Annotated in this window: 109 protein-coding genes and 6 pseudogenes (2 of these 115 only partly in view); 66 read left to right on the top strand and 49 right to left on the bottom strand. The window is 42.6% G+C overall.

Going from position 1 to position 115,343, the window contains the following annotated elements; all coding sequences use genetic code 11:
• The 3 genes from DP114_RS08700 to DP114_RS08690 form a co-directional block, all read left to right on the top strand.
• Nucleotides 1-628, top strand: the 3' portion of a protein-coding gene (locus DP114_RS08700; protein ID WP_171975906.1) for a DUF4037 domain-containing protein. 248 nt of this gene lie to the left of the window's left edge; the window shows 628 of its 876 coding nt (coding positions 249-876); its start codon lies beyond the left edge, outside the window; the stop codon is at nucleotides 626-628.
• Between the two features lie 199 nt (nucleotides 629-827).
• The gene (aroC, locus tag DP114_RS08695) at nucleotides 828-1,916 is read left to right on the top strand and encodes a chorismate synthase (protein ID WP_169264215.1); all 1,089 of its coding nucleotides are present in this window, start codon (nucleotides 828-830) and stop codon (nucleotides 1,914-1,916) included.
• Between the two features lie 153 nt (nucleotides 1,917-2,069).
• Complete coding sequence (locus DP114_RS08690) at nucleotides 2,070-2,900, top strand: DUF4037 domain-containing protein (RefSeq protein WP_171975905.1); 831 nt, start codon at nucleotides 2,070-2,072, stop codon at nucleotides 2,898-2,900.
• Nucleotides 2,901-2,925: 25 nt separating this feature from the next.
• Here DP114_RS08690 and DP114_RS08685 read toward each other — a convergent pair whose 3' ends face one another.
• Together DP114_RS08685 and DP114_RS35720 are read right to left on the bottom strand one after the other, a co-directional pair.
• On the bottom strand, nucleotides 2,926-3,330 hold the full coding sequence (locus DP114_RS08685; RefSeq protein WP_169264217.1) for a hypothetical protein: 405 nt from the start codon (nucleotides 3,328-3,330) through the stop codon (nucleotides 2,926-2,928).
• A gap of 229 nt (nucleotides 3,331-3,559) precedes the next feature.
• Nucleotides 3,560-3,694: a hypothetical protein gene (locus DP114_RS35720; RefSeq protein WP_256379413.1), complete on the bottom strand. Its 135-nt coding sequence runs from the start codon at nucleotides 3,692-3,694 to the stop codon at nucleotides 3,560-3,562.
• Here DP114_RS35720 and DP114_RS08680 point away from each other — a divergent pair.
• The 7 genes and pseudogenes from DP114_RS08680 to DP114_RS08650 form a co-directional block, all read left to right on the top strand.
• Entirely contained in the window at nucleotides 3,636-3,833 is a 198-nt protein-coding gene (locus tag DP114_RS08680) for a SemiSWEET transporter (protein ID WP_246163277.1), read from the top strand. The genes DP114_RS35720 and DP114_RS08680 overlap by 59 nt on opposite strands.
• Nucleotides 3,834-3,853: 20 nt before the next feature.
• Complete coding sequence (locus tag DP114_RS08675) at nucleotides 3,854-5,500, top strand: B12-binding domain-containing radical SAM protein (RefSeq protein ID WP_171975903.1); 1,647 nt, start codon at nucleotides 3,854-3,856, stop codon at nucleotides 5,498-5,500.
• A gap of 14 nt (nucleotides 5,501-5,514) precedes the next feature.
• Nucleotides 5,515-5,703, top strand: a complete 189-nt coding sequence (locus tag DP114_RS08670) for a CPXCG motif-containing cysteine-rich protein (RefSeq protein WP_169264220.1) — start codon at nucleotides 5,515-5,517, stop codon at nucleotides 5,701-5,703.
• A gap of 128 nt (nucleotides 5,704-5,831) precedes the next feature.
• The gene (locus DP114_RS08665) at nucleotides 5,832-6,290 is read left to right on the top strand and encodes an SRPBCC family protein (protein WP_169264221.1); all 459 of its coding nucleotides are present in this window, start codon (nucleotides 5,832-5,834) and stop codon (nucleotides 6,288-6,290) included.
• A 338-nt stretch (nucleotides 6,291-6,628) separates the two neighbouring features.
• A pseudogene (locus DP114_RS08660) lies at nucleotides 6,629-7,309 on the top strand (RNA-guided endonuclease InsQ/TnpB family protein); the annotation flags it as partial.
• A gap of 543 nt (nucleotides 7,310-7,852) precedes the next feature.
• Nucleotides 7,853-9,424, top strand: a complete 1,572-nt coding sequence (locus tag DP114_RS08655; protein WP_169264222.1) for a group II intron reverse transcriptase/maturase — start codon at nucleotides 7,853-7,855, stop codon at nucleotides 9,422-9,424.
• Between the two features lie 75 nt (nucleotides 9,425-9,499).
• Nucleotides 9,500-10,012, top strand: a pseudogene (locus DP114_RS08650) (RNA-guided endonuclease InsQ/TnpB family protein); the annotation flags it as partial.
• Between the two features lie 69 nt (nucleotides 10,013-10,081).
• On the opposite strand, the gene DP114_RS08645 reads toward DP114_RS08650, so the two are convergent.
• A complete protein-coding gene (locus tag DP114_RS08645) occupies nucleotides 10,082-10,900 on the bottom strand; it encodes an SDR family NAD(P)-dependent oxidoreductase (protein ID WP_169264223.1) in 819 nt (272 codons plus the stop codon).
• Nucleotides 10,901-11,213: 313 nt separating this feature from the next.
• Here DP114_RS08645 and DP114_RS08640 point away from each other — a divergent pair, with 313 nt between their 5' ends.
• Nucleotides 11,214-11,405: a chlorophyll a/b-binding protein gene (locus tag DP114_RS08640; RefSeq protein ID WP_169264224.1), complete on the top strand. Its 192-nt coding sequence runs from the start codon at nucleotides 11,214-11,216 to the stop codon at nucleotides 11,403-11,405.
• 373 nt (nucleotides 11,406-11,778) lie between these two features.
• Nucleotides 11,779-12,585: a beta-carotene ketolase CrtW gene (gene crtW, locus DP114_RS08635; protein WP_169264225.1), complete on the top strand. Its 807-nt coding sequence runs from the start codon at nucleotides 11,779-11,781 to the stop codon at nucleotides 12,583-12,585.
• Nucleotides 12,586-12,688: 103 nt separating this feature from the next.
• On the opposite strand, the gene DP114_RS08630 is transcribed toward crtW, so the two are convergent.
• On the bottom strand, nucleotides 12,689-13,321 hold the full coding sequence (locus DP114_RS08630; RefSeq protein ID WP_171975902.1) for a GNAT family N-acetyltransferase: 633 nt from the start codon (nucleotides 13,319-13,321) through the stop codon (nucleotides 12,689-12,691).
• Between the two features lie 371 nt (nucleotides 13,322-13,692).
• Nucleotides 13,693-14,328 carry a hydrolase gene (locus tag DP114_RS08625; RefSeq protein ID WP_171975901.1) on the bottom strand — a complete coding sequence of 212 codons (636 nt, stop codon included), beginning with the start codon at nucleotides 14,326-14,328 and terminating at the stop codon, nucleotides 13,693-13,695.
• Nucleotides 14,329-14,441: 113 nt separating this feature from the next.
• On the opposite strand from DP114_RS08625, the gene DP114_RS08620 reads away from it, so the two are divergent.
• Nucleotides 14,442-14,810 (top strand): winged helix-turn-helix transcriptional regulator, encoded by a 369-nt coding sequence (locus DP114_RS08620; RefSeq protein WP_171975900.1) that lies wholly within the window; start codon nucleotides 14,442-14,444, stop codon nucleotides 14,808-14,810.
• A gap of 243 nt (nucleotides 14,811-15,053) precedes the next feature.
• Here the strand turns inward: DP114_RS08620 and DP114_RS08615 are convergent, their stop codons facing one another.
• The 4 genes from DP114_RS08615 to DP114_RS08600 form a co-directional block, all read right to left on the bottom strand.
• Nucleotides 15,054-15,740 carry a hypothetical protein gene (locus tag DP114_RS08615; RefSeq protein ID WP_171975899.1) on the bottom strand — a complete coding sequence of 229 codons (687 nt, stop codon included), beginning with the start codon at nucleotides 15,738-15,740 and terminating at the stop codon, nucleotides 15,054-15,056.
• A 4-nt stretch (nucleotides 15,741-15,744) separates the two neighbouring features.
• Nucleotides 15,745-16,425 carry a DUF2834 domain-containing protein gene (locus tag DP114_RS08610; protein WP_171975898.1) on the bottom strand — a complete coding sequence of 227 codons (681 nt, stop codon included), beginning with the start codon at nucleotides 16,423-16,425 and terminating at the stop codon, nucleotides 15,745-15,747.
• 47 nt (nucleotides 16,426-16,472) lie between these two features.
• Nucleotides 16,473-17,567 (bottom strand): heat-inducible transcriptional repressor HrcA, encoded by a 1,095-nt coding sequence (gene hrcA, locus DP114_RS08605; RefSeq protein WP_171975897.1) that lies wholly within the window; start codon nucleotides 17,565-17,567, stop codon nucleotides 16,473-16,475.
• Nucleotides 17,568-18,008: 441 nt separating this feature from the next.
• Nucleotides 18,009-18,365, bottom strand: coding sequence for a rhodanese-like domain-containing protein (locus DP114_RS08600; protein ID WP_171975896.1), 357 nt, complete (start codon nucleotides 18,363-18,365; stop codon nucleotides 18,009-18,011).
• A 305-nt stretch (nucleotides 18,366-18,670) separates the two neighbouring features.
• On the opposite strand from DP114_RS08600, the gene DP114_RS08595 reads away from it, so the two are divergent.
• The gene (locus tag DP114_RS08595) at nucleotides 18,671-20,356 is read left to right on the top strand and encodes a DUF3352 domain-containing protein (protein ID WP_171975895.1); all 1,686 of its coding nucleotides are present in this window, start codon (nucleotides 18,671-18,673) and stop codon (nucleotides 20,354-20,356) included.
• Nucleotides 20,357-20,982: 626 nt separating this feature from the next.
• Here DP114_RS08595 and DP114_RS08590 read toward each other — a convergent pair.
• Nucleotides 20,983-21,528, bottom strand: a complete 546-nt coding sequence (locus DP114_RS08590) for a hypothetical protein (protein WP_171975894.1) — start codon at nucleotides 21,526-21,528, stop codon at nucleotides 20,983-20,985.
• A 446-nt stretch (nucleotides 21,529-21,974) separates the two neighbouring features.
• Between DP114_RS08590 and DP114_RS08585 the strand changes: the two genes are divergently transcribed.
• Both DP114_RS08585 and cysE read left to right on the top strand, forming a co-directional pair.
• A complete protein-coding gene (locus tag DP114_RS08585; protein WP_216669980.1) occupies nucleotides 21,975-22,133 on the top strand; it encodes a hypothetical protein in 159 nt (52 codons plus the stop codon).
• A gap of 90 nt (nucleotides 22,134-22,223) precedes the next feature.
• Nucleotides 22,224-23,015, top strand: a complete 792-nt coding sequence (gene cysE, locus DP114_RS08580; RefSeq protein ID WP_169264235.1) for a serine O-acetyltransferase — start codon at nucleotides 22,224-22,226, stop codon at nucleotides 23,013-23,015.
• Nucleotides 23,016-23,194: 179 nt separating this feature from the next.
• On the opposite strand, the pseudogene DP114_RS34795 reads toward cysE, so the two are convergent.
• From DP114_RS34795 to DP114_RS08560, 5 genes and pseudogenes are all read right to left on the bottom strand, one after another.
• Nucleotides 23,195-23,296, bottom strand: a pseudogene (locus DP114_RS34795) (Uma2 family endonuclease); the annotation flags it as partial.
• The gene (locus DP114_RS08575) at nucleotides 23,263-23,619 is read right to left on the bottom strand and encodes a PepSY-associated TM helix domain-containing protein (RefSeq protein ID WP_171975893.1); all 357 of its coding nucleotides are present in this window, start codon (nucleotides 23,617-23,619) and stop codon (nucleotides 23,263-23,265) included. The pseudogene DP114_RS34795 and the gene DP114_RS08575, both read right to left, overlap by 34 nt.
• 160 nt (nucleotides 23,620-23,779) lie before the next feature.
• Complete coding sequence (locus DP114_RS08570; RefSeq protein WP_171975892.1) at nucleotides 23,780-26,611, bottom strand: TonB-dependent siderophore receptor; 2,832 nt, start codon at nucleotides 26,609-26,611, stop codon at nucleotides 23,780-23,782.
• Between the two features lie 400 nt (nucleotides 26,612-27,011).
• The gene (locus tag DP114_RS08565) at nucleotides 27,012-28,013 is read right to left on the bottom strand and encodes a helix-turn-helix transcriptional regulator (RefSeq protein ID WP_169267838.1); all 1,002 of its coding nucleotides are present in this window, start codon (nucleotides 28,011-28,013) and stop codon (nucleotides 27,012-27,014) included.
• Nucleotides 28,014-28,164: 151 nt separating this feature from the next.
• A complete protein-coding gene (locus DP114_RS08560) occupies nucleotides 28,165-28,758 on the bottom strand; it encodes an Npun_F5749 family FMN-dependent PPOX-type flavoprotein (protein WP_171975891.1) in 594 nt (197 codons plus the stop codon).
• A gap of 228 nt (nucleotides 28,759-28,986) precedes the next feature.
• Here DP114_RS08560 and nrdJ (DP114_RS08555) point away from each other — a divergent pair.
• The 10 genes and pseudogenes from nrdJ (DP114_RS08555) to DP114_RS08510 all read left to right on the top strand — a co-directional run.
• A pseudogene (nrdJ, locus tag DP114_RS08555) lies at nucleotides 28,987-30,213 on the top strand (ribonucleoside-triphosphate reductase, adenosylcobalamin-dependent); the annotation flags it as partial.
• 588 nt (nucleotides 30,214-30,801) lie between these two features.
• Nucleotides 30,802-31,872: pseudogene (gene nrdJ, locus DP114_RS08550) on the top strand (ribonucleoside-triphosphate reductase, adenosylcobalamin-dependent); the annotation flags it as partial.
• A gap of 177 nt (nucleotides 31,873-32,049) precedes the next feature.
• On the top strand, nucleotides 32,050-32,277 hold the full coding sequence (locus DP114_RS08545) for a hypothetical protein (protein ID WP_169267836.1): 228 nt from the start codon (nucleotides 32,050-32,052) through the stop codon (nucleotides 32,275-32,277).
• Nucleotides 32,278-32,673: 396 nt separating this feature from the next.
• Entirely contained in the window at nucleotides 32,674-32,949 is a 276-nt protein-coding gene (locus tag DP114_RS08540; RefSeq protein ID WP_169267835.1) for an RNA recognition motif domain-containing protein, read from the top strand.
• Nucleotides 32,950-33,466: 517 nt separating this feature from the next.
• Nucleotides 33,467-34,516, top strand: a complete 1,050-nt coding sequence (fbp, locus tag DP114_RS08535) for a class 1 fructose-bisphosphatase (protein WP_171975890.1) — start codon at nucleotides 33,467-33,469, stop codon at nucleotides 34,514-34,516.
• A 157-nt stretch (nucleotides 34,517-34,673) separates the two neighbouring features.
• Nucleotides 34,674-35,819 (top strand): transaldolase, encoded by a 1,146-nt coding sequence (gene tal, locus DP114_RS08530; protein ID WP_171975889.1) that lies wholly within the window; start codon nucleotides 34,674-34,676, stop codon nucleotides 35,817-35,819.
• A 273-nt stretch (nucleotides 35,820-36,092) separates the two neighbouring features.
• The gene (zwf, locus tag DP114_RS08525; protein ID WP_169267832.1) at nucleotides 36,093-37,622 is read left to right on the top strand and encodes a glucose-6-phosphate dehydrogenase; all 1,530 of its coding nucleotides are present in this window, start codon (nucleotides 36,093-36,095) and stop codon (nucleotides 37,620-37,622) included.
• A 94-nt stretch (nucleotides 37,623-37,716) separates the two neighbouring features.
• Nucleotides 37,717-39,096: a glucose-6-phosphate dehydrogenase assembly protein OpcA gene (opcA, locus tag DP114_RS08520; RefSeq protein ID WP_169267831.1), complete on the top strand. Its 1,380-nt coding sequence runs from the start codon at nucleotides 37,717-37,719 to the stop codon at nucleotides 39,094-39,096.
• Between the two features lie 359 nt (nucleotides 39,097-39,455).
• Complete coding sequence (locus DP114_RS08515) at nucleotides 39,456-40,916, top strand: cobyrinate a,c-diamide synthase (RefSeq protein ID WP_171975888.1); 1,461 nt, start codon at nucleotides 39,456-39,458, stop codon at nucleotides 40,914-40,916.
• A gap of 422 nt (nucleotides 40,917-41,338) precedes the next feature.
• On the top strand, nucleotides 41,339-42,298 hold the full coding sequence (locus tag DP114_RS08510; protein WP_171975887.1) for a phosphate ABC transporter substrate-binding protein: 960 nt from the start codon (nucleotides 41,339-41,341) through the stop codon (nucleotides 42,296-42,298).
• A gap of 39 nt (nucleotides 42,299-42,337) precedes the next feature.
• On the opposite strand, the gene DP114_RS08505 is transcribed toward DP114_RS08510, so the two are convergent.
• Complete coding sequence (locus DP114_RS08505; RefSeq protein WP_169264248.1) at nucleotides 42,338-43,519, bottom strand: RNA-guided endonuclease InsQ/TnpB family protein; 1,182 nt, start codon at nucleotides 43,517-43,519, stop codon at nucleotides 42,338-42,340.
• Between the two features lie 57 nt (nucleotides 43,520-43,576).
• Between DP114_RS08505 and DP114_RS08500 the strand changes: the two genes are divergently transcribed.
• On the top strand, nucleotides 43,577-43,738 hold the full coding sequence (locus DP114_RS08500; RefSeq protein ID WP_169264249.1) for a CopG family transcriptional regulator: 162 nt from the start codon (nucleotides 43,577-43,579) through the stop codon (nucleotides 43,736-43,738).
• Nucleotides 43,739-44,001: 263 nt separating this feature from the next.
• Here the strand turns inward: DP114_RS08500 and DP114_RS08495 are convergent, their stop codons facing one another.
• From DP114_RS08495 to DP114_RS08485, 3 genes are read right to left on the bottom strand one after another with little or no spacing between them, the layout of a single operon-like run.
• Nucleotides 44,002-44,340, bottom strand: coding sequence for a carbon dioxide-concentrating mechanism protein CcmK (locus DP114_RS08495; protein WP_171975886.1), 339 nt, complete (start codon nucleotides 44,338-44,340; stop codon nucleotides 44,002-44,004).
• Nucleotides 44,341-44,351: 11 nt separating this feature from the next.
• Nucleotides 44,352-45,734, bottom strand: a complete 1,383-nt coding sequence (locus DP114_RS08490; protein ID WP_169267827.1) for a cytochrome P450 — start codon at nucleotides 45,732-45,734, stop codon at nucleotides 44,352-44,354.
• Nucleotides 45,735-45,767: 33 nt separating this feature from the next.
• Entirely contained in the window at nucleotides 45,768-46,232 is a 465-nt protein-coding gene (locus tag DP114_RS08485; protein WP_246163087.1) for a hypothetical protein, read from the bottom strand.
• 301 nt (nucleotides 46,233-46,533) lie between these two features.
• On the opposite strand from DP114_RS08485, the gene petN reads away from it, so the two are divergent.
• The 7 genes from petN (at nucleotide 46,534) to DP114_RS08455 (ending at nucleotide 49,696) form a co-directional block, all read left to right on the top strand.
• Nucleotides 46,534-46,623 carry a cytochrome b6-f complex subunit PetN gene (gene petN / locus DP114_RS08480; RefSeq protein ID WP_048868680.1) on the top strand — a complete coding sequence of 30 codons (90 nt, stop codon included), beginning with the start codon at nucleotides 46,534-46,536 and terminating at the stop codon, nucleotides 46,621-46,623.
• Nucleotides 46,624-46,630: 7 nt separating this feature from the next.
• Nucleotides 46,631-46,828 carry a hypothetical protein gene (locus tag DP114_RS08475; protein ID WP_171975885.1) on the top strand — a complete coding sequence of 66 codons (198 nt, stop codon included), beginning with the start codon at nucleotides 46,631-46,633 and terminating at the stop codon, nucleotides 46,826-46,828.
• A 148-nt stretch (nucleotides 46,829-46,976) separates the two neighbouring features.
• Complete coding sequence (gene mazE / locus DP114_RS08470) at nucleotides 46,977-47,207, top strand: type II toxin-antitoxin system MazE family antitoxin (protein ID WP_171975884.1); 231 nt, start codon at nucleotides 46,977-46,979, stop codon at nucleotides 47,205-47,207.
• The gene (locus tag DP114_RS08465; protein ID WP_169267824.1) at nucleotides 47,194-47,553 is read left to right on the top strand and encodes a type II toxin-antitoxin system PemK/MazF family toxin; all 360 of its coding nucleotides are present in this window, start codon (nucleotides 47,194-47,196) and stop codon (nucleotides 47,551-47,553) included. Before mazE ends, DP114_RS08465 begins: the two co-directional genes overlap by 14 nt.
• A 612-nt stretch (nucleotides 47,554-48,165) precedes the next feature.
• Nucleotides 48,166-48,918 (top strand): transposase, encoded by a 753-nt coding sequence (locus DP114_RS08460; protein ID WP_216669932.1) that lies wholly within the window; start codon nucleotides 48,166-48,168, stop codon nucleotides 48,916-48,918.
• Nucleotides 48,915-49,211 carry a hypothetical protein gene (locus DP114_RS34335; RefSeq protein ID WP_211178817.1) on the top strand — a complete coding sequence of 99 codons (297 nt, stop codon included), beginning with the start codon at nucleotides 48,915-48,917 and terminating at the stop codon, nucleotides 49,209-49,211. The genes DP114_RS08460 and DP114_RS34335 overlap by 4 nt, the downstream gene beginning before the upstream one ends.
• Nucleotides 49,208-49,696, top strand: coding sequence for a radical SAM family protein (locus tag DP114_RS08455; RefSeq protein WP_216669979.1), 489 nt, complete (start codon nucleotides 49,208-49,210; stop codon nucleotides 49,694-49,696). The genes DP114_RS34335 and DP114_RS08455 overlap by 4 nt, the downstream gene beginning before the upstream one ends.
• Before the next feature lie 149 nt (nucleotides 49,697-49,845).
• Here the strand turns inward: DP114_RS08455 and DP114_RS08450 are convergent, their stop codons facing one another.
• The 6 genes from DP114_RS08450 to DP114_RS08425 form a co-directional block, all read right to left on the bottom strand.
• A complete protein-coding gene (locus DP114_RS08450) occupies nucleotides 49,846-50,145 on the bottom strand; it encodes a type II toxin-antitoxin system RelE/ParE family toxin (RefSeq protein ID WP_171975883.1) in 300 nt (99 codons plus the stop codon).
• The gene (locus DP114_RS08445; RefSeq protein ID WP_169153428.1) at nucleotides 50,142-50,396 is read right to left on the bottom strand and encodes a type II toxin-antitoxin system ParD family antitoxin; all 255 of its coding nucleotides are present in this window, start codon (nucleotides 50,394-50,396) and stop codon (nucleotides 50,142-50,144) included. The genes DP114_RS08450 and DP114_RS08445 overlap by 4 nt, the downstream gene beginning before the upstream one ends.
• A 181-nt stretch (nucleotides 50,397-50,577) precedes the next feature.
• Nucleotides 50,578-51,667, bottom strand: a protein-coding gene (locus DP114_RS08440) for an IS630 family transposase (RefSeq protein ID WP_246163272.1) whose coding sequence is annotated in 2 segments (ribosomal slippage) — nucleotides 50,578-51,195 and nucleotides 51,197-51,667 — 1,089 coding nt in all. Because the reading frame shifts where the segments join, the coding sequence is not laid out codon by codon here.
• A gap of 326 nt (nucleotides 51,668-51,993) precedes the next feature.
• Entirely contained in the window at nucleotides 51,994-53,400 is a 1,407-nt protein-coding gene (locus DP114_RS08435) for an NAD(P)(+) transhydrogenase (Re/Si-specific) subunit beta (RefSeq protein ID WP_171975882.1), read from the bottom strand.
• On the bottom strand, nucleotides 53,397-53,690 hold the full coding sequence (locus tag DP114_RS08430) for an NAD(P) transhydrogenase subunit alpha part 2 (RefSeq protein WP_048868686.1): 294 nt from the start codon (nucleotides 53,688-53,690) through the stop codon (nucleotides 53,397-53,399). Before DP114_RS08430 ends, DP114_RS08435 begins: the two co-directional genes overlap by 4 nt.
• 68 nt (nucleotides 53,691-53,758) lie before the next feature.
• Nucleotides 53,759-54,922 carry a Re/Si-specific NAD(P)(+) transhydrogenase subunit alpha gene (locus DP114_RS08425; protein ID WP_169266097.1) on the bottom strand — a complete coding sequence of 388 codons (1,164 nt, stop codon included), beginning with the start codon at nucleotides 54,920-54,922 and terminating at the stop codon, nucleotides 53,759-53,761.
• Nucleotides 54,923-55,622: 700 nt separating this feature from the next.
• On the opposite strand from DP114_RS08425, the gene DP114_RS08420 reads away from it, so the two are divergent.
• From DP114_RS08420 to DP114_RS08370, 11 genes are all read left to right on the top strand, one after another.
• Complete coding sequence (locus DP114_RS08420; protein WP_169266098.1) at nucleotides 55,623-56,135, top strand: DUF2808 domain-containing protein; 513 nt, start codon at nucleotides 55,623-55,625, stop codon at nucleotides 56,133-56,135.
• Between the two features lie 231 nt (nucleotides 56,136-56,366).
• Nucleotides 56,367-56,501 (top strand): 50S ribosomal protein L34, encoded by a 135-nt coding sequence (gene rpmH, locus DP114_RS08415; RefSeq protein WP_169266099.1) that lies wholly within the window; start codon nucleotides 56,367-56,369, stop codon nucleotides 56,499-56,501.
• A 27-nt stretch (nucleotides 56,502-56,528) separates the two neighbouring features.
• The gene (gene rnpA / locus DP114_RS08410) at nucleotides 56,529-56,936 is read left to right on the top strand and encodes a ribonuclease P protein component (protein WP_169266100.1); all 408 of its coding nucleotides are present in this window, start codon (nucleotides 56,529-56,531) and stop codon (nucleotides 56,934-56,936) included.
• Nucleotides 56,923-57,312 carry a PH domain-containing protein gene (locus DP114_RS08405; protein ID WP_169266101.1) on the top strand — a complete coding sequence of 130 codons (390 nt, stop codon included), beginning with the start codon at nucleotides 56,923-56,925 and terminating at the stop codon, nucleotides 57,310-57,312. The genes rnpA and DP114_RS08405 overlap by 14 nt, the downstream gene beginning before the upstream one ends.
• A gap of 226 nt (nucleotides 57,313-57,538) precedes the next feature.
• The gene (gene yidC / locus DP114_RS08400; protein WP_169266102.1) at nucleotides 57,539-58,684 is read left to right on the top strand and encodes a membrane protein insertase YidC; all 1,146 of its coding nucleotides are present in this window, start codon (nucleotides 57,539-57,541) and stop codon (nucleotides 58,682-58,684) included.
• On the top strand, nucleotides 58,684-59,211 hold the full coding sequence (locus DP114_RS08395) for a Jag family protein (RefSeq protein ID WP_169266103.1): 528 nt from the start codon (nucleotides 58,684-58,686) through the stop codon (nucleotides 59,209-59,211). Before yidC ends, DP114_RS08395 begins: the two co-directional genes overlap by 1 nt.
• 505 nt (nucleotides 59,212-59,716) lie before the next feature.
• Complete coding sequence (locus DP114_RS08390) at nucleotides 59,717-60,088, top strand: DUF2237 family protein (protein ID WP_169266105.1); 372 nt, start codon at nucleotides 59,717-59,719, stop codon at nucleotides 60,086-60,088.
• Nucleotides 60,089-60,234: 146 nt separating this feature from the next.
• On the top strand, nucleotides 60,235-60,564 hold the full coding sequence (locus DP114_RS08385; protein WP_169266106.1) for a hypothetical protein: 330 nt from the start codon (nucleotides 60,235-60,237) through the stop codon (nucleotides 60,562-60,564).
• Nucleotides 60,565-60,685: 121 nt separating this feature from the next.
• Complete coding sequence (locus DP114_RS08380) at nucleotides 60,686-61,033, top strand: YtxH domain-containing protein (protein WP_169266107.1); 348 nt, start codon at nucleotides 60,686-60,688, stop codon at nucleotides 61,031-61,033.
• A 14-nt stretch (nucleotides 61,034-61,047) separates the two neighbouring features.
• Nucleotides 61,048-61,650: a DUF948 domain-containing protein gene (locus DP114_RS08375; RefSeq protein ID WP_169266108.1), complete on the top strand. Its 603-nt coding sequence runs from the start codon at nucleotides 61,048-61,050 to the stop codon at nucleotides 61,648-61,650.
• Between the two features lie 208 nt (nucleotides 61,651-61,858).
• The gene (locus DP114_RS08370) at nucleotides 61,859-62,665 is read left to right on the top strand and encodes a TPM domain-containing protein (RefSeq protein ID WP_169266109.1); all 807 of its coding nucleotides are present in this window, start codon (nucleotides 61,859-61,861) and stop codon (nucleotides 62,663-62,665) included.
• Between the two features lie 42 nt (nucleotides 62,666-62,707).
• On the opposite strand, the gene DP114_RS08365 is transcribed toward DP114_RS08370, so the two are convergent.
• The 6 genes from DP114_RS08365 to DP114_RS08340 all read right to left on the bottom strand — a co-directional run bounded on the left by DP114_RS08365 (nucleotide 62,708) and on the right by DP114_RS08340 (nucleotide 69,314).
• Nucleotides 62,708-63,397 carry a phosphate ABC transporter permease gene (locus DP114_RS08365; RefSeq protein WP_171975881.1) on the bottom strand — a complete coding sequence of 230 codons (690 nt, stop codon included), beginning with the start codon at nucleotides 63,395-63,397 and terminating at the stop codon, nucleotides 62,708-62,710.
• A 173-nt stretch (nucleotides 63,398-63,570) separates the two neighbouring features.
• Nucleotides 63,571-64,401, bottom strand: a complete 831-nt coding sequence (dapB, locus tag DP114_RS08360; RefSeq protein WP_171975880.1) for a 4-hydroxy-tetrahydrodipicolinate reductase — start codon at nucleotides 64,399-64,401, stop codon at nucleotides 63,571-63,573.
• A gap of 83 nt (nucleotides 64,402-64,484) precedes the next feature.
• Entirely contained in the window at nucleotides 64,485-66,185 is a 1,701-nt protein-coding gene (locus DP114_RS08355) for an NAD+ synthase (protein WP_171975879.1), read from the bottom strand.
• A gap of 111 nt (nucleotides 66,186-66,296) precedes the next feature.
• A complete protein-coding gene (locus tag DP114_RS08350) occupies nucleotides 66,297-67,043 on the bottom strand; it encodes an NUDIX hydrolase (protein WP_169266113.1) in 747 nt (248 codons plus the stop codon).
• A gap of 69 nt (nucleotides 67,044-67,112) precedes the next feature.
• Nucleotides 67,113-67,697: a nicotinate-nucleotide adenylyltransferase gene (locus tag DP114_RS08345; RefSeq protein ID WP_169266114.1), complete on the bottom strand. Its 585-nt coding sequence runs from the start codon at nucleotides 67,695-67,697 to the stop codon at nucleotides 67,113-67,115.
• A 126-nt stretch (nucleotides 67,698-67,823) separates the two neighbouring features.
• Nucleotides 67,824-69,314, bottom strand: coding sequence for a nicotinate phosphoribosyltransferase (locus tag DP114_RS08340; RefSeq protein ID WP_171975878.1), 1,491 nt, complete (start codon nucleotides 69,312-69,314; stop codon nucleotides 67,824-67,826).
• Between the two features lie 450 nt (nucleotides 69,315-69,764).
• Between DP114_RS08340 and DP114_RS08335 the strand changes: the two genes are divergently transcribed.
• Together DP114_RS08335 and DP114_RS08330 are read left to right on the top strand one after the other, a co-directional pair.
• Nucleotides 69,765-69,917 carry a hypothetical protein gene (locus DP114_RS08335; protein ID WP_169266116.1) on the top strand — a complete coding sequence of 51 codons (153 nt, stop codon included), beginning with the start codon at nucleotides 69,765-69,767 and terminating at the stop codon, nucleotides 69,915-69,917.
• Between the two features lie 573 nt (nucleotides 69,918-70,490).
• Entirely contained in the window at nucleotides 70,491-70,922 is a 432-nt protein-coding gene (locus tag DP114_RS08330) for a hypothetical protein (protein WP_169266117.1), read from the top strand.
• An 85-nt stretch (nucleotides 70,923-71,007) separates the two neighbouring features.
• Here the strand turns inward: DP114_RS08330 and DP114_RS08325 are convergent, their stop codons facing one another.
• The gene (locus DP114_RS08325) at nucleotides 71,008-71,715 is read right to left on the bottom strand and encodes a diacylglycerol/polyprenol kinase family protein (protein WP_171975877.1); all 708 of its coding nucleotides are present in this window, start codon (nucleotides 71,713-71,715) and stop codon (nucleotides 71,008-71,010) included.
• Nucleotides 71,716-71,777: 62 nt separating this feature from the next.
• Between DP114_RS08325 and yidD the strand changes: the two genes are divergently transcribed.
• A complete protein-coding gene (gene yidD, locus DP114_RS08320) occupies nucleotides 71,778-72,038 on the top strand; it encodes a membrane protein insertion efficiency factor YidD (protein WP_171975876.1) in 261 nt (86 codons plus the stop codon).
• Nucleotides 72,035-72,742 (top strand): M15 family metallopeptidase, encoded by a 708-nt coding sequence (locus tag DP114_RS08315; RefSeq protein ID WP_171975875.1) that lies wholly within the window; start codon nucleotides 72,035-72,037, stop codon nucleotides 72,740-72,742. Before yidD ends, DP114_RS08315 begins: the two co-directional genes overlap by 4 nt.
• Before the next feature lie 9 nt (nucleotides 72,743-72,751).
• Here the strand turns inward: DP114_RS08315 and DP114_RS08310 are convergent, their stop codons facing one another.
• Nucleotides 72,752-73,225, bottom strand: a complete 474-nt coding sequence (locus tag DP114_RS08310) for a TspO/MBR family protein (protein ID WP_171975874.1) — start codon at nucleotides 73,223-73,225, stop codon at nucleotides 72,752-72,754.
• 146 nt (nucleotides 73,226-73,371) lie between these two features.
• On the bottom strand, nucleotides 73,372-73,845 hold the full coding sequence (locus tag DP114_RS08305; protein WP_171975873.1) for a TspO/MBR family protein: 474 nt from the start codon (nucleotides 73,843-73,845) through the stop codon (nucleotides 73,372-73,374).
• A 17-nt stretch (nucleotides 73,846-73,862) separates the two neighbouring features.
• On the opposite strand from DP114_RS08305, the gene DP114_RS08300 reads away from it, so the two are divergent.
• The gene (locus DP114_RS08300; RefSeq protein WP_171975872.1) at nucleotides 73,863-74,129 is read left to right on the top strand and encodes a hypothetical protein; all 267 of its coding nucleotides are present in this window, start codon (nucleotides 73,863-73,865) and stop codon (nucleotides 74,127-74,129) included.
• Nucleotides 74,130-74,213: 84 nt separating this feature from the next.
• On the opposite strand, the gene DP114_RS08295 is transcribed toward DP114_RS08300, so the two are convergent.
• Genes DP114_RS08295 through DP114_RS08285 form a run of 3 tightly spaced genes read right to left on the bottom strand, consistent with a single transcriptional unit; the run spans nucleotide 74,214 to nucleotide 78,120 of the window.
• Nucleotides 74,214-76,025 carry an ADP-ribosylglycohydrolase family protein gene (locus tag DP114_RS08295; protein WP_169266122.1) on the bottom strand — a complete coding sequence of 604 codons (1,812 nt, stop codon included), beginning with the start codon at nucleotides 76,023-76,025 and terminating at the stop codon, nucleotides 74,214-74,216.
• On the bottom strand, nucleotides 76,022-76,729 hold the full coding sequence (locus DP114_RS08290) for a DarT ssDNA thymidine ADP-ribosyltransferase family protein (RefSeq protein WP_169266123.1): 708 nt from the start codon (nucleotides 76,727-76,729) through the stop codon (nucleotides 76,022-76,024). Before DP114_RS08290 ends, DP114_RS08295 begins: the two co-directional genes overlap by 4 nt.
• Nucleotides 76,726-78,120 (bottom strand): 3'-5' exonuclease, encoded by a 1,395-nt coding sequence (locus DP114_RS08285; RefSeq protein WP_169266124.1) that lies wholly within the window; start codon nucleotides 78,118-78,120, stop codon nucleotides 76,726-76,728. Before DP114_RS08285 ends, DP114_RS08290 begins: the two co-directional genes overlap by 4 nt.
• A 534-nt stretch (nucleotides 78,121-78,654) precedes the next feature.
• Between DP114_RS08285 and DP114_RS08280 the strand changes: the two genes are divergently transcribed.
• Nucleotides 78,655-78,873, top strand: a complete 219-nt coding sequence (locus DP114_RS08280) for a hypothetical protein (RefSeq protein ID WP_169266125.1) — start codon at nucleotides 78,655-78,657, stop codon at nucleotides 78,871-78,873.
• A gap of 40 nt (nucleotides 78,874-78,913) precedes the next feature.
• Here the strand turns inward: DP114_RS08280 and ribD are convergent, their stop codons facing one another.
• The 4 genes from ribD to DP114_RS08260 form a co-directional block, all read right to left on the bottom strand.
• A complete protein-coding gene (gene ribD / locus DP114_RS08275) occupies nucleotides 78,914-80,092 on the bottom strand; it encodes a bifunctional diaminohydroxyphosphoribosylaminopyrimidine deaminase/5-amino-6-(5-phosphoribosylamino)uracil reductase RibD (protein ID WP_169266126.1) in 1,179 nt (392 codons plus the stop codon).
• A 230-nt stretch (nucleotides 80,093-80,322) separates the two neighbouring features.
• The gene (gene mreD, locus DP114_RS08270) at nucleotides 80,323-80,940 is read right to left on the bottom strand and encodes a rod shape-determining protein MreD (protein WP_169266127.1); all 618 of its coding nucleotides are present in this window, start codon (nucleotides 80,938-80,940) and stop codon (nucleotides 80,323-80,325) included.
• Between the two features lie 4 nt (nucleotides 80,941-80,944).
• Nucleotides 80,945-81,754, bottom strand: coding sequence for a rod shape-determining protein MreC (mreC, locus tag DP114_RS08265; RefSeq protein ID WP_169266128.1), 810 nt, complete (start codon nucleotides 81,752-81,754; stop codon nucleotides 80,945-80,947).
• 83 nt (nucleotides 81,755-81,837) lie between these two features.
• On the bottom strand, nucleotides 81,838-82,845 hold the full coding sequence (locus DP114_RS08260; RefSeq protein WP_171975871.1) for a rod shape-determining protein: 1,008 nt from the start codon (nucleotides 82,843-82,845) through the stop codon (nucleotides 81,838-81,840).
• A 361-nt stretch (nucleotides 82,846-83,206) separates the two neighbouring features.
• On the opposite strand from DP114_RS08260, the gene DP114_RS08255 reads away from it, so the two are divergent.
• A complete protein-coding gene (locus DP114_RS08255; protein WP_169266130.1) occupies nucleotides 83,207-83,569 on the top strand; it encodes a single-stranded DNA-binding protein in 363 nt (120 codons plus the stop codon).
• A 296-nt stretch (nucleotides 83,570-83,865) separates the two neighbouring features.
• Here DP114_RS08255 and DP114_RS08250 read toward each other — a convergent pair whose 3' ends face one another.
• On the bottom strand, nucleotides 83,866-84,615 hold the full coding sequence (locus tag DP114_RS08250) for an SIMPL domain-containing protein (protein WP_169266131.1): 750 nt from the start codon (nucleotides 84,613-84,615) through the stop codon (nucleotides 83,866-83,868).
• Nucleotides 84,616-85,302: 687 nt separating this feature from the next.
• Here DP114_RS08250 and DP114_RS08240 point away from each other — a divergent pair.
• The 6 genes from DP114_RS08240 (at nucleotide 85,303) to sds (ending at nucleotide 97,226) form a co-directional block, all read left to right on the top strand.
• A complete protein-coding gene (locus DP114_RS08240; protein WP_169266132.1) occupies nucleotides 85,303-86,727 on the top strand; it encodes a cation:proton antiporter in 1,425 nt (474 codons plus the stop codon).
• A 1,721-nt stretch (nucleotides 86,728-88,448) separates the two neighbouring features.
• The gene (locus DP114_RS08235) at nucleotides 88,449-90,401 is read left to right on the top strand and encodes an N-acetylmuramoyl-L-alanine amidase (RefSeq protein WP_171975870.1); all 1,953 of its coding nucleotides are present in this window, start codon (nucleotides 88,449-88,451) and stop codon (nucleotides 90,399-90,401) included.
• A gap of 860 nt (nucleotides 90,402-91,261) precedes the next feature.
• Complete coding sequence (locus tag DP114_RS08230) at nucleotides 91,262-93,280, top strand: N-acetylmuramoyl-L-alanine amidase (RefSeq protein ID WP_211178677.1); 2,019 nt, start codon at nucleotides 91,262-91,264, stop codon at nucleotides 93,278-93,280.
• A 7-nt stretch (nucleotides 93,281-93,287) separates the two neighbouring features.
• Entirely contained in the window at nucleotides 93,288-93,413 is a 126-nt protein-coding gene (locus DP114_RS35715; RefSeq protein WP_256379352.1) for a hypothetical protein, read from the top strand.
• A gap of 200 nt (nucleotides 93,414-93,613) precedes the next feature.
• On the top strand, nucleotides 93,614-94,474 hold the full coding sequence (murI, locus tag DP114_RS08225) for a glutamate racemase (protein WP_171975869.1): 861 nt from the start codon (nucleotides 93,614-93,616) through the stop codon (nucleotides 94,472-94,474).
• A 1,780-nt stretch (nucleotides 94,475-96,254) separates the two neighbouring features.
• Nucleotides 96,255-97,226 (top strand): solanesyl diphosphate synthase, encoded by a 972-nt coding sequence (gene sds / locus DP114_RS08220; protein WP_169267790.1) that lies wholly within the window; start codon nucleotides 96,255-96,257, stop codon nucleotides 97,224-97,226.
• A gap of 73 nt (nucleotides 97,227-97,299) precedes the next feature.
• On the opposite strand, the gene DP114_RS08215 is transcribed toward sds, so the two are convergent.
• A complete protein-coding gene (locus DP114_RS08215) occupies nucleotides 97,300-97,773 on the bottom strand; it encodes a hypothetical protein (protein ID WP_171975868.1) in 474 nt (157 codons plus the stop codon).
• A 205-nt stretch (nucleotides 97,774-97,978) separates the two neighbouring features.
• On the opposite strand from DP114_RS08215, the gene hetZ reads away from it, so the two are divergent.
• The 3 genes from hetZ (at nucleotide 97,979) to DP114_RS08200 (ending at nucleotide 100,867) form a co-directional block, all read left to right on the top strand.
• Nucleotides 97,979-99,169, top strand: coding sequence for a heterocyst differentiation protein HetZ (gene hetZ / locus DP114_RS08210; RefSeq protein ID WP_169267789.1), 1,191 nt, complete (start codon nucleotides 97,979-97,981; stop codon nucleotides 99,167-99,169).
• The gene (locus DP114_RS08205; RefSeq protein WP_169267788.1) at nucleotides 99,162-100,139 is read left to right on the top strand and encodes a PatU; all 978 of its coding nucleotides are present in this window, start codon (nucleotides 99,162-99,164) and stop codon (nucleotides 100,137-100,139) included. Before hetZ ends, DP114_RS08205 begins: the two co-directional genes overlap by 8 nt.
• Nucleotides 100,140-100,450: 311 nt before the next feature.
• Nucleotides 100,451-100,867 (top strand): hypothetical protein, encoded by a 417-nt coding sequence (locus DP114_RS08200; RefSeq protein WP_172195174.1) that lies wholly within the window; start codon nucleotides 100,451-100,453, stop codon nucleotides 100,865-100,867.
• 164 nt (nucleotides 100,868-101,031) lie between these two features.
• On the opposite strand, the gene DP114_RS08195 is transcribed toward DP114_RS08200, so the two are convergent.
• A complete protein-coding gene (locus DP114_RS08195; protein ID WP_171975866.1) occupies nucleotides 101,032-102,357 on the bottom strand; it encodes a dihydrolipoamide acetyltransferase family protein in 1,326 nt (441 codons plus the stop codon).
• Between the two features lie 213 nt (nucleotides 102,358-102,570).
• On the opposite strand from DP114_RS08195, the gene DP114_RS08190 reads away from it, so the two are divergent.
• Both DP114_RS08190 and DP114_RS08185 read left to right on the top strand, forming a co-directional pair.
• On the top strand, nucleotides 102,571-102,906 hold the full coding sequence (locus DP114_RS08190) for a hypothetical protein (RefSeq protein ID WP_169267786.1): 336 nt from the start codon (nucleotides 102,571-102,573) through the stop codon (nucleotides 102,904-102,906).
• A 266-nt stretch (nucleotides 102,907-103,172) separates the two neighbouring features.
• Nucleotides 103,173-103,697 (top strand): hypothetical protein, encoded by a 525-nt coding sequence (locus DP114_RS08185; protein WP_171975865.1) that lies wholly within the window; start codon nucleotides 103,173-103,175, stop codon nucleotides 103,695-103,697.
• Between the two features lie 53 nt (nucleotides 103,698-103,750).
• On the opposite strand, the gene DP114_RS08180 is transcribed toward DP114_RS08185, so the two are convergent.
• From DP114_RS08180 to DP114_RS08170, 3 genes are all read right to left on the bottom strand, one after another.
• Complete coding sequence (locus DP114_RS08180; RefSeq protein ID WP_169267784.1) at nucleotides 103,751-104,200, bottom strand: YlqD family protein; 450 nt, start codon at nucleotides 104,198-104,200, stop codon at nucleotides 103,751-103,753.
• 42 nt (nucleotides 104,201-104,242) lie between these two features.
• Entirely contained in the window at nucleotides 104,243-106,237 is a 1,995-nt protein-coding gene (locus DP114_RS08175; protein ID WP_171975864.1) for an AMP-dependent synthetase/ligase, read from the bottom strand.
• A gap of 139 nt (nucleotides 106,238-106,376) precedes the next feature.
• Nucleotides 106,377-106,595 carry a hypothetical protein gene (locus DP114_RS08170; RefSeq protein ID WP_169267782.1) on the bottom strand — a complete coding sequence of 73 codons (219 nt, stop codon included), beginning with the start codon at nucleotides 106,593-106,595 and terminating at the stop codon, nucleotides 106,377-106,379.
• 805 nt (nucleotides 106,596-107,400) lie between these two features.
• On the opposite strand from DP114_RS08170, the gene DP114_RS08165 reads away from it, so the two are divergent.
• Nucleotides 107,401-108,528: an alpha-hydroxy acid oxidase gene (locus DP114_RS08165; RefSeq protein WP_171975862.1), complete on the top strand. Its 1,128-nt coding sequence runs from the start codon at nucleotides 107,401-107,403 to the stop codon at nucleotides 108,526-108,528.
• Between the two features lie 207 nt (nucleotides 108,529-108,735).
• Entirely contained in the window at nucleotides 108,736-108,963 is a 228-nt protein-coding gene (locus DP114_RS08160) for an EF-hand domain-containing protein (protein WP_169267781.1), read from the top strand.
• A gap of 88 nt (nucleotides 108,964-109,051) precedes the next feature.
• Here the strand turns inward: DP114_RS08160 and DP114_RS08155 are convergent.
• Nucleotides 109,052-109,312: pseudogene (locus DP114_RS08155) on the bottom strand (zinc ribbon domain-containing protein); the annotation flags it as partial.
• Nucleotides 109,313-109,705: 393 nt separating this feature from the next.
• On the opposite strand from DP114_RS08155, the gene DP114_RS08150 reads away from it, so the two are divergent.
• Nucleotides 109,706-112,366 carry a two-partner secretion domain-containing protein gene (locus tag DP114_RS08150; protein ID WP_171975861.1) on the top strand — a complete coding sequence of 887 codons (2,661 nt, stop codon included), beginning with the start codon at nucleotides 109,706-109,708 and terminating at the stop codon, nucleotides 112,364-112,366.
• Between the two features lie 43 nt (nucleotides 112,367-112,409).
• Here DP114_RS08150 and DP114_RS34330 read toward each other — a convergent pair whose 3' ends face one another.
• Nucleotides 112,410-115,343: the 3' portion of a non-ribosomal peptide synthetase family protein gene (locus DP114_RS34330; RefSeq protein WP_216669978.1), read on the bottom strand. It continues 318 nt past the right edge of the window; 2,934 of the gene's 3,252 nt are visible here — the last part of the coding sequence; its start codon lies beyond the right edge, outside the window; its stop codon occupies nucleotides 112,410-112,412.

Genomic DNA, 115,343 nt, shown 5'->3' with positions numbered 1-115,343 from the left:
ATGGTTGGAGCAGTTCTATCTATACGGGATGAAAGTCGAAGCAGGTCATTGGGCACGAGATGCGATGGACAAGATTGTGACTGATGTTGTTGAGCGCTACGATGTGTCGCAAAATGGGCTTGTGTTTGAGAAGCAAGCGTCAGCGTCTAATCTTCAGCACGCAGTTATTCTTTACGGCGAAGACATCATCAAACAGTGGCAAAATCGGCTTTCTCCTTATCCTGAAGACCTGGGAGTTGCAATGGTTCAGAAGCACCTGAAATTCCGCCCGTTTGATGGTCAATATATCATGACCGAACGCCTTGAGATTCCGATGCTATATGAAAACAGGTGTATGATTGTGCGATGGCTCCTCAACTTGCTGTTTGGGCTAAATCACATTTATCATCCCGGCTTTAAGTGGACACGCTACTGGGTTGAAAAAATGAAAATTAAACCACCTGAGTTTTTTGCACGGTTGGAGTATGTTTTTCAAACTGATGCTGTAAGCGGAACCCATGAACTACGCCAACTTGTTGAGGAAGTTTTCGATCTCGTAGAGAAGACATTACCACAAGTTGATCTCAATCGACAGCGCAAGATATTTGAGCGGATTAACCCCAGGTGGGAGTTACCCGTCCATGAGTGAACTTAAATGCTCTCAACAAAGTTGCAGTGCCAAATAATTCTGAAGAATTAGTGCCATTTAATTCTGAAGTTTACAAAGGGGGGCCAAGTCAGCAAAAAAAGTCAAAGAAATAGCAAAATCTCAGTCATCTGGTTTTTCGCTTTGTGATCAGAAAATGCTATACGTAGAATACGGCGCTTGAAGATACTTCCTCAATATTATGGGCAACACTTTTGGGCATCTGTTTCGCATCACCACTTTCGGCGAGTCCCACGGCGGCGGTGTGGGAGTTGTGATTGATGGTTGTCCTCCGCAATTAGAAATTTCTGCCGAGGAAATTCAAGTAGAACTAGATAGAAGACGTCCCGGACAAAGTAAGATTACAACGCCTCGCAAGGAAACGGACACTTGCGAAATTCTCTCTGGGGTATTTGAAGGGAAAACCCTGGGAACGCCAATTTCAATTTTGGTACGCAATAAAGACACTCGCTCTCAGGATTATGATGAGATGGCGGTTAAGTATCGCCCCTCTCATGCGGATGCAACATATGACGCGAAATATGGTATCCGCAATTGGCAAGGTGGCGGTAGATCATCGGCGCGGGAGACTATAGGACGAGTTGCGGCAGGTGCGATCGCCAAAAAAATCCTCCGTCAAGTCGCCAATGTCGAAGTTATTGGTTACGTCAAACGTATCAAAGATTTGGAAGGCAGTGTTGACCCCAACACTGTCACTTTAGAACAAGTTGAAAGCAATATCGTCCGCTGTCCCGATGCGGAATGTGCAGAGCGGATGATTGAATTAATTGAGCAAACTGGCAGACAAGGTAATTCTGTCGGTGGCGTAGTGGAATGCGTCGCGCGAAATGTGCCCAAAGGTTTGGGTGATCCAGTTTTTGATAAGTTGGAAGCGGATATCGCTAAAGGTGTGATGTCTCTGCCAGCCAGCAAAGGCTTTGAAATTGGTTCCGGTTTTGCGGGGACATTACTCACTGGTATTGAGCATAACGACGAGTTTTATATAGATGAAAATGGAGAAACTCGCACTGTAACCAACCGTTCTGGTGGAATTCAAGGGGGTATTTCCAACGGTGAAAACATTATTTTGCGTGTTGCATTTAAGCCAACGGCAACGATTAGAAAAGAACAGAAGACAGTTACAAATGAGGGTGAAGAAACTATTCTAGCAGGAAAAGGACGCCATGACCCTTGCGTGTTACCGCGTGCAGTCCCAATGGTTGAAGCGATGGTAGCGTTGGTGCTATGCGATCATCTATTACGGTATCACGGGCAGTGTAAGGTGTTGTAGGATGATTGATTTATAGGACTGTAGGGTGAGTCATAAATCATTTTTGAAAAATTAGAAACCCGGTTTCTGCTAGAAACCGGGTTTCTGAACTCCAGTAATTTTCACCATTCATATAGGATTGCTATAGCACCTAAATCCAAATTGCTAGAAATTATGGTCACAAATAATTCTTTAGCTCAAGCGATCGCCTCAGAATTTAGTCAACTACCTCAAGTCATAGCTGTTGCTTTAGCAGGTTCTCAAGCAACTGAAGTTTCCGATGAATTCTCTGATTTCGATTTTTATGTTTACATACAACAAGAAATTCCCATAGACATTCGTTCCGAAATCAGTCACAAATTTGCTAATCGTAGCGAAATCAATAATCAATTTTGGGAACCAGGGGATGAGTGGATAGAAACCAATTCTGGAAAAGGGATTGATATTATGTACCGTTCACCCCAATGGATTGAAGCACAGTTAGATTCTGTACTTGTGAAGCATCAAGCCTCAGTTGGCTATTCCACTTGTTTTTGGTGGAATGTTTTGCATTCAACATGCTTCTATGACCGAAATGATTGGTTTAAACAACTGCAACACAAAGCTAATCAACCCTATCCCGAACCTTTAAGACGAGCTATCATTGCCAAAAATTATCCCATTTTAAGGAATAATATTTCTTCCTACCTACATCAGATAGAAGTGGCAATCAATCGCAATGATTTTGTGAGTGTCAACCATCGAATAGCTGCATTAATAGCAAGTTACTTTGATATTATTTTTGCTATCAACTATCTACCATCACCAGGTGAGAAACGCTTGATACAATTTGCCAAACAGCTATGTCAAAAGTTACCTGTAAATATGGAGCAAAATATAAACAGCCTTATTTGCTGTCTTGCATATCCATTTAGTGATCAAGGCATTCTTTGTAAAGCTAATAACTTGATTAATCGTCTGGAAGAATTGTTGCGTGCTGAGAATTTAATCGGCAATTTCAATTAACAGTTGGAAGAATCAATTTTGACGCTTACCAACCTCTAATTACTGGTTCGCGGAGAATTTCACGAATACCTTTAGCAACGGTCAAGTTTTTGCCTTTGGTCGATTCTGCCAGAATATAAGTATAATCGTTATTAACAGCTTCAAAGTATTTTCTCTGGGAATCTCGCCCATTTACACTTAGAGGTAAGCGTACAGTTTGACCAGTCTTTTTATTTACACCTACATAAGTCAGTGGTGAATCACTACCACAGATACTTACCCAATAATTCTTAGTCTCCGCAGCAACAAATACACTATCCTGCTTGCGACAGAAGTTACGCACTTCTTGTGCTGGAGTTGCTTGAACACTTTGCGCAAAAGGAAGTGACAGCGAACATACACCTACTGCATATAAAATTAACTGGTGCCAAGAAGGAGGACGAAATTGCATTATTGATGACTATTAATATCTATTGAATTTGTTAGTACTAAGTTCTACAGCACGCGTGAAGGTGATTACGGAAAACTTGATATATTATTCGCTTACCTGCTTTTAGAGCACAGATTGTAAGTTATGCAAAGATAATTGGAGTGTGGGAGCATGATCCCCAGCAGAAGTCAAATATGCGCTTCCACTCGTATCTCCTGCACGCCGACGCTGATATCATCTTAAACAAATATTATAAGGGTTGCATCTCCATGAATTGGATTAACATATTAGGATTAGTTGCGGCAACGTTAACTACATTTTCCTTCTTGCCGCAAATGCTGAAAACATGGCAATCCAAATCAGCAAAAGATGTTTCATTTGCCATGCTTATCTTCTTCAATTTGGGGATATTTCTATGGTTAATCTATGGGATTTATCTAAATGCTTTACCGATTATTCTTGCTAACGCCGTAACATTATTTTTTAACCTCATAATTCTATGGTTTAAAATTAAATATAGATAATCTGTTTATTGTAAACACCTGTGACATCTTCTTTCTTTACTGCTGAACGCCTCTTATTTACCCCTGCTATTCCTGACACTGACGCTGTTCCCACCATTTTTGCTTTTCCCAACGAGTACACTGTCGGTATTACTAGCCTTGGCTATCAGGTAGTATGGGCAACTTTAGCAATGCGTTCTGATGTGCAGGTGAGTCGTTTATTCACCGACACTCATGAACAACTCCCAAGAACGCCGGAATTATTGGGCTTTTCCTTGTCGTGGGAACTCGATTATGTTAATGTTTTGAATCTGCTGGAATCTTTGGAAATCCCTATTAGAGCAAATGCCCGAGATAATCATCATCCCATAGTTTTTGGTGGCGGTCCAGTACTCACAGCTAACCCCGAACCTTTCGCTGATTTCTTTGATGTAATTTTGCTGGGAGATGGGGAAACTTTGCTGGGGAATTTTATTGAAGCTTACAAAGAAGTTAGAAACGCTGATAGACAAACTCAACTCAAAGCATTAGGACAAGTTTCTGGTGTTTATGTTCCTAGTTTGTATGAGGTAGAATATCACGCATTAGATGGCGCTGTAAAATCAATTCAACCAATTTCACCAGAAATTCCTGCTGTGGTGCAAAAGCAAACTTACCGAGGAAATGTCCTCTCAGCATCAACAGTGGTGACAGAAAAAGCGGCTTGGGAAAATATCTTCATGGTGGAAGTGGTGAGAAGTTGTCCAGAAATGTGTCGCTTTTGTTTGGCAAGTTATCTCACATTACCTTTTAGAACAGCGAGTGTTGAAAGTTCACTCATTCCAGCAATTGAGAAAGGCTTATCAGTCACAAATCGGTTAGGATTATTGGGAGCTTCGGTAACTCAACATCCTGAATTTGAAGCTTTGCTAGATTACATCAATCAGCCAAAGTACGATGATATACGTCTGAGCATTTCCTCAGTACGAACAAATACAGTCACTGTACAATTGGCGCAGACTTTGGCAAAACGAGATACAAGATCCCTCACCATTGCAGTAGAAAGTGGTTCCGAAAAATTACGACGGATTATCAATAAAAAGTTGCACAATGATGAAATCATCCAAGCAGCATTGAATGCGAAAGCTGGGGGATTATCTAGTTTGAAACTCTACGGAATGGTGGGAATTCCTGGTGAAGAACCAGAGGATTTGGATGCAACTGTAACGATGATGCGCGATATCAAAAAAGCTGCTCCTGGACTACGGTTAACACTGGGATGCAGTACTTTTGTTCCTAAAGGACATACACCATTTCAGTGGTTTGGGGTGAATCCGCAAGCAGAAAAAAGGTTGCAGTTTTTACAGAAAAAACTCAAGCCTCAAGGAATAGACTTTCGCCCGGAAAGTTATAATTGGTCTATTATTCAGGCTTTGTTGTCGAGAGGCGATCGCCGACTCTCCCACTTCCTAGAACTAACCCGCAACTTCGGTGATTCTCTAGGTAGTTACAAACGTGCTTTCAAACAACTCAAAGGACAAATCCCCGACTTAGATTTTTACGTTCATACCAATTGGTCAACAGACCAAATCTTACCTTGGAACCACTTGCAAGGTCCGTTACCACAGTCTACACTACTAAAGCACTTGGCTGATGCCACCAGTCATTTCAACTCATCCCAAAGGGAACTACAACCGTTAAATAACTAAATACAAACAACTAAATGCAAACAACAGCCGAATACTACTGCGCCTATTGCGGTGAACCCAATACCACCTTTATTGATTTGAGTGCAGGTGGACAGCAATCTTACGTAGAAGATTGTCAAGTTTGTTGTCGTCCCAATCTTCTCTATGTGCGGATTGATGAAGAGACTCTTGATGTAGAGATAGATACTGAATACGAAGAATAAACTTTTCTACTGATTTTAAATTGGAAATTTTTTGGTAAGAAATCGTAAAGGATGCTTAGTCGTTATTAAAAATGTAAGTAACAACTAACAACTACCAATTATTACTTACAGAACTGAAAACCGTTGAAATGCTGCACTTTAAATATTCATCAGTCATTAATGCACCAGTAGAGGTTGTTTGGAAATTCCACGAAAGATCAGATGTTATGCAACTGCTGACTCCACCTTGGCAACCCGTTCAAGTCCTCCGCCGCGAAGGAGGACTTGGAAGGGGTGCTATCACTGAGTTTCGCCTTTTTTTGGGACCATTGCCTTTGCGTTGGTTAGCAAGTCACACAGAATACGAAGAATATCACCTGTTTACCGACGAACAAATTTCCGGACCTTTTGATTATTGGAAGCATCGACATTTGTTTGAACCAGAAAATGGTTCAACGAGATTGACTGATGACATTTCCTTTTCTATGCCTGGTGGAGAACCTGTGGAATTTGTCAGTGGTTGGCTGGTGCAAGCCCAGTTAGAAGTAATGTTTCGTTACCGACATTTTGTGACGAAACGTGAATGCGAGTCACTATTAGCACCTTGAGTAAATTCTGTACATTCTCAGCTTTTATAAAGGGTAGGCTGAAAACCCTGCGGCTATGGCTGACGCCACGCTTCGCTATCAGCCCAGGGATGAAAGCCACGACGCAGGGTTTACCCTGCCCTGATATTTTCTTTTTTTGGTTCAGGAAGTGAATCAATCCATTCATCAACCATACTACTAATAGTTCTGTCTAGTTCTACAGACAACAAAAGTAGCTTGCGATGCCTGCGGTCAGTCAAAAGACAGTTTAACCTTTTTTTCTTCATATTGTACATACAAACGTTTCATATTCATAATAATATGTATCAAATAGAGTAAAACAAGGAGGTGATAACGCAGTGCTGGTTTTAGAGTACAAAGTGAAAGGTAAGCAACAGCAGTATCGAGCTATCGATGAAGCTATTCGTACGACCCAGTTCATCAGAAATAAAGCTATTAGATATTGGATAGATGCACCTCGTGAAGCAAAAATTAATCGAATTGCCTTAAACAATTACTCAACAGCACTGCGGAAAGAGTTCAAGTTTGTCAAAGAACTAAATTCAATGGCTTGTCAGGCTGCGACAGAAAGAGCTTGGAGTGCTATTGATAGATTTTACGGTAACTGCAAGTCTAAGAAAATAGGAAAGAAGGGTTTTCCACGTTTCCAGAAAGATAACCGTTCAGTTGAATACAAGACTAGCGGGTGGTCATTGCATCCCACAAAACGACGCATCAGTTTTACCGATGACAAAGGTATTTCAGAGGTAAGATTATTAGGAAAGTGGGATATTCACACCTACCCTGTTAAATCCATAAAACGGGTTAGATTGGTTCTGAAAGCTGACGGATATTACTGTCAATTTGCAGTTGACATTGAGGTAAAACCTGAATCCAGAACGGCTGATGGTGAATTAGGTCTTGATGTTGGGTTAGAGTTTTTCTACTCTGATTCCAACGGTCACCATGAAGAAAATCCAAGGTTTCTTCGTAAAGCCGACAAAGCCATCAAGCACGCTCAACGTCAGATATACAAGAAAGGTGCGATTCGTTGTTAGTTGAATCCCGGTAACCAGTCCGCAAATAAACTAACCAACCAAATACGGTTGAACTCCAAATAAGATACAGGTGAAAATCCTGTCCTCCAAACTCAGGAGTGACTCCTTATCTGCCCACAGCGACCGAACTCGGAATTTCGAAGACTGAAGCTGGGAACAGGGCACAATCAGACGGCTGTTATGGGCTGACACTGGTGCTAAAAGGGAGTACCCACGGTGAAAATAGAACCTGAAAAAGCAACCTAGTAGAAAGCAGGGCATAACACAAACTCCCTGACTTCGTTAGAGTAAAAATCCCGCCGATGGTGTTTTCTACAAGCGGCAAGAGTAAGGGGTTCTAACGGTTGAATTGGTTCCACCTAACGGTACAAACAATCTATTTTGGGGAACGAATAAAAACGAGTCAAAGGTCATGAGAAGGTCGAAACTCATGTAGGTAAGACGAGATACAGAACTCCTTTGATTCGGGTAGGACAGCGAGTAATTTCGCTGAGGTGTTCAGAAAACATACGTTGAAGTAAGAGCATGATTAGGCACAGTTCCACAACTAGTGAATCTTGGAAAGACCTACCCTGGAAGAAATTCCGGATAAACTTATTCCGCCTACAACGACGCGTGTATAAAGCAGTTCAAGTTGGCGACATGCGTAAAGCGCGGTCACTTCAAAAGCTGATTCTGAAGTCCAAAGCTGCAAGAATGCTGGCTATTCGTCAAGTAACTCAATTAAACGCTGGTAAAAAGACTGCGGGAATTGATGGGAAAGCGTCCCTCAACTTTGAAGAACGCTTTTCACTTGAGAAACTTCTCAAGCTCAATTACTCTAATTGGCATCATAACAAACTACGCGAGATTCCGATACCGAAGAAGGACGGAAAAACGCGAATCCTCAAAGTCCCTACTATCGCAGATAGAGCATGGCAATGCCTTGTGAAATATGCACTAGAACCAGCCCATGAAGCAACTTTCCATGCTAAGAGTTATGGGTTTAGACCAGGACGTTCAGCGCATGATGCGCAAAAGATGTTGTTCTTAAACCTAAACTCAAAAATGAATGGAATAGAAAAACGAGTGATCGAACTCGATATCGAAAAATGCTTTGACAGAATAAACCACACAACTATCATGAATAATTTGATAGCACCAAAAGGGCTGAAAATTGGCATCCTCCGATGCTTAAAAGCAGGAATACACCCCAACTTTCCCGAACAAGGAACCCCCCAAGGTGGTGTGGTTAGCCCACTTCTGGCAAACATTGCGCTCAACGGTATTGAAAGTGTTTTCAGATACCATGAACATGGATATCAAATAACTGACAAAACACCATCAAGTAGCATTATAGAACCATCAATCCGATACGCGGATGACATGGTTATAATACTAAGACCTAGAGACAATGCACAAGAAATACTTGAGAAAATAAGCCAGTTTCTAGCAGAAAGAGGAATGAATGTCAGTGAGAAGAAAACCAAGACCACAGCATCGACAGATGGGTTTGATTTCCTAGGCTGGCACTTCAAAGTGCAAAGCAACGGAAAGTTTAGATGTGTCCCTTCAGTGGATAACTTCAAAGCATTCCGGCAGAAAGTAAAACACATAGTTAACAACTCGAACTATGGCTCCAAGGGAAAAGCTGAAAAGCTGGCACCTTTGGTTAGAGGATGGAGGAATTACCATAGGTTCTGCAAGATGGATGGAACGCGTAACTCGCTATATTTCATCCAAAAGAGAACTTACAAGGTATTCAATAAGGAAGCCAAGAATAACCGACATTCAAGTAAAACTTTACTTAATGAAGCATTCCCAGCAGTTCCTTACTCCGAGAATAAACACGTTAACGTCCAAGGTACAAAAACACCTTTCGACGGAGACATCACCTATTGGAGTGAACGTAATAGCAAACTCTACGATGGTGCAACCTCTAAAGCTCTTAAAAAGCAAAACCATGCATGTGGATACTGTGGCATGAAGATGTTACCAGGTGAAACAGCCCACCTACATCACGTAGACGGCAACCACCAAAATTGGAAAGCAAAGAACCTTCTAGCCATACATGAAAGTTGTCACGACTACATACACATGAGCAAGGGGAAACCCTAGAACATCGGGAGCCGGATGCACGGAAACGGGCACGTCCGGATCTAACAGAGAGGGACGGAGGATAATACCTCCTCTCGACTCTACCAAAAAGGTAAAAATCAACGACGAATAGCTAGACGGAGATATGCCAAGAAGCATTTAAGAGTAAGTAGGCAACGGAATGAACACGCAAAGAGAATTGCGCGTAACGTGTGCAAGCTTAACAGCTTAGTCGCCTATGAAGCCTTGAATGTGAAAGGCATGGTAAAGAATCACTGTTTAGCCAAGTCTATTAATGATGTAGCTTGGACTCTGTTTCGTCGTTGGCTAGAATATTTTGCTGTTAAGTTTGGAACCACAATTGTTGCTGTCAATCCTCGAATGACATCTCAAAAGTGTTCGGATTGTGGCGCAATTGTGAAAAAGTCCCTTTCAACTCGCACTCATAAATGTAATTGCGGATGTGAACTCCAAAGGGATGTGAATGCAGCAATAAATATTCTGAATCTTGGAAAACAAGCTAGGTTGGGACACAACCGAAGTAACGCGACAGGAGTTGGAACCTCTACTCTTCTTGGCGCAAGCCTGGTTGAGCAAGTGCTGACGTAGAATGTAGAATCCCCTGGCTTTACGAACAAATGAGCGACAGCGAAATTTGTTCGTAAAGCCAGGGGAGTGTCAATTATCTTTATTTTTCAAAGCAAGGTTTGAAACCCACTGAAGTAAACCTGGAAACAATCGATAAAACGCTTGCGACAAATTCGCCGAACCAACAAATACTTCAGACTTATGGTTTTTAACAGCGTCCCAGATGGCATTTGCCACGTCATCAGGCTTCTCCACACCTGGAATTTCTAGGACGCTGTTCATCTGATCACGACGGGATTTCACATCTTGCTCATCCTTACCACGAAAAACAGCCGCTTCCACAAAACGACTCTTGATCACATTGGGGTAAATTCCACAAACGTGAATACCTTTTGGCTTCAATTCTGCGTGCAACGCCTCTGTCAAACCTGTGACGCCAAACTTACTAGTGGAGTACGGCACTGAGTAAGGAATAGGCACTTTACCCCCAATGGAACTTATGTTCACAATTGTTCCAGTTCTGCTTTGAAGGAAATGAGGCAAAAGAGCATGAATTGTGTGAATATATCCCCATAAATTAGTATCTATGATGTGGTGCCAATCGCTAAGAGAAAACTGCTCCACTGGTCCTTCTGCGAAAATGCCTGCATTGTTTATCAGTAGGTCAATGTAGCCGTAATGAGCTAAAGCCTTTTCTACGAGTGTTTCCACCTGCAATGGATCTTTAACATCGCAAGGAACTATAAGTGGTACTGGACGACCAAGGCTTTGCACCTCCTGTGCTACACTTTCCAATTCGTCAAGTTGACGTGCAGTGAGTACCAGGTCATATCCTTTGCGAGCAAATAGAAGTGCTGTTGCTTTCCCAATACCTTGGGAAGCACCTGTAATGAGTACTGTAGGAGCCATCTTTTCAGTTAAAAACTTTATTTCCTATCTATTAGTTTGAGCAACAAAATTTAATAAACCTTCTGACTAGCGTTAGATTTTCAATTTTTAAATTCTCTTGGTATACCTGACTACTACCTGATGACAAAAAAAATCCTCTATTTGGCAGGCGCATCATACTCTTATTAACCTTCCGTACTACAAACCTTTACATTAACCACTCACAATCTCATCCTTTGGACTAGCGAACGCGTTGACACTATAGAGAGATAGCGCACACTAGAGGGATCACTACTATGAAAAGTGTTATTTAAAGACTTGAGGAAACTTAACAATGGGAAATTATCCTACTGATGCGACTGAAAAGGCATATAACGGAAGCGACCGCAATGCAGTTAAATTTGGGTTTACTCCACAGTCTGAACTTTGGCAAGGTCGCCTAGCCATGATTGGTTTTATCGCCTACCTACTTTGGGATCTTAGCGGTTACAGCGTTGTGCGCGACGTACTCAACCTCATTCACTAGATTTGAAAGAACCCAGAACTGCGCTGGAGATATAAGCTGACACTACAGACACAACAGCCAACCTCTTGTGCACTCTGGGTTCTGGGTTGTGAATCTTTCTCTAGAATTTTGCTGTATGACACCCATACAGTCAACCTACAGACGGAAAAAGTTTTCGCTCTGGCAATTGTATGTAATTATTAAAGTAAATTAACATTTCTACATAATGTGAAATGTAAGGCGAATGTTGTTCTTTGGGCAACATCTATTTACGACTGGATAAAATACAGTCCGGGAATTATGGAAACAGTTCCCCACCTTATCTCACCTAGTTGACAAGTAACTGCCTAGGCTTGTGTGAACTGTTAATGTATCTCGTCATGAGCTTATTTTTATGAATTTTCCTCCAAAACGAAGTACAACCGTGATTCAACAATTAGAAAAACCAACCACTCATCAACAAAAACTTTCCAGTCCATCTACCGGAGGACTTGTCATTGCTATTGTGATCATTGCAACTTGGGTTACCAGCTTGATTTTATTACTTTCTGTTGATATCTCTAACTTTAATATTTTGACTTTATCGCTTGCTATGCTTTGGCAGGCATTTTTATACACAGGATTATTTATTACCACTCATGATGCTATGCATGGAGCAGTCTTTCCTGCAAACAATAAAATTAATCACTTTATTGGTTCACTATGTTTAACACTCTATGGTTTTTTACCTTATCAAAAACTATTAAGAAAACATTGGATGCATCATCATCATCCGGCTAGTGATAAAGACCCCGATTTTCACGATGGCGAACATAAAAATTTATTTGCTTGGTATTTTTATTTCATGAAAAATTACTCAAGCTGGGGGCAAATGCTTATCATAACAATTATCTATAACTTAGCCTATTTTATACTCCATATACCCCGAGTAAATCTCACTTTGTTTTGGGCAATACCTGCACTTATCAGTTCAATACAGCTATTTTATTTCGGCACATTTTTGCCCCATCGTGAGCCAAAAGACGGGTATAGTGAACCTCACCGTGCGCAAACTATCTCATATCCTGTTTGGTGGTCATTTCTTACCTGCTATCATTTTGGCTATCACGAAGAACATCACGAGTCTCCTCATCTTCCTTGGTGGCAATTGCCAGATGCTCATATGTTGAAGCGATCGACAATTAATGCACCAAATATGTAAATGATCCTGGGTTACAAACTTTGCATTTTAATACACAATAGACCTTCATCGAACTCCACTTCATCAGCCAAATTTGTCGCACGTTAGCAGTGAGGTTAAAAATCTACTGCGGGTGCGGGAGCGAAATATGCAAAATTTCGCCAATTGTCGAGAATCCAGCGCGGGTGTAGATCCGCCGTTCTTCCTCATGGGCCGCCATCAGAAAAGCCATTGTAACGCCTGCGTCAAAAGCCTCTCGCACTAGCCGAGTCGTCAAGGCTCCTGCTACACCTCGTCGGCGGAAAGGGACACGCACACCAATGCCAGCGATCTCTGTCGTCTGGTTTGCGGGCACAGAACATACTCCAGCCCCCACAGCTACTCTACGAGAAGCCGCCCTCCCGGCGTCTACGCCTGTTGCTGCTACACGAGCGAGTACCGCGATTCCACCTGCAGCTATGCTAGTTTGTAGACTTTTAACGTCTTCGGAACTTGGTGTAGAATCTCCATAGACCTCGTTTTGCACCGTCACAGTAGCGAGCATATCAGCATCCGAAACCGCCACGATTAGTTCTATGCCTAAAGGGACCGGAAGCAATTGCTCTAAACCAGGAGTGCAGATCATAAGCGGCAGGCGTCCTTCAACGGTGAAACCACCGGATGTCAGCGCTTCCTCGACAGCAGGTGCTAGTTTCGCAACATACTCCAAACGTGGCTTTCGTTCACGCTCAAGGTAGGCAGTGATAAGTGCGTTCACGTCGCTGAGGGACGGCGTGGCATCGTTGTCGGGGATGGCATAGTTAAGAAAGGGGTTGGCGTTGTAGCGGTTGAAGGTTGCGAGGAACGGACCTATCTGCTCCGTGTCACGTTGCTGGCTCGCCGCGACGCGCAGGTACGATTGAATGCGAGAGTCCATGAATGGATAGCTTGAGCTTGCTCAAGAGTGATAGAAATACGCAAGGAACAACAGCCATTTGGCTGTCCAACAAGAGATCACTCCTATGCTACATGATCAATAGAGCGATCGCGTAAGCGCAAGGGCACACCAAGGGCTAACGCGTAGCGTGCGCTTTGCGCTTAGGCAGCAGTGCTTTATTAAGGTATTACAAGGACTTGTCAGACAATAGCTTATTTTACCGCAGCAATATCGCCTAGGAAGTCGTAGAGTCCCATGTGTTCGCCATATGCTTTGTTCATTGCAGGTGTTGTGGATCGGTCTTCGTCGTGCTTCAGTTCAGCTGCAACCGCAACCCAGTTCGTCATAATTGCACCGGCTTGCGTGAGCCTCAGTATAGTCGCCATCTCTGCTTGTGGACTCCAGGTTCCAGATGCATCAACGACAGCGTAAACATCATATCCTGCTTTAAGTGCTGACAGTGCCGGAAACGCCAGACAGACATCGGTTGTGATCGCAGCCATAATCAGCTTTTTGCGTCCGGTTGCTTCTACAGCCGCACGAGATTTAGGATCATTCCAAAGGTTAATTGGTGAGCGATTAAAAATTTCATGATCGGGAAATAGTTCAATGAGATCTGGAATCGTAGGACCATTAGGACCTTTAGCAGAACTGGTGAATAACACTGTCGGCAAATTGAAAACTTTTGCTGTTTTTGCCAAACCAATCACGTTATTCTTTAGAATTTGCTGATCAATACTATGAACACCTAGAAAAAGTCCAGCCTGATGGTCAATCAGCAACATAGCGGCATTATCAGGTGTCAGTGAGTCGTAAAATGCGTCGCTGTTACCTGTTATGTTAGTCATTGACAGTTCCTTAAGCGGTTCAAGGCTTAATTATTCAATGAAGTCAACGGTTCCGCAAGTAGGTACACAAAAGTGCCATAGTTACACGCTTGTACGTAACGTTCATATTGAAAGTGGATCAATATCCTAGCCTTCTCAATTCGCATCCCTACTTACGACAAACGCTCGACTTAGTAGGTGACAAATGGGTGACAGTGGTGATCTATGTGCTATCTCACGGTACTAAACGCCACAGTGAGCTTCAAAGAGAAATTGGAGACGTTTCGCAGAGGATGCTAACACGTACACTGCGCGATTTGGAGCGAAATGGTCTTGTGCAGCGCAATGTATATCCTGCTGTACCACCAATGGTGGAGTATTCCTTAACGCCTTTGGGAGAAACGCTTATTGAACCACTCAGATCTTTGTGTCAATGGTCGATGGAGCATTACCATGAAGTAGAAGCAGCTAGAGAAAGTGGAAATAGTGAAATGAGTCAATGAGGGCGATCTGCCGTTCGCGTAGCGTGCGCTTTGCGCTTAGGCAGCAGCGTTTGCGCAGCGCCCCCTTAGGGGCTAGCTATCGCCCTTTTGATCACACGACTGAATGAGGAGCGATCGCCCTGAATCAGATAAGCTTACAGGCTATCAGGCTGCACACGGGAGGATGAAAACCCCTACCTTTTAGTTCTATTGTGTAAGTCACTCGTTTCTCAACGAGTGTTTCTTGCCAACTATGCGTCATGATTATCGCACTCTACTACTGCCAAAAGATGCTGGTCTTTGTTGCGCAACATTTTCTGGTATCGGCGGACGCAAGCAAAGATACACAAGTGGACCAAAGAGTGGAACAAGTGATACTGCCCAAAACACTTGAGGATTATTCCAACGCCGTCTCGCCATATCATCGCCTAAGACGGTTGGGAAGAGTAGGCAAAACAAGCAAAATGCCAAACTCATACCATTGATAAAGCGATCGCCCAAAAACTGCTGCCAAAACCCTACCCAATCACCGAGAACAAAAGCGTAGGCAAACAAACCAAGAGTACTTAAACTCAGAGCAATACCAAAAAAGCGAGAATCCAACAACTGCAAAAAAGCATCCTTCCGTCCAGAAAATTGTTGGTTGTCTTCCCTCAAAGCCAAATAAGGTATAAGACCAAGCGTACCTGAAGCAATGGACGCTATTGCAAAAGGATAGAAAGGAATCCACTGCATCCTACCATCAAAGAACAGAACAGCACTGTAAATGAACAACCAGATCCCAACAAGGGAGAACAAAGAGAGGAGAACTGGATTTACATCTGCCCAATTGAGAGTAAAGATATTTTTGAGTAGCGTCAGAGTTTCCTCTAAATGCAGTGGAGGAGCGAACAACAAAAGGTAGGCGATAAATCCAACCCACAGTAACCAAAGAGCAATTTTTCGACTCATAATCTTAATTTATGGCGCTTTGTTGCTGACTCTGTATTATTTTGTCAGCTGCTTCTTTTAAAGGTGGACGTATACATAAATAAATCAAGGGACCAAAGAGTGGAATTAATCCAATCAACCAAAACAACTGAGAATTCTTGATATCTCGCCGCGCCATATCATCTCCCAACAAGGCTGGAAACAATAAGCAAAGCAGGCAAAAATCTAAACTCATTACATGAATAAAGCGGCTTGTTTGCCACTGCTGAACAAAATTTCCCCAATTTCCCTGTCCTACACCATAAGCAATTAAGATAACTGTGGCGACAGTCAGAGCAATACCTGTTAGGCGAGAATCTAATATCTTGAGAAAAGCATTTTTGCTGCCAGGAAACTTTTGATTTGGTTCCCGCAGGGCTAAGTAAGGTAGTAACGCGAAAGCCCCAACTCCAAATGAAATACTAGCAAAAGGCCAAGCAGGCATTTTTTGTGCTCTACCATCAATAAATACCAAGCAGCTGTAAATCATAGGCCAGATGCCCATAATGTTAAAAAGTGCTATAATCAGGGGGTTTATTCCTTGCCATTGACCAGTAGAAAGATCTTTAATTAAATCGAATGTATCAGGTTGATCGGGAGGAGCAAAGAAAAAGGCATAGATAATAAATCCCAGCCATAGCGCTCCAAAAGTAATTTTTCTGATCATTATTTAAGCTAGTTTTGATTAATTCAGCGATTGTCCTGCTACAAGCCCTACTGGGGATTGAAATAACTGAAAGCTTCTGAGAGGTAATCAGAAGCAGCTGTTACTACTGCGATCGCACTTTCATAATTTAGACGCGTTGGTCCGAGAACTCCCACACTACCTAATGATACAGAACCCCGGCGATAGGTCGAAGAAATCAACGAACAAGTGCGTATAGGTTCTAGAGGGTTTTCTGCACCAATACGAATCATGACTCGTGGCTTACCAACCTCCTCCGCTTCCGGCTGTTCTTCAAATATTAACCGCCACAGTTGGTCTTGTTCTTCTTCCAACAGGTGGATGAGCATTTGCACTTGCTGTAATTCCGAAAACTCTGGCTGACGCAAAACTTCAGCAACACCGCGAACCATAATTTGTGTTGCAGATGGTGTCAGAGTGCGACGAGCAAGTTCAGCAACTGAATTTTTCAGGAATTCTCCATATCTTTGGAACTCCTGATCCAATTCACTCCATTTCAGGTTTGCTAATTCAGTTATGCTGCGTCCCCGCAAGTGAGTATTCAAAAAATTAGAGACAATCTGTAACTCGCGGTCGATGACTTCTGCATCTGGTTGTGAATCTTCCGAGGCTTGCGCTAAATCCATCAATGCTGAATGTGTCTCATATCCATCCGTCACCACAATCAACATCACCCGTCCCGTTTCTACTTGCACTAGTTGTAAATGTCTCAACACTGCTGTCGCAGTTTGCGGCATCGTGATTAAGGTGATGCAACCACTCAAAGTTGCTAAAATGTGAGCTGCTCCTTGCAAAAGAGCTTCCAAGCTCCAATCTTCCCACTTGAGGCGTTTTTGCAGTGATAGTTCTACATCTCGTGCTAGAGTTTCAGAAGGTGTTATCAACTGGTCAACATAAATACGGTAGCCAGAGTCAGAAGGGACGCGTCCTGCAGAAGTGTGAGGTTGGTACAGTAAGCCAACTTTTTCCAACACGCCCATCACATTGCGAATTGTTGCTGAGCTAACACCAAGGTTGTACTCTTCAACAAGAGCTTTAGAACCAACAGGTTCTGCTGTGGCTATATAATGACGTATTGTTGCCCCAAGTATCTGCTGTTGACGATTTGTAAGCTGGACTTGCATAAGGAGTTTTTTACCGAAGCCGAATTGTAAGCGAAGCTTTGAAAAAATTTTTAGAGATAACTCTAAATTAAATAAGGATTAATAATAGTAAAGCAAGATCACAAGCACTTTGCTTCTACAACAATAAGCAAAAAGAAGTAAAGAAAAGTAAAGACACTGTACTGCCTTGAGTAAAGTTACTATTAATACAGGTAAATTGCTGGAAAAAAGCTTTTGGATTGAAGTAAATTAGCCCCTACTTATGCATACTTGCATAAGTTTATTCAAATCTCTGTATTTCAAGTTACGAATTTCCTGAACAGCCAAAAAAGGCACATAGGTAGAATACAAATATTTACCACTCAACACTTAAAGCTATCCTAGCTTGTACAGAGGATAGCATAGGCAAATTAAAATCGTCAGTCTTAGCAGACTACATATCCGCTTAATGCAAAACAGCAGCTAGTATTGGGGAATGGAAGAGTCAACCAGAGTTGAGTAAGCATCAATTCCACCCATAACATTTTTGACATTTGTAAAGCCTTGAACAGTTAACCACTGACACATCTGAGCAGAACGAATGCCATGATGGCACAGCACAAGAGTTTCAGCGTGGGGATCTAAGCGGGTGTTGACTTGATCTGCCCAGTCAGGAAACTGACTCAAAGGTAAATTGACAAAGCCATCGATGTGGGCGATCGCCACCTCTTGTGGTTCACGCACGTCCACAAGCTGAATTGGCTCTCCTGAAGATAAGCGTTGTGCCAGTTCTTCAACGTTAATTTGGGTAATGGATGGTTCGGAAGGTTTGCCCATCATGAAGTTTTAATAAAAATCCTATACTATATTATATTGACAAAAAATCTTCGTTCTTTGGGTTTGGTAGGTACGTGAGTGCCGTTTCATTAAAGGACTGAAAAATCCGGTTTTAATGCAGAATTTCTCTGAAGTTCGGCTTAATGCTGTAAAGTGAGCATCTAACAATTAAGAGATAACCTGATTTCTGATAGACTTGTGCGTAAGTTTCAGTACTAAACTAATTTCTAGTAACAGAACTACCTTTGATAATTTAATTTGGTAGTTGATTATTTGTATTTGCACCCCTAGCGGTCTGTATAAAAATTATGACACAACGCTCATTTTTCAGAGTTGTAGCAGTGGGTATTATGATGCTGCTATTGATTGGTATGACTGGTTGTAACGGGTTATCCGCCAAAAATTCCCTAACCGGTATCGCTCCTACAGGACAGTCAGATGCCGCAATTTTCGTGTCTAAACAAGCACCAGTTCTGGTGTCGATGCTGGTGAATCCAGAACGCTTGCAGGCGTTTGAGCGTGATGGAGAACTGTCAAAATTGAAAACAAGATTACTCGCGAATACGGGTATAGATTACCAACAGGAAATTAAACCTTGGTTAGGAAACGAAATAACATTGGCTGTCACAAGCTTAGACATTGATCACGATTCTGAAAACGGACAGCAGCCAGGGTATCTAATGGCACTTGCAACCACTCAACCCGAGAAAAGCCGTGAATTTGTTCAGCTATTGTTTTCTAAGCGCGCTTTGGCTGGGGCAAATTTAGCAACTGAAGAATACAAGGGCGTGAAGCTAATTTCTGACAATCAGATTCCTTCAACGTCTTCTGAAAAGGAACAAGTCAAAAATCAAAATAGTCTTGCTGGTGCAGTTGTAGGTAATAGCTTTGTCTTGTTTGCCAATCATCCAAAAGTGCTGCGAGAGGCAATTAATAATGTACAGGTGTCCGATTTGAATTTAACCAGTTCCAACAAATACCAAAAAGCAACCAAACAACTGTCCAAAGAAGCACAGGCTGTTGCTTTTCTGAATCTCCCCGTAGTAGCAAAATGGCAGAACCTCAAATCTGATGCTCAAACTTATGACAACCAAATTATTTCCCTAGTATCAAATCCCAAAGGATTGCTCGCTGAAACTGCTTTTTTGGCAAAAAAAGAAACTTCACCCCCAGCTGCACAACTTTCTGAACCTGTGGGTGCGTTGGAGTATATCCCAGCTTCAGCAAGTTTAGCAGTAGCAGGATCAAATTTAAGCGGTTTGGGTGAGAGTGATTTAGCACAACTTTGGCAACAAGTGACAGCTAGCCTATCTGCTTCCACAGAAGATGTGATTTCTAAGTTCCTCCCGGTGGCAGATGTTCAAAAACGTTCGCTTATCAACTGGAGAGAAGATATTTTTAACTCGGTGGAAGGAGAATTCGCGATCGCATTGTTACCCCGCGCAGAGCAAACAAATCCCGATTGGATTTTTGTCGCCCAAAAATCCGAAAAGACACCCACAGCAATTTCCCGTTTGGATCAACTCGCCTCATCAGAAGGGCTTTCGCTGAATTCCTTCACCTTAAATGACCAAAAAATCTCTGCTTGGACACAGCTAAAAACTGCTATCAATAAATCTAGTGAAGCAAAAGAGCGAGAATTGTTCACAATTCAAGCAAACGTTGTAGCTGCACGTGCTGACATCGGAAATTACCAGATTTTTGCATCCTCTGTTGAGACAATCAATGCAGCTTTGACGGCTAAGGAGAACCCGTTAGTTAAGAATCGTGATTTCCAAGACAGTATCGCTGCGATTGGTGAACCGAACCAAGGCTACGTTTATATCGACTGGACAAAGAGTCAGGATATTTTAGAGCGTCAACTACCAATTCTGAAGTTTGTGGAAGTCCTGGGCAAGCCATTTTTCCAAAATTTGCGATCGCTCACCCTTAGTAGTTATGGTAGTGACACAGAATTGCTCAAAGGTGGCGTATTTTTTCAATTTTTACGTTAGCTAAATCCCGAAATCTGTATAAACCAAGCTGTAGCTATTCTTGGTTCATGGAGTACAGAGGGTGCAGGGAAAGACTTAGTACTATTTCTAGTCTTTCCCTGCTTTTTTATAGCAATAGCCATAGCAGGGAACACCCGAACGCTTAATAGGGAACGCTTAACAGTGAAACCCAACAAAATCAAAATTTTGGAGTTGGGTTTCGTTCCTCAAACGCCAGACTTGCCGTGAGAGCGGAAACCCTCCTGCTGCACTGTCCTCCCCAACCTAGATGTATAGCTATATGTGTTACCAACGGTTTAATGGCAGTCACCAGATTTCATGTCGTCTAACTCAAGAATCCCTATGAATTTAAAATAAGTGGTTGGAAACTGAAAAGCAAAACTAAAATAAAAAGCACTGGATGATTAGCCGTCGTTCCAGTGCCTCTGCAATTTTTACGGTTGACTACCCTGTCTAATGTTTGGTCAAGTAACCTCGAAGTTTTTTCTTAAATACTACTTATGGATCGCTGAGAAATGTCTTGATTGCAGGTCTGAGCGATTAGCATTGCAGGTGCCTACACGTAGTAATATTCGCGTCCAAAATGCTTTACATATAGCCCGGAACGTACCCTGCCTCTTCTCTACTCAAAAAGTTACAAGCTCTTGGTGAATTAACTTTTTCATTCTCTTTCTTTGCTTTCTATGATTTTCTGATTTGACAACGCTTACAGTTCGGGATTTATCACTCTTAAAGCGCATATTACCTTCTGCTAATAACGAGCCTTGCTTTATCATCAATCCATTATATGGACACCAATCATTTCCACAATTATGTTTTGAATACTCTCCGAAATTTCTATGTTTTATCTTTTTCTTTTTCAAAATTTTTTCTTGATTAAATCGGATACCTTTCCATATTTTATCTTCGTCTGCTACTGTTATATTTTCTCCAAGTGTTTTTAAATAAAAATATGTAGAAGGGTCTTTCAACTGTAAAAAGTCAAAAGCCCTCTGAAATTGTTTATTAGCATAATCTCTGATTTCGATTTTCTGATTGAAATCTAATTTTTTTGTTTCAACAAGAGAGCGAAATAATCCAAGTGTGTTCCAATCTGAAAACTTTTTATGGTTGTCTATTATATATATATATTCACTGTAAGTAAGAGAATTGAATTTTTGCCCTATTTTCATAAGAGTTTGTGGATTGATTTCAAGATAAACATTATCTCAGCTAACCTGGTAACTAGCTACAAGTTAAGAAATTGGCATTCCAGAAATTTGTCCCTCCAATATTAATACAGTCTAAAACTGCTGTAACTACATCTTCCTGTTGTAGGCGTCACTGCACCAGAAAAGGAAAATTGTACGCGCTTGATCGAAACTCGCTCTCTATCTACGTTTCAGTTACTTGTAATCACCCTTGGTGCAGAGTATTTATTATACTCTGCACCAAGGAAACGAGGTTTTTTCAACGTATTTTCAAAGTTTTGAGGTAAATCGTTCAGCCAAGCGCGTACAATTTTCCCGTTTTGGCACGGTGAACCCCAGTAGTACCATTTTGCAAATTCTCAGCCTCCAGTACCGCATCTGGGGGCTTTTAATTGTAAGCTGTAGACACAGTAGTTTTTTATCTGACGATGAACGTCAATCGGTACGGACGCGCCAAAATTCTCACACAGCAAGAGATACAGCTAGTTTTTGCCCAAGGGTTTGACTCAGAGCGTGATAAAACCCTATTCGGTGTATGCCTGTTTACGGCTGCAAGAATTAGTGAAGCGTGTACCAATCATTTTTAAAATTGGTATTACAACCAACGATTTTGTTTATGGCACCTGGAACGCTAAAATAGAGTTTGAGTTGATTGGCGAAACTAGGGTACAAGAAGCGTGTTATCTACATTTGTTGCTGACTTCCGCATCATCTTTGAACGCGACCCAGCTGCTCGTAACTGGTTGGAAGTGTTATTTTGCTACCCCGGTTTGCAAGCCCTAATGTTACATCGGCTGGCTCATTGGCTGCATATCATTCACATTCCCCTTATCCCTCGCTTGATTTCATACATAGCTCGATTTTTAACCGGAGTTGAAATCCACCCAGGTGCAACGATTGGTCAAGGTGTTTTTATTGATCACGGTATGGGTGTGGTGATTGGGGAAACGGCAATTGTAGGAAACTATAGCTTAATTTATCAAGGTGTGACCCTTGGTGGTACAGGTAAGGAATGCGGTAAGCGCCATCCGACTGTAGGAGAAAATGTTGTGGTAGGAGCCGGAGCCAAGGTGCTCGGTAATATCGAAATTGGCAACAATGTCCGCATTGGTGCTGGGTCAGTTGTCTTACGCAATGTGCCAGCAGATTGTACCGTAGTTGGTGTTCCAGGCAGAATACTATATCGTTCTGGCGTTCGAGTCAACCCCCTAGAACACGGAAGTTTACCAGATGCTGAAGCCCAAGTCATACGTGCTTTAGTGGATCGCATCGAGCAACTGGAACAAAAAATTGAACAGTTGCAACAACCACAGCAAAAAGTTTTAGTTCCTTTCGTTAACTCATCATTGTCAACACCTCACACCTCAAATTCCCACATATTAAAAGATGAGCCATCTTCACAAACTCACACTTATTGCCTTTTGCAAAATAAGGTGATAGAAGAGTTCCTGGATGGTTCTGGGATTTAACGACCAAGCAAGTCAACCTTTGATAAATAATATCCTTTAGAGCCAAGTGAAAAGGCGTTAAGCGTAGCTCTGCCGTAGGCGATCGCTTCTCATAGAACGCTCACGAGGATGACTATAGAGTGATAAAAGAGGTTAATCCATCTTATATTCGCAGCACTTTGCTGCTAAATTGGTCGAGATTAGGAAATTCTTGCTTGCTGGAAGATTTGTTGAGGCGTAATTTGTAGTCCAGGCAATAAGGAATCTTCTAAACTATCAGTACCGCGCTTGGTTTCAGGGAGACCTCAATCTCATTACTATCCTTGGTGGAAAGTACAAATCTGTAGGGTGAGTGGGAGTTTCCAGATGTGTCAATCCACCCAGTGAGTTCAGGTTGCGATGCATAGGCGGCTTTAACGGTCTCAAAGGCTGAGCCAATGGAAAGTCGCGCTTCTTGGGTGGGAATGACTTGCCCAAATTGTTGTCTGATTAGGAGCTGGTCAATTTCGGGTCCAAACACCGACAGGCTACCCGTCAAACCAACAATAATAAGAATTAGTCCAACTGTAAAACCAAGATAGCAGTGTAGGGTAAAGACGATTTGGCGAAGTTTGAGAGATTTCATGGCAGATGCCTCTAATATCGTGTCCGGTTAAAGACTTATCATGAAGGCTGCAAGGGGGCAGGGGGAAGGGAGCAGGGGGAAAGGATTTTCACTCTTTGTGCACAGATTTCGGAATAATAACTAATCAACCGAACTTGATATAAAAACTTTGATTGCAGTCTTAAAAACTGATTGAAACTGTTCCCAGTACTGTAAACGGTGCCGCCGGACGAATATCACCAAACGTCGTTGACTCGTAATACTTGGTATCTAAGAGATTCTTGAAATTAATCCCCACGCGCCAGTTATCGCGGCGATAAAACACAGCAGCATCGAATCTTCCGTAGGAGGGAATTTTAAAGGTGTTGGGTAGAACGACATCGCGGCTACCCGCAAAAAAGACTCCTGCACCAAATCCGAATCCTTGTAAATTGCCGGATTGAATTTCATAAGTTGTCCATAAGCTGCCGCCCTGCCTGGGAGCACCTGTTAATCTGTCTCCTTTAGGAATGCTCTCATCTTTACTGACAAAGGCATCGTTGTGGAACAAGGACGCAATGATATTCCAACCAGGCAGAATTTTTCCAGCTAGATCAAATTCAATGCCTCGACTGGTGACTTCACCTGTTGCGATCTGGAAATTCTGATCTTGTGCATCGCTAGTCAGCACATTGGTTTTGGTAATCTCGTAAGCAGCTAAGTTGGCAATCAAGCGGCGATCGAGCAATTCGGCTCTGATCCCAGCTTCGTACTGAGTTCCCCGTGAGGGTTCAAAAACTCCTCCGTTTCGATTACGACCAGTATTAGGAACAAAAGACTGACTGTAGCTGGCATATAAAGAAAGCGGTTCTATCGGTTGGTAGACAATACCAATCCGGGGCGAAAAAGCTTCACTGTAAGATTCATCCCGTGTGCTTGCACCCAACGTATTGAAATTCTGATCGATTGGCTGTCTGGTGCTAGCATTATTCACAAAGTCATATCTGCCACCCAGTAAAAGCTTCAGATTGGGCAGCAGGGTTACTTGGTCTTGCAGATAAATAGCAGAGGTTTCGACAAAAGTACCAGATATTGCGTTATCAACACCGCTAAAACCATCAAACACTGTTGGTGCAGGTGCCCCATAGATTGGATTAAACAAGTCGATGGGAGCTACAACAGCTCCAGGAGACAGGGGTGTCTCGGCTTGACCTGCACGCAAACCTGGTTGAAGTGCGTTCAGCTTTGTCCAATCAACGCCAAACAGTAACTTATGTTGAATAGAACCTGTGTTGAAATCAGCAATGAAATTGTTTTGCAGTGAATAAATTTCAATATCGGAGATATCTACGGCGAAGTCTCTGTTGACAGTACGACCATCATCCTGAAGGCCTCGAACCCGAAAAATTCCTGGATTGTTAGAATTAGTAAGTTGGGTAGTGAAGCTGCTACGAAACTCCAGATGCTTGTTAAAGCGATGGGTGAAGTTTAAGTTGATTAAGTGGTTTTCAGAATGTACTTTACTATCACTGTTCGGTTCTCCCAGGAATCGATTGATCGGAGCATTAAAACTTTTTGGATCGGCTGGTAGTCCTGAATAAGTGAGATAATCGGTATTGCTGTAGTTGTACCTCAAGTTTAAGGTCGTTGCATCCCCAATTTTGTAGGTCAAAGTGGGTGAAATAGAAAATGACTCCCCGTTGACAAAATCGACAAAGCTACCAGTACTCTGGTATGCCGCATTCAAGCGATAGAGCAGTCGTTTATCTTCAGTTAAAGGACCGGAAATATCAATCGACGGGTTATAGAAGTCATAATTTCCGATCACAAATTCACCAGAATAGTAGGGTTCGCTCAAAGGCTTCTTGGTGACATAGTTAACGATGCCACCTGGCTCAAGCTGACCATACAGCACAGAACCAGGTCCCTTGAGCACTTCAACCCGTTCAATGCTGTACGGCGAAAGATCGAGTGATCCATATGCTGGAAAATAAAACCCGTCTATAAGGAAGTTCTGCGTTGTAAACCCGCGAATGTTATAGCTGTCTACACTCTGATCAAGATCTCTTTGAACCGTTACACCTGACACATTACTGACTGCATCGGTAATGCGTGTGATTTGTTGGTCTTTAATAACTGTTTGCGGGATAACTTGAATTGACTGGGGAATATCACGCAGTGGAGTGTCTGTCTTTGTGGCAGTTGTTGCATCTGAGGCACTATATCCGTCCTGCTCACCCGTCACCACTAGTTCAATCGGTTCATCACCCTGGGCTGATGGTTGAGTTGGCTGTGTCTGAGTTTGTGGCTGTTGTGATCCCTGCCCTTGCCTTTGGTTTGGGGTGGAGTTTTGCGCAATGGAAGCAGCCGTTGACACGCTGAAGATCAGACCTTCTTTTGGACTGTCATACAATTCAACTGTTGGTGCACTCGCTTCACCTATCACCGTCACTCGGATAGTATTGGCATCAAAGTTAGTCACCGTTATCTCAGTAACACCCGCAATTGGTTTTTGTGAGCGGAATGTGAAGGGTCTGTCACCTGGTGCACGCAGTTGAGCATTTGGAATGTCAACGATGAAGGTATTACTATTTACCTGAGTGCGATTCTGCAGTTGCAACGTAGCAGCTTTGGAAGTTTGTAAAACTAGTTCCAAACCTCTGTTCGTGGGATTTGCCTTCACGAAGCTGACTTGCACGACTGGTGAGCTTGGTGTCGCTTGTGGGGTTGGCGATTGCACCAGCATTTTGGCACTCCTAGCTGGACGTTCTATCTCACTGACTCGCCGAATGTCTGTTATCGGTTTAACCAAGCCGGAATTGGTTGCTAGACGTGATTGTTGATTCTTTGCATCGCCAAGAGCGGGTTCAGTAGGAGCATTGCTACGCTGAGTCGATGTCGTAGTTTTGTCAACCTCACTGACTCGCTGAATCTGTCCGATTGGTTTAACTCGCTCCTTCCCCCACGCAGGTTGAGCAAAAACCACTACACCAGCAAGCCACAAACCAATTAGTGATTGGGGTTGTTTGCGCATAATCTCCTCACACCATAATATTTTTAATATTTTTGTTCCCGGTTTAGAAGGTTTTCACCCACACCAGTTAAGAACATATTTCAAGAAGATTATCTGGATTGGCTGTTTTCCGGAAGACTTATTTAGCTGGTATACGGATTTTTTTTAACGCTCTACGGATTTTTTTATAAATGCCAATCATTTTGCTATGATGAACCCGCATTTTTTAGGTATAGTTAAAAGATTCCCTTTTTTTAAAGTCTGTTTTAACCAGTAAACAAGTGTATGGTGGAAGTTCGGTTCTCTTGGCAATAAACACTAATCAATCAGACTCTTAATGAAATGTGGTTTCTTGACAGTATTCACGGAGCGATCTGCCGCTATGCTCCAGGGAAGCTATCGCCACGTACAAAACTTGATATCACCCACCAATTTTTGACTCATCGTTAAAGCGATAAGATTTAGGATTAACCCCGAATCTTTTCCGAAAAGCGACACTAAAATAACTCTGGTTTTGATAACCAGTCGCACGCGCTATTTCTTTAACGCTCATCTTCCCTTCTAAAACCAGTAAGCGTGCTTTTTCCATTCGCTGCTGGTACAGATAGCCGAATGCAGTTGTACCGAAAACTTGATGAAATCCTATCTTGAGTTTGTAATCGTTTAATCCAACAAGTCGCGCCAGTTGTATTAGTGTTGGGGGGTTGTCTAATTTTTGAATTAAAATGTTTTTTGCTTGATATATGCGTTCTATGTCATCTGGTTTGAGAAGAGTCGATTTTGTTGACTCATGGTTACTCTGGGCTAATTGTTCCAATTTCAAAGCAACTAACTCTAAACATTTACCTTCTAGATAAATTTGTTTGGTTAATCCATGAAAAGGACAGTTCAAAATTTGCTCTAGCGGCAACCGCATCGCCGCAGTGGTAGTATCGACTTGATGATTACGATTACCTTGTTTGTTAGGCTCAAGTAATCTTTTTAATTCTGGAGGAATTTGCTCTGTCCTATTTGTAATAAAACTACTCAATATATGAGGTTTGAAATGAATATCAACCTTGAGAAGCCGCTTCTGTCCTAAAGCTACAACTTTGGTATCAGTACCATAGAAACCATCGCTATAAATGAAATTTTTGCCAGCATCGAGACAGTTGTAATTTCCAGCCAGGTGAAAACCAATTTCCGTTTCATCAACATACATTTCCTCAGATTTGCTTTCAAAAATCAAATCATCGTGGAATTGCTCATCAATAATCATCAAGCTGATATCACGTAGTTCAATGCAGCGCTCGTACCCTCTGCCAAACTGTGGTGGACAAATATAACTGACATCAGAACTGTCGCTTGGATCGCTTTGCTGAATATTTTTGTTGTTATCATACCAAAGTTGGTAGTAGTCATCTACAGAAATGGTTGACGCCATTATATATATTTTTTTAAATGAAATTAATATGCATTAAGCATATCACCGCTTCTACACCTAAGGAATATCTGCTTTGTACTTAGTTAGCTTGACTGTGCTAGAAGTAGAAGCGATTCGACAGCAATTAAACTTCAAGGAAAGCAAAAATTATTTACGGATTAATCGCAGTTGTAGACCAATTCTGAGAATTATCTCTCAGATAACACCAACGATTTTGGGGATCGCCACGCAATTCTAAATGATCCACTTGCACGGGATCGAGCAATAACAAGCAAAAGTTTTGTGGAGGATGAGCGGGATCAGCAACAGAAGATGAGAAAGCTTCTTGATCATCTCTAGGTTTTCCAGGATGGGGCCAAGCAAATTGTACACGACCATTGTCTGAAAGGTCTTGCCACGTTTGCTGACGAGCTTTTTGCAGTTCTGAGTCAGGATGATTGGCGTCGATGAGAGACAATTGTCCAGCAATGCGGAACTGTTCGCGAGTAATAGTAAAGTACCAGCAAATTTCTGCCCAAGGTTGATGGAGTATTTGGTCGAATTTTTGGCTGCGTGTGTCAACGATAATTTTTAGCAAATTAGTATCGCCTAGAAAGCCGCGAAACACAACAGTGCGATTAGCTGGGCGTCCGTCAGTTTGGACTGTTGCAAGTTGAAAGTAGCGGGAGTATGGCTGGCTACGGTTACGATGAAGGGCACGGCCAAGAGGAGAACGCCAAGGAGCAATAGGTAATTCAAAATTCAAAATTTAAAATTTAAAATTCAAAAAGAACAGAGTCGGGTGCTGGCAAACATTTTGCCTGTGAACTGTGTGCAAATCAAAGGTGTGACAGCTTAGATATAGGAAAATTATACTGCAATCAGTCTAGCCAGGCACACAGCGCAAATCTTACAATTTTTCAATCTTTATCTTCTCATTGCACTTGGCGTATAGTCATAATCTATGTCGGTGAGCAACAAGGCTTGATTATCTATGGTTCGTGAACTTGAAAAGAAACGCCAAGGTGCAAAATTTCCAGAAACTGCCCCAGCTGCTAATCCAGTGTTTTTTAGAACCTATAGCCGTCGTCAAGAGGCTGGAGTGAGAGAGACTTGGGATCAGGTGTGCGATCGCACTATCGATAGCTTCATCACTCTTGGTAAATTACTTCCACACGAAGCTGATATCATACAACGGATGCAGCGAAACTTGAAAGCATTACCCAGCGGACGTTGGTTATGGGTTGGCGGCACAAATTGGATCGAAGAGGAACAAAACTTTTCTGGGGCTTATAACTGTACGTCTACCAACCTGCAAGACTGGAGTGCTTTCGGGTTGATGATGGATTTAGCAATGATGGGCTGCGGGACTGGAGCAGTTTTAGAACCACAATATATCAACAAGTTGCCCCCTATCCGTAATCACCTTCATGTACAAGTGCAAGGTGAAATTGGTACGACTCCTCCTAGTCAGCGTCGTGAGCAGACAGAAGTCAAAATAGAGAGTCATCTTGTCACTATCTATGTTGGAGATAGCCGTCAAGGTTGGGTGCAATCTTATCAAAGTTTGTTGGAACTTTCAACCGATGAACGATTTTCACAAGATGTTCAAGTTATTGTTGATATTAGCGACGTACGTCAAGCAGGAGAGCCACTCAAGGGTTTTGGAGGAGTTGCGAATCCTGTAAAATTACCAGAACTGTATGAGCATTGTGCATCCATTTTGAATAAAGCTGTTGGACGACAGTTAAATTCTGTTGAGTGCTGTTTATTGATTGATGAAGCAGCTGTCACAATTGTTGCCGGTAATATTAGGCGCTCAGCTGGAATGCGTCAAGGCTCAAGTGAGGATAATTTGTTTGCAGATGCTAAGGATAATCTTTGGCAGCAGGATGAAAATGGTAATTGGCGCATCGATCCAGAGCGTGATGCTTTAAGGATGGCAAACCATACAAGAGTTTTTCACCAAAAGCCCACATTAGAAGAATGTATTGATGCTGTCCGCAAACAGTATTACAGTGGTGAAGGTGCAATTCAATGGGCTGGTGAAGCTATCGCTAGAGCTAATTGTGACCTTTTGAAAAATCACGAACACAAAGTAGATTTTCTTAAGGCTTACACTTTGGGGAAAGCCAAAGATTGGTTGCAAGAGAATTACCCTCAAATTCCGGAAAGTGAACTAGAGCATCGCTTGGCTCGTTACGCTTTAAATCCGTGTGGTAGATAATTTTGCCTCACGTTAAAAACCGGGGAAATTCAAGGAAGGCTAAGCAGAAAAAGTGAGTTTTTAATTGTTATTTAAATTTTGAAAAACTATTATTAACTAACTATGAAATGACTCATTCATTACTGTATGCTAATCTTGAGCTAACCTTATTATTTAAAAGTCTAAGGTAGTGCAACGCATAGGAGTTGAACCTTTTCACCACATAGTTAAGCAGTGATACAGCAATCCTAGATAAGTCGTGAACAAAAAAATGAACCGCAAAGGCGCATAGACACGTAAGCGCAAGCGCACGCCCAGAGGGCGAACGCGCAGCGTGTCCCCTTGGGACTCAGTGGCTTCCCGCTGTCTTTGGACGCAAAGAAAAGAAAGAGAACAAGAGGATGATGTTCATATCCTATTTAGGAAGGCTGTAACTGATAACTGATAAGTGAAGAGAATATAATACCCCCACGAGTCCCCGGCTACAAAATGGTAGAAAAGTTATGCTGAACTGAACTGGAATTGACCAGTTGTATCCCAGCAATGGCTATGAGGGAAACCTCCAGAACTAAGGGATAAAAAGCCTTTAGGATAACAAAATTGGAAATTATTGGCTCAAATTTTCATTGCAATCTCTCAGAAATTCACCTCAACCAAATTGATCCAAATAACTACAAAGAACAGGAAGAAGCTTTCACCGCTGGTGCACTTTCTGCAGCAGCACTTCTACATCACAATTTTATTGAAGCCCGTTACCAGTACAGCCGCAAATTAGACCCAATTGTCGGTGTTTCTTTTACTGGGTTATTTGATTTCTTTGTTCATGCTTTTGGGGTTGATTGGTTACGTTGGTGGGAAAAAGGAAGACCTGCAACTGCTGAAGGATTGGTGTTTAAGCGTCAAGAGGAGGAATACTTAAGTTTTTGGAAACAGACTGTACATCGTGTTGTTTGGGATTACTGCGATCGCCACGGTTTAAAACGTCCAAACCGCTGCACCACAGTTCAACCAAGCGGTACCAAGTCTCTGTTAACAGGTGCTAGCCCGGGATGGCATCCCCCCAAAGCACAAAGATTTATACGTCGTATTACCTGTCGCAAAAATGATCCCGTAGCGTTGGCTTGTCTTGAGTATGGGTACAGTATTATACCCTCCCAATCAGATAAAGATGACGACGGTACATTGTTGAATGACCCCTTCGATCCGCGAGTTAGCGAATGGTTGGTCGAAATCCCAGTTGCTGTATCTTGGGCTGATTTACCAGGTGCTGATAAAATAGATATCAGTCAATTTAGTGCGATCGCCCAAATAGATTTCTACATGCAGGTACAGAGATTTTATGTCACACATAACACCTCTGCCACCATTGAGTTACGAGAAAATGAGGTTGAAACTTTAGGAACTCGGATATACGAAGCCATCAAAAATGATGAAGGCTACATCAGTGCTGCACTTCTGGCACGGTTTGACGATCTTCAAACTTTTCCTCGCTTACCTTTTGAGCCGATAACAAAAGAACGGTACGAACAGTTGATGAAAGAAGTGGAAATGCACCGCAAAACAGAAGACTTTCATGCTGTTTTAAGCCGCTATGATTTCGGCGACTTAATCGAAGCAGGACCAGCAGGTTGCGACTCTGATAAGTGTATGATGCCTGAACAAACCTTGATGTAAATAATCAGGCAATTTGCTCTTAGAAGTTCCCCCTTGTTTAACCGCTTTATATCCCGTCACCAAGCCTTAGGCTATGGTGCGGGGCTTAGGGCGAAGAAGCTAACGATCAACTAGAAGTTAAAAGAGATCTTGAGTTACGATCGCCTTAACAAAGGTCATTTTTAAAGGAGAACCTTCATGTTCGTTGATGAATTGAAACCAATATTTCAACAATTCACCCACCATCCACTTTCTTTTCTAGGCGGTTTCGTTTCCGGTTTGCTACGACTCAACCTTGCTGACGATCCTGTTAAAAGCTGGCTCAGTGAGCAACTCAACTCAAGTAGCTATACGACTTTTACCACTCAATCTGCTCAAGCACAGAACGGCAAAGCTGGTGGCCCTCAGTCGATTAGCATTGAATAAAGTTCAAATATACCAAGATTTTTGGAGATATCACCGAAATCAGTAAAGATACTAAGCAAAGCTTAGTATCTTTGCAATAAACGGGTAAAAAAATAAAACAAAACTTGATTGACTATAGATTGTACTATAACCTATAAGTTAAGCTAATTGCAATTGCTCTGCGATTGTAAAATCTCATACTGAGAAAATTGACAAAATCAGTTATCATATGTAGCGTATGCGAAAATTCACTCCAACCGCTGGCGAAGTCGTAATAATGTTCAACTTCGTTGAATTTTTTACCTGCAATCTTTGCTATTGGTGAGTCAGGCGAAAGGCAACCAGTTTCGGCTGTTTGTTTGCTTGCTTGCTTGAAAGCTGAATTATTCGCTATTCGTTGCGACTTACGTGATTCACATGACTATTTACGTTGGAAATCTCTCCTACCGCGCCACAGAAGCAGATTTAAGAGTAGTATTTGCAGAATATGGCGAGGTCAAAAGAGTTGTCTTACCTACTGACCGCGAAACTGGCCGCTTACGCGGTTTTGCGTTTGTAGACATGAGCGAAGACTCCCAAGAGGATGCAGCTATTACAGCACTAGATGGCGCTGAATGGATGGGTCGTCAACTCAGGGTTAATAAGTCTAAACCGCGCGAGGAGGAGCGACGAGGTAGTTGGGTTAAAAGATAATAGTCTCAAGAGCGATGAATAATCATAATAACAGATTGTTTTCTAGTTATGCAAGCTATTTATTGCTGAAATATCTAGAAACAACAAATTAAACAATTCGCTAAAGTCAAAAGTGATGCCCGACTTTGTTGTGACTCCAAAATCATAGTCATGATGAGTCGGCTTTTCCAACCTTAAACAGGGAACGCTTAACAGGGAACACCCGAACGCTTAACTCTTAATAGGGAAGAAGGGAGATGGTGTTTCTTTCATTCCAGGCGTGTCAGCGCATACCTCGATCAATCACAAAAACTAATATTGTATCTAAATTTTCCGCAAAACTGAGTAGAGTTACTCAAATATATCATTCGAGACACATGACTCAGCGTTGTATAGACTCATATTTCATTCATTTCTTTAGTTTATCTAAAATCACATTCAAGTTGTCAAATTACCTTTCTAAGATAGAGGCAGCAACCACAAGTTGCAACGGATGGGATCAACCCAATAAACACCTAGTCTCTAGGGAGGTTAAAAAATGGCCAGAGCGCCGGAATCTTTGGAGTTAAATACGAACGTTGTGGCAGACAAGGCGTTAGATCGGGATTGTACAACATTATCCCGTCATGTTCTGCAGCAACTTCAGAGCTTCTCACCTCAAGCACAGGATCTGAGTGCGCTCATGAATCGGATCGCCCTAGCTGGCAAACTGATTGCTCGTCGCCTCAGCCATGCAGGTTTAATGGAAGGGGTTCTCGGATTTACAGGGGATGTCAATGTGCAGGGAGAATCCGTCAAAAAGATGGATGTCTATGCCAATGATGTGTTTATCTCAGTTTTCAAGCAAAGCGGTTTAGTTTGTCGCCTCGCTTCTGAGGAAATGGAAAAACCCTATTACATTCCAGAAAACTGCCCCATAGGTCGTTACACTCTTTTGTATGACCCCATAGATGGCTCATCCAACACCGATACAAATCTCAGTTTGGGTTCGATTTTCTCAATTCGGCAACAGGAAGGAAGTGATCTCAATGGTGAAGCGGCTGATCTGCTAGCTTCTGGACGCCACCAACTTGCAGCAGGGTACATATTATATGGCCCTAGCACAATGCTAGTCTATACTATTGGTAGGGGAGTTCATTCGTTTACCCTTGACCCTAGTTTAGGGGAATTTATCCTGACTGAAGAAAACATCCGGATTCCTGAACACGGTCCTGTATACAGCGTAAACGAGGGCAATTTCTGGCAGTGGGATGAGTCGATTCGGGAATATGTCCGCTATGTCCACAGAACAGAAGGCTATACCGCTCGCTATAGTGGGGCAATGGTAAGTGATATCCACAGAATTTTGCTTCAAGGCGGTGTATTTCTCTACCCAGGGACACTTCCGAAACCAGAAGGTAAACTGCGCTTACTCTATGAATCTGCTCCCTTGGCTTTTGTTATTGAGCAAGCAGGTGGTCGCGCAACTACTGGACACATGGATATCTTAGAGGTAGTAGCGAAAAAACTACACCAGCGCACACCTTTAATTATTGGAAGCCCAAAAAATGTTGCAAAGGTAGAGTCTTTCATTCAAAACGGTCACTAGAAGAGCGTAGAAAGCGCAGTTGAAGGTGTAGTAGGCACCTCAGGCATAACCAAGTGATTAGTCGTTAGTCGTCATCAGTGAGTAAAACGACTAACAACTAACAACTTGACAAACGTCACTTAGATACATTAGAAGCAGGAGTCAAACAAATACAGCTATGGCAACTAATCAATTACTGGAAATCAAAAACTACGGTCAAAGTATCTGGATGGATAATTTGAGCCGTGATATTATTCAATCTGGCGAACTCAAAGACCAGGTTGAAAACAAAGGCATCTGTGGGATTACCTCCAATCCAGCCATCTTTGAAAAAGCGATCGCCGGAAACGCGATTTATGACGCTGATATAGAAGCAGGAATCAAGGCTGGATTACCAACAGAGAAAATTTACGAATCGCTAGTTTTTGCAGATATCCGCAACGCCTGTGATATCCTACGCCCGGTTTATGATGCAACCGATGGATTGGATGGTTACGTCAGCATCGAAGTTCCACCAAGCATTTCTGATGATACACAGGCAACAATCAAAGAAGCCCGTCGCTATTACCAAGAAATTGGTCGGGAAAATGTCATGATTAAAATTCCTGGTACAAAAGCGGGTTTACCTGCAGTTGAACAAGTCATCGCTGATGGCATTAATGTCAACATTACGCTGTTGTTCTCTGTTGACAGCTACATCAAAACAGCTTGGGCTTACATTACTGGTTTAGAAAAACGGGCAGCCGAAGGTAAGGATATTAGCAAAATTGCCTCTGTGGCAAGCTTCTTCCTCAGCCGGATTGACTCGAATATTGATGGTAAAATTGACGCAAAATTAAAAAAAGGCGTTGATGATATTGCCCTGGAAGCTAAGCTTAGAGATGTCAAAGGAAAAGTAGCGATCGCCAACGCGAAAATTGCTTACCAAGAATACAAAAAGATTATTCAGACAGACAGCTGGAAAGCATTAGCAGCCAAGGGAGCAAAAGTACAGCGCCTCCTGTGGGCAAGCACCAGCACCAAAGACCCCAGCTACAGTGACGTGATGTATGTTGATGAACTCGTAGGTCCGGACACTGTCAACACCTTGCCACCTGCCACAATTGAAGCTTGTGCTGACCACTGCGACGTCGCCAGCCGCATTGAAACAGGCACAGAAGAAGCTTATAACCTGATAGAAAGCCTCAAAGACCCAGACATCAACATTGATATCAACAAAGTCATGGACGAACTGCTCGTTGAAGGTATCGATAAGTTTGTCAAGCCCTTTGAATCACTGATGAACTCCCTGGAAAGCAAGGTTAAACAGTTGTCTCCTGTGTAAGAACTTAACAGTTATCAGTTATCAGTGAACAGTGAGACCAGTGCAGCAGGAGGGTTTCCCTCCGTAGGCAACTGGTGAGACAGCGCTGCAGGAGGGTCTCCCTCCGTAGGCGACTGCGAACCCGAAGGGCGAACCCGAAGGGTTATCAATTATTTGATAACTGATAACTAGTTGACAACTAACGACTAACAATTCCTATTGTCCCTAATCCCCAAAAGGGACAATTTCCCCAATTTCTAATCGCAAATCTTACATCCAAACCCCAAAATTGTTATGGTCAGTCTGCTAGAAAATCCCCTGCGGGTTGGTCTGCAACAGCAACGGATGCCGGAACCTCAGATTATAACTATCTTTGGTGCTTCCGGTGACCTGACTTGGCGCAAACTCGTACCAGCACTGTACAAACTGCGACAAGAACGACGCATTCCACCAGAAATCACCATTGTTGGCGTAGCACGTCGCGACTGGAGCCATGAATACTTCCGCGAACAAATGCGCAAGGGCATGGAAGAAGCTCATGGCGGTGTCGGTGCGGAGGAACTCTGGCAAGACTTCTCCCAAGGTCTGTTCTACAGTTCTGGTGATATGGATAAGCCAGAAACTTATCAGAAACTCAATAAATTATTGAGTGAGTTAGACGAGAAAAGGGGAACACGGGGAAACCGGATGTTCTACCTGTCTGTGGCACCAAATTTCTTTCCAGAAGCAATCAAGCAACTTGGCTCACAGGGGATGCTGGAAGACCCCGACAAACATCGTCTAGTCATTGAAAAACCTTTTGGTCGCGACTTGGCATCAGCCCAAAGTCTGAACCGAGTGGTGCAGAAATATTGCAAAGAACAGCAAGTCTACCGGATTGACCACTACCTCGGGAAAGAAACAGTTCAGAATCTATTGGTGTTTCGCTTTGCCAATGCGATTTTTGAACCCTTATGGAATCGCCAATTTGTTGATCACGTTCAGATCACTGTGGCAGAAACTGTGGGAGTTGAAGACAGAGCTGGATACTATGAAAGCTCCGGCGCACTGCGGGATATGTTGCAAAACCACCTGATGCAACTTTTTTGCATGAGTGCGATCGAACCTCCCAATTCCCTAGATGCTGAGAGCATCCGTACGGAAAAAGTGAAGGTGCTCCAAGCCACGCGATTAGCTGATGTCCAAAATCTCCACCGTTCTGCAGTACGGGGTCAGTATAATGCTGGGTGGATGAAGGGTAAACCTGTGCCTGGTTATCATGAAGAACCCGGAGTTGCTGCAAACTCCACAACACCCACGTACGTGGCGGTGAAGTTTCTGGTTGATAACTGGCGCTGGCAAGGAGTTCCGTTCTACTTGCGTACTGGTAAGCGGATGCCAAAAAAAGTCAGTGAGATTTCCATACACTTCCGTGAAGTTCCTTCGCGGATGTTTCCATCTGCAGCTCAACAAATGGCTGGTAACATTTTGGCAATGCGGATTCAGCCTAACGAAGGAATTTCTCTACGCTTTGAGGTCAAGATGCCAGGAGCGGCATTCCGTACCCGTTCCGTTGACATGGACTTTACTTATGGTTCTTTTGGTATCCAAGCAACTTCCGATGCCTATGATCGCCTGTTTTTAGATTGTATGATGGGCGACCAGACATTATTCACACGGGCAGACGAAGTGGAAGCTGCTTGGCGGGTGGTGACACCAATCCTTTCCGTTTGGGATACGCCAAGTGACCCCGCGTCCGTTCCCCGATATGAAGCTGGCACTTGGGAACCAGCCGAAGCGGAGTTGTTAATTAACCAAGATGGTCGCCGTTGGCGCAGATTATAGAAGAATGAAGGGTAAAGGATAGAAATAAAATTTTTTCTCCTTTATCCTTCTGCAACTCATACTTCATAACTTCATACTTCATACTTCAATTGTTATGACTTCCCAAGCTTCTACAATTTTTTCACTTCAAGCTCCCAAGGATGTTTCGCTGACAGATATTGAAGCGGAACTAAGTCAGATTTGGCAAAGTTACGGTATTGCAGGTGAAGATGGCGCACTTCCTGCTGCCACTCGCGCCACAACATTTACTTTGGTTGTTTACGAACCCGAGGAAACCCAGTATCTATTGGCTGGTTTGGGACTTTACAAAGGTCCTATTGATGGTATTCTCGGTCCCCAAACACAAGCAGCGTTGCGAGAAGTACAAAAAACTCATGGTTTGACAGAGACAGGAATAGCAACAGAAGAAACGCTTGCTGTCTTGCGGCAAGAACTCTCCAAACGTCAAAGTAATGGGGCAACTGTCCAAAACGGTTCTAATGGTGGATCTTATGCTCCAGATGCCAGTAGCCCTCGAATTGCTGATGAAATTGCCATCCGTAACCCCTGTCGGATTATTGCCCTGTCTCCAATAGGTGGCGAAGATGTAGGGGTAACGGCTCAAGTCTCTGCCTACTGCCCAATTCAAAAGCAGTCCGCAAGTGCACTCGTTTGCTGTGAATACATTACTTTCACAGGAACGGCTGCTGCTTTAGAACGGGTTGGTGGGATGATTCAAGCATTGTTAATTGGTGGCTTGCCCAAGTTTCTCTGGTGGAAAGCAACACCAGACCTTAACAACGGTTTGTTCAAGAGACTATCGGCAGTTTGTAACAATGTGATTGTGGACTCCTGCTACTTTAACAAGTCAGAAACTGATTTGCTCAACTTGCAACAGTTGGTAGAATCTGATATTCCACTCGCTGATTTGAACTGGCGTCGTCTTTCTGGATGGCAGGAATTAACAGCCGAAGCTTACGATCCACCCCAACGTCGTGCTGCCTTAGTAGAAATCGACAGAGTTAACATTGATTATGAAAAAGGCAACTCCGTACAAGCACTGATGTTTTTGGGTTGGCTAGCAAGTCGCCTAGAATGGCATCCTGTTTCTTATCAAAAAGAAAGCGGAGATTACGACATCACGAAAATTCAGTTTCTTGCACAGAATCAACGGCAAATAGAAGCAGAGTTAGCAGGAGTCCCAGTTGGTGATGCGGGTGACATTCCTGGTGATTTGATTGCATTGCGGCTTAGTTCCACAAATCCAGAGGCAAACTGCGGAACTCTGATCTGTTCAGAAACTGGTGGTTGTATGCGGATGGAAACACAAGGTGGTGCCCAAGCTAGTGGTGTGTTTCGACAAGTGACTTCACTTTCCGAGCAAAAAGCAGAAGTTTTACTCAGCCAACAGGTGCAACGCTGGGGTCATGAGGCACTTTTTGAAGAAGGTCTCGCACTTACAGCTCAAATGCTCAAGTTGGGAGCAAAACGTTAGTCGTTAAGACCTCACCCCGCCCTTACGGCACCTCTCTTCTTCGTTAAGACCTCACCCCGCCCTCACGGGCACCCCTCTTCTTCGTTAAGACCTCACCCCGCCCTCACGGGCACCCCTCTCCTTATAAAGGAGAGGGGATAATTATGAGAATATTTCACAAAGTTGTATAAAAGTCAATAGCTTTAAGAAGAACGCAAAACACAGAATATCCCCACGGATAAAGTCCTCTTGATTTAACTGTTCAAAAACCCTTCGGCTGCGCTCAAGGCAAGTCGCTTAGGGTCAGCCTGTGCTTATAATTAATTCTGAGTTCTGACAACTGTGTTCTGAGTTCTTTTTTGGTAACTTTTAACTTCTTTATGGCTTTAGTTATTGCAGGAGAACGCAGTGGGGTGGGCAAGACGACAGTCACGCTCACCCTTTTGGCGTCTTTGTGTCAACGAAGTAGACAAGTACAATCTTTCAAAGTTGGTCCGGATTACATCGACCCGATGTTTCATCAGCACGTCACAGGTCGCGCTTGTCGCAATTTAGACCCTGTGCTGACATCAGAAGAGTACATTAAGCAATGTTTTACTCATAACTCTCAGCTAAGTGAATATACTTTAATCGAAGGAGTGATGGGGCTGTTTGATGGAGTTACTCCACCTCAACCCCTCCCCAAGCTCTGGGGTGGGGCAAATGACTTTGCTAGTACGGCTCATATAGCGCGGTTACTGAATTTACCTGTAGTATTGGTGATAGATTGCAGTCGGTTGTCTGGTTCTGTGGCTGCGATCGCACACGGTTATTGCTCATTTGACCAAAAAGTCAAAATTGCTGGGCTTGTACTTAATCGAGTGGGAAGCGATCGCCATCTATCCCTTCTCAAAGATGCCCTAGAACCTCTCCAATTACCGATTCTTGGGGTGTTGCGGCGTGAGGAAAATATTACAATTCCAGACCGACACCTGGGTTTAGTACCGACAGCAGAACTTCCTCAACTACAAGCTTTAATTGACCGACTCGCCCATTTGGGAAATACTTGCTTTGACTGGGAACGGTTGTTACCACTTTTAACGACAGAGGAGACGAGAACGAGACAGGGAGAGAGTCAAAGAAACAGGGAAGTTATTCCCTCACTCCCTCACTCCCTCACTCCTTCAGTCCCTCACTCCCCACTTTCCATAAGGATTGCTGTGGCGCGCGATCGCGCTTTCAATTTCTATTACCAAGACAATCTTGACTTGCTACAGCAGTTGGGTGCAGAACTGGTTTTTTGGAGTCCTTTAGAAGACGCTGGATTACCAAAAGACGTGCAAGGAATGTATTTTGGCGGTGGTTTTCCAGAAGTCTTTGCCCAACAGCTAGCCCAAAACAGCACCACCCGTGATGCAGTGAAAACAGCAATTCTCTCTGGAATGCCTACCATTGCTGAATGTGGCGGATTAATGTATCTATGCGAGCAAATCGTCGATTTTGAGGATAAATCTTGGTCAATGGTAGGAGTATTGCCTACAACAGCCGTGATGGGTAAGCGTCTTACCTTAGGGTATCGTCGAGCAGTTGCTTTACAGGATAGTCTGTTGGTAAGTGCAGGTGCAACCGTTTACGGACATGAGTTTCATCGTTCCCGCTTAATTTCAACTCCCAATTCGCCATTGTTTCAAACTTATCGCTACGACTCCGAAGAATCCACAGGCGATGAAGGGTGGAATTTGCTTCCATCTCTACATGCTTCCTACATTCATCAACATTGGGGAGATAGTCTAGATATTCCAAAGCGATTTTTAGAGGAGTGTTGTGTATTTCAATTGACTAAAATCTCGTGTACGCATTAACTTACTCCCTTCCCGCCAGAAGAATAGCTAATTTAACGATTAGCAACAAGACGAGCCAGCGCTGCAGGAGGGTTTCCAACGCCAGATACCTGCGGAGGGAAACCCTCCCGCAGTACTGGCTCCTCCGTAGGTGACTGGCGTCGCCAAGGACGCCAAGAAAATCAAAAAGAAGATAGGTAATCTTGCACCGGGAAGGGAGTAGTAGGAATATTGCAAAAAGCTTGAATTTGATGAATTTGCAGACATTGAAATTGAAGAAGCCCTCTGCGCGGAGCGATCGCACCACATACGTAAAGACTTCTGTAGCATAGAGATAGCGGTTTATTCGGCGCATCTATTGATAGCTGAAGCCGCGTTCTAGGGAATACTAGCCACTATTTAGACCATACTAATTTACAAACTCCCAATACCTGCAAGCACTCATGGCTAATAAAAGCAACAGTAAAGAAACATTCACTTTGGTGCTATCTCTGCTCGTCACTTTAGGGCTTTTAGGGTTTGGTGTGTGGTTCTTCCGAAATAGCTTGCCTTTTGCATCCAACCAACAGACTCAACCTTCTGCCAATTCTTCTGAACAGCAAACTGCGACACCCAGTACAGTTCAAGGTTTTAACACATCAAACTTGGATACCAGTCTGCCCAACCCAAGCGTGCTCACAATTGATGGTAGCGTCACAATAGTCGCTTTGATCAAGCAGCTGCAAATTGCGTTTAATCCGGTAAATCCTTCCTTGCCCACAACTTATGGTTTACCAAATGGTAGTCCCAATGGTACCAATAAAGGGATTCAAAACTTGAAAGACGGCAAAGTGTTGATGGCTGCTAGTTCACGTCCCCTAAAAGCTGATGAAGCACAATCTGGACTCGTACAAGTTCCAATTGCCCGCGATGCTTTGGCTGTCGCAGTAGGCGTCAACAACCCGTATAAAGGGGAATTGACTATGGAACAGTTGAAGGGAATTTTTCAAGGAAAAATCACTAACTGGTCACAACTAGGAGGTTCTGACCTACCAATCAAAGTTATTAATCGCTCTCCAGATAGTGGTACATATACATTCTTTCAGGAAGTTGTGCTGTTAGAGGAATCTTTTGCACCTGATAGTGCAAACTTCACCACAATCAAGAAAGATGAAACGACTGCGCTATTACGTGAGTTAGGTAATAATGGCATCACTTACAGCACAGTTTCCCAGTTAGAAAATCAAAAAACGGTTCGTATTGTTTCTGTAAATGGAATTTCTCCTACTGATCAAGCTGCAATTAAAAATAGTACTTATCCTATTAGTCGAGTCGTTTATTTAGTCGTACCGCGTAAAACCAGTCCCGGTGCAAAACAATTTATTGACTTTGCTATCTGCTCCATAAAACTTATACATTGCTGAACAATGCGGTTTATTTCTCGCTTCAGCCAAGGTAGTCGGCTACTTCTTGTCTACGAGCGTCACTTCCGGTTGAGCCAACCGTACAAAATCCAATGGTGCGTTCAACAAGTTATAAGCCGCATTCAAATCCCTATCCATCGTTATTGTGTGAGCCAAGCACGATCTATCTTGACACTGATAAACTCGGTCAGAAAGTTTCAGATTATCGTGCTTGTTCCCGCAGATTGAGCATAGTTTTGACGATGGATACCACCTGTCAACTAACTCTACCTTGGTTCCGAAAAATTCAGACTTGTAGATTAGTTGACGACGGAATTCGTAAAATCCTAAATCAGAAATTGCTGACGAAAGTTTTCTATTAGCCAGCATTCCTGAAACGTTTAGGTCTTCTATCCGAATCCGGTAAAACTTACAGCTTATATCTGTTGTCGTCTTATGCAGAAAATCTTGGCGTTGATTGGCGATTCGAGCGTGTTTCTTGGCAATAGAGTTATAAAACTTCTTTGCTCTATTCGACTGTTTTATTCCTTGGCGACGGTTGCCAGATTGCTTATTTCGATTTCGCCACTGTGCCTTGGCTAGCTTGGTTTTCGCTCTTTTATAAGGCTTGGGGGCTTCAATTTGGAAACCATCACTGAGGGTGCAAAAACATTTCACGCCTAAATCAATTCCTACCGCTTCTTGTGGGTGATAAGTTGGCGGTATTCTATCAGCATCTACTGCAAAAGATACGTACCATTTATCAGCTTGGCGACTGATAGTAAAAGTTTGCGTGCAGTACGAACACGGGTTCGCTTCTTTGAGACGAAAAGTCCCTAAAGTCGGAATCTTTATCTTTTTGCCAAACAAGATTAAAACCTTGCCATTGCTGTCGTAAACAGTAAACGAATCTCCATTCTTCTTCGATTTCAAGACAGGTTTACCAGATAACCCTTTAGCCCATCTTTGGTAAGCCTGTCCTAAATCCATAAAAGCTCGTTGATAAACCTTGGACGATAGCTCGTTCATCCATTGATTTTCTGGTTGCTTTTTGGTGTAGTTGGTGAATACTTTCTTTATTTCGTTTATCTGTTTAGTGATACTTCCTTTTACTCCAGCAGAGTGCAAACCCTGTGTCAGTGCCAAGCCGTAGTTATAAACAAAACGTGCATAACCAGAATGTTTACGCATCAAAGTTTGCTCTTTATTATTTAGTTTTAGCTCTACTTTGATGGCGTACATTGCAGATTATATTTTTGTTTTATACGATTATTGTACGTATAATTGCACGGCATGTCAATGGCTAAACAAACGGAAAGGTTAGAGATTCGGATTACAGCAGACGAATTAAAAACACTAGAGCTATATTGTCAGCTAGTTGATTTGAATAAAAGTGATGTGTTGCGAGAATACATTCAGTCCTTGAAAAAGAAAATAAAGAAAATGAACAGCAATGTTTAGATATGTTCAGAGCTTTACAGTGATTCAACGTTTAGGACGATCTCCCCTGGTGGACAACAGATTGTTCAGCGAGTAGGTTTTATTCCATTGAAGTAGATTGACTGATATCTTACACCATTACAAATAAACCACTAATGCTGAAATAAAATACTGTTGAAATATACTCAAAAACAAGTTGTACTTTTAGTCCATTTTAATGGACTTTGGCTATGAGCCTGGGACTTACAGTCCTAGGCGGACGAGAACTCAGTATTCAACAGTTTTTACGCCGACAATGGCGGTGGAAATAGGATATCAGAATTGAATTGCTCAATATTTACTGATTGATAAATCGGCAAAACATATTCTAAATTTTCATGGGGACGGGGAATTATGTGATGAGAAAGCACCTCACCACCATTTACTCGCGGTATCGCCTCAAGTCCTGCTGCGATCGCAACATTAACCTCCCCTACAGCCCCCCGGATAAGCACAGTAATTCGCCCTAAATCAGTATTTTCATACCCAACAAGAGTGATACGGGCAGCTTTACACATGGCGTCCCCCGCTTCTATTGCTGCAGGAACGCCATAAACTTCAATCATGCCAAGTGCTAAAGTCATGCTTACTTACTCTAAACACTTGCTACAGCTTTTGGAGACTCTTGAAACTTCCGTTCTCCTGTTATCATCATCTTGACTTTACCGCTAGGAGCAAGGGTTACTCCTCGTCGTTGAGCTTGTTCTGGTTGATTGGTAGTAAGTGCAAGGTGATAGCGTGACACGATAGTTGCCAAAACAAGCTTCATTTCAAACACAGCCAAAGCTTCACCAATACAGCGACGGGCACCACCCCCAAAAGGCATAAATTCATAGGGTGAATATTGGCGTTGCAAAAAGCGCTCTGGCTTAAACTGCTTGGGCTGCGGGTATAAATCTTCACGATGATGCAAAAGATAAATGCAACCAAAGACTACCTTACCAGACTCTAAGTGATGTCCCAGAATCTCAACGGGTTCTTGCGCGACTCTACCAAATGTCAAGAATCCAACAGGGTAAATACGCAAGGTTTCATTGCAAACAGCACTCAGATAAGGTAATCGTGCAATGTCTATGGGATTTGGGGAGTCGCCGAGAGTCCCCAGTTCTTGGAGGAGTTTTTCACCAACTTGTGGCAAATGGTGAATCCAATACAATGCCCAAGCCATTGCTGTTGCTGTAGTTTCATGTCCAGCAAATAACAAAGTCATTAACTCATCGCGTAACTCTTTATCCGTCAGCGGTTTACCCTTTTCATCCCGTGCTGACATTAGCAATGAGAGGATATCGATGCGATTTGGATCATCTTGTGCACGGCGTTCAGCAATTTCAGCGTAAAGCAATTTATCAATTTGCTGACGTTTGTGCAAAAACCTTCCCCAAGGACTCCAAGCCCCTAAATCTTTTTGCAGAAACCGAAAAAATAAGAAGCTAAAACTGAGTGGTGACTGAAAAACCTCCAACATTTCACTGAATAAGTGCTTGAGTTGTTGGCAACGTTCTCCCTCATATAAGCCAAAGACAGCTTGTAAAATGACTTGCAAGGAAATTTCCTGCATTGCTGTCCGAATCGACAAAGGTTTATTGTGTGGTAGCTGACTAAAAACTTTTTCAGTTATATTGCGAATTATTTCACTGTAGGCTCGCATCCGTTCCCCATGAAAGGGGGGCATTAGGAGTTGGCGTTGTCGTCTGTGGCGATCGCCGTCCAACATAATCACTGAACTATCCCCTATTAAGGGTTGCAAAATTTTGTTCTCCCGACTCAGGGCTGCAAACTTCTTTCTATCGCTGGTTAAAATTTCTTGAATTGCTTGGGGATGGTTCACAAATACTAAAGCATCCTCAACAGGAGCTACCGCAGTACTAAAAATGTCAGGATACCGCTGAGCTGCACTTTCCATATATCCTACAGGATCAGTAATCCATTGGATTTGTTGTAAAAAAGATGGGGTTTTGACAGGATTGGGTAAATTCATCTGCTTATCTTGACAATTTATATTTTTTATGCATCAATTTGATTGAAAAGGCTTAATCCAGCCGAGTTGGATGGCAGTATCAAGAAAAAATGCTGCCAACACAAACCACAAAATACTTTCGACTCCCAAAACCACAAAAGGCAATATATCTCTAGAATATGACAGCCCAACATCGACTTGGGTTAAACCGCGTACTAAGCCAAACGCTAACACTCCCCCAGCTTTCAATTGAGGATTTTTATCTGAGCGGATGATATAGCGGTAAGTGACGCCAAACAGCAAACCACAAAAAACTGCAATTCCAAGCTTGAGCAACAATTGTAAATCTAGCGAATTGATCGCCAGACTGGCGAGCCGCTCAAAATATTTTGCTAGCACCAGATTATTCAGCAAGGTGGTGAGAAAAAAAGCTATCATCAGGCTCAAACCTGCGAGTATCCCAGCTTTGAGGGATTCAATGCGTTCTGTCATCAGTTGAGGATCTAAAATCTTGTTCACAAATGTTAGAATAGATACGTCAGTACAAGACTTAAAAACCTACCCCAGGACTTGGGGAAAGTAAACGCCCTACGCTCGAATTGACGAGGTTCAAGGAAATAACACTCTGCCCGAAAGGGCGAACGGGGTGTGCCGGGGAACTTGTTTAAACGCAAGATAACAACATTCCGCAAGGAATACGTTGTGAATCCCTTAACTTTTAGTTAGGGGAGTGTCAATGAGGAATCCAAACTTTAGTTCTGAACGGGCTTCTAGTATTATTAAACTTAGAGACGTTTCTATTGAGTTTAAAAGTAGCACTATGGAAATTTTGACACTCGGCTGGGTTGCTTTACTTGTTGTTTTCACTTGGTCAATTTCAATGGTAGTTTGGGGTCGCAACGGACTCTAAGAGAATCGTGGAAATTCCATTCTTGACTATTTTGGCTTCAGTTGCTGCGGTGCTGCTTGTAGCAGTTACGGGAGGCGTTGGTTATTTGACGCTGGCAGGTTGGCGCGATCGCCGTTTGCGAGAAGATGAAAAACGCGAAATGCGACGCGCTAGTTCTAGCACCACTTCTAAGAACACTGCTCCCAAGCTTAAGAAGAAAAAATAATTCTGCTTGAAATCTTGGGCAGAGGCGCTAGGAGGTAGAGTATTTCCTAGCGTCTTTGTCTGTTTGCGCTTCGTTTTTGTGCTAAAGGGGAAAAGTGCAGAGACTTTTTGTAGTATGATTATTTAGTAAGACAAAAAGGTAATACTAAATGATCAAAGTCACAATTACCTTAGAAGAAGACGTTCTCCAGTTTATAGATCAGCAGGCACAGGGCAACCGCAGTGGTTATATTAATGCGTTGCTGACAGAACACCGCCGCCGAATTTTGGAAGCAGAAATGATTGCAGCCCTCAAGCAGGATGCTGAAGATTCAGAGTATCAAGCTGAGATTGCTGTTTGGGATAATGTTGTCGGGGATGGCATTAATGCCAGAGAGTAACTTAACTTATCGGCGGGGAGAAATTCGTTGGGTGAACCTTGATCCAACTGTAGGGGCTGAGGCGCAAAAAATCCGGGCTTGCTTGGTTGTGCAAAATGACATTATGAATCAGTATGGATTGCTAACAATTGTGATGCCATTTCGACCTGGAAGTAAACAAGCTCCATATGTTGTCAACGTGAAAGCAACGCCAACAAATGGATTAGATCGAGATCGTTTTATTGATGTTGGGCAAATTCGTTCTGTTGATCATCGTCGCGTGTTGGGTTTGGTGGGTGTGTTGGAAGAAGAATATTGGGAACTCATTCGTATAGCTTTAAATATCATTTTAGGATTTGTGGTTTAAGGCTATCAAGTAGCTATTGGAAAAATTAGAATTAGGCGATCGCATTGTGCAGATTTTTTAGGCAATCTCTGTTTTCTCTACGTGTTATTTCGGTGACTTAGCTAATAAATATACTATATTTAAAATACGTTACGAGCTTGTGCAAGCTTGTACTAAGTCCTCTTGCTACTTGGTGCAAGAGTAACGCCTGCGCTGGCATTTTCTTAACTCACATCTTGCACCTAACCGAACAAACCCGTAAAAGGCAAATAAGGAGTACAAAAATATAACAGAAGATGAATCAATAATTTAAGTACATAAGAGTGATAAAGAAACTTAAAGTAGCCGTAATTTTACATAAAAAGCTTCCAAAAATACAAGATGTAGGGATGACTATTTGCGTCATCCTGTAGTGCGATCGCCTACGGCGAGCGCGGAGCGCCAGCGCTAACTTTAATTTCAAAAACGGAATTTGCTTTGATAGCAGAAAATATGAGAGAAAGGGCGTGAAATATCGAATTTTTTATAGCAAGAACAATGCTTACCTACGCCCAAAAGCTAGTATACAATCTCAAAGAGTTAATGCCGACGCAATACCAAAAAGATAATCTTGATGCAATGCTGGGATGATTTTTGGAAGCGCAAGGGCATCCCTTACCTGAACACTCTCAAACCAAATCTCCGAGTGCATTGAGTCGGTTTTTAAATATCAATCCTTGGTCAACAAGGGATATGATTCGTATTGTTCGTAACCATGTATTAGAGACGAGCTTAAAGGTTTTTTCAGCAGAAGGGAAAGGACGTAAACCATTTTTACAGGTTATCATTGACCTAACGACTCTTGAAAAACGGGGTAAATTTAAAAACTTTGAGGATTTAATAAGAGTTTATAACGGTAAACGTGGTCTGCATATAGTAGTAGTTTATTTAGTTGTCGGAAAGTGGCGCATACCTTGGAACTTCCGTGTTTGGAGAGGTAAGGGTACACCTTCACCCGCTCAACTAGGACTCAGGTTAGTTAAGCGTTTACCTAAATCTTTAACTGAACGCTTTCGGGTGAATATTTTGGTTGATACGGCTTTTGGGAGCGTGGAATTTCTTCATGGTGTACGCAAGTTGAAATATCATGCGGTTACAGGTGTGGCTATTAACCGTAAATTAGTTGATGGAAGAGTTTTAAGACATTTACACAAACAGGGACAACAAGTCCGTTTGGTTGGTTTAAAGTTTCCCGTTACCGTATCTTGGTATTACTTAAAGCGCGATAAGGGCAAGCTTGAAAAACGTTTTGTCTTGTCTACTCGTCCCATTAAAGCTTCTACTCTCAAGTGGTGGGGTAAGCGTCGTTGGCAAATTGAGGGATGGTTTAAAACCGCAAAGCAATGACCCAAAGGGTCACGCTTCGCGAACGTTTTGGTTTGCACCGTTTTGGACAGGGTTCTCTCCTTGGCATGTATCGCTGGCTGATTCTTTCTCTGACTGCCTACCTCATTGCTCATTGGACTTATCTTCATATTCAGTCTGGATCACCACCTGATTGGGGTCAGGCTGCACAAACTGCCTTAGAATCAATTTTTACCCAAATAGTCGTGTCTCTTCTTTTACTTGATATTGAACGCTTAGCTCCCCTCGCACGTAGTTGTGGTTTTGACATTCATATTTCCAGGTGCAAGATGTGAGTTTACCATACCTAAATGATGAACTCAGTCGCCAGATTGAACCTCAAGCTCCTCCTCCTTCGGAACGTTATAAAGCAATGGTGGCAGGTCATAAAGCTGGGTGTAGGATGTATGTTGCAGTTGCTCCTACTCATCCCAATATGACTTTAGATGATTTCAAAAGACATCTGGAAAAAATAATGTGTATAAATCCAGAGGTTATATTTTGGGAGCCTATTAATGCTCGCGGAACAAATGGAAAACGGATGATAGCGGCGGGCTTGGATTTTACCGATTCCATAAGGCATAAAAACTCATGGGCAGAATGTTTTACAAGGCAATGGAATGATATTGAAACAGCGGCACGAGAGGTAGGGTGTGAGGATCGGCTTCACATTTGGCCCGATCCTGAACTTAGAGGGTTTGTTGATGACATCAAGCTGGATCATTGGTTGTATAAGCCAACAGTGGAAAAGTGGGATAGCTTGACATCCTCAAAAATTTAGAGACGCGATATCTCGCGTCTCTACAGTTCACTCTCTGCGCTCTTGGCAACGCCAGTCCCAGAGAGTCGGGGTACCCGCCCACGGCGCTGGCTCGTCTTGGCGGTTCATAAAAAAAGTGAATCCAGTTTTACTTGTGCTTTTTAGCAGGTTTATTCTGGTTCCAAAAACATGGATTCTAAATCTCTATATCCGCTAATGACACGCGCAATATCAATTCCATCCTCTCTTGGATAGTACAAAACAATATAATCTTCAATACTAAATCCCCGTAAATTAGGGGACAATCGCTCATAACTCTTCCCCATATTGGGAAATCCGGAAACTAGTTTACACTTCTGACGAATTGCGTCAAAAAGCTTACTGGCAGCTTTAGGATTATTCTGAGCAATATATTCACAAATAGAATTTAAATCTTTGACTGCTTCATCAGAAAAAGAGTAGTTACTCATCTTTGAGACTCAGCAATTTTATTAATTTTATCTTGGAGTTGAGCAAATACTATTTCCCCATCCGTAACCTCTCCTCTGGCAATTTGTTCCTTACCAACCGCTATTTTTTGCCGGAGTTCTTCCAAACGTTGCTCCCTTGCTTGCATCAGTTTCAATGCTTCGTTCATCACATCCTCTGCATTAGCATATCTCCCTGCTTGAATTTGGGATTGAATAAACTGCTCATGCTCAGGTTTGAGGGAAATATTCATTTCACGTAACCCTAATTGCTTGACTTATTCAAATTTTATCGCTGATTTATTTTATCAACGTCATCTTTAACTACAATGTAGTATAAACCATACGATTTCCTAAAAATGCAGTAGAGACGAACCCGAAGGGTAAGGTTTTTACATCAATCGTGTATTTACTCCCCTCCCACCAGAAGATTACCTAAATTAAGCGGTAAATGTGTTCAATAGTATTTTGAATTTGCTCAGGGGTTTGAACATGTTTAATCATCAGGAAATTTTCTAGTTTTTGTTGAACAAGTTGTATTGTTGTATCTACAGGTTGATGATGTAAGACTTCAAGCCTTAAAAGATGAATAATATATTCGGCTAGATTAAAATCCGGAGAATAAGGAGGAGTATAAATAAACTCAATCTCAATTTGTTCTTGAATTCCCAATTCAGATAAGTTAGTAACTAATTGAGAGCGCATTTTTTGTTTGTGTGTCGAGTTATTATCTAAAATAATCGTTAAATATTTCACTCCACTTTTCAGACAATCATTAACGAACTCAGTAAAATAGCTTGATACATCTATGGCGTTCCGCCACGCTTCGCTATCAGTTTTAGAACGTTCTTTTAATTTCAGATATTCTTCTCCAGTTATGGCATCTACGCAAAGCATCCCATTTAATTTGTGACGGCGATTACGCTCATTACTTGGAACTTGTGGACGAGTATTTTTCTCTGCCCAGGCATAAAATGTACTAGGACGATCATAAACTGCAAACTCATCAAAAAAAGTTATTTTTTCTCTCTCGTCTATATTTTCAAGTTTTTTTTAAACATGATATAAATTCTGATTGCTTTGTTGCGTCAGCGTTCGCATAATCCCTATGTGCTTTTTGATGTGAAAGATGTAGCTCATTCAAGATCTGATAAATTCGACTATCTTTTAACTCGACTGCCCATCTTTGTTTGATAACGTGACAAATAATTTTAGCCGTCCATATATTTCTATCCACACCGTAATCTATCGGTTTTTGTTCGAGCAACATTTTTTTTAATTCTTCTCTTTGACTTGTGCTAAGTCTACCAGGTAAATTATGAGTTATTGGTTGGATTAACCCTATTAAACCACCACTTAAAAATTTATCTATCCAGCTTGTTAGAGTTTTATACGTGCATCCCAATAACTCTGAGATTTCTTTTCTACTTTTACCTTCGTATAAGTATTTAATTGCTAACAGTCTTTGACGTATATATTGCTGTTGATGCTTGTAATACAGACTCTTCCACCGTTCTAAGTCCAGTAGGCGTTAAGCGTAGCTCTGCCGTAGGCAATCGCTTAACAGATGAGTTCGAGTAACCATACATTTTTTGACAATACACCCTACTTATCATTATAGGTAATCTTGTAGTGGGAGGGGAGTAATTCAACTCAGAACTGCTATTAACCCAAAATCTTTACAACTGCTTCACTTCAGAAACCAACTTTCCAACCATATCCTTCGCACTAGCAAAGCTCGTATTAATTTTAACCATAAAAAAACTTGCCTCAGGACAAACCCTTAGCAAGTTTATACACGATCCATAAAAGGGATTTTGGATTTATGCTGTATCCATAATCTACAATTCCCTACAGTTGCTTCACTTCAGAAACCAACTTTCCAACCATATCCTTCGCACTACCAAAGAGCATCGTCGTTTTATTCTTATAAAACAACTCATTATCCACACCAGCAAAACCCGCACTCATACCGCGCTTAATTACAATTGTCTGCTTCGCCCGATCCACTTCCAAGATTGGCATACCATAAATCGGGCTATTTGTATCACTCCGCGCTGCCGGATTCACCACATCATTCGCCCCAATTACCAAAGCGACATCTGTCTGCTCAAACTGAGGATTGATATCATCCATATCATGCAGTTGCTCATAAGGCACATTCGCCTCAGCCAACAACACATTCATATGTCCCGGCATTCTACCAGCAACGGGGTGAATTGCATACTTCACATCCACGCCCATACGTTCGAGCTGATCTGCCAACTCACGTATGCTGTGCTGCGCCTGTGCAACCGCCATCCCGTAACCAGGAACAATCACCACAGAACGAGCATAACCCAACATCATCGCGCCTTCTTCGGGATCAATGCTGCGAACGCTTTGATCAGTTGTACGTGCACTACCAGCAGCACCACCAGACGCAGCCACTGTACCAAAAGCACTGAACAGCACACTGAACAGAGAACGGTTCATCGCCTTACACATAATCTCGGTAAGGATGATCCCAGATGCTCCCACCAATGCGCCAGCGATGATTAACATATTGTTCATCACCACGAAACCAGCAGCAGCCGCCGCTAACCCGGAAAACGAGTTCAACAGCGAAATCACCACAGGCATATCGCCGCCACCGATGGGGATGACGAACATCACACCCAACACTAGAGAAACAGCAACAATTCCTAAGAAGACAGGTAAGCTGTGCGGATTGATAATTAAATAAGCACTACCCGCAATAAAGGCAGCCAGAAGCGAGAGGTTAAATGGTTGCTGCAAAGGAAATGTAATTGGGGAACCGCTCATAATACCTTGCAGTTTTGCAAAAGCAATAAAGCTTCCTGTGAAAGTCACACCACCAATTAACACATCCAGCAACATAGAGATGTTGGCGTCAAGAGGTATTGCTTCACCGTTTCCTAGCAACCGCCAAAATTCAGCAACCGCAACGAGTGCAGATGCTGCACCACCCAAGCCGTTGAGCAAACCCACCATTTGGGGCATATCCGTCATTTGGACTTTGTAGGCGGCGACGATACCAATCAAAGATCCAATAACCAACCCTACCAAAATCATTTCATAGTTCAACACATGCTGATCCAGCATTGTTGCCACAATAGCCAACAGCATCCCCACAGCTGCAACAACATTACCTTGTCGTGCTGTCGCGGGTGATCCCAGCTGTTTCAAACCCAGAATGAATAAGGATGCAGCGACTAAATACGTTAGCTGAATCCCGGTTGGTAAAAAGTCGCTCACGCCTTAATCTCCTTTTTCTTGAACATTTGCAGCATTCTGTCTGTGACTAGGAAGCCACCCACCACGTTAACCATTGCCAAAATTACGGCAATCAAACCTAAAATGACTGATAAATTCGTCTCTCTAGCACCAGAAGCCACGATCGCACCCAGTACAGCAATTCCAGAAATGGCGTTGGAACCTGACATCAAAGGTGTGTGGAGGGTTGGTGGAACTTTGTTGATAACTTCAAATCCAGTAAAGGATGCCAAAACAAACACAAACAAGGCAGCGATTAATGCTTCTGTCATCGCTCGATATACTCCTTATGCAAATTGAGTTGTGATAAGTACACGTCAGCACTTATTACAAAAATTAATTAACTTGCCACACCGCTTAAAGCTTGTAAGGCATCTTTCACACGTTGGTTACGAATTTCGCCACCGTGGGTAACACAAGCCGCATCAACGATGTCGTCAGCAAAGTTGACATTTAAAGCTTTGTCTTTAATCAACAGTTGCATCAACGACGACAAATTTTTGGAATAAAGTTGGCTGGCGTGAACTGGCATGGATGATGGTAAATTGATGGGACCAATGATAGTGATGCCATTCCACACAATATCTTTACCGGGATCAGTGCAAGCACAGTTACCACCCTGTTCAGCAGCGATATCCACAATCACTGAACCTGGTTTCATCTGCGCTACCATCTCTTCAGTAACTAAAACAGGTGCTTTTCTACCAGGAACTTGGGCGGTGGTAATCACCACATCAGCATTCTTGACGTGTTCGGCGACAACTTCTTGAGTGCGCTGTTTGCTAGCTTCAGAAATTTCTTTGGCGTAGCCTCCAGCGGCGGTTGTTTCTTCTTCTAGTTTGACTTCAACGAATTTTGCCCCCAAACTTTGGACTTCTTCTTTGACGGCGGGACGAATATCAAAGGCTTCGACGATCGCTCCCAAACGTCTGGCGGTGGCGATCGCCTGCAATCCAGCCACACCAGCCCCCATGATAAACACTTTCGCCGGAGCGATCGTTCCAGCCGCTGTTGTCAACATCGGGAAATATTTTGGTAATGCTGCTGCACCAATTAGAACCGCTTTGTAACCTGCAATTGATGCTTGCGAGGATAAAGCATCCATACTTTGTGCCCGAGTCGTGCGCGGGATCATCTCCATACTCATAGCAGTTACCTTACGTTCTGCCAGTCGCTGCGCTACGGAAGGATTTCCTAAAGGGTTAAGAAAGCTAATGAGTACAGATCCTTCCTTGAGTAAGTCAATTTCTGAGCGTCCATCTTCTCGCTCTTGAGGTGGACTCACCTTAAGCAGAATATCTGCTTCGCCCCATAATTGAGTGGTATCACTGATGACTTTCGCTCCTGCTGCTTCATAAGCAGCATCAGAAAAGAAAGCCCGCTCACCTGCACCAGTTTCTACCAACACTTCTACACCTTGTTTTACCAATCGGGCAACGATGTCAGGAATTAAGGCAACTCGACGCTCACAGACTTCAATTTCTTTGGCAACTGCTATTCTCATGCAATCTCCTTGAAGATAAATACCTATTTTTGGCAATTTGTGAAATTTTTCTTAAGAGGCAATAGGCGCACTTTTCGTGCATGGGCAGCAGCTATTAGCAGTTGGTTTGCCCAATCAATTTTACCTTCGCTCTCAAAATCGATAATGACCTACGCAAAGTTTCAATTTGGTTCTTGCAGGGTTTCCAGATTCCCATGTATTTGAAAAGAGGGGCTTCTATTACACATCCTATGTCAATCCCCAAAATTTACGTGTTTGTCTTCAACTTCTTTTAGGGATTCAAGAATTTTTATGGATTTTTTTACATATTGCAATATTAGTAAAATTCTCAAAAACTATCCCCAAATAATATTAGTCAACCCTGACTTGATTACAACTTATCTTATCGAATCTCGTTCAAGTTAACTACTAATTTTCATATTTATTTTTTCAATTTTTATAACATTTTATATATATCTATACATATTTTGTAACAAATTCACATTTCAAGCGTGTTTTCAGTGACTTTAAATTCATCAATTTTTTTATGGCAATACACTTAGTATTAAAAAAAAGTTTTGTGCAGCGGTACTGAGAATGACACTTTATATTAGCAATTTACGTCCCAATATCTAAATCTTAAGTAGTAAAGTTTTAGTTACGAACGTTTCGTCCTAGTTATTTTAAACAAAAGACCTATTTCTGCCTCAGGAGCTTAACCATGCGACGTTTACTCTCTACTTTAGCCGTGACAAGTTGTCTGCTAGCTGGAATACCAGCCATAAGCTGGGCACAAAGTTTGCCAGGGTTGACGATATTTAGTGGTGTCAAAGGCGAAAATCAGCTGCCGTTCCGATTAGATTTTGGCGGTCAAACTAATGGCTGGGACAGATACAGACTGAAAGTTTCTAGCAAAAAGATGAAAACAGCAGTTGCTCGATTTGTGATTTCTTATCCTAATTACTACCAAGGAACCTTTGACCGCAAGGAAATTGAGGTCAAGGCTAAAGGCAAAAAGATTGCACTATCGGAGGTGAAGTGGGATAAAGAAAATCACGTTCTTGAAATTTTTCCCCAAGAACCAGTACCAGCAGGTACCGATGTTGAGTTGATTCTCTCTAACGTGAAAAACCCGTCTTCTGGGGGAATGTTCTATTTTAACTGCTCAATTCAGTCTCCTGGCGATGTGCCATTATCACGCTACATCGGCACGTGGATCATAAGTATTAGTTAAGTTATGACTCATGAATCATCAGTCATTAGTGAGTCAAAGCAAGGCAAATACATTACCACTACCTGGGTTGCACAGCAACGGTTAGAGTTTTGCCGTTATCATTGACAATACACAAATGACTGATGATGGCTTTCTAGCTTTTGCATAACTGCTGGAGAAAAACAACAAACATTATGATATAATTGCCAATCGTGACTTTTTATTATGATAATTGTCTAAGAGGATAAAAAAATGAAGAGAACATTGGAAGGCACTTGCCGCAAGAGAAAAAGAACCTCAGGTTTTCGCGCTAGAATGCGAACTCCAGATGGTAGAAACGTTATCCGGGCAAGAAGGAAAAAGGGACGCCACCGTTTGACCGTTTAGGGCATAGAAAAGCTAATCATAGCAGTTGTGGCATTGCCCAAAGCAAATCGGCTAAAATCCCGAAAAGATTTTCAGGCAGTTTTCCGCGAAGGAATCCGTCGTCATGGTTCACACATAACATTGAGAGCATTACGACCATCTCCTTCCTCTAAGCCTTCTTGTGATACGGCTCTTGAAACTGTAAAAAAGCATCTGACTCCAGCCCAAATAGGAATTTCGATTAGCACAAAGGTTAGCAAACGAGCAGTTGTTCGTAACCGCCTCAAACGTCAAATTGCAGCAGCGTTGTATCACTTGTTGCCCAAAATGTCACCAGGATGGCGGATTGTCATTGTTGTGAAACCAGCAGCAGATATAGAGTGCGTGACCCAACAATTTCTGCAAGAATTAGAGCAGTTATTGGAACAAGCTGAGGTGTTCAATGGGTATTCGTGAAGAAGTTTATTATGAGGGTGGTCCACATATTGGGGATTTGATCATAAGTATATTGATTGGATTCACTATTATTGGTCTTCCATTGACAGTTGGGGCGATTGTCAGGGCATTGTGGCTGCGCTTCCGTATCACTGATCGCAGGATCTCTGTCATGGGTGGTTGGATGGGACGTTCTCGCAGCGACATCATTTACTCAGAAATTGTCAAAATGGCGAAAGTCCCCCGTGGTCTTGGCATGTGGGGGGATATGGTTATAACCCTAAGAGACGGTAGCCGTCTGGAAGTACGGGCGCTTCCTAAGTTTCGAGAAATTTATGACTACATTGAAGAAAAAGTCATCGCCAAAAATCCCAATTATGCGGGCGCTAAGCAGTGATAAGTGAGGATGAGGGGAAAGAGGGAGCGAAGGAGGAAGGAATATTTCCCCATACTCCCTCACTCCCACTTTCCCCCACTCCCTCACTCCCTCACTCCCTTACTCTGGTTTCCCCAATTCATATAATGTGCGGCTATCCGTAGTAGCACGCTAGTCGCAATCTAAATCATGATTTAGATAAATTAGATGATGTCAATTTACAGTATCTCAGGTTGAATTTAGAATAATGGATTTTGGTATCGGGTTTCTCTCGAACAACGTGATGCTGCCAATCATAGACTTGTTCTATAGCATTGTGCCTAGCTATGGACTGGCGATTGTAGCATTAACATTAATAATCCGCTTCGCGCTCTATCCCCTGAGTGCTGGTTCAATTCGCAATATGCGACGGATGAAGATCGTCCAACCCCTGATGAACAAGCGGATGCAAGAAGTTAAGGAGCGATATAAGGACGATCCGCAAAAGCAGCAGGAAGAAATGATGAACGTCCAAAAAGAATTTGGCAACCCGCTTGCAGGTTGTTTGCCACTGCTGCTACAAATGCCAGTTTTACTGGCACTGTTTGCCACTTTGCGGGGTTCACCTTTTTCTGGTGTCAACTATAGCGTTAATCTCCAAATCTTACCTGCTGAACAAGTAGAAAGAATTCAACCGCAAGCCTTTGCGACTCCCCCACAAAATATTTATATTTCGGAAGGGGAACACATTAAGGTAAATGCCATCCTTCCTGGAGGCAACAAATTAGCGGTGGGAGAACATACGAAGATAGAATATCAAACTCAGGAGGGTAAACCTTTTCAGGCAGTTTTAGCAGAACACCCCGATACTCAGTTAATCCCTGAATGGAAAATTACCAAAGGGGAGGAAAGGATAAGAATTGATGCACAGGGTAATGTAGAAGCCTTACAACCGGGGGATGTTACAATCCAAGGAACAATTCCGGGACTCGCCTCAAACCAAGGATTTCTCTTTATTGATGCCTTAGGTAGAGTTGGTGCAATAGATCCAGACGGCGTTATTCACTGGGATATTGTCGGTATGGTCATCATGTTTGGTATTACCCTTTACATTAGCCAAATCCTTTCTGGGCAAAATACTACGAATGCCAACCCGCAGCAGGACACTGTTAACAAAATCACTCCTGTGATCTTCTCTGGGATGTTTTTGTTCTTCCCCCTACCAGCTGGGGTACTGATGTATATGGTGATTGGTAATATTTTCCAGACATTGCAAACCTATATTCTCACGCGTGAACCCCTGAGCGAGGAACTACAAAAAATTGTAGACACTCAGGAGAAAGAAGAAGAAAGCGCAAAACAAAAAGCGCTACCGTTTGAACCAAAAAGTTCTAAGAAAAAGACTACAGGGTAATGATGACAGACAGTCGAATGAAACGAGGTCAGGAGTGGTTGAAAACCCTGCTGCAACTTAGTGGGCTATCTGTTGATATAAAAGGTGAGAAAGAAATAGCCGTCGCTGAGGATGAAGAATCCCCAGAACAGGATAGTTACTGGTTGACGATTGGTGAAACCAATTTATCACTCGAACAAATCGAAATTTTAACCGGTCCCGATGGTTCAGTGCTAGATGCGATTCAGTATCTAGCAAATTCTATTCTCAACTTAAGTCAACTACAAGGAGAGCAAGCCTCTTACACTGTTGAATTGAACGGCTACCGCGTTAGGAGAGACGCCCAAATTCGCGCAATAGCTGAAGCAGCAGCTCAGCAAGTGCGTTTTTCTGGTCAAGAGGCAGAAATCAAGTCACTCAGTTCAGCCGAACGCCGTCAAATTCACACTTTTTTAAAAGAGTTTGGTGACTTAGAAACCTTCAGCCGAGGAAAAGAACCGCATCGTCACCTTGTTGTACGCCTTGCAATGGAGTCACTCAGGAGTTAGGAGGAGCCAGCGCTGTGGGCGGTGAGACCAGTGCGAATGACGGGTTTCCCGACACAGGCATCTGGCGTTCGCCGTAAGGCGTGCGCCCTGCGCACACCCGAAGGGGTTTCCCGACTTGTAAGCGCAAAGCGCACGCCGGAGGCGAACGTGCAGCGTCTCCGCACGAGTTGGCATCTGGCGTTCAAGAGTGAAGAGTGAAGAGTGAAGAGTGAACACCAAAAGTGACAACTCATCACTCATAACTCATAGATATAGCAGGGAACGCTTAACGCTTAACGCTTAACGCTTAACAGGAAATGCTTAACAGACTTTCAAGTCTCTTGGGGAGCGTGTTTTTTCATTAGTTCGTGTCCTAATCTACCTGGCGACTGCTATATCACGATTTTGAAATGGCTAAGAAAATTTCTTATATCATAAAGTAAGGTCGCTAAAGTCGTGACTCGAACGACTGAGGCATTATATTTGATTGCTTAGAAACAGTCACACAAACTTAAAGGAATTGGCGATGACAGAAGCAACAAACGTACTCGGCACAAAGCTAGAAATGTGCTGTTCTTCTCCCGTGACTGGATATTATCGCGATGGGTTTTGTAACACAGGTGGTATGGATTTTGGGTTGCACGTTGTTTGCGCCCAAATGACAACAGAATTTCTTGAATTCACCAAATCACGAGGAAACGACCTTAGTACCCCAGTTCCGGAATATCAATTTCCTGGTTTGAAAGAAGGCGATCGCTGGTGTTTATGTGCTGGTCGCTGGCAAGAGGCTGTTGAGGCTGGCGTTGCTCCCCCTGTTATCCTCTCAGCAACCCACGCTAGAGCCTTGGAAGCGGTTTCTGTGGATGATTTGAAAAAACATGGCCTAACTTCTTCTTAAAGAAATCTAAAAATTTGTTTCACTTTAGTAGCAACCCACTTAGCGCTTGATACACTGGCGAAAACTCAACTTCAGACTGATTTTCATAGCTTCAATTAAAGTCATAATAAGAGCAAAAATTACAGTGGGTGCAACAAAATTAAGCAATGGTTACAGTCGTTGTTGTCATCAACATACTGATCTCGCTGATTCTTCTCTACGTGGCTTGGCGAGTGCGGCGACTGAAGAGGCGACTGACAAGAATAGCTAATATCTTTATTGCTGCTGAACGTAGTTCCCATGCAGTATTATATACAGCACCACAAGCTTTTTACACTAGTCTTGGGAATATTAATAATCTACGGCACAAAGATCAACCAGCACGACTACAAATCCAGCGGCTGCGACAGATTTTCAGTCTAGTTGCACTTGGACAGCAAGTCTGGCAGAGTAATTTTCTGAGCTTCCGAGCAAAATTAGTGAAAAAGAGAAAGTAGGCAGTAAGGGCAACCTTTCTGGCGAATCAATTGTCTCTCTAAATTTAGAAAGATAAAATCTTTTGGATTTTGCAAGGCGTGAAAACCCACATAGAATGGGTGTAAGGAGAGAAACAAAAAAATGTCTAACAACCGTTCTGGATCATTTATTGGCGGTATGATGCTAGGCGCAACCATTGGTGCTTTAACTGGGTTGCTCATTGCTCCACGCACAGGACGCGAAACCCGTCAACTCTTGAAGAAATCTGCCAGTGCTTTGCCAGAATTGGCAGAAGATATTTCAACGAGTGTCCAAATACAGGCAGACCGCCTTTCTGCAAACGCACGCTCTAACTGGGATGATACTTTAGACCGACTGCGGGAGGCAATTTCAGCAGGCATTGATGCTAGTTTGCGGGAAAGCCAAGCAATGAAGCAGCAAAATGCTCAAGAAAAGTCCGATACCGTTCCTCAACATTTAGATAATTAGTAGAAGATATCAAAGTGATTGACCCCCTGTTTTGGCTGGGACTGTCCATACTCCTAGTCGCCGCCAGTCTGAGTGCTGTTTTGGTGGCGGCGATACCAGCATTGCAGGAATTAGCAAGAGCAGCTCGCAGTGCAGAAAAATTATTTGACACTCTTTATAGAGAGTTACCGCCCACTCTCGATGCTATTCGCATGACTAGCTTGGAAATCACTGACTTAACTGATGATGTCAGTGAAGGTGTTAAAAGTGCTGGTCAAGTTGTTAAACAAGTGGATCAAAGTTTAGATAGTGCTAAAAAGCAAGCACAAAACGTTCAAACAGGCACGCGCAGTTTTATGGTTGGTGTGCAAGCTGCTTGGAAAACCTTCACACGCTCCAAATCTTCAAGGCGAACAGTTGAGCGTCTATCGCCATCTCAAAAAGCAAAGCTGACATTACAAGAACGCCAAGCCCTACTAAGGCAGGAGAACCGCTTCACACCTGCAGAAGGATACCGCACTCACAATAATTACAACGATTACAAAGACTACAACGAAGCTGGTGATTGGGAAAACAGTTTTAATGAACAGGATTCCCACCGTCAGAAAGAATCTGAGAATTGGTCTGATAAAGAATAGAGTGTGTAAATCTCTATGAGAATAAGGGCGCAAGGCATTGCGCCCTTATTCTCAGATCCCAACCTTACAGACAAGCTTGCTCAGTGAGTTCTAGATCTGAGATATTAGATTAGATTAGAGTTAAAAAGTGTAAAGAAGTCTCACTTTTCCAGTACTCTTTTAAAACAACTTGTTCACTTTTCCTGTTGAGATTTGTATATAAAAGCTCATGCAGCAAAGTCTTTGGAAACGAATTCTGGCTTTTGTAACAGTATTTTTCCTGGCTGGGTCAATTTGGATGACGCATTCTCCCAGCGCATACGCTTATGACAATCCCGAACTATTACCTGATACCCCAACTCCAGTTGTAGACTTAGCTAAGTCTCTTACCAGCGTTCAAGAAGAAAATCTTGTTAAGCAACTAGAACAATTTCAAACCGACACTGGCTGGAAACTCCGAGTCTTAACTCAATATGACCGTACTCCAGGTCGAGCAGTTATTCGTTTTTGGGGTTTGGATGACAAAAGCGTTTTGCTAGTTGCTGATTCCCGTGGCGGTAACATTCTCAGCTTTAGTGTGGGTGACGCTGTTTATGATCTTCTACCGCGTACTTTCTGGATTGAATTACAAACCCGCTTTGGCAATTTGTACTTTGTGCGAGAAGAAGGGGAAGACCAAGCCATCCTACAAGCAATGGAAACAGTGAAAACTTGTTTGCTTCGGGGAGGTTGCGCTGTCGTTCCCGGATTACCACGCGAGCAGTGGATTTTCACTTTGATTTCTTCTGCTATTGGTGGAGTCATTTGTGGATTAGCAGCTCAACCTCGTCGCGAAGGACAAATTGTTGCTTGGCAATGGGCTTTAATCTTCTCGCCTTTATGGGGAATCTTATTTATCTCTTTCGGTATTGGACCAGTAGTCACACGAACAAACGAATGGCTACCCCTGGTTCGCAACATTTCCGGTTTTCTCATCGCTGCTTTAGTTGCTTACCTTTCCCCTATTTTTAGTCAGTCTTCTAGTGCTGAGTCTTAAACCAAAGAGCAAAAGTCAAGAAGAGTGAAAATCAAACCGCTTCTACCTCTCCACCCTACGGCGACGGCGACGCGGTCTTTCATCTTCTTCATCACGGCGCAGGCGGCTACTCACCTCAGTAAAGAAATCCCGTCGTATAGAAGGATAATCACTCACCCACAAGTCGCGACTAGGAATATAAATATCCGAAATTTCATCAATACTGCTTAAATCTGGGCGATTCGACATCACCAATAGTTCTGCCCTCTGACCGCGAGCAATAACTTTGTAGGCAGAACGCAGTGGTGCTTTATACTCAGCCGTAAATCCTGTATCATCACCTATTTCTAAGTGAATGCGTTTTTCTCGGTTTTCGACAATCACCAAATCGCCTTTGTTATCAACGGTTTCCTGTTTACCCATTAACTCTTCTGCAATCCAATAATCCAGCACTCGACCACGGAGAAAACCGCTGTACTTACAACGACGGCTTTTCACATTCCGCATACTCGCCCAAAACACTGGTCCCCACAGCCAGTAAAGGGCACCAATTAGCCCGAGCAAAAAGATGATTCCACCAAAATCAACCCGCAGAACGACTTTAATCACGAAAACAACAGCTACTGCCACGACAGAAATCAGCAGCCGTTGTAAAAAGTCTGGAAATTTCCCCCAGTAGTATTTGTACTGCGGACCAGTGGCAATCAGGGGAATGAGTTGTTCAAATTTCTGGCGAGTTAATGGGACGATCATGAGTGCTGTGTTGTAAGTGGTGAGTGCTAGGTATTTTAAATCAGTTATCAGTTACCAGTTACCAGTTACCAGTTATCAGCTACGTACGCAGTACCAGTTATCAGGTACGAAACGGACTCGTCCACCCCTTGTTCACTGTTTACTGTTCACTGTTTACTGTTCACTGTTCACTGTTAAAGAATTTTTTCTAATCCATATACTAACGACTTTAACTGGAGGACTTTGCGAATTGCTAGTAATACTCCTGGCATATAGCAAGCGCGATCGCTCGTATCATGTCTCAAAGTATAAATTTGACCCGCTGCACCAAAAATAACTTCTTGATGCGCAATCAGTCCTGGTAAACGCACACTATGAATTCTAACGCCTTCCTCGGCTTGACTACCTCGTGCTCCTGGTAATTTCTCCGTTTCTTCCACAAGAGACTGGTTATATGTTTTACCTATTTCTGCTAACATCTGAGCAGTTTGAATTGCTGTCCCGCTGGGGGCATCAGCTTTTTGGTTGTGATGCAGTTCAATAATTTCCACGTGGTCGAAATGTTGAGAAGCCGCAACTGCTGCTTGTTGGAGTAGTACCATACCAATAGAAAAGTTGGGAATAATTAAACACCCCGTACTTGCCTTATCAGCAAATTCTGCTAAATCTTGAATTTGTTCTGGACTTAAGCCAGTGGTACCCACAACCGGACGAAGACCATAGGCGATCGCACTACGAACATTGTCATACACTGAACTCGGATGCGTAAAATCTACCATCACCCCTAGCTGTTTTCCTTGAGATGCAAACGCCAGCATCGGTTCCAATTGATTGGTAATTGGAATTTCCAAAGGTTCACTTAAACCCGCCAGTTCCCCTGCATCCTGACCTTGATATTCAGCTGTTGTATCAATCGCACCTACAAGATTCATATCTGCTGCTTGCGTCACCGCTTTGATGACCTCGCGACCCATTTTGCCCGCAGCACCAATGACAACAACAGGGATTGGAGTTTGATTCGCCATAATTTGAGCAATACTTTTTACACCATCAAAGAATTGTAAATCCAGTAGGGATCTTCCTTCTCAAACATTCAAGATTCGCTCATTCAAACAGGTTGAATCTTTTTTTGAATTTTGAATTGCAAAGACGCCCATTTACTAGCAATAGGCATTCGCCAACCAGTTCCGAAGGCGCGAACCGTAATTTTCAATCCGGGGGGTGCTTGTCGTCGCTTAAACTCCGCACGCACCACCAAATTAGTCACTCGGTTTACTATTTCTGGGTAATGACCTGCAGCGATAATTTGTTCTGGAGATTGGTAATCGTGAATCAACCGTTGCAATATGTCGTCCAAAACCTCGTAAGACGGTAGCGAGTCTTGGTCAAGTTGACCGGGTTTGAGTTCGGCGCTGGGTGGTTTGGTTAAAACATTTTGTGGGATAACTTCATCATTGCGATTTAACCAATGGCAAATCGAATAAACGCGGGTTTTGGGCACATCAGCAATCACCGCCAAACCCCCATTCATATCGCCGTAAAGAGTGCAGTAACCAACTGCCATTTCTGACTTATTACCAGTCGATAGCAACAGATGGCCAAATTTATTAGAAATTGCCATCAATAAATTGCCCCTAATCCGGGATTGAATATTTTCCTCTGCCAGTCCAAACTCTGTTCGGGCAAATAACTCAGCTAACGTTTCGTCATAGCCTTGCATTAACTCCCCTATCTGTAGGATATGAGTTTTCATACCAAGATTTTCTGCTAATGCCAAAGCATCGCTGATAGAATGCTCAGAACTGTAGGGCGAAGGCATCAGGATACCGAGGACATTTTCTTTACGCAATGCTGCGGTAGCAACAGCCGCCACCAATGAAGAATCTATTCCACCACTTAAACCCAGCACAACTTTAGAAAAGCCACACTTACGAACATAATCTCGCAATCCTAAAACCAAAGCGTGCCAAATTTCCTCATCTTGAGATTCATATTCTGGTGCTATAGAACCTGAGTGCAAATCTCGTTGCACCTCATCAAATTCCACAACTCTCAAATCCTCTTCAAAACCACAGGCACGACAGACTATTTCACCCTGACGATTCAAAGCAAAACTTCTACCATCAAAAATTAAATCATCATTTCCCCCGACTTGATTGGCATAGAGAATCAGTTGCTGAAAACGCACTGCACTATACTTAAGCATTGCTTCGCGAGACTTCTGCTTGCCAGCACTATAAGGAGAAGCAGACAAATTCACAATCAAATCTACACCCAAAATTGTTAAGTCAGCAATTGGATTCGTGACATAACTTCGCTTACCCCAAAATTCCTCATCATTCCATAAATCTTCGCAAATTGTGACGCCAATACGAATATCATCTAAGGTAAAATAACTAGCTTCTGAACCTGGCTCAAAATAGCGATTTTCATCAAAAACATCATAAGTTGGTAAAAGGCACTTGTGAAAAATTTGCTTGACTTTTCCCCTTTCTAACAAAGCGATACTATTAAATAAACTTTTACCGCCCGTCTTGTGTGCTTTTACATTTTCTTCAACCGTGCCTACTAACACAGCGAGTTCTGGAGGCAAATCTTGTGCTAGTTGTTCTAAAGCAATTTCCATTGCTTGAACAAAACTAGGATTAAGCAATAAATCACGGGGTGGATAGCCACATAAAGAAAGTTCTGGCGTTAGTAATAAACGGGCACCTTCTGCAACTGCTTTTCGTGCCGCGTCCAGAATTTTCTGAGAATTACCTGGCAAATCACCAATGGTAGGATTAAGTTGAGCGATCGCTATTTTCATTTTCCTCTTTTTGTTTTCTTCTCTTCGTCCTCTTAACAGACATGTTGCGCTCTATAATGTTTGTCTGCCAGAGTTACAACAAGCTGCTATTGTATCCATACATTTTTGTAATTAAAGAAAAACCAAAGGTTTATCCTTAAAAGGAGCAAAAGCTTCCGCATCAAATTTATATAAACTAGCTGGACGACCAGCACCACGCGACACCTTTATTCCTGTATCGTATAGAAAACCTAACTTGAGTAAACGCGCTCGAAAATTAGAGTAATCAGAAAAGATTTCTCCTAAAACTGTAGTATATAACTGATATAAATCATTCAAAGTAAACACTTCTGGCAACACTTCAAATGCGACTGGACTATACTCCAACTTATTTCGCAAACGCCTGTGTCCGTATGCCAAAATCTTGTTATGGTCAAAAGCTAGTTGCGGCAATTGCTTCACCGGATACCAAGCTATTCCAGTGACTCCATCAGCAATCAATTCTGCTTCCTCAAATCGCACGAGGGCAAAGTAACTCACCGATAGATAACGTACACCATAACTATCGCTTGCTTCCCGGGGATCACGTGATGGTCCTCCAAAAGTATAAAGTTGCTCTAAATAAAGGTTTTTTACCCTTATTTTTTCAGACAGAATCCGATACGCAGCATCTTCTAAAGACTCACCTTGACGTACCAAAGTACCAGGAAGACTCCAAGAATTTAAAAATGGCTCCTGGTGTCTCATGACTAATAGAACCAGCAGTCGATTTTGTGCAGTATCTACAGAGAAAATAACATTATCAACACCGACCTTGAAATCTGCTAAAGGTGGTTGTTTTAGCGCGTGTACAATCTTTATTTTGTTGTGTCCTGGCATATAGCCGTTTTCAATTGAATGCAATTTTGAGTTTAGGATTTGGAGTAGCTTGGCAAAAGTACTTATAGTTTAACAAGTTAAATTTTCGGGTAGACATTTGTACAAATGCTCTTTGTGAATATAATCAACGACTAGAGGTGTCAGGGCTTCGCGATCGCCATTTTCACGATACGCTGTTGAGGACACATCTAGACCAATAAACTTGGCAACCGTGACTTTCCCTCCGAGTTTTTGCACAATATGTAAATTAGATTCATCTATTGCATATCTTGGGCGCGGTATGACCAAAAGTTGTACTTGTTGCAATAAATCTTCAATACGATACCAGCGCGGTAATTGAGCTAGTAAATCTGAACCAACCACTAATGTAAACTCCGCCTCTGACCAACGTTTTTTTGCTTTCTCTAATGTTTCCAGCGTTCTCAAGTGACTTAATTCCTGTTCCAAAGCAATATTATGCTTTGATGAGTCAATATCCAAAATCAAGAAATTTAACATTGCTACCCGATGTTCTAAAGGGGTTTGATGCGATTTCAATGGATTATTTGCCGCCCAAACTGCCACCCAATCAAAATGGTCTGACAGCCAACGAATAACCGCTTGGTGTCCAGCAGTTGGTGGATCAGCACTCGTACCAAACAGAGCAACTTTCATAGTCAGACAATTTTGGATTTTAGATTTTGGATTTTAGATTTTGGATTTTAGATTTTGGATTTTAGATTTTGGATTAATTCCACAGGATTAATCTGGGGGCTTGTACCATTAAGCAATCATTGGTCATTAGTAATCAAAATTATTCTCCCTCACTCCCTTACTCCCTGCTCCGCTCTCTAACTGTGCAGTCAGGTTCTTCGTCTTTTGAGTCAACTGTTGTAACTGTTCAGAAATCTCCACTTTCACCGATACGGGATTCTCCAAACGTCGCGTCTGGTCTGGCAAACTAGCAACGGAAGTGGCAGTCCTTTGTCGAATTTCTGCCAAAGTCTGTTGTGCTTGCACCCGTTTACCTTCCTTAACAAACAACTGCAACAAAGGCAGATGTGAAGATTGGGGAAATTCTTCGTTTCCATATCTTCCGTGTTCTTCACTCACCAAGCCCAAACAGTCTGCTTTCACCTGACTTCCCTCAAAAGAGCGAAAAATCTGCTTACGTCCTGGGTAAGTCGCCTTACCACTCGAATGTTTCATCACCGGAGTCCCATCAATTTCCACCAGTTTGTAGACTCCATTGACAGCAGAACCAGTCACCAGTCGTGTTCCCAGCCCATAACCATCAATCTGCGCACCAGCAGCCTTAAGCCGCGCGATTTCCCACTCGTCCAAGTCGCCACTTGCAAAAATTGACACATCTGGAAGAAGCCATCGCACTTGTTTTGACAACGACACCAAATCACCAGAATCCAACCTAACCCCGGCTAATTGGATTTCCCCGGAATTAACCTTTGCAGACAACCGCTCGGCAGCTGCAATAGTATCGTAAGTATCAATTAATAAAGGCGCACCTGGGAAATAACGATGAAAAACAGTAAATGCCTGGTCTTCGCTACCTTCCATTGCCGACAGTGCCATAACCAAAGCGTGAGCCATCGTACCACTAGGTTTTTCTCCCAGTTGTAGCGCCGCTAACACATTCGATGTTGCATCCAAACCACCAGCCAGTGCTGCACGCGCCGCCCACAAAGACGCTTGCGGGCTAAATGCCCGTCTGGTTCCAAATTCCAGCAGTGTTGCATTTTCAGACGCCACATCGCGTAATCTTGCTGCACGTGTCGCAATCAAACTCTGGTAATTTATGGTATTCAAAAGGTAAGTTTCTACCAGTTGTGCTTGCCAAAGAGGTGCTTCCACTCGCAACAGAGGCTCATTCGCAAACACTGCTGTTCCCTCAGGTACCGCCCAAACATTGCCAGTAAAACGTCCCTCAGCAAGCAGTGACCAAAAACTCTCGGGAACATTGGCAAAAATTCCAGTTGCTTGCAAAGCCGCTATCCCAGAGGGACTGAAGTGGTATTTTTCCAAATATTCCAACACTTGCGCCAGCCCCATAGCTATCAAATAGCCAAAATTCTCTGGCAAACGTCTGACAAACAACTCAAAGCTTGCCCATCGTTGTTCTACACCTTCCCCCGCATAACAAGCCGCCATTGTCAACTGGTAAAGGTCTGTCAGCAGGCTGTTATCAATAGTAGAAAGTGTCAGTTCTTGATTCTGTGTGTTCTGCTGTTGCTGATTGTTTGTAGATGCATGGTTCCAACTTGGGAAACTAGTCATGACATAGCGCCCTTAGAAGAATACTTCTTTGACTTATGGTAAATTTTACCATAAATAATGTCAACTATTGAAAGAGCGCTATCAGAAAGTGCTTGGAACTAGAGTTTTGACGACTACTATATTATTAGTTTAGTAAAATATTTAATGAATTTTAATAGTTATACTTATTATTAATAATAGTATCCCTAAAAGAGTGAAGTGAAATGTCAAACTATGCCGAACGGAGGATGAAAGATAAAAAATCATCTGACTGACACTTTTATTCCCTTATCCTTGATTGTTTATTGAACTGTTTTTTTAATCTAAAGTATTGCAACTATATATCACTGATTATTGCAGAAAATATAGATATATTGCCAATCGCAACCAAAGAGAATGTGAAGAACTAGAGTAGATATATTAGAAGACATATCGCAAGTGAAGCGATAACAAAAATGGGGGTTTGATATTATGGCTATCTCCGAAATACTTGCTAAAGTCACCCAATACATTTCTGAGGCTGCGATGCGTATTTTTGCACCGTCAGACGATGCATATCCCAATACTGGCGTACAACCATTTACAGGAGACCCTTATAACAAGAAGACAGCAGACATTTGGTAAAGAAATGTGTGACATACTCCTATCTGACACTCCTTCCAAGGCATGAGGCATACTGCAGAAGGTATCAAGGCAAGAAAAAAGTTTTGAAAAAACAAGCTCCCCGGCTTCTAACTTGAAGTCGGGGAGCTATTTTCACGAATCATTATTGCTACTGCCAAAACTACGGTGGGTGCTAAAAACCACTTTTATTCTATTGCTTGGGTAAGTGTAGGCATTTCGCCTCTTATCCGGCAATACGAGTGAATTTATGCCCTGACTTTTAGTTTCTCCAAAGTGACTATGCGTATGCCTGCAGAACGCTTTAGGCTTAGGCGCAGGCACTTTCACACAAATGAAATAGAATTGCTGTAAATTTTTATTGTTTATAAAAATTTTTCCAAAAATCAAGATAGCGCTCACCAAGAACTCCCTTCATCCTGGGCGGATGGTATTGCATTTATAGAGGCTTTGTTATCCTTCAGCAGAATCAGCCTTCATTTTTCGTTTCACTGCGTAAATCCTTTTTTCAACCAAAGTCTCACAGTAGACATTCCCTAGTTTTGCTAGGGAACAAGAAATAAGGAATGTGAAACAATGTTTTGGAAATTCGTAATTAGTGCTTTACTATTACCCAGTTGTCTTGGATTAGAGGTAGCCACAGCATCAGTCCAAAAAGGAATTAAAACACAGTTAAACTACGAGGAATTAGGAACACAAGTTGCTCAGGTTGAAGATAATTTGTCAACTCAAACAGATTGGGAGACTGACACTGAACAACTAAAACATCATAAACACCGTCATCATTACAAGACTCGTCGATCTTACCGTCATCGTAGACCTTGCTCACAAAGCAACAGATCTTACTACCGTCGTGGATACCATCCACAGTACATTGATTACCGTAGACGACATAATGATTACAACAGATATTATCAAGATAGACAATACCATCCTGAGTACATTTATGACCGTGACATATATCGTAACCCTTACAGATATAACCGTCACGGGCGCTACGATTACTGATTGATGATGTGTTGATATTTCTCAACCTTTAACAGTAAACAGTAAACAGTGAACAGTTATCAGTTATCACTGTTTACTGGTTTTATTACCCATTTGCCATCAACTGGCTTAAAACATAAGCCAGCGCTGCACTACCTATAGGAACTGTCAAATTATCAATACCAAGAAACGAAACTACTTCTAAGCCAGTAGCGACTAGAGCAACCGTTAAAGATATCAGCCAAGTTTGCCAAAGGTTCCCTTGTACACTCACTAAAATTGAACTACTGATAATAAAACTCACGACAGCCATTGTCAGGGAACCTTCCCAACTTTTTTGTCTCCCAAAAACATTGTATTTATTTTGACCTATTTTCTGTCCTACCAAAGCTGCTAATCCATCTCCCCACGTCATAACTAAAATTCCGAGTACAGCATAGTGAGGTTTTTGCAGTGTCCAAAACCAGGCTATGAGAACACCAATACTAACGGCATAGAAAAATGTCCCGAAACTTTTGCGTCCAACGCTATTAATACCAGGCAGAATCGGAAATTGGTAGGACAATAAGGTCACTACACTCGCTACAATCGAAGCCGTAATACCTACAATTGGGGGAATATCTAGCCACCAAGCCAACAGAATCACATTACCTGTGCCAATGTGAACTATTTTCCGTATAACTTCTGGATCTTTACTGGCGGCGCGATTCACTACCCATGCAAGAATTAGCATGAGTAACACCCAAATTGCAACGGCGGCACTTTGTACCCACACAGGAGGAATAGACTGTAAATCAAAAAATGAATTCAGCAACGATACAACAAAATGGATAAGTATAACTGTTGTTACTACTTTATTAGATCTAGGTGACAGCAATGAAATTATTATTGATTTTGCTGATTCGCTTTTACCGAATGTTTATCTCGCCGCTATTTCTCCCGACTTGTCGTTTTCAACCAACTTGTTCAATGTATGCTATTGAAGCAATTGAACGTTTTGGAGTCTGGCGCGGTAGTTGGTTGGCAATTCGGCGTATCTTGCGGTGTCATCCGTTTCATCCGGGTGGCTACGATCCAGTTCCGGAAGCCTCAAGAACATCAACAAAACAGTCATCTTGCTGTCAACATCACGAATGAGACCTTATCATAAAATACCAATAATCGAATGTGGTGAAATGTTAGTGGAGATTCCTTTAGAACTGTTCGCGGTGGAATCTCCTCATCCTTATAAAAAATTGGGTGCACCTTATGGTGAACACTCTCCTTATTTTCTTCGCGAAAGCGTTGTTGAGAACTTAATATCAGCCCAAAATTACCTCCAGCTGCTGCGTCCCCACTGGCGTCTGCAAATTTTTGATGGTTATCGTCCTGTGGCTGTGCAAAAGTTTATGGTGAATTACGCTTTTGGCGAAGCTTTGCAAATGGCGGGACTTACTACAGATGAACTATCCCCAGACAAAAGTCAAGCCATCTGGGAGGAGGTTTATAAAATTTGGGCTGAACCTAGTCTGGATGAAAAAACTCCGCCTCCTCATAGTACGGGTGCAGCTGTGGATGTGACACTAGTAGATGATACCGGGGAAATTGTAGAGATGGGTTCGCCGATAGATGAAATGTCAGAGCGATCGCATCCAGACTACTTTGCTAATTCTTCTGATCCACTCGCACAGCAATATCATGACAATCGCCAGCTATTGTGCTTAATTATGGAAAAAGCTGGATTTCAACGCAATCCAAGAGAATGGTGGCATTTTTCCCTAGGAGATCAGATGTGGGCTTGGCTGAATAATGAAGCCAATCCAAATAATCCTGTGGTAGCACGCTACGGACGCATTGTATAGATAACGCACCTACGCATCTTTAGGATTAAGCTGGATTAATTCCTCGGTTGTGTAGGTTCCCACTGGACTCCAAGCCAAGTATGGCAGAAGTAGCAACGCTGCCAATTTAGAAATCGGCAAAACAGAGAGTGTCAGCAGTACACCTAAAATCACACCAACTGATCCAAGAATTTCCCCAATTCTAAGACTCCGCCATCTAAGCATTGCTGGAATGTATGAGATGGTAATAATTTCTAGTAGAACAAATGAACCCATCAGGAGCCAAGTTATCAAACTTCCTGGATTTTTTTGCCAAACAATATTGGCAGAAGCAGCACCGCAAACAAATACAACAGTCCAGATCAACGGAATCAGCGGCTCAAAAACCAACCACCTGGGGCGAGTTAACTGTGCAAACCACTTAACATCACGAGGCGTGATGAAAAAGGTACCAACTGCGATCGCAAAAGTCACAGCCCCAATTACCATCCAAGATTGAATCATAGTTAACGCACTTTTTGATAATTTTGTCAATCTATTTAAGGCAATTGTCACAATTTGGCATCTGGGTTTAATCAACCGTAGGTTGGAATATTTCAACCAGTTATCAGTTATTAGTTATCACTGTTTACTGTTCACTGTTCACTGTTTTAAGCATCTTGAGGATTCAGTCGAACCATTGCCCAAGTGGTATATGTTCCTATTGGACTCCAAAGCAAGTAAGGAACCAGGAGTAGTGCTGCCCAACCAGAAACAGGTAAAACGGCAAGTGTTAATATAATGCCTACAATAAAACCCGCGCCGCCGAGAATCGTACCAGCTTTAAGACTGCGAAGCCGGAACATGACAGGGGTATACGCAATAGTCAGAATTTCCAGAAGTAGATACAATCCCATGCGCACCCAAGTTGGGGTGGTTCCTGGGTTCTGTTCCCAAACAATATAAGCAGACCAAGCACCGCAAATAAATATAATAGTCCAAATAACTGGAATCGCTGCTTCAAAAGTGAGCCATCTCGGTCGTTGCAGACGTTTGAACCATTTGCGATCGCCTGGAGTAATAATGTTAGCACCCAACGCTACTACAAAAGCGACTCCCCCAATCACCATCCACGATTTAATCATGACTGTTCATCCTTTGTATGGCTTTATTATCACGCCATATACTGCGATTCTGTCAGCTTAGAGGTAGATTGCCCATCATACCTGAGTCAGAATTCGCCTGTACGATCATCAGCGGTAGCCTCACGCGAAAGATTACTTTCTGCCCAAATAGTACCGCCATGCAACTTTGGCAGGTGGCGAACTATTGTCAATCCCAGCCGCTGTCTAGTATATTTCCTTTTCGTAGTGTTGCCAAAGAGTTAATCACTGGTTGGTGGGATGAGCATAAGAAGAAGTTTTCTTAAGAAAAAATAGTGGGAGCTTTATCCTTTGGAGAGAACATTGTTAGCGAAGCCAAAATGAAGCGCCATAAAGTTTGTAATTTTTGATTAAAACTTTACTTCAAAAATTCTAATTTGATTCTCATCAGGGTCAAGACAATAAAAGTAACGTCTTTCATGGTTTTTTGAAATATCTTTTACAATTTTTGCTTCTACTTTGCTCACATTATTATAAGCTTCATCGAGTGATTCAACTTCAAGGTCAATCGTGTGAGTAGTAGGTGCTTTAGTAGTCCCTGAAGAAAAGCCATGTCTTTTCTTATAATATTCTATATTAATTAATACAATACTCCCACATCTTACCAACAACTTTGATTCTTGTTCTACTTGAATCCCTAAAACTTTTTCATAGAAAAAACGAGATTTATCCAAATTGCTAACTGGAATTTCAATTCCTACATGGAGAATATTAACTTGTTGGAATTCAAAATTCTGTTCAGAGACACTAATAGATTTTAACTGAGAGTTAATTTCTGTGTTGTTTTTAGGGCGTGAAAGCTTTTTGACATATAAAGACTGACCTTCAGCAGTAGTCAGTTTCCACGATTTCGCCACAGTTGATTTAGATATAGACTGATGATTTACAGAAGCTGATATTTGGGCTTTTCTTCCATCTGGAATCAATATACTATCAGCAGGTTTTGACACTTCGATTTGTTTTACGAAAGCATCTAGATGCGTTTTCTGAATTGTGAAATTATCTGCTTGTTGAGTTTGTGAATCGCCTTGGTTTCTGGCTAAATGTTCTCCTATATCTCGGATATAGTTTGCATCTTGAACTTTTACTGCGTAATTTCCTAGCCATTCAATTCCCGCTATAGCACCAAGAATTCCACCAGTCATTGACGCAATCGTATCAGTGTCAGCACCGTGAGCGAATCCTGCTTCTAAAAGACCATAGAACGGATTTGCGGCAAAACGCGATGCCAGAAATATGGCAGCCGCAGCACTTACCGTTCCTGCTCCTTTGACACTTTTATTAAAGCATCCAAGTTTAGTAAGAACTTCTCGCTCAATCGAGAGCGCTCCTTGCTTCATTCCCTCTTGGCATAACTCAAGAAGTTGCAACATCTCCTTAATAGTGTGTTGCCAAGAATCGTCATATTGTCCATCAGTTGTTTGGAAAGCTGAATTTTTCCAACTCGGGCAAATATCATTTAAATCTGGTAAAACAGACCAATAATTAACTTCAGATAAAACTTTTTCAAGAATTGCACCGTATTGCAAAGTATTCGTCTCTCGTAATGCTACCCAAATGGCAAAACCGTAAGCAAGCCCACCCACCAAAGCTCTGGGGTGTCCGTGAGTTGTAACACCATTAGCAACAATATTTTTCGCAATGTTTTCAAAATTAGTTTCTGTCGCACCTAACAAACAATGAGGCAATATTCGCATCGCCACACCATTTCCACCAGCACCAAAATATCGCTTTTTCTCCTTATCAGGAGAAGACCAAGGCTCTATTCCTGCAAGCCATTGCTGCGCTGATCGTTTTGTTGCTCCTCCTCCACCACGTTCGTAAGAAGTCCAAATTGGTAATTCCCGCTTAGTGAAATGGTGCCACCACCGTGCGCCATAAAGTAAGCTTCTGGCAGTACAAAGAATTAGCTGCGTATCGTCACTATATTCACCAGCAAGAATAACTTCGTGATGAGGGTAGTATTGCCCCCCTGACTTCCGCACCCATTGTTGGAATCCATTATCTAAAATTTCTGCTGGAGAAGAAGTCTTTTTATCAATTCTCTTAGCTTCTGGTTCTTGAGACCATCCCAACGCATCACCAACAGCTGCGCCAAGAAATGCACCTTGTCCTTTTGTCATAAGGGAGATTGTATGTAGGTGCTGTTCATTACTAATCATAGTTCCTCCCCGACTTTCCAAGGTCTTTCATCTGGTCTTTTTCCTGAGCGAATCAAGTTGCTTAAATTGTATTTATTAAATAAATCTGGTGCTACTACGAATTTGTATTTATCTTCAGAAATACCCAGGATGTCAAGGCGTACTGCTTCGTTTTTTGCCTGCGTTTCACTTGGTACTGCAATCGCTAAAATGTCAGATATTCCAATTTGGTCAGGTATTAGTACCTCTGCTTGATCATCTGTTGGACAGCAAACTAAGTGATTAGGTGATCGCTTTCTAGTTATTCCATAGGCTCCAGGAATAGCATCAGCAAAAATAGCTTTAAACCCCTGTTCACCCTCAACAATACCTCTACCATAACCCGATGCAGCATTGCGTGGACAGAAACGAGTACCAGACATCCAAAGGTACTTAGGGTTGATAAACAGTACAACCCAATCTTTGAATAGAATATCCTTTGATTTCGCCTTATCAAAATACCAAGCATTGGGATATTGAATTGAACAACATATGTATCCTTCATGCCTATCTAGTCGCTCTAAATCGGTTTGTGTAAAAACACTGCGCTCATTTTTTTGTAAATGTTTTGTTGCCAGTATTCCCGTTTCACCTGTCAAAATATGAACGAGGTTGCGCGATGGGGTAAAATGACAAAGACGTGTTATACTGCGACGTTCAGCTTCACGCTTAATCGAATCAATCATCTTTTCACCCTCTCGTAAAGGCTGGTATCACTTGGTAAAAGACTAGTAATTTCACCGCAGTACGTTATAATCAGCCGTGTTTTAGCGCGGGTAACACCAACATACAATAATCTTCCATCTTGGGCGCTTGCATCTGGTTCACCGAAAGCTTCTACTGCTTCGGGGTCTGGTAATTTCTTATTATTACAAAATGGCAAAATAACTGCGTCGAATTCAAGACCTTTTGCTGAATGATAAGTTCCATATCTAATACCAGCCCCGGCTTGCCAAGTTGTCATCTCTCGATGCAGACGGATAGTTCCTTTTGGTAAATATTGTCCGATAAGTTTTTCATCTTGGCGATCGCGAAAAAGAATTGCCACGCTTTGCATTCTAGCTAGCGCTATAGCCTCGCTCACGACAAACAGTATTTCCTGGTCAGGAGAAGAAAATTCAACGATTGTTGGTAACGCACCGTCAGCAGGTGGTGAAACTGGTTCCACTAAATCGGGGACACCTTTAAAATAAGGCATTTTTGAGATAGCAAGTCCAAGTTTAGCAATTTGTTTGGTGTTCCGGTAATTTTGTTTAAATTCCCAAACTTGTCGGATATCAAGTCCTGCATCTCGCCAAGATATACGATGTCCATATATTTGCTGTGCTACATCTCCAAAGAACGTCAGTGAACCATCTGCAGGAATAGCCGAGGCAAGGGAGCGAATCATTTGTGGCGAAAAGTCCTGACCCTCATCAATTACGATGTGCTTATATAAACGTTTTGATGTATCTGCATCGAATTCTTCACAAACAGTAGTCGCTATATCGTCCCAGTCGTACTTTTTACCGCTTTGCTGACGCAGGTTTAGGTAAGTCTGGTAGATTTCAAAGACTAACTCCCGTTCTTCCTCCTTAAAACGCATTTCTCTATCACTAGATACATCCAAATTTTGATACTCTTCGTAAGTAGTAATACCATAGTGTGCTATCCAGCGAATTTCTTCTGAAAAAAGCTCTACAGGATAATCAAAAAGAGGATGCAAACTATACTGCCATGAAAGATTGTTTACCGCTTGCTTCACTAAAGCCTCGCGATCATCTGGAGTGAGAATCGCATAACGAGACATTTTATTGCGAAAAGCGAGATATCCCCTCGCAAAGAGATGGTAGTTCTCGATCTTCACGTTGACTAGTTTGATGTCTTGAAGGTGTTTTAGGTAAGTTACAAGCGCTTTATTAAATGTGACTAACAACGTCTTGCCGCAATGTTCAGTCCTTGGATTACCAAGAAAAGCTGATCGCAAAATAGCAAGTGTTGTTTTACCACTTCCCGCAGTTCCTAAAACAGCGAAGTGCCCCCGTGCTGGTAGATATAGCACCTCTTTTTGGCGACCAATTGGCTGAGGTAGACTCATTATCTCGTGGAAGCTTAGTTTTAATTTCTACTATAACTTTTCAGTAGCTGGCTGTATTGGGTAAAAGTTGCGATCGCCATAAAAAGTGCCCAATCAATTATTGAAGGCTAAGCTTTTTTGTTGGCTCTCCTTCATCGGTTATTTGTAAACAAAAGTAAAGCTTGAAAAAACCAAGTTTCTCAAACTGGGCAATCAGCATATTTGGTTTCACTACTCAATCAAAATAAAATTGATTGTGTGCTTAACAAGTATTTACAAAATTGTCTAAAATCTGAAAAATAAGCGAACGTACAGCACAGGTAGACGTTGAGACGCAGAACAACACAAGCAAAAAGTCAAAACTCATGCAGCGCAAAACAATACTACTTTTGTTCAGGTATTATTTAAAACTATTAATCCTGAATGATTATCAACTTATAACTCAATATATTAAGTTTTTAATAACACTTGTGTCAGCCTCTACATTAAGACTAAAACCTACTACCACAATTGTGTATCCTGAAAACAGCACTGGCTATCTTCAATGGAGGTCTAATGACTCCCAAAGTTATGCGTCAGCTTTGGTCTGTAGTGGAAACTACACAAACTAAGACGCTATTGCAGCTCGATGATGCTAGCTTGGTTCACTGGTTGGTCAAACAAATCAAAACCCAAGCTTTGCTAGATTGTCATGAAAGCGATTTTCTCAGTGACTACGTTAAATCTCGGCTAGCACTGATCCGTGATTTGGCTCAAGAACGTCAGTATTCCTAAAAGTCAAAAGTCATAACTGATGACTCATGACTCATATGACTCATAACTGATGACTCGGCAAATAACCCTCTACCAAACAGTCAGAACCAACTACCCGTATCTCTACACGTTCCAAGGATAGCGCCTCACTCATGGAGGTCAAACCTAAGTCACCCACAGGTGTAGGAGCATGAGCACCACCAACGATTTTAGGAGCAATAAAAGCAAAAACTTTTTGTACTGCTCCTTGGGCGATCGCATTAGCAGCTAAAAGACCACCGCACTCCCATAACACGCTGCAAAATCCTCGCTCGTATAAATACGCCATCACTTTATCTGGTGTGAGTGGTGTTAACTCCACCACTTCCACTCCCAGGTTCCGCAACAACTCTTGAAAATCGGGATTAGCTCCTTTTTCTGTGAAAACCAAAGTGGGAGCTTCTGCAGTTTCCCAGATACGAGCGTTTTGAGGTAAATCCAAACTGCGGCTCATCACCACCCGCAGGGGATTATGTGCTCCTTCGCGATGGCTAGTCAAATAAGGATTATCCTGTCTAATTGTGTTTCCACCAACAATCACCGCATCGCAACCAGCTCGCAATTGATGAACTTCACTGCGAGCATCCTTATTTGTCACCCAAGCACTATGACCAGTCGTCGTCGCAATTTTGCCATCTAAAGTCATGGCATATTTTAAAATACCAAAAGGTCGATGATGGAGAATGCGGTGGATAAAGCCTTCATTTAACTTTTTACAAGCTTGCTCTTCGACTCCCACCAAAACCTCTATCCCCGCAGCCCGTAGACGGGCGATACCACCACCTGCAACAAGTGGATTAGGGTCAACCGTCCCCACAACCACCTTAGCGACCCCAGCGGCTACCAATCCTTCTGAACAAGGGGGAGTACGTCCATAGTGATTGCAAGGCTCCAAGCTCACGTAAATCGTTGCTCCACCAGCATTTTCACCTGCTGCTTTCAGGGCAAAAACTTCTGCGTGCGGCTCACCAGCACGCGGATGAAACCCTTCGCCAACAATCTCGCCATCTTTGACAATCACCGCCCCAACCATTGGGTTTGGGGAAGTGCGTCCTAAAGCGCGACGGGCGAGTTCTATACACCGCCGCATCATAGCGTGGTCAAAGTCACTTCCCAGTGTTTGTTTTGGATGTGAATCATCGTGAAATCCTGACCCTGCAATCAAAGCATCTGGTTGAGCGATCATTGGTAAATTATCCATAATTCTTAGCAAGAGAGTAATAATCTTGTAGTTACAAAAGATGAATTTACTCTAGCTTGAATTATTTTGTTATAAGGATGCGTATATTCCAGAAAAATTTAGGAGTGAAGAGTCAATTAATCTGACTCCTCACTCCTCACTCCTTTGTGGGTTTAAACCCAGATTATCCACACTCCGCACTTGGTACTTTGTTAGAAGATTTCTGAATTGGTGAATTCTTCTTCACTGATTTATGACTGTTGTGCTAATTTTAGTTGCTGCCACCAGCGATTTAGGGGAAAATAAAGTACTGGTGCCCAGAGGCTACTGAGAATGGCAGAGGCAAGAGCGACTTTTTGAAAATATGCCCAGACATCTGCCGGATTGCGATCGCCCATTAAAATCAACTGCGATGCAAAAATTGTCTCTGACCATAGTGCCATACCAAAGACAATTAAGGCAATAGAAATAAAATCTTCTTGTATAAAACGCTGCTTCTGCAACAGACCAGTTAGACTTCCAACCACCGCCAAACTCAAAGCATGAGTTGGATCAGGTGATGTCATAGCATCTTGTAGTAAACCCAAAACAACACCTGCGAATGCGCCACTAAAAGCTGAGCGCTTGACACTCCAAGCTACTACCCAAATCACAGGCCAGTTTGGTCCTATTCCCAATAATTCCATACCAGGAATTCGGATTAACAGCATCAGTAAGCATAACATGACTGATCCAGTTATGATCGCCCAATCAGTGAACTGACGTAAGCGCGGGTGCCAACGAGAAAGCGCGACGATTTGAATTTTGGGTTTTCGTCTTGGCGGTTTTGGCTTCTTTTTGCTAGTGCTTTGTAATTGAGGAGTCCTCATTGTTTCATTTAGATTTTTCTGACTTTTGATTGACAGAACCGACATTTTCTGGTTTCTGAGTTTGTGGTTTAGGATATACCGCCACCCAATCCAAAGAGCGTATCGACGGGAAAAGTTCCACTTTCCCCACTGATGCGGGAAGTTTCTTTAAATCTAAAGACTTCACTCGTCCGATAGCCAATCCGGAAGGAAACTTCTGACTATAGGTAGATGTAGTAACTACGTCTCCAGGTTTTACATTTGGGACTTTTTCATAAAATTCCAGGACTCCATCAGCAGAGGAATCTCCTCGCAAAACACCCTTTGCCCCTGTGCGGCTGACTGTTACACCAACTTGACTCTTGAGATCACTAATTAACAGCACACGGCTAGTATTGGGAGTTACGCTTTCTATCAGACCCGCCAATCCACCATCAGCCTTAACGATATAACCTTCCTGAATACCTGCAAGGCTTCCACGATTGAGAGTCACTTGTTGCCACCAGTTGTCAGCACCACGCGTCATTACTCGCGCGACAATGGGGCGGGATGATGGAGGTTCTTTTTCTACGTAGCTTAATAACTGTTTTAACTTTTTATTTTGGTTTTTCAGTTCTGTGATCTGGGTTTGCAGTTCCAAAAGCTGACCACCTTTGAAACGTTCTTCTTGAGCAGGTGGTGTCTGCAACATCTGAATTGGACGGGTTATCCCTTCATATATCTCAAACATTAGAGCACCTTGAGTTTGTCGAAGCACCCAAGCACCACCAACAACTATACCTAGCAACCCTATTTGTAATCCTCTGCGCTCCCACCACCGACGTGCCGTAAACATAAGAAACCTTTTTTAGCTGTAATATAAATTAAGATATTGGATTCCCGCAACGCTATCGAACCCAATATCTAATAGCGCTTGTGTTACATATTGCGAGAACGCCCGCTGAAAATTCTTTCCATCTGCTTGAAATTTTCTAACACACGACCTGTGCCCATAACAACACAGCTTAATGGGTCAGTAGCGATGTGCGTTACTATTCCAGTCTCATGGCTGATTAAGGTATCTACTCCTTTGAGCAGCGCACCTCCACCAGCTAGCATAATTCCTCGGTCAATGATATCTGATGCCAACTCTGGCGGGATGCGTTCCAAAGTCCGCTTCACCGCTTCGATAATCACCAACAAAGGTTCCGACATACTTTCACGTACTTCTGGCCCTTTAATTGTGACAGTTCGCGGTAAACCAGAAAGCAGGTGCAAGCCTCGAACTTCCATCATGGCCTCATCATCATCATGAGTGGGATATGCTGATCCTATGCGAATTTTGATGTCTTCAGCAGTACGTTCCCCTATGACTAGGTTATGAACTTTCTTCAGATACTGCATGATGGCTTCGGTCAGTTCATCTCCAGCAATACGTACTGATTCAGAAAGCACTGTCCCTTGCAGGCTCAACACGGCAACTTCTGTTGTCCCGCCACCAATATCAATAATCATATTGCCTGTTGCTTCAGTGACAGGTAGTCCTGCCCCAATTGCTGCAGCCACTGGTTCATCAATCAAGTAAACTTCTCTTGCCCCAGCTTGAGAAGCCGCATCCATGACAGCTCTTCTTTCTACCCCTGTTACCCCACTAGGAATACCAATGACAATTCTTGGTAATACTAGAGATTTGCCCTCGTTGACTCTTTGGATAAAGCTTTTTAGCATCACTTCTGCTGTATCGAAGTCAGCGATGACACCATCACGCAAGGGGCGCACTGCAATTACATTCGCAGGTGTGCGACCGAGCATTTTTTTTGCTTCTTCTCCAACTGCTATTGGAACCTTTTCGTTTAGGTCAATCGCCACTACGGAAGGTTCTTGCAGAACAATGCCTTTACCTGATACATAAACGAGGGTGTTTGCGGTACCAAGGTCAATACCCATATCCCGCGATAAGGAAAATTTACTAAAAAGACCCACGCGTTGGCCCCCTAATTTTGATATTTTTTCAGTACTGCCACAAATGAGAATTGTGCAGGATCGTATTATGTTTTTTAACCTGAGTCCAGTAAACTAGATTATCTTTTTATATATTTTTCGTAATCTTTGACCAGTCTCAGGCTTCCATTGTTCTATATTCCTAGGCGGCATAAGTGTATCCGTATTGTTTTAGAGTTTCCACAGAGTGATTAATATCATGTGTTTGGCAACTGTAATTATTTTTTATGGAACGCAATGCTAGACAATATAGCAATTGGCTACTATGGTATTCACAATACAAATACATTTGTACTGAAAATTGCACATGAGCATAAATATCGTTACCCTCATTGGTCGTGTAGGAACTGACCCGGATATGAAGTATTTCGAGTCAGGTAGTGTCAAGTGTAAATTGACACTAGCAGTCAATCGGCGTACAAGAGACAGCGAACATACTGATTGGTTTAATCTGGAATTATGGGGAAAAACAGCGCAGGTAGCAGGTGATTACGTGCGTAAAGGCAAACAAATTGCTGTTAAGGGTTCCTTAAAATTTGATAGTTGGAGCGATCGCGCCACAGGAGCAAATCGCTCCACACCCGTTATCATCGTGGATCAGCTGCAACTGCTAGGTTCTAAACGGGATGTCGAAGATGCGGATGTAGATATGAGTCCTGATAATTTCTAATTTAGTAAAAAGTCAATCAATTTTGGATTTTGAATTTTAGATTTTAGATTAACCCTGAGCTTAGCCGAAGGATTGACCCCATATCACCGAAGACAGGGGCTTGAGATCCCAAGAAAATTTATTTTTCTCCACGACTCAAGTCAGGGGCTTGAAACCTTTTTTTTGATTTTAGATTTTAACCCTTCGGCTGAGTCCTTCGGACACGCCAAGGGCGAACGCTAAGGGTTAAAGCTGAGCGAAGCCGAAGCTTTAATCCAAAATCCAAAATCTAAAATTGTCTCGGTCAAAACAGGTGACTAATAACTAATTTGTAATGTCACCGTAGCTTCCACCTGCTGCTCACTACCGACTATAGGGGTGGAAGCATCTAATGCTGCTGCCTTACTATACTCGGCACGTAATACAGGTCTTGGTGGTGGAGGTGTGCTGGCTCCATTTATTTGAATGTTGACAACTTCTTTAGGTTGGAAACCCAAAGTACTCAAAACTGCTTGAGCTTGCTGTTGAGCATCTTGAGTGGCTTTTTTTAATGCTTGTTGTTGAGCAAGGGTTATCGCCTCATCGCTAGCAACAAAACTTATGCCGTTAATTTGAGTCGCACCAGCTTTGACCGCTTCATCTAACAGAGTACCCGCGCGTTCAGTGGGAATCCGAAAACTGACAACATTAGAAGCAGCATAGCCTGTAATCCGCTGCACTTTATTGTCGTAACTGTATACTGGGTTGAGACTAATCCCCGTGGTCTGTAATTTTTGCACATTACGGCTTTTTACTAAAGCAACCACTGCAGATGACCTGCGAGCAGCTTCTTGTTGTACCTGCTGTGCTGTTTTTCCCTGAACCTCTACTCCCAAACTGACTTGAGACAAAGTTGTAGGAATGGTCTCCATTCCACGACCATTAACACTCAAAGTACGCAACATCGTCTCTTTCTGCTGCGCCAAAACAGGTTGGGTACTACTTATATATACAAGCAACGCTAAAAATAGAAATTTCCACCGGTTCCCAGCATTTAACTGAGAACCAAATATAGCATTTGTATTCACAAAACGTTCACTCCTCTAAAAATTATTCATCTATGAAGATCTAGTAAGTTGTGAAAAATCCTGAGTGGTTAGGCTGAACCAAAAACTAACCACTCATTGCTAACAAGAAACAACACACAACTAACACTCCCTATCCATTTGGAGAACACACAAGCGGTAGTGTGTCTAAATAGGAGGTATTTTTACTTTGACACGATTACTGTCTAAAGTCTAAGCAGTTACATTTTTAGTAACTGAAAAATAGCTATTGGAATACTGTTAACTGTTAACTGCAAACAATTGAAGGAGAAAATTTATGGGATACTGGCTGCTGAAAACAGAACCAGACGAGTATTCCTACTGCTATTTAGAACGGGATAGCAATACAGTTTGGGATTAGTTAGCAATTGCGTTTGGCTCTTAAGCATCTGCGTACGATGGAAACTGGTGATTTGGTGAACCAGCACGGCGCAGGCGGTGACGACAACCTGCTGCTTTGAGGGTTTCCCAACAGCCACGCATCTGGCTCCCTAGTAGTCCACCCCTCTTGCAGACTATCTCTAGTCCCAGTATGACAGTCTCATTGGCAGCGCTTTATCGAATTAACAGGGGGCATGAATTGATTTATCAATGCTTTTTGTAGCGCCTCTATGAGTGTAGTGTTCAATGAACTTGTAAATTAGAGGGAAGGATTTTCCAGAATAATCAATGCAGTTAGATTTCACAACCTTCTCATTACCCTTATTCGCAACCGCGACAGAAACAGCAGATAGTTCACTAGTACTAGCAGCAGTGCTGCTGAGCATGGTCGTCATTTACCTTGCTAGTAAAGTTGGCGGAGAACTTTCAAACCGCTTTGGGTTACCGCCAGTGTTGGGAGAACTGGTAGCTGGTGTCGTGGTAGGTATTTCTGTCCTCCATCTATTAGTGTTTCCAGAAGGGGGCGCAGATAGTTCCAACTCTTTAATCATGACTTTCCTTCAAACCACTGGTGGTCTGAATCCAGCCGCTGCTGATGCTGTGTTTAAAACGCAGTCTGAGGTCATTTCCGTATTGTCAGAACTTGGTGTCATCATTCTGCTGTTTGAAATTGGTTTGGAATCAAACATCAAAGATTTGGTAGCTGTAGGTGTCCAAGCGAGTGTGGTAGCGGTAGTGGGTGTGGTAGTACCCTTTACTGCTGGTACGGTAGGATTAATGGCTTTTTTTGGTATTCCAGCAGTACCAGCAATTTTTGCAGGAGCAGCTTTAACTGCTACAAGTATTGGTATCACTTCTAAGGTATTGTCAGAACTTGGGCGTCTCAACTCCAAAGAAGGGCAAATTATTTTAGGTGCTGCTGTAATTGATGATGTCTTAGGAATTATCGTTTTAGCAGTGGTGGCAAGTCTTGCAAAAGAAGGTTCAGTAGATGTCGGTAAAGTCATTTATCTGATCATTAGTGCCAGTAGTTTCCTAGTGGGCGCAATTGTTCTTGGAAATGTTTTCAGTAATACCTTTGTAGCAATTGCGAAAAAGTTAAAAACTCGTGGTGGATTAGTGATACCAGCACTTATCTTTGCCTTTGTGATGGCATACTTTGCCGCTGCCATTCAATTAGAGGCAATTTTAGGTTCTTTTGCTGCTGGTTTGGTCTTAGACGAAACAGATGAGCGTGTGGAATTGCAAAAGCAAGTTCTTCCAATTGCTGATATACTGGTGCCAATTTTCTTTGTTACTGTTGGGGCAAAAACTGATTTAGGGGTTTTAAACCCAGCCATTCCCAGTAATCAGGAAGGTTTAGTCATGGCAGTTTTTCTGATAATTATTGCCATCCTAGGTAAAGTTGTCACTGGCTTCAGTGTATTTGGTCAACCTCAAATCAACCGTTTAGCAATTGGTGTGGGTATGATTCCCAGAGGTGAGGTAGGCTTAGTGTTTCTTGGTATTGGCTCTTCCATTGGTATTCTCTCGAAACCTTTGGAGGCGGCTATTATTATGATGGTCATTCTGACAACATTTATTGCACCTCCTCTTTTGCGGCTCGTATTCCCAGAACCAACAACAGCTACAGCAATACAGGAAATGCTTTTAGATAATTCTTCCGGAAAATCGTTGGTTATAGAATCACCAGATTCTCAAGACGATAAGTAAAATTCTTGAGTACAGACGCATGATTTAGAGCGTCTGTACTTAGATAACGACTGAGTTGTAAATTTGTCTAAGTAATATCTTCTTCTTTCTAATTTAAGTTGAAGTTTATACCAGCAACAAAATTTCTGATATTTCCGGGCACATTCATCCAAGGTTCGTATTATTCCTCATAGGTGTACAACGCTTCAAAGGAGCCAGCGCACCCCAAGTGGGTTAGTCAAAGCTCAAGGCGTTCTCCCCAATTTGATTGTTTTTTCTTCAGGAGGCAAGCTCAGGAGTGCTTTGCTAGCTAGCATAATTAAGGTTCCACTCTGTTACGATTCGCTTAAATTTTATCAGTCAGTTTTTTCTCTCCTCTGAAAAAAATCATCCGCACTGCTGTACGACAAGTTCATGATCTACTAAACTTCAAAATATGAATATTTTGTACTTTTGCTATTACTAATGGAAACTTTGATTCCAAAGTCTTCGTCTCCTTAAACTAAAAAAGGAGTTTGTTCTAAATGCCAGCACTCATTAGACAAGATGAGACAAGAGTGCAAAAGTTATTTTTGCACTTCTTGGGGAAAGGAGAAAGGTTAAAAGGAAAAAATTTTTAGATTTTTCCCCCTTATCCCTTACCCCTTACCTACTTCTGAAAAAAGTCTATTAGGAATGTTACTTTTGTTTTATCTTCCTTCTTGCTCACTCATCCAAAATTAGGTATTTCTTTAGCAGTTAAACAGGTGCACCGAAAAGTCAAGTTCACATCAGAAAAGACTAATACTAAATCTCCATGAAGTGGCACTTAATATTTCGTAATGATATGGTTTTACATCCTGGGGTTTTACCGTCATTTCTGATTAATTATATTAAGTGTAAGTTTATAGAGAGGTTGGTATAACATCCCAATTCTCTAAATTCATTGTCATGCTGTGGGTAAGAGCATCTGTGCAGCAGATACGCAGCACTTCGTTTCACACCCTGCCCAAAGCAGTAAAAGCGTCTACACAATGACAAGCGTATTTTTACATGTATTGGGATGCTTCCTCATAAAACAGTGGGAGTATTATCAGTCGGTGCATTGACGACTACCAAATCAGACAATATAAAAAATCTCTTTTTGATGGATGAAGTGTTTAGCTACCGACGGATACTTTTATGGAAATTGCTAAGAAGTCGGGAAGTCGTCTGGAGGGTCTCAATCAAATATCTAACAACAAAAAAATGCCATAACGGCATGAAAAGCTATTGGCAGCGTGTTAGAATTTGACGCCAATCATTCAATTTAGTATCTAAGAAGGATTAATACAGAACAATAGCTACTCCTAATGGTAAAACCTTAATAGATATTAGGTAAATAACACGCTTTGCTATCACCAAATTTGGATTATATTCAAAAATAATCACTATAACAATGTCTTGATGAAATCAAAAAATGATGCTTGTGCCACCAAAGCAATGTTGTGAGCGGTGATAGTGTGAAGATTTACCAAAACTTTGACCAACAAAAAACTCAGAAGTCAGTTATTCAGTTATCAGTGAGCCAGCGCGCATGAGGAGGGTCTCCCTCCCTAGGCGACGGGCGTTCCAGCCGTAAGGCGTGGCGTTTAGCCATAGGGTTATCAATTCACTGTTTACTGATAATTGTTCACTGTTGACTGTACTAAATTCTGCGTTTTGTGTTCTGGGTGCTTCTCCACTTCATAGACTCTCATAAATACGAATCAGGAGAAAACACTGTGAAAACCCACTGGTTACTACCTGGTACCTTTGTAACGACTAGTCTTTTGACGCTATTGTCGCCAGCTCAAGCAGCACAAAGCGCGAAATTGCAATCTTGGCGCTTTGATGCCAGTCAAAACCGATTAGAAATCAATACTCAAGGTCCAGTTCAACCCCAGGCGCAACTTGTTTTCAACCCTACGCGGTTGGTTATTGATTTGCCAGGAACTGATTTTGGGCGTCCCCAGTTGACGGAGTCAGTAGGCGGTGCGATTCGCTCTGTTCGTGTTGGTCAATTTGATCCACAAACAACTCGTATAGTTGTTGAACTGAATCCTGGTTATACCCTCGACCCCAAGCAAGTAAAATTTGAAGGGAAAAGTGCCAGTCGCTGGACAGTACAATTACCAACGCCACAAACTGAGGGAGTTGCCTCCTCACCAGCATCCCCAACCCCAAAAGCTTCACCAAGCCCAAAAAGTGAAGAAGTGGTCATCCCACCGCCAAGAAATATTTACAATGTGGTGACAGTAGATTCTGACGGTGAGAAAAAACCTGAGTTTTCTAAGGCTGTTGTCGTTGCAGAAAGCACAATTCAAGTTGAGAGTCTGCAAGTTACAGGGGACGGTTTTTTTCTGCGCACCAGTGGTGGAAATCCTCAGACTCAGATCATTCGCAGCCGCGATCGCAAAACCATCTTCGTTGACATTCCTGGTGCTACTTTGTCACCAAATTTTGGCGCTCGCGATAGATCTATAAATAGACATGGTGTCAACCGAGTTGAAATGATTCAACTGCAAAAAACACCACCAGCAGTCCGGATGACCCTGCGAGTAGACAAAGATACTCCTGATTGGCGCATAAGCACAAGCAGTTCTGATATTTCTGATGGTTTAGTCGTTCTACCAAATAATCGTTATGCGAGTGAGTCGCCCAGAAATAGTTATTCTATTACTCCACCAGATAATCCTCCCACTCCTGCTGTGGAGCCACCAAAAATCGATGCAATCTCCACAATTGAGGCTGTAGAACTGACTAGTAGTGGTACGCAACTCCTGATTAAAGCAGATCAACGTCTCTCATCTGCTAGTACTAGTTGGGATCAGTCATCTAATCAATTTCGTATCACCATTCCCAATGCTAAGTTGGCTTCTGCAGTCAAAGGTCCAAATTTCGATGCTAGTAGCCCTGTTCTGCGCGTGCGCTTGCTGCAACAAGACTCCCGTACTGTTGTTGTCTATGTCCAACCAGCATTAGGAGTGCGAATTGGGCAAGTTAACAAACTGAATGGTCAGGTTTTGTCTTTGGGATTAGAACGTCTCCCTTCTATCAAACCACCCATTGGTTTACCACCCATAAAACGACAAAACCCACAGCCTTTGGCATTACAGCCAATCAAGCCTGTAGGCCCGAAGCTTCCTGTTCGTAAGGGACGAGTCGTCGTTGTCGTTGATCCAGGACATGGCGGTAAAGACTCTGGAGCAGTTGGTATTGGTAGTATTCAAGAGAAAAATATTATTTTGCCTATTGGCAAAAGGGTGGCAGAAATTTTAGACCGAAGTGGTTACCAAGCAATACTAACCCGTGACTCAGACTATTTTGTCACTCTTCAAGGACGGGTAGACATAGCAGAGAGAACCAATGCTGATGTCTTTGTCAGTATCCATGCGAACTCAGCAGGTGATGATCGTCCTGAAGTGAGTGGTTTAGAAACATACTATTATGACAGCGGTTTAAGCCTAGCTCAGATCGTTCATAAGAGCATTCTCCGAAGTGTCAATGTGAGAGACCGTGGCGTGCGCAAAGCTAGATTCTATGTCTTAAGAAAAAATTCTATGCCAGCAATTTTGGTGGAAACAGGGTATTTAACTGGTCGTGAGGACGCTGCTAAGTTGTCCAACCGACTGTATCAAAATAAAATGGCAGAGGGGATTGCTGATGGTGTTCTTCAGTACTTAAAGCAAAAGTAAAATACTTGAAATGCCAAAGTACAAATTCGTACCGCTTTAAAACAACTACTGAGGCAGTTATCAGTGTCTGAAACTTTGATAACTGCCTCAGTAGTTTATATAGCAGGGAACGCTTAACAGGCTTTGAAGTATTGTAGTGCCCGTATTTTCTCATTAGTTTATGTCTTAATCTACGCTTCGACTGCTATAACTAACTAAGCAAATTCTTTTACCGGAACTTCTGTTTCGGTTTTTTTTGTAAATAATGATACCTTTAGTATTATAAAATACTTTCTTGTGCTGAGATCTAAGAAATTATGTGTGGAGTCTGGTAATTGCTGACACCGGAACACGATCTGATCGGAAACTACTATTTTGTTTCAATATTAAATATAATTTTTGACAATATGAGTCTTATGTTAATGCCAAAGTCCAAGTCTACTCATAACCTTAAGTTCTGCTGAGAACTCTTATGTGGGGTGTAGCGTCTGGTCTACTTCACAGAGTGATTCGCTTTATGCCCTAGATTTTACTTTGGAGAGTGTGCTCTGTTTACCAGATCAGTGAACACAGTCTAAGATATCTAGGAATCAGACAAATTAATATAAAGTTCTTACAAAGTTAAGCAAAAATGACCAAGATTGACTACTCTATTATTTTTAGATTGGTGTGATGATTATGCTTTGCAAACTGCATTTTCTGTGCCATAAAAGCATACACAAACTGAGAGGGCATGCCACAGTTGAGCGCTATTAAGATCTTTCTACGAGTTAATTACGTATTTGCCGCTAAGATTTGAGCGGTGCTAGTGTGAGGATTTCCCTAGACTTTGACATCTTGACAGATCTCAGAAGTACGAATCAGGAGAAAAGACTGTGAAAATGAACTGGTTATTACCTGTTACTGTTGCAACTACTACTGTCTTCATGCTACAATCGCAAGCCCAAGCTGCGAAACTACAATTTTGGCGTTTTGATGCCAGTCAAAACCGATTAGAAATCAACACTGAAGGTGCTGTTCAACCCCAAGCGCAACTCCTGTTCAACCCCACCCGAGTGGTTATTGATTTGCCTGGAACCGACTTTGGACGTTCGCAGTTGATTCAGCCGGTGAATAGTAGTGCAATTCGTACTGTTCGTGTCGGTCAGTTTGATGGACAAACAACTCGTATAGTCATTGAACTTAGTCCAGGTTATAGCCTCGATCCAAAGCAGGTGAAATTTGAAGGCAAAAGTTCTAATCGTTGGGTAGTACAGTTACCAACTCCACAAGTTGAACAAGTTCCTTCATCTTCTGGCAACAATTCTTTTAATGTCTATAGTGTGGTAAAGCCTGACAACTCCACAGCCACTAAAGACGTAATTGTCAATACTGATTCAACACCAAGTAAAGATTTAGTTGTCAATCCTACTGATAGGTCAACGCAAAAACAAACACTTATCAGCAATGCTCAAGGATTGACTCAAATTGAGAGTTTACGTGTTACAGGTGATGGTTTGTTTGTCCGCACAAATGGTCCAAATCCTCAAATCCAGACATTTCGCAGCAGTGACAAGAGTGCTTTTAATATCGATATACTTGGTGCATCTTTGTCACCACGTTTTTCACAGCAGAATATAGCAGTCAATAAGTACGGTATAAAACGTATTGAATTCACTCAACTAAGAACAACGTCTACTGGTGTTCGTATGACGCTGTGGGTAGACAAAAGTAGCCCTGACTGGCGAGCAAGCGTGAGTAGCTTCGGCGGTTTAGTACTTCTGCCTAATGGTGATGCAAGCAAATTATCCACAGAGACTACGGGTAATAGTAGTAATCTTCCTAATTCAAACATAGCTGGGAATGTCACCCAGAGAAGCTCCAACCAAACCCCGCCAGCAAGTGACTCACTATCTACAATTGAGTCTGTAGAACTGACTGCTAGTGGTGGGCAACTCCTTATTAGAGGCGACCAACCTCTCTCGTCTACTAATAGTGGTTGGGATAGAGCTTCTGGTCTATATCGGATCATCATTCCCAATGCTAAGTTGGCAGGTAGCGTTAGAGGACCACGATTTGACGCTAGTAGTCCAGTTCTGCGCGTACGCCTGCAACAACAAGACCCCCGTAGTGTTGCCGTCTACATCCAACCAGCAGGAGGTGTGCGAATTGGACAACTCAATCAACTAACTAGTCAGCTTTTGTCTTTAGAATTACAACGCTCCTTTTCTCCATTAACTCCCCGTTTTAGTTTACCTCCCTTACCACGATCAAACCCACAACCATCATCCTTAGGATCAATGACGAACAATCAGCTGCCAATGCCGCAGATGATGCCGCAGCCAATGCCGCAGCCAATGCCGCGTCCCCGCGTGCCTAATGGACGCGTTGTCATCGTTATTGATCCAGGACATGGCGGTCACGATTCTGGCGCTCCTGGTTTGGGTGGACTGTTGGAAAAAGATGTTGTTTTACCTATTGGCAGAAGAATAGCGAGCATCTTACAGCAAAATGGCGTACAGGTTGCACTCACGCGTGATACTGACTACTTTGTGACCCTTCAGGGACGGGTGGATATGGCAACTCAAGCAAATGCTGATTTATTTGTCAGCGTTCACGCTAACTCTGTTGATCGTCGTCCTGACGTGAATGGGTTGGAAACTTACTATTATGACAGTGGGCTAGATTTGGCTCGTGTTGTCCACAGTAACATTCTCCGAAGTATCCCCACTCTCAAAGACCGGGGAGTACGCAAAGCAAGGTTCTATGTTCTCAGAAAAAGTTCTATGCCCTCGATTTTAGTAGAAACAGGTTACATGAGTGGTCAGGAGGATAATCCTAGGCTGGGAAGCCCTGAATACCAAAATAGAATGGCAGAGGCAATCGCTAATGGTATATTACTGTACTTGCGGCAAAGGTAAGTAGATAGTGAGCCACTTGCGGTGGGTAGTCGCCGAGGTTTTGGTGATTTCCACGTTTATTGTGGAACCGTTGTTCATGGTTCCCCAGCATAAGCAAAGTGGCGTATCTCCTCTACCAGACGCATCCCGATAAGCGTAAGGCGTGCACTCGCTTGCGTACTCCATAGCTCTAAGGCGTGACCGTTTCCACTAGGGTCAGTAGTGGGTAGTCGTGAGTGGAACAATTAACCACTAACAACTAAGCGCTGAGAACTACCAACTAACCATTAACGATTCATCACTAGTAGCTAACAACTAACCACTAACAACTTATTAAATTAACGATATCCGCCTGTGTTTTCATCTTTTACCTTTGAAGGTAATCTTTATGATTTTTCTGAAGCACCGCAACGTGCCCCAATTGGTATTTTTGACAGTGGTGTAGGTGGTTTAACAGTTCTACACCAACTCTACCGTCAACTCCCTAATGAATCGATTATTTACTTTGGGGATACAGCTCGACTTCCATATGGGATTCGCTCGCAAACAGAAATTTTACAGTTTGCACGTGAAATTCTCACCTGGATGCAACAAAAGCATGTCAAAATGGTCGTTATGGCTTGTAACACGAGTTCGGCCTTAGCCCTGGAGGCGGTACGTGAGGAATTCTCTATGCCAATTCTCGGTCTGATCTTACCGGGAGCAAGAGCAGCAGTTAACAGTGGAAAGCGCATTGGTGTTATTGCCACTGCTGCAACCGCCAAAAGCAACGCCTATCGCCATGCTATCCTAGAGATAAATCCCAATGTCCAAGTTTGGCAAGTGAGTTGCCCAGAGTTTGTACCGCTAATTGAGCAAAACCGCATTTATGAACCCTACACACTACAAGTGGTACGCTCATATCTAGAACCACTATTGCAGCATGAAATCGACACATTAGTCTATGGCTGTACTCACTATCCTTTATTGGCACCAGTTTTGCGATCACTCCTCCCCTCCCACGTCAAGCTAGTTGACCCAGCACAATATGTAGTTGCTGCTTGTGCTCAGGATTTAGATATCTTGGGCTTGAGAAATACATACCCACCTTTGCCAACTCGCTTTGCGGTCAGTGGTTGTCCACAACAATTTGCGCAGTCCTCTTTACAGTGGTTGGGTTATACTCCAGCTACTGAGCCAGTACAGTTGACAAATGTCACATTTTCTAGTTTATAATGTCTTGTTGATTAATCATTTAGTCAAGGTTAAAAACCTTGACTAAATGATTAATGAGTCATGAAGGTTAGTTGACACTACCCTATTGCGAATACGACACCACGAGATAGAAATACGCTTGTACTCATACTCTTCTACTTCTTACGCCCAATTCTCGGGCGATATGGGTGACTCATTTGGATTCTGGTTATATTTGTATACTTTGTGTTTATCGTTAGTGATTATCCGAACTTGAGATTATGCGTCCCCGTTTAGAGTGTATCCCTAAAGAGAGATTTGTGGCGGTAGTTTTTTTTCCGGTTTTCTTTGCTAGAGCTAATAGTAGATAAACCGCTAACAAATAACCAGAAGCTAATATAAAAACTATCATAGGCGTTTTCCCGTAAACCATTTTTTTACTAACACTTGTGTATAAGAAATATAAAATTCAATCAGATTTAGCAGAGTCATAACTGCACAAATTTACTGTGGATAGTTGTTTTTGACACTGCTAAATCTATAGGTAGAGAGCTATCTCTCTTTCCTAGGCTTAATTTATATTCGATTTTTGTTGCAAACTATATCTGAAGCCATAGCTTAATTACTTAACAGTAATTTGTAACTACAACTTGAGCAGTCTACCTAGCCTGCATTTTTACGGAAACACTTTATTTGGTTATCCAAGCTATGCACTTTTGCGACACTAATCAAGCAGAGCATTTTTCCTTTACAAGGAAGCGCATAGTTCTAACTGTATAGGCTTATGTACTAGGAGTATAACCAATGAGATATATTCACTAAATGTAGCCTACAGTACTATATTCAAAATCACAGTACGTTATAAGTAAAAACACCAAACGGTGATTTTTCTCTAGTAATGTGAATGTCTCGAAAAAATTAAATCCCTTTATGTTAGCGTAACACAACGACCCTAAGTTTTTGGCTAATTTTTCTGCTAAATTTGAAATTTTCTATTGTACGTTATACAAGATTTAGCGAAAATCTTTCCCAGAAAATAATTGATGTATCATTGGTGACGAGTAAAGGATGTAGGACTTTTCTTGATTCGTTTTCATATCTACTTCAAAAATCTGTGGCTGAAGATAAAGTTTTGCTTAAGATACAGAAATTTTCTCAACTAGAGCAGAGGTATGCTTTGAGAATAAAAGTATAAAAAATATCTCATTAGTGAAATTCTATACTGTAATAGGCATAAGTATATTTTTGTGTTTTGATAAAAAATTAAAGTTTTGTTGACAAGATTTAGCTGCTTTGGTGATGACACGCTACACGCGTTTCATCGCTTGTACTGAAAAACTGTGGTGCCTAACGGCAGAGCTCTAGTGGGAACGACCACGCCTTACGGCTATGGGGTATCTCCTGCAAAGACGCACTTTACGCAGTTGCCTACGTCGTGGGGAGACCCTCCTCATGCGCGCTGTCTCACCAGTCGCCTATCGAGGAGCGATTACAGCAAGCGCGTTTGCGCTCTTGCCTTGGGGAGATCCAAAAAAATAAATATCCAGCCGTATGTCGCAATATTGGGACTACGACGAAAGATCTAGTTTGACGGCTGGATATTTATTTACTGGTAAGTGCCTAGGCGCGTATCAAATTCTGGAAGAAAGCTGCCGGTCATTTGACCTACTTGTTGCAAAAGCGTCTGTAAAACTGGCGCGCAAGTGCTATGCCGAAAACTAATGATTAATGATTCATGAAAACTTTGCGCTAAGACAGGGTTATCTTAGAATAAGTGTAGGATATGTAAACTTTCGTAACTAAAGCCAGAGTCTGCCCATCCATGACCCCAGCCACCTCCCTTTTTTCCCCAGTGGAAGCCGACCTGCAAATACTAGCAGACAACTTGAAACAGCTAGTTGGAAACGGTCATCCGATCCTTTGTGCAGCAGCCGAACATCTCTTTGGAGCTGGGGGAAAGCGCATAAGACCGGCGATCGTCCTGCTGATATCGCGGGCGACCATGCTCGAACAAGACATAACGCCTCGTCACCGACGCTTAGCTGAGATTACAGAAATGATTCACACAGCAAGCTTAGTACATGACGATGTGGTAGATGAATCCGAAATGCGACGTGGTGTTCCCACTGTTCATAGTTTATTTGGCAACAGAATAGCGATCTTAGCAGGAGATTTTCTGTTTGCTCAATCTTCCTGGTATCTAGCCAATCTGGACAATTTAGATGTAGTGAAACTGCTCTCAGAGGTGATTATGGATCTGGCTAGTGGCGAGATTCAGCAGGGCTTGAATCGCTTCGATACAAACATATCGATTGACACTTACCTCAAAAAGACTTACTACAAAACAGCGTCATTAATTGCTAATAGTTCAAAAGCCGCTGGATTACTTAGCAACGTTTCCCAAGAAACAGCCGACCATTTGTATAGCTACGGACGTCACCTTGGTTTAGCATTCCAAATTGTAGATGACATTTTAGATTTCACAAGTTCGACAGATACTTTGGGTAAGCCAGCAGGATCGGATTTGAAAAGCGGTAATTTAACTGCGCCAGTTTTATTTGCATTGGAAGAAAAGCCATATTTAGAAGCTCTGATAGATAGAGAGTTTGCGCAGAAAGGAGACTTAGAGCAAGCTATATCCTTGATACACGATAGTCAAGGTATTCAGCGCTCAAGAGAGTTAGCAGAACATCATGCGAAGGTAGCTGTTGAGCATCTTGCGCATCTTCCATCCTCTGAATCTTGGCAAACCCTGATGAAGATAGCTGATTACGTACTGAGTAGGCTCTATTAAGGCAAACGAGGAAGTGAAGTAGGAAAAATTCTATGTGTTTTTTCCTTATCTTCCTCGCCCTGCACTCCTGTTGTCAGGCAAGATCTGGAGGAATTTGTTTTTTTACTCGGTTTTGCTGTAACTGTTGGTGAATTAAGTGTTGCACCTGAGCTCGTCGGACTTCGATTGAGTCGGTGGTGATGCCAGGGGTTTCAAAAAAAACTATACTGTCTACGGGTTCCATTGCTACCAATTGGAACAAAATGTGAGTGACAGGGATTGGTGCAGCTATCAATTGAGGGTCAAGCCCAGCAGATGAACCAAGTGGGACATCCTGTATTCTAGGGAAAGCATAAATCATGCGCTTTTCCAACTGTGGATTTGCGCGATCACGGTAGGTAGTCAAAACCCAGCTCTGTTCCATGTTCTGGAGAATATAGTACTGGGAGTGGCGTAATTTCCGAGCGATCGCGCTGAGGACAGGAGCGATTGCTGTGACAAGTTGCGGAGTAACACCATCTTGGGGTGCATTGTCAATTAGCAATTGAATTTGTGCTTTTAAGTCCATAATGACCTGTAAACTGGTGAATGGGTAGTGGCAATAACATCTATCAAAAGCGAACAATCAAACAAAATTTGGCAAGATTAAATTCCGATTTATTCCATAACACACGATTTCGGCACGTTTGAGTTGTACGCAAAATCCTCAACCCAATACCCTCAGTCTTACAGGTGGTACATAACTATGTTAGGGTCTTTCTAAACACCAGACTATGAATTCAGCCGCAACCATAACAATTCAGGGAGTAAGTTCTATCGGCGTGGAGGCGATATTTCAACTCCTTTTGAAGGAGCTTCAGCAATTAACCAAAGCTTCGGAGCAAAATTGCCGCGATGTGGCAACACGAATTGCTGCCGAAGTTGATAGAATTTGCAGTGAAAGCAAGCGCATCCAAGCTGCCGGGACTGTAGAAAATTCTGCAATGACCCTTGCCCGACATCGCTTACAACAGTGTTTGAGGTACTACGAGTTGGGTTCCAATCGGGGCAGAATAGAGTTACACAGTACTTTGAGTGCGATTATTTATCGCTACATCAATCCTCCCCAAAGACAATTGAGTTATCAAGGGCGGCTCGTCGTCATCGAAGATTTCTTGCAGAGTTTTTACCTAGAGGGATTAAACGCCTTCCGACGGGAAAATCAACTAGGCACTACCTACCGTCCTCAAACACTTTTGGAATTAGCAGAATACATGGCATTCACAGAACGCTATGCTAAGCGAAGGATTCCTTTACCAGGGCGTCAACAACAGTTGATTATTCTCCGAGCACAAACATTTTCTCAACAACAACCGCCGGAAACGTGCGTAGACATAGAACAAGCAGCGGAAGGTAGTGGTAACGAAGCTGATGGCTCTTGGGAAGATCCAGCAGTGCAGCAGTTGCGAAGTGCGATGGCCACACAACCAGAGCCAGAACCTCAAGAAGATACGTTACGCTCTGTCGTGATTTCTGAACTCATGAATTATTTGGAAGAGCGGCAACAATCAGATTGTGCTGATTACTTTGCTTTGCGCCTCCAGGATTTATCAGCGCAGGAAATTGAGTCAATATTAGGCTTAACTGCTCGCCAGCGGGATTATTTGCAACAGCGCTTTAAATACCATTTAATCAGGTTTGCTTTATTGCATCGCTGGGAATTGGTTCACGAGTGGCTGGAAGCAGATTTACAGACAAATTTGGGCTTAACTCCTCAGCAATGGGAAGTGTATACGGCTCAACTGGACGAGAAACAACAGTCTTTACTAGAGTTGAAACAACAAGGTCATCCTGATGAAAAAATTGCCAAAACTTTAGGATTATCGATGGCACAAATGCAAAAACGGTGGTTTAAAATTCTTGAACAAGCTTGGGAAATTCGTAACTCTCTAATTTCCGGATCAGGTGCATCTACCCATGAATAGTGACTCAGAATCCTTACAAAACCAATTAATCGCTTGGTTGTTGGCAAAAAAGGCCCAAACCAACGATCCAAAATTGGTCAATTGTGAGGAAAATGAAGGGGTAGAACATATTAATCAAACAGCCGCCGCCTTAAACGGTGGCGCTTTTGAGTTAAGGTGTCTACCCCGAACTATTCAACTGGGAGAAATTCCTACTGTGCAAGAACGTTTCCAAGCCGTCGTTAAACGTCGGTTACAAACTCAAATTCAAAATCATCCACCGTTATTTCCTTGGGAAGCTCAGCTTATAGAGTATCCCGAATGTCTAGACAAGCCAGCGCTTGAGTTGGTTCCGGTTTGGGGCTGGGCAGTACAGCAATCGAAACTGAATTTGCCGATTCATCTGCCCGAAAGAATTTTCCAGCAATTGCTGGAGAAGTGTCAGGCGATGATTGCCTCTTCTATACCGTTAGGGGCAAAACTCGTTGCTGCTGTCGAGAGCCTCTTTCCTGAAGAATATCAAACATTGAATGACTTAGCAGGAATAGTGCTAAGAAGTCCCTCTCGTTCAGATGCTCTAGAAACTATGCCGAATCTAGAGAGTGATTACTCAGACTTACAGCCACAGCAACAGATGGCGCTTTCGTTGCTGGCGGCAAAACAGCTACTAGAAAATCTAACTCTGCCAGTTTCAGCTACCAACCCACTAGTAGAAAGACAATGGCTTACAAGTGCAGGTGTTCTGACCCTAAAGGTAGAATACCAAACTCAAGGTCAACTGACCAAGCTAAGAGTTGAAACTGAATTACCATTCAAAGCGATTGTGAACCTCCAAGGAGATGCTGCCCAAGCAACAGCTGAGTCATCAAGTCCGGGATGCCTAAGTGTAGAATTACACAATACGCAACCAAACCAGACTTATACCTTGGAAGTTGAGTTAAAAGAAATAGACCAACAACCGCTTGTATTTGTGATTGTTCCCACCTTATAAATAAGCTTGCCATCGCTAGCAATCCACGTTGATAAACGCGATTGATATAAAATGAATGTCCTGGTTTTGAAAAATCCCCCATTTTTACAAAGCGATCATTAGGGCGTCTACAGAAAGCTGTTGTGAGGAAGACACTGGCAAGTTTGGTTTTACCGACTTGTTTTGTATCTGTGGCGTCCATATCATTGCTTGACTTATATACCCATAGACTGTTTTATCATTAAGATGTCTAACAGATCTAAAAGCCAGGATGAAGTTGGTGTTTACCTGCAAGTCTTTTCTGGCGACAAAATACGCAGGAGTCGCCGTTGATGCAAGTGGAAGGTTCGATGACCTTGGGAGTGCTTGTGCTAGCGTTGGTAATTGTAGGTGTAAGAGTTGTGACGACTAATTGGGTACCGCTTAAAGCGGTGGGCGCAATTTGGAGTTACTACCCTCGCCACAATCGTGATGTCTCGGTTAGGTTCTGTATCACCATAGAAATATTGGCAGCACTGAGAGCTTTGTTTAGGCGATTTTTTGATAAGTTAAATGACAGCCTGCTGGGTTTTGTGGAGTTATTCATTCAACTCCTGTGTATTTCACAAGCTTTGATATATCTTGCTGCAAAGACTTGGGATACTTTATTGTCCAATACGGTTGATATTGCTTGGTCTTGCCCATACACTGAGTCAAACTTTAGAATTAGCCCCCAGTGCTGCTGTTATTTCTTGGAATTACCCTACTAAGCCTAGTGCTAGATTACGGTTTACGACTCGGCTTGCAAACAGTGAAATAGTTTTCGGGCACCGCCTGAAAACAAAATTAAAACAAAAACGATCTTCAAATTTTTTACTTACTGTAAACCGCCTTAGTTCAATTATGAGCCAAGGCGGTTTGATTTTGATCCGAACTACAACATCAAAGATTCGGGATTTGTCGAAATCAACTTCGCCAAATCTTTCAAGAACGCCGCAGCATCAGCACCATAGATAATGCGGTGATCACAGGTTATATTCACCTGCATCTGTTGCTTGACGCCAAATAAACCTTCAGTTGTTGCGACAATTTGCGGACGAGATGCGCCAATTGCCAAAATAGAACCTTGTCCGGGTGGTAGGATTGCATCAAATCTATCTACACCGAACATTCCTAGGTTCGATATTGTAAAGGTACCGCTGTTATACTCCTCCGGTTGCAGCTTTTTCGCTCTCGCGCGATCTACCAAAGACTTCCAATCGCGGGATAGAGAGTATATATCCGCCATATCTGCATTCTGTAATACTGGTGTAATCAATCCCCCGTCATCCATTGCCACCGCTACGGCAACATTTATACTAGAATGGTACACAATTCCTTGTTCTGAGTATCTGGCATTAAGCAGTGGGTGTTTTTGCAATGTCACCGCTACGGCTTTTGCCAGAAGGGTTGTCATAGTCACGCCTTTAGACTTAATTTGTTTATAAAGCTTGTCAAGCGCATCAGTGGTAATTGTGTAACCGATATGGATAACTGGTACGGATAAACTCGCTACCATGTTGCGTGCTACAGCATTTTGCAGGGTAGTAAAAGGTACTATTTGACCTGGTAATGCAGCGATCGCCGGCGCAGGTGCGGGTGCAGGAGCAACTTTAGTGGGTGTAGGTGGAACAGGGGTTGTGGTTGGCGTTGGTTGTGGAGGTGGAACAGGAGTCACTGTGGCGGCTTGTTTGCTAGATTTTCCTGCTGCTGCTTCTACATCCTGGGCGACAATACGACCATGAGGACCACTACCAGAGATGCCACTTAAATCTACTTTCAGTTCCTTGGCTAATTTACGGGCACGAGGTGAAACGATCACCCGACCATTTGTATGGCTGGTAGTTCCGTTTTGAGAAGCAGCGGGTGTTGCGACTGTGGTTGTTTCTGCTATTTTTGGGTTCTTAATAGCTGGAGTTGGTTCATCAATAGCCGCAGTACTCCCAGAATTCGCTTGAGCTGCACTTTCGATTTCAGCTTCGGTTTCCGTCAATAAAGCGATCGCACTTCCAACGGAGGCTGTTTCACCAGCTTGGACGATGATGTGAGCAAGATATCCTTCATAGAAGGATTCCACATCCATATCTGCCTTATCTGACTCGACAACCACCACTGTTTCGCCTTTTTCCACTTTATCTCCAGGAGATTTTACCCAGGAGACGATTTTACCTTCGGTCATGGTGGAACTTAGCGCCGGCATAAATACTTCGTAAATGCTCATATAGGTGGTTTGGTGAATCGATAATTAATGGACTTTTACAGTTTGTGTTAGATCGAATTGTATCTTGACCTCGCGACCCTAGGGGCGCAGTTTTGGGAAACATAGATCTTGGGTGTACGACACTCATTCTTGAGGAAGAATTCACAAGTTAGAAGTCACAATCAAATCTATTGGTATTGGGACCCCAACCAATTGTAGATACCCCCTACTCCTTTGTTGCGTCGTACAGGAGTCATTGTGACCGGAGGCGGAGCTATCCAGCGCTCCGCTCCTGAACGCCCTTCGGGTATGCGCAAAGCGTCCGCTTGCGCTTACGCCAGTCGCCTGGCTGTCGGGAAACAAGGATCGCAGCGCTGGACTCACCAGACACCTACGGAGGGAGAACGCCACATGCTAACTCCTGCACGCCTACGCTGCTTTGTAAGTCCCAAAGGGACACCCTTACGCGTATCTCCTGCACAGACGCTCTTGCAAGGCTCGATTCGTGCGCTTTGCGCTTACAAGCCGGGAAACCCTAGTCGAGCAGTGGCTCCCCTCCTGCATGCCTAGCGCTGCTCCTGACACCTTCGTTCTTTTGTTAAAAATTGACCAGGTAATAATAACATTCTTATTTTTTTTGATACCCTTACATTCTGATACCTCTAGTCACTCAATAGTGGTGAGGAACTATCTTAAGACCACAAGGTCTATTTATTTGTATTTCTCATCACGACTGTCAAAATCTAAATTCCACTCAGAAGTAAGAACAAGAACGATACCTGAATCTAAGATTCAAAATTAATATTTAACCTGATTTTAATTGGCTGTTAAATTTTATGTCGGCAAAGTTGAAGTTATTTTTGATTGTGATACTCAGTATCTTTGCCACCGCTGCTACTGGTGTTTACATCACTCAGCGCCAGCCATCTGAAGCGGTTTCTAGTTTGAACAATGGGCAAGTACCTCAGTTTTCAGATGCCAACATAGCACAGGAAATTGTCAACTCGGAGCGGGCAAATTATAACACTATACCTCTGGAAAGTATTAACTCTCCTCTCCAAGGTAGTGATCCAGCAGATCTTGCGGTCAATGCCTTTGATAACATGGATTCAACCTTAAAAACTCGCAAGGTTGAGGTGTTTTATCCCTACCCCAATCAAGCGTTAGTAACAATCACGCAAATTGAGCCAGCAAAGAATTTTCTCAAAGCAATCAAATATCGAGTTGAACTGACAACCTTTGGGCGATCATTTTTTGTAAGTTCCCCTCGTGTATGGCAAATTGTTTGGGCTGGCTCCCAGGTACAATGTATATCTGGAAGCAGCCTTCTAAAACCACAGTCAACCCAAATCTGTCAATAGTTATTTGTTCTTAGTCTTAGTCACTCTATAACAACCAAGAATAAAGGACAAATTTAAATATCACCGCGAATTTCTTCTACAACACCATCACGTAACACAACTTCTACGTTCAATTTGTTAATCAAGTTATCACCTGGTTCCACGTGAAAAAAGCTTTCCATTTGAAATTGGTTAACTTCTTGATCCAACTCTAAAAACTGGACTTGCTGGAGATTTTGCAGACTTTGATTTTTTTGCTCCAAAAGTTCACTTTTCTTTTGATTAACTTGACCTTGAATATTCTCAATTTGTTGCAGGGTTTGGGGACCTGGTGGTTGCAGACTCTGCTTTTGAACTGCTGAAATCGCCCGCTGTCCTTCCATGTCGATTTGTTGCAGTTGCTGGTCAATTTGATTAATTTGCGCTTGCAGTTGCTGCTGCACTTCGTCTTTCCAAAGAGGAGTGACGATCGCTTTGACGTTAACAACCCGTTTTAGCAGCAGTTGAGATTTCGAGGCATCCATAAATGTTTCACGTTCACTCTATAATTTGCAGGTGGAATCTAATCAGGCAAACATTGGGTTAATAATATCGTGATAGCGCTCCATCACGACCTGTCGCCTAATTTTCAGTGTTTGTGTCATCAAACCATTTTCTGGTGAAAACGGCTCTAGAATCAGCTTGAACGGACCAATGCGGTCATCCGGTCGATAACCTGGACGGTTTTGCACTTCCCGAATCAATTCTTGCCGAAATAAATCCTGAATTATTTTACTCTCCAAGGTGACTTCCGTCTTGCCTGCGGGATCTTCAGTACTTATTTGTTTGACGGCTTCATCGCTTGAAGGTAGATGCAGATTTTTAGCTTGAAGCCATTTTTCTAGGGCTAACAAATTGGGGACGATCAATGCACCGAGACTGCGTTGGTCTTGTCCAACAAGCATTATCTGATCTATGTAGGGCGATCGCAAACACGCATCTTCAATTGGCTGCGGCTCGATATTTTCCCCATTGGTTAATACAATCGTATCCTTTGCTCGTCCGGTCAGAACCAAGTCATTTTGTGGTGTCACCCAACCCAAATCACCGCTATCAAACCAACCGTCCTTGTCAATTGCTTTGGCTGTTGCTTCAGGATTTTGGAAATAGCCTTGCATAATTTGTGGTCCTCGCAGCATCACCAAACCTCGGTTCCCAAGTGGCACAGGTTTGCGAGTTTCCGGATCTAGTATTTTCGTTTCTGTACCTGGTACTGGTTCCCCAGATGAACCGCGCACATTATGCCAAGGACGACGCACATGTACGATGGGAGAAGTTTCCGTCAAGCCATAGCCCTGCAAAATCTCTACATTAATAATTTCAAAAAACTCATCTATATACTTGGGAAGTGCGCCGCCACCGCTAATCATCTGTTTTATTTCTCCCCCAGTTGCTTCTCGTACCTTGGCATAAACAAGCCGTTCTCCCAAAGCGTGGAGAGGAAACAAAGCTGATGCTTGTATACTAGCTGCTAATCGCTCGACCGTTGAGGGGTTGAGATTTTCTAAACTCGCTCCTTGGGCGATTCGCCGCGCTTTAATATACTTTTGGCTAACACCCAAAAGGTAGTCAATTAGGCGTTGCTTGTTTGCTGGTTGTTCGCGAAACTGCTTTTGTACCCCCTCATAAATTGATTCCAATAACCGGGGTACACACACCATGTAATTAGGTTTAAATTCTTTCAAATCCCCTTTAACAGACCGCAGGTTAGTGTAAATTTGGGTACAACCTTGAGATAGTAAGAAGTATTCACACGTGCGTTCATAGCTGTGCCAACTGGGGAGAATACTGAGAACAACTTCTCCTGGCTTTGGTTGCAATACCGTTCCACATACTACCATTTGGTGCATCAAATTACCGTGAGAAAGCATCACCCCTTTGGGTTTCCCTGTAGTACCAGAAGTATATATAAGTGTTGCCAAAGTATCGTGATTTTGCTTAACTGGTGTCAAGCTATGCTGTGTCCCAATTTCAAGCAATTGAGTAAAGTTTACTATTTTCAGGGTTTCATCTGTTGGTGCGGCTTCATCACTCAGCAAGATGACCAATTGAATTGGCAAATCACCAAGACGCTGTTTAAGCTTGTTGAAAGTTTTTAAATCTTCCACCACTAGCGCTGTACTACCACTATTTCCCAAGATAAATACAAGTTCTTCTCGTTCTGCTTGGGAGCTACGAACTGCATCAACCGCCCCAGCAGTCATAATGCCTTGATCTGCAATGAACCAGCGCGGACTATTATCCGAAATCAGGGAGACACGCTCTGTTGGTTTCACCCCCAATGCTTGCAATCCTGCAGCAAAATATTGAATTTTTTGAAAGAGTTGCGTATATGTAATAACAACTTCTGGTTTAGCATGAGGATCGCGAAGAGCAATAGTATCACCACATCGCTTTGCTACCAACGGCCATATTTCTGGCAGTGAATTTAAGTTGGAGTAATCTGCCAAACGCTGTAAATTCATGCGCTCTAGCTCAGAAAGGTTAGAGATTATAGAAGAAATCTCGTATGTTTTCGACATAACACCTCTCCCAAATAGAAAATTGTTTATATCTCCAGCATATTCCGATCTGTGGTTCAAATAGTAAATTGAAAATGACACATTTTATTTTGTCTATAGCAATGCTCAAAATTTGATGAATCTATTGATTAACAAAAGTTTATGTTATAGTGAATTTATCTGAGAGAGAAGCAAGGCCAAATTTTGCTTTTAACTTGTTACAGAAATATTGCTTTTGAATAAAAGCAACAAGCACCTCATTTGTAAAAGTAAAGTCACGACCTATGCCTTTGATAGACATTTTGCTGTTGACGGTAATAAATATTGTTGCATGTCTTGTATTTCCTAAACTCATATCTGTCATTCTGGCTACTTTCACTAGGCAGAATCAGTTATTGCAGAGTACCTTAACAAGGCAAAAAGAGGTAATTTCAATTACCAGTTTTCCGTATTGCACAAGTTACACCTTGACAAAAGAACCGTTTTGTAGATTCCGTCCCAGTTTTTGTGACAGGTGTTCTCCTGGTTAATAGGGTAAAGTTATCAGTTAACTTATGCGTAAATCAAGACATCAGATTTGTATCTATCCTGTATAGAAACTTAATAAATCTTCACGGTTAACTGATAACTCAATTTGCTTATTTCTAAAATAATTATTCAGTCTATAGTTAGAATCAAAAACTCTTATAGTAAAAGTTACTTATAGATATAACAAGAAATTCAAATTCTGCTTTTGGTTATTTCAACGAATTTTGTTTAAAAATAAAAATATATAAAGAGCACCTTCATAAAAAAGGGAATTATCTATGAGTTTGATAGACGGTTTATTCCTAACCTTGATAAACGTTGTAGTCTGTCTTGCGTTTCCCAAGTTACTATCTGTCATGTTGAATCTTAAGAATAAACGCTTTGAATCATCACAGGTTACTTTGTCCTCAACCGGTGCGAAATCTTAGGTGGTCAGTTCTCCTTACAGAATTTGAAGCACAAAACGGTGGAAGCGTCAATAAGAAAACTATAAATGCACACAAAACCATTTGTGTGCATTTATGTTTATCTATCTATCTTTATTACAGCAGTTTTCATTTATTGAAACTAGTAGTCTGTGGGTTTTTGCGCCTGATGCACAAGACAATTTAAATGTCACGCATTTAAATTACATTTTTGAATGACTTGGTGAGGTGATGATGGAAGAACGAAAATCGTTTCAACCACTTAACTTATTTGAATACGAACAGCTAGCGACCAAATCTCTGTCTCAAATGGCTTTGGACTACTACGCTAGCGGTGCGTGGGATGAAGTGACACTGCGGGATAACCGCGCTGCTTTTGAAAAATTTAAACTTCGTCCGCGATCGCTTGTAGATGTCAGTCAGCGCAACCTAGCAACTGAGGTTTTAGCTCAACCGCTTCAAATACCTTTGTTGATTGCTCCGATGGCGTTTCAATGTCTTGCCAATCCACAAGGAGAAGTTGCAACAGCAACAGCCGCTGCATCTGCTGGTGTTGGCATGGTGTTGAGTACTCTTTCTACCAAAACCATAGAAGAAGTCGCAGCAGTGTGTCACGACACAAATCTTCAAACTCCCCAATGGTTCCAGCTTTACATCCACAAAGACCGAGGACTAACTCGTGCCTTGGTTGAAAGGGCTTATACTGCAGGCTATAAAGCACTTTGTATAACTGTAGACGCTCCTGTTTTGGGACGGCGAGAACGAGACAAGCGCAATGAGTTTGCTCTACCACCAGATATGCAATTGGCTAATCTCACAAATTTATCAGGGTTGAACATTCCTCAAAAACAAGGGGAATCTGGATTGTTTACTTATTTTGCTCAGCAACTTGACCCTGCAGTTACGTGGCAAGATTTAGAATGGCTTGAGTCTTTATGTCCGCTTCCCTTGGTGGTGAAAGGAATTTTACGGGCAGATGATGCTGTTCGTGCTGTCGAGTCTGGAGCAAAAGCAATTGTTGTGTCTAATCACGGTGGGCGTCAATTAGATGGAGCGATCGCATCTATTGACGCTTTGGCTGAGGTGGTAGATGCTGTGGGCGATCGCGCTGAAGTATTATTAGATGGTGGTATCCGTAGAGGTACTGATATCCTCAGAGCACTAGCACTGGGAGCAAAAGCAGTGCTTGTGGGACGTCCTGTGTTGTGGGGATTAGCCGTAGCAGGAGAAGCTGGTGTTGCTCATGTCATTGATATTCTCCGAGATGAATTAGATGTGGCTATGGCGCTCAGTGGTTGTGCGAGTTTGGAAAAGATTGACTCTAGTTTGTTATTTTCCGAAAAGCATCGCTCTAGATAACAGATGAAATACTTTTCCTTTTGCTGCGGGGTAAATTTACCTGGGGTAGGTTGAAAGCCCCTCAGTAAGAATCTTGGCTCAACCGAGCCTATTGATTTTTCATTGGCATACTGTTCACCCTGTATCACAGCGTACACCTTGATTGTCCTTGCGTCTTTGTCAAGATTTTGAGATATTAAATTGAAAAATTAATTCAGATAAATACTTATGGCAACCGAGCAAGAGCTTCAATCTCTTTTTAATACTTTAGATACCGATCAAGATGGCAAAGTCTCCCTTAATGAGCTTTTTTCCAGTCCTGGCTTAAGTGCGGTTATCTTGGCAGAAACAGGTGCGAGTAGCCCTCAAGAGTTACTAGCACAGTATAATTCAAACGGTGGTATTACCTTTGAAGAGTTAAAGGAAGCAGTTAAAAAAGCAAGTAATTTTAACTAGGAGCTAGACTCTAATACTGTTTCACATTACCAATATGACTTCAACCTGTCCCAGTGGCGGGTTTTATTGTTCCAATATTAAAAAAGTTCTAAATAGTGCGTTGACACTCCCCTGCCGTCATGCGAGGGGATTCTACATTCATCGTCAAAACTTGCTCTAGCAGGCTTGCACCAACTAGCGTAGCGGTTCCGACTCCTGTAGCGTTACTTCGGGACTGCCCGTCCCTAGCTCTCGCAAGATTTAGAATATTTATTGCTGCGTTCACGTCCCTTTGCAACTTGCAGCCACAACTGCATTTATGCGTTCTAGTTGAAAGGGACTTTTTCACAATTGCGCCACAGTCAGAGCATTAGGACAGTACTGAAGCAGGGTTTCCCTCACTTGGTATCTGTCCGTCCCCTGCCTGAAGTACGTTTGCGCAGCGTCCCTTTTAGGGACTAGAACGGTACTACGTACCTGCTTCTCAGGGGTTTTCAGCCTACTACCTTATAAGACATATTTGCGCACTCATCTAGAGTTTGAAAAACCCCAGAAGCGGTGATTGAGTGAGAGTGCAATCTTGTCAATGAGTATGATTACTTTTAGGCTGACTTTGAAATGGTGGTTTGCTGACTCCTGATGCGTATATCCGCGCCTATTGTCAAATAAAAATTACAAAGGGCACACTTTTGTCTCAAAACCTGGTATGAGTACTCAAGAACCGTAATTTAACAACGAATCTTTATAACAGTACTTTTTAAATATGGAACAAGTGCGTCACCCACTCTTTCTTCTCACCTTACCCCTTGCAGCCGTATTCAGCTTGACCTACCTTACCGTAGCCAAAGCACAAATCACTCCTGATAACAGTCTCGGTGCAGAAAATTCTGTTGTCACTCCCAATGTTGAGATTAAGGGTATTCCTAGCGACAGGATTGATGGGGGCGCAACTCGTGGGGCGAATTTGTTTCACAGTTTTCAAGAATTTAATATCAATGCTGGTAGAGGAGCTTATTTTTCCAATCCAGCGGGAATTGCAAACATACTCACCAGAGTGACTGGGGGTAATGTCTCGAATATTCAAGGTGTTTTGGGTGTGTTGGGCAAAGCGAACTTGTTCTTGATCAACCCGAATGGAATTCTGTTTGGACCAAATGCCCGGTTGGATGTGGGTGGTTCATTTTTGGGAAGTACGGCAAATAGTTTGCTGTTTAAGAATGGGTTTGAGTTTAGTGCAACGAATCCCCAAGCACCGCCATTGTTAACGATAACTGCTCCGGTTGGGTTGAGCTATCGGGAGAATTTTAAAAATATTACCAATCAGTCTCAGGCTGTTGATGATAGTGGTAATCCTGTTGGTCTTACTGTTCCAGAAGGAAATTCATTAGCACTGGTGGGTGGTAACGTCAACTTAGAAGGTGGAATACTGTTTGCACGAGGAGGACGAGTTGAGTTAGGAGGATTATCTGCTGCTGGGACGGTAGGACTCAATGGTGATGGGAGTTTGAGTTTTCCTGTGGGAGTGCAAAGAGCGGATGTATCGCTAACGAATGGTGCGGAAGTTAACGTTAGGTCAGGTGGTGGCGGTAGTATTGCAGTTAATGCCCGGAATTTAGAGATGACGGGAGGAAGTTTCCTCAGCGCTGGAATAGGGCAAGGTTTGGGGACAGTTGGTACTCAAACGGGAGATATTTCGGTTAATGCCACCGGGGCAATAAACCTTAATAATAGTGACATTTTTAATCAGGTGCGACCAAGAGCAAATGGACAGGGAGGTGATGTCAGTATCAGTGCTAACAGCTTGCGGCTTGAGAGTGGGGCACAGATAGGTGCTGACACTTTGGGTGCGGGCAAGGGGGGTTCTTTGAGCGTTGATGCCCAAGATGTGCAATTGATTGGTACAACCGCTGATGGTCAGTTTCCTAGTGGCTTGTTTGCTTCTACACAGCCAAACTCAACAGGAGATGCGGGTGACCTTACAATCAAAACCAATACCTTGCTAGTGCGAGATGGGGCAGTGGTAAGTACTAGTACTTTCGGTGCGGGAAAGGGGGGTAGTTTGACTGTTGATGCCCAAGATGTGCAGATTATTGGTAGAACCGCTGATGGTCAGTTTTCTAGTACCTTGGGTGCTTCTGCACAGCCAAACTCTACAGGAGATGCGGGTGACCTTACAATCAAAACCAATACCTTGCTGGTGCGAGATGGGGCACAGGTATTTACTAGCACTTTCGATGTGGGCAAGGGGGGTTCTTTGAGCGTTGATGCCCAAGATGTGCAACTGATTGGTACAAGCGCTGATGGTCGGGTTCCCAGTGCCTTGGGTGCTTCTGCACAGCGAAACTCAACAGGGGATGCGGGTGAGCTTACAATCAAAACCAATACCTTACTCGTGCGAGATGGGGCACAGGTACAAGCTGCCACTTCCGGTAAGGGCAAGGGGGGTAGTTTGAGCGTTGATGCCCAAGATGTGCAGTTGATTGGTAGAACTCCTGATGGTCAGTTTCCTAGTGGCTTGCTTGCTTCTGCACAGCGAAACTCAACAGGGGATGCGGGTGATCTTACAGTCAAAACCAATACCTTACTAGTGCAAGATGGGGCAATAGTAAGCGTGGCGAGTCGTGGAACAGGATCTGCAGGCAACATGACGTTAAATGCACGCTCTATCCGTTTAAACAACAATGCCTCACTCACCGCCGATACACAAAGTGCTAAAGTTGACCCGAATAGAGAGCAAGCGACAATTAACATTAACTCACAAGATTTGATCATGAGTCGCAACAGCATCATCGCAACCAACGCCACAGGAGAAAACGTTATTGGCGGCAACATCAATATTAATACCGGTATCCTGGTTGGCTTTGACAATAGCGATATCACTGCTAACTCTGCTAATTCCCGTGGCGGTAATGTTAAAATCAATAGCCGAGGTATTTTTGGCTTTCAGTCTCGCAATCCAGCTTCCCCAAATACAAGCGACATCACCGCCACTGGGGCAACTGACGGGTTAAGTGGTAATGTGCTAATTAATGTAGTTGATATTGACCCCACCCAAGGGTTATTTCAATTGACACAAACTGTAGTAGATCCGGCACAGCAAATTGCTCTAAATCCCTGTGTCAAAGGTTTTGGTAGCACTTTCACTGTTACCGGACGCGGCGGACTGCCATCTGATCCAAATAAAATTCTCAGTAGTGACAATGTGCGTGTTAATTTAATAAAGCCTGTCGCCAGTACGGTAAGTTCAACAAGTGCAACACAAAAGCAGCCATCTCAAAAGCCACCTGTCAAACAGATAATACCAGCACAGGGTTGGATATATAACGAAAAAGGTCAAGTGGTGCTGGTTGGTTATGATCCGACTAAGACTGGTCCACAGCGGCAGCAGCCAGCACCTACTAGTAATTGTGCTGCAACAAAATAGCTACAGTGTTAGACAGCATAAAATATGATAATGGCTCTTTTCGCTAACGCACCCCTTTTTTAAGGTAGTTCACCAATTTTAAACTGACTGGTGGACAGGCAATGGAAGTACCTGCCAGTCCATCCAAAGTGTTTTGATAGTCGAATGTTTGGCACACAAGTGCGGATGTCTCTAAATAAGTCTGTTGTTTAGGAGACATTTTCTCAGTAAATAGAGATACAACAGGACTTAAAGCAGTTTCTTGATAATTATTACTATTTAACAGGTTTGTTTGCCACTGTTCATAGCTGATGAAGCGGACAGAATAACCGAGATCGTTGATACTCCTCACTAGCTGGCGCATAGGCAACGTTTGAGGATTTCCTATATGAAAGGCTTTGCCAACAGATGCTTTTTGTCTTGACAAGTAGGCGATCGCCCTACTCACATAATCTACAGGAGTCAAATTGAGACTCAAATCCAAGTCAGGGGCACTCTTAAGATCGATAAAGCCTTTGAGCATTCTGGATATCAGATCATTGGTTGGAGAAGCACCTGTTTGACTATGCCCTACAATCGTGCCTAATCTGTAGATACACACAGGAATGCCGCGTTCCTTTGCTGTCATCACCAACTTCTCCGCCACCCATTTACTTTGGGCGTAGCCATTAGAGAGTCCTTCACAATCAGCGAGTTCGTCTGACTCCAAAATCACCTTCATTTGCTGATAGGTGGGTGATTGGAAAACATCCAAGCTAGAGATGAAATGTACAGGTTTGACTTTGAAAAGACTTGCTAATCTCAGGATTTCTTGGGTTCCCAGAACATTAACTGCTCGTAGTGCAGCATAAGGATAAATTAAATTAACAAACGCCCCATTGTGATAAATAACATCAATTTCCCTTGTCAATTCGCCAAACTGTTGTTCATTTAACCCGAAAAGTGGTTGTGATAAATCCCCAACAACTGGAATAATCCGGGAGTTTAATTCGTTATTCCAGAGTAAATAGCGCTCTAGGTTTTGGCGAATTTTCTGCTTGGCGACATAAGCACTAGTAGCACGAACCAAACAATAAATCTTGGCTTGAGGGAACTCTCGCAGTAATTCGCACAATAAAAAAGCTCCGATGAAACCTGTTGCCCCAGTTAAGAAAAGCCGTTGGGGTTCAGTTACAGGACGAATTGCCTGATCTAAAACGGCTTCAGCATATAAATCTGTAGAATCCCCTCGCCCTTCTATAGCTTCAGCTAGTCCAGCAATAGTAGGTGCTTGGAACAGACTCAACACAGGTAACTCCAGTTGGAAAGTTTCTCGCACCCTAGCCAGCATCTGCACTAGTAGTAAAGAATGTCCTCCCAACTCAAAGAAGTTATCATGTATCCCTACTGACTCAACACTCAGAACCTGAGTCCAAATTTGAGCGAGTTGTCTCTCGACTTTGGTACGGGGTGCGACGAATGCGTCGTTTAAAATAGATCTGTCTTGATTGAGTGTTTGAAGTGTAGACGCAAAGAAGTTAGGCTGTGAGGAGTTTGGAGGAGTGTTTTTCTCTGTAGGCGACTGAGAACTCCACGAGCTTTTGGATAGCGTAGACGCGAAGCGGCTTCTCGATAGAGATCGCCTATCTACTTTAGCATTGGGTGTAAGTGGCAAAGAGTCCATCAAGACAAAAACAGACGGAATCATGTATTTGGGCAACTTCTCTTGTAGAAAAGAGCGCAAGTCCCTCAAACATAATTTCTGGCTGCTAGGTTCTTTCACCAGATAAGCAACCAAGCGTTTGTCTCCAGGATTGTCTTCTGTTGCTACAACCACAACTTCCCTCACGCCTGGGTACTGGCTAAGGGCTACCTCAATATCTCCCAACTCAATACGGAAACCGCGAATTTTGACTTGATCATCAATCCGTCCGATGAACGAAATCTTGCCATCTGGCAAATAGCGAGCCAAGTCTCCAGTTCTATAAAGACGTTCTCCTGGTTTGTCGCTAAAAGGATTGGGAATAAATTTTTCGCTGTTTAATTCTGGTCGGTTGCGATATCCCCTAGCCAAACCAGCACCACCGATCAATAACTCTCCCGCAGTACCAATAGGCACAGGTTTTAATGGATCTAACTTAGCGGGTACCTGAGGTTCCACCAAATAAATTTGCGTGTTGTCAATAGGTTTGCCGATTGGTACTTGGATGTTCTCAGGCTCTACCTTGTAAACAGCCGACCAAATGGTGGTTTCCGTCGGTCCGTACATATTCCACAGGGAGTGAACCAATTGTTGCAGCTGATTTGCCAGTCCTGGGGTTAATGCTTCGCCACCACAAAGAATTTTGAGCTGTTTATTTCCCTGCCACCCTGCAGCTAAAAGCAGTCGCCAAGTCGCTGGAGTTGCTTGCATAACTGTAGCGCCAGATTTTGCGAGAAGCTTGCTTAGCTGTTCTCCAGAACTCGCAACTTCACGGCTCGCTAATACAATCCGAGCGCCTACAATCAATGGTAAGTAAAGTTCGAGTCCAGCAATATCAAAGCAGATAGTTGTCACCGCCAGGAGTACATCTTCCTGTGTCAGTCCTGGCTCTTTACGCATCGAATTTAAGAAATTGACAACAGATCGATGCTCAATTTGTACGCCTTTGGGTTTACCAGTAGAGCCAGAAGTATACAGTATGTAAGCCAAATTTTCAGGAGTTACTTGTGTTTTAGGGTTTTCCTCGCTTGCTACCGCAATTATTTCTTCGTCAGTGTCAATGCAAACGACTTGCGCTTGATGTTGTGGCAGCTGCTCAAGTAGATTCTGTTGGGTTAATAGCACCTTGATCTGTGAATCTTCTAAAATCCATTCCAAGCGCTCTTGGGGATATGCAGGATCTAATGGCACATATGCTCCACCAGCTTTGAGAATACCTAAAAGCCCAATCAAAAGATTTGTTGAGCATTCTAAGCAAATTCCCACCAATACTTCTGGTCCTACATTCAAACTCCGCAAATAATGAGCTAGTTTATT

This window comes from Brasilonema sennae CENA114 (genome assembly GCF_006968745.1).
GTDB classification, from domain to species: domain Bacteria; phylum Cyanobacteriota; class Cyanobacteriia; order Cyanobacteriales; family Nostocaceae; genus Brasilonema; species Brasilonema sennae.
Note: the sequence above shows the minus strand (reverse complement) of the source record. Positions and strands in the feature narration are given on the sequence as shown.

Excerpts from the sequence above, each read along its gene's own strand:
- DP114_RS08465 (WP_169267824.1), top strand. The coding sequence starts at position 47,194 with ATGCCAGAGAGTAACTTAACTTATCGGCGGGGAGAAATTCGTTGGGTG.
- DP114_RS08540 (WP_169267835.1), top strand. The coding sequence starts at position 32,674 with ATGACTATTTACGTTGGAAATCTCTCCTACCGCGCCACAGAAGCAGAT.
- DP114_RS08585 (WP_216669980.1), top strand. The coding sequence starts at position 21,975 with ATGAACGTCAATCGGTACGGACGCGCCAAAATTCTCACACAGCAAGAG.
- rpmH (WP_169266099.1), top strand. The coding sequence starts at position 56,367 with ATGAAGAGAACATTGGAAGGCACTTGCCGCAAGAGAAAAAGAACCTCA.
- DP114_RS08390 (WP_169266105.1), top strand. The coding sequence starts at position 59,717 with ATGACAGAAGCAACAAACGTACTCGGCACAAAGCTAGAAATGTGCTGT.
- DP114_RS08645 (WP_169264223.1), bottom strand. The coding sequence starts at position 10,900 with ATGGCTCCTACAGTACTCATTACAGGTGCTTCCCAAGGTATTGGGAAA.
- DP114_RS08315 (WP_171975875.1), top strand. The coding sequence starts at position 72,035 with ATGAGACCTTATCATAAAATACCAATAATCGAATGTGGTGAAATGTTA.
- DP114_RS08240 (WP_169266132.1), top strand. The coding sequence starts at position 85,303 with ATGCAGTTAGATTTCACAACCTTCTCATTACCCTTATTCGCAACCGCG.
- DP114_RS08305 (WP_171975873.1), bottom strand. The coding sequence starts at position 73,845 with ATGATTAAATCGTGGATGGTGATTGGGGGAGTCGCTTTTGTAGTAGCG.
- crtW (WP_169264225.1), top strand. The coding sequence starts at position 11,779 with ATGAATTTTCCTCCAAAACGAAGTACAACCGTGATTCAACAATTAGAA.
- DP114_RS08230 (WP_211178677.1), top strand. The coding sequence starts at position 91,262 with ATGAACTGGTTATTACCTGTTACTGTTGCAACTACTACTGTCTTCATG.
- DP114_RS08355 (WP_171975879.1), bottom strand. The coding sequence starts at position 66,185 with ATGAAAATAGCGATCGCTCAACTTAATCCTACCATTGGTGATTTGCCA.
- mazE (WP_171975884.1), top strand. The coding sequence starts at position 46,977 with ATGATCAAAGTCACAATTACCTTAGAAGAAGACGTTCTCCAGTTTATA.
- DP114_RS08330 (WP_169266117.1), top strand. The coding sequence starts at position 70,491 with ATGTTTTGGAAATTCGTAATTAGTGCTTTACTATTACCCAGTTGTCTT.
- sds (WP_169267790.1), top strand. The coding sequence starts at position 96,255 with ATGACCCCAGCCACCTCCCTTTTTTCCCCAGTGGAAGCCGACCTGCAA.
- DP114_RS08655 (WP_169264222.1), top strand. The coding sequence starts at position 7,853 with ATGATTAGGCACAGTTCCACAACTAGTGAATCTTGGAAAGACCTACCC.
- DP114_RS08165 (WP_171975862.1), top strand. The coding sequence starts at position 107,401 with ATGATGGAAGAACGAAAATCGTTTCAACCACTTAACTTATTTGAATAC.
- DP114_RS35720 (WP_256379413.1), bottom strand. The coding sequence starts at position 3,694 with ATGGCAAATGAAACATCTTTTGCTGATTTGGATTGCCATGTTTTCAGC.
- petN (WP_048868680.1), top strand. The coding sequence starts at position 46,534 with ATGGAAATTTTGACACTCGGCTGGGTTGCTTTACTTGTTGTTTTCACT.
- DP114_RS08280 (WP_169266125.1), top strand. The coding sequence starts at position 78,655 with ATGACTCCCAAAGTTATGCGTCAGCTTTGGTCTGTAGTGGAAACTACA.
- DP114_RS08590 (WP_171975894.1), bottom strand. The coding sequence starts at position 21,528 with ATGAAAATAGGGCAAAAATTCAATTCTCTTACTTACAGTGAATATATA.
- ribD (WP_169266126.1), bottom strand. The coding sequence starts at position 80,092 with ATGGATAATTTACCAATGATCGCTCAACCAGATGCTTTGATTGCAGGG.
- DP114_RS08495 (WP_171975886.1), bottom strand. The coding sequence starts at position 44,340 with ATGACTTTAGCACTTGGCATGATTGAAGTTTATGGCGTTCCTGCAGCA.
- DP114_RS08610 (WP_171975898.1), bottom strand. The coding sequence starts at position 16,425 with ATGATCAGAAAAATTACTTTTGGAGCGCTATGGCTGGGATTTATTATC.
- DP114_RS08215 (WP_171975868.1), bottom strand. The coding sequence starts at position 97,773 with ATGGACTTAAAAGCACAAATTCAATTGCTAATTGACAATGCACCCCAA.
- DP114_RS08445 (WP_169153428.1), bottom strand. The coding sequence starts at position 50,396 with ATGAATATTTCCCTCAAACCTGAGCATGAGCAGTTTATTCAATCCCAA.
- DP114_RS08175 (WP_171975864.1), bottom strand. The coding sequence starts at position 106,237 with ATGTCGAAAACATACGAGATTTCTTCTATAATCTCTAACCTTTCTGAG.
- hrcA (WP_171975897.1), bottom strand. The coding sequence starts at position 17,567 with ATGCAAGTCCAGCTTACAAATCGTCAACAGCAGATACTTGGGGCAACA.
- DP114_RS08545 (WP_169267836.1), top strand. The coding sequence starts at position 32,050 with ATGTTCGTTGATGAATTGAAACCAATATTTCAACAATTCACCCACCAT.
- DP114_RS08260 (WP_171975871.1), bottom strand. The coding sequence starts at position 82,845 with ATGGGTATTGACCTTGGTACCGCAAACACCCTCGTTTATGTATCAGGT.
- fbp (WP_171975890.1), top strand. The coding sequence starts at position 33,467 with ATGGCCAGAGCGCCGGAATCTTTGGAGTTAAATACGAACGTTGTGGCA.
- DP114_RS08160 (WP_169267781.1), top strand. The coding sequence starts at position 108,736 with ATGGCAACCGAGCAAGAGCTTCAATCTCTTTTTAATACTTTAGATACC.
- tal (WP_171975889.1), top strand. The coding sequence starts at position 34,674 with ATGGCAACTAATCAATTACTGGAAATCAAAAACTACGGTCAAAGTATC.
- DP114_RS08365 (WP_171975881.1), bottom strand. The coding sequence starts at position 63,397 with ATGATCGTCCCATTAACTCGCCAGAAATTTGAACAACTCATTCCCCTG.
- DP114_RS08685 (WP_169264217.1), bottom strand. The coding sequence starts at position 3,330 with ATGCAATTTCGTCCTCCTTCTTGGCACCAGTTAATTTTATATGCAGTA.
- DP114_RS08595 (WP_171975895.1), top strand. The coding sequence starts at position 18,671 with ATGACACAACGCTCATTTTTCAGAGTTGTAGCAGTGGGTATTATGATG.
- DP114_RS08425 (WP_169266097.1), bottom strand. The coding sequence starts at position 54,922 with ATGAGAATAGCAGTTGCCAAAGAAATTGAAGTCTGTGAGCGTCGAGTT.
- DP114_RS08575 (WP_171975893.1), bottom strand. The coding sequence starts at position 23,619 with ATGAAATCTCTCAAACTTCGCCAAATCGTCTTTACCCTACACTGCTAT.
- DP114_RS08255 (WP_169266130.1), top strand. The coding sequence starts at position 83,207 with ATGAGCATAAATATCGTTACCCTCATTGGTCGTGTAGGAACTGACCCG.
- DP114_RS08665 (WP_169264221.1), top strand. The coding sequence starts at position 5,832 with ATGCTGCACTTTAAATATTCATCAGTCATTAATGCACCAGTAGAGGTT.
- DP114_RS08490 (WP_169267827.1), bottom strand. The coding sequence starts at position 45,734 with ATGAATTTACCCAATCCTGTCAAAACCCCATCTTTTTTACAACAAATC.
- DP114_RS08185 (WP_171975865.1), top strand. The coding sequence starts at position 103,173 with ATGTCGGCAAAGTTGAAGTTATTTTTGATTGTGATACTCAGTATCTTT.
- DP114_RS08290 (WP_169266123.1), bottom strand. The coding sequence starts at position 76,729 with ATGATTGATTCGATTAAGCGTGAAGCTGAACGTCGCAGTATAACACGT.
- DP114_RS08385 (WP_169266106.1), top strand. The coding sequence starts at position 60,235 with ATGGTTACAGTCGTTGTTGTCATCAACATACTGATCTCGCTGATTCTT.
- DP114_RS08510 (WP_171975887.1), top strand. The coding sequence starts at position 41,339 with ATGGCTAATAAAAGCAACAGTAAAGAAACATTCACTTTGGTGCTATCT.
- opcA (WP_169267831.1), top strand. The coding sequence starts at position 37,717 with ATGACTTCCCAAGCTTCTACAATTTTTTCACTTCAAGCTCCCAAGGAT.
- DP114_RS08690 (WP_171975905.1), top strand. The coding sequence starts at position 2,070 with ATGGTCACAAATAATTCTTTAGCTCAAGCGATCGCCTCAGAATTTAGT.
- DP114_RS08600 (WP_171975896.1), bottom strand. The coding sequence starts at position 18,365 with ATGATGGGCAAACCTTCCGAACCATCCATTACCCAAATTAACGTTGAA.
- DP114_RS08570 (WP_171975892.1), bottom strand. The coding sequence starts at position 26,611 with ATGCGCAAACAACCCCAATCACTAATTGGTTTGTGGCTTGCTGGTGTA.
- DP114_RS08345 (WP_169266114.1), bottom strand. The coding sequence starts at position 67,697 with ATGAAAGTTGCTCTGTTTGGTACGAGTGCTGATCCACCAACTGCTGGA.
- DP114_RS08200 (WP_172195174.1), top strand. The coding sequence starts at position 100,451 with ATGCAAGTGGAAGGTTCGATGACCTTGGGAGTGCTTGTGCTAGCGTTG.
- hetZ (WP_169267789.1), top strand. The coding sequence starts at position 97,979 with ATGAATTCAGCCGCAACCATAACAATTCAGGGAGTAAGTTCTATCGGC.
- DP114_RS08405 (WP_169266101.1), top strand. The coding sequence starts at position 56,923 with ATGGGTATTCGTGAAGAAGTTTATTATGAGGGTGGTCCACATATTGGG.
- DP114_RS08195 (WP_171975866.1), bottom strand. The coding sequence starts at position 102,357 with ATGAGCATTTACGAAGTATTTATGCCGGCGCTAAGTTCCACCATGACC.
- DP114_RS08180 (WP_169267784.1), bottom strand. The coding sequence starts at position 104,200 with ATGGATGCCTCGAAATCTCAACTGCTGCTAAAACGGGTTGTTAACGTC.
- zwf (WP_169267832.1), top strand. The coding sequence starts at position 36,093 with ATGGTCAGTCTGCTAGAAAATCCCCTGCGGGTTGGTCTGCAACAGCAA.
- DP114_RS08350 (WP_169266113.1), bottom strand. The coding sequence starts at position 67,043 with ATGCCAGGACACAACAAAATAAAGATTGTACACGCGCTAAAACAACCA.
- DP114_RS08670 (WP_169264220.1), top strand. The coding sequence starts at position 5,515 with ATGCAAACAACAGCCGAATACTACTGCGCCTATTGCGGTGAACCCAAT.
- DP114_RS08565 (WP_169267838.1), bottom strand. The coding sequence starts at position 28,013 with ATGGCGTCAACCATTTCTGTAGATGACTACTACCAACTTTGGTATGAT.
- DP114_RS08335 (WP_169266116.1), top strand. The coding sequence starts at position 69,765 with ATGGCTATCTCCGAAATACTTGCTAAAGTCACCCAATACATTTCTGAG.
- DP114_RS08205 (WP_169267788.1), top strand. The coding sequence starts at position 99,162 with ATGAATAGTGACTCAGAATCCTTACAAAACCAATTAATCGCTTGGTTG.
- DP114_RS08450 (WP_171975883.1), bottom strand. The coding sequence starts at position 50,145 with ATGAGTAACTACTCTTTTTCTGATGAAGCAGTCAAAGATTTAAATTCT.
- DP114_RS08380 (WP_169266107.1), top strand. The coding sequence starts at position 60,686 with ATGTCTAACAACCGTTCTGGATCATTTATTGGCGGTATGATGCTAGGC.
- DP114_RS08500 (WP_169264249.1), top strand. The coding sequence starts at position 43,577 with ATGGCTAAACAAACGGAAAGGTTAGAGATTCGGATTACAGCAGACGAA.
- aroC (WP_169264215.1), top strand. The coding sequence starts at position 828 with ATGGGCAACACTTTTGGGCATCTGTTTCGCATCACCACTTTCGGCGAG.
- DP114_RS08295 (WP_169266122.1), bottom strand. The coding sequence starts at position 76,025 with ATGATTAGTAATGAACAGCACCTACATACAATCTCCCTTATGACAAAA.
- DP114_RS08310 (WP_171975874.1), bottom strand. The coding sequence starts at position 73,225 with ATGATTCAATCTTGGATGGTAATTGGGGCTGTGACTTTTGCGATCGCA.
- mreD (WP_169266127.1), bottom strand. The coding sequence starts at position 80,940 with ATGAGGACTCCTCAATTACAAAGCACTAGCAAAAAGAAGCCAAAACCG.
- DP114_RS34335 (WP_211178817.1), top strand. The coding sequence starts at position 48,915 with ATGACCCAAAGGGTCACGCTTCGCGAACGTTTTGGTTTGCACCGTTTT.
- DP114_RS08640 (WP_169264224.1), top strand. The coding sequence starts at position 11,214 with ATGGGAAATTATCCTACTGATGCGACTGAAAAGGCATATAACGGAAGC.
- DP114_RS08505 (WP_169264248.1), bottom strand. The coding sequence starts at position 43,519 with ATGTACGCCATCAAAGTAGAGCTAAAACTAAATAATAAAGAGCAAACT.
- DP114_RS08395 (WP_169266103.1), top strand. The coding sequence starts at position 58,684 with ATGATGACAGACAGTCGAATGAAACGAGGTCAGGAGTGGTTGAAAACC.
- DP114_RS08515 (WP_171975888.1), top strand. The coding sequence starts at position 39,456 with ATGGCTTTAGTTATTGCAGGAGAACGCAGTGGGGTGGGCAAGACGACA.
- DP114_RS08420 (WP_169266098.1), top strand. The coding sequence starts at position 55,623 with ATGCGACGTTTACTCTCTACTTTAGCCGTGACAAGTTGTCTGCTAGCT.
- yidD (WP_171975876.1), top strand. The coding sequence starts at position 71,778 with ATGAAATTATTATTGATTTTGCTGATTCGCTTTTACCGAATGTTTATC.
- dapB (WP_171975880.1), bottom strand. The coding sequence starts at position 64,401 with ATGGCGAATCAAACTCCAATCCCTGTTGTTGTCATTGGTGCTGCGGGC.
- yidC (WP_169266102.1), top strand. The coding sequence starts at position 57,539 with ATGGATTTTGGTATCGGGTTTCTCTCGAACAACGTGATGCTGCCAATC.
- DP114_RS08625 (WP_171975901.1), bottom strand. The coding sequence starts at position 14,328 with ATGACTAACATAACAGGTAACAGCGACGCATTTTACGACTCACTGACA.
- DP114_RS08340 (WP_171975878.1), bottom strand. The coding sequence starts at position 69,314 with ATGACTAGTTTCCCAAGTTGGAACCATGCATCTACAAACAATCAGCAA.
- DP114_RS08300 (WP_171975872.1), top strand. The coding sequence starts at position 73,863 with ATGGCTTTATTATCACGCCATATACTGCGATTCTGTCAGCTTAGAGGT.
- DP114_RS08615 (WP_171975899.1), bottom strand. The coding sequence starts at position 15,740 with ATGAGTCGAAAAATTGCTCTTTGGTTACTGTGGGTTGGATTTATCGCC.
- mreC (WP_169266128.1), bottom strand. The coding sequence starts at position 81,754 with ATGTTTACGGCACGTCGGTGGTGGGAGCGCAGAGGATTACAAATAGGG.
- DP114_RS08430 (WP_048868686.1), bottom strand. The coding sequence starts at position 53,690 with ATGACAGAAGCATTAATCGCTGCCTTGTTTGTGTTTGTTTTGGCATCC.
- DP114_RS08285 (WP_169266124.1), bottom strand. The coding sequence starts at position 78,120 with ATGAGTCTACCTCAGCCAATTGGTCGCCAAAAAGAGGTGCTATATCTA.
- DP114_RS08150 (WP_171975861.1), top strand. The coding sequence starts at position 109,706 with ATGGAACAAGTGCGTCACCCACTCTTTCTTCTCACCTTACCCCTTGCA.
- DP114_RS08370 (WP_169266109.1), top strand. The coding sequence starts at position 61,859 with ATGCAGCAAAGTCTTTGGAAACGAATTCTGGCTTTTGTAACAGTATTT.